110 protein-coding genes, 1 tRNA gene and 1 pseudogene (1 of these 112 cut by a window edge) are annotated in these 115,343 nt (G+C 45.1%); 62 read left to right on the top strand and 50 right to left on the bottom strand.

Going from position 1 to position 115,343, the window contains the following annotated elements:
- On the bottom strand, positions 1-10 hold the start of the coding sequence (gene rimK / locus R7E51_RS02260) for a 30S ribosomal protein S6--L-glutamate ligase (protein ID WP_005374224.1). 896 nt of this gene lie to the left of the window's left edge; the window shows 10 of its 906 coding nt (coding positions 1-10); its start codon is at positions 8-10; its stop codon lies off the left edge, out of view.
- A 329-nt stretch (positions 11-339) separates the two neighbouring features.
- Complete coding sequence (locus tag R7E51_RS02255) at positions 340-954, bottom strand: TetR/AcrR family transcriptional regulator (protein ID WP_025768062.1); 615 nt, start codon at positions 952-954, stop codon at positions 340-342.
- A gap of 155 nt (positions 955-1,109) precedes the next feature.
- On the opposite strand from R7E51_RS02255, the gene R7E51_RS02250 reads away from it, so the two are divergent.
- Positions 1,110-2,123 carry an MBL fold metallo-hydrolase gene (locus R7E51_RS02250; protein ID WP_206957494.1) on the top strand — a complete coding sequence of 338 codons (1,014 nt, stop codon included), beginning with the start codon at positions 1,110-1,112 and terminating at the stop codon, positions 2,121-2,123.
- A 95-nt stretch (positions 2,124-2,218) separates the two neighbouring features.
- Positions 2,219-2,563 carry a DUF5329 family protein gene (locus R7E51_RS02245; protein WP_017635527.1) on the top strand — a complete coding sequence of 115 codons (345 nt, stop codon included), beginning with the start codon at positions 2,219-2,221 and terminating at the stop codon, positions 2,561-2,563.
- Here R7E51_RS02245 and R7E51_RS02240 read toward each other — a convergent pair.
- The gene (locus R7E51_RS02240; protein ID WP_206957419.1) at positions 2,531-3,430 is read right to left on the bottom strand and encodes a LysR family transcriptional regulator; all 900 of its coding nucleotides are present in this window, start codon (positions 3,428-3,430) and stop codon (positions 2,531-2,533) included. The genes R7E51_RS02245 and R7E51_RS02240 overlap by 33 nt on opposite strands.
- A 1,331-nt stretch (positions 3,431-4,761) precedes the next feature.
- Positions 4,762-5,100 (bottom strand): YggL family protein, encoded by a 339-nt coding sequence (locus R7E51_RS02235; RefSeq protein WP_206957421.1) that lies wholly within the window; start codon positions 5,098-5,100, stop codon positions 4,762-4,764.
- A 266-nt stretch (positions 5,101-5,366) separates the two neighbouring features.
- Here R7E51_RS02235 and R7E51_RS02230 point away from each other — a divergent pair, with 266 nt between their 5' ends.
- Positions 5,367-7,403 (top strand): PhoX family protein, encoded by a 2,037-nt coding sequence (locus R7E51_RS02230; protein ID WP_206957422.1) that lies wholly within the window; start codon positions 5,367-5,369, stop codon positions 7,401-7,403.
- A 99-nt stretch (positions 7,404-7,502) separates the two neighbouring features.
- Here R7E51_RS02230 and R7E51_RS02225 read toward each other — a convergent pair whose 3' ends face one another.
- Together R7E51_RS02225 and R7E51_RS02220 are read right to left on the bottom strand one after the other, a co-directional pair.
- Positions 7,503-8,894 (bottom strand): glycoside hydrolase family 1 protein, encoded by a 1,392-nt coding sequence (locus R7E51_RS02225; protein WP_186585534.1) that lies wholly within the window; start codon positions 8,892-8,894, stop codon positions 7,503-7,505.
- A 148-nt stretch (positions 8,895-9,042) separates the two neighbouring features.
- Positions 9,043-11,103, bottom strand: a complete 2,061-nt coding sequence (locus tag R7E51_RS02220; protein WP_186585532.1) for a sensor histidine kinase — start codon at positions 11,101-11,103, stop codon at positions 9,043-9,045.
- 171 nt (positions 11,104-11,274) lie between these two features.
- Between R7E51_RS02220 and R7E51_RS02215 the strand changes: the two genes are divergently transcribed.
- Entirely contained in the window at positions 11,275-12,624 is a 1,350-nt protein-coding gene (locus R7E51_RS02215; RefSeq protein ID WP_186585530.1) for a sigma-54-dependent transcriptional regulator, read from the top strand.
- Positions 12,625-12,667: 43 nt separating this feature from the next.
- On the opposite strand, the gene R7E51_RS02210 is transcribed toward R7E51_RS02215, so the two are convergent.
- Positions 12,668-13,876, bottom strand: a complete 1,209-nt coding sequence (locus tag R7E51_RS02210) for a GGDEF domain-containing protein (RefSeq protein WP_005374203.1) — start codon at positions 13,874-13,876, stop codon at positions 12,668-12,670.
- A gap of 103 nt (positions 13,877-13,979) precedes the next feature.
- Positions 13,980-15,290, bottom strand: coding sequence for a branched-chain amino acid transport system II carrier protein (gene brnQ / locus R7E51_RS02205; protein ID WP_186585529.1), 1,311 nt, complete (start codon positions 15,288-15,290; stop codon positions 13,980-13,982).
- Positions 15,291-16,126: 836 nt separating this feature from the next.
- Between brnQ and R7E51_RS02200 the strand changes: the two genes are divergently transcribed.
- The 5 genes from R7E51_RS02200 (at position 16,127) to R7E51_RS02180 (ending at position 21,953) form a co-directional block, all read left to right on the top strand.
- Positions 16,127-17,137 (top strand): TAXI family TRAP transporter solute-binding subunit, encoded by a 1,011-nt coding sequence (locus tag R7E51_RS02200; protein WP_206957424.1) that lies wholly within the window; start codon positions 16,127-16,129, stop codon positions 17,135-17,137.
- Positions 17,138-17,225: 88 nt separating this feature from the next.
- Complete coding sequence (locus R7E51_RS02195; protein ID WP_206957425.1) at positions 17,226-19,349, top strand: TRAP transporter permease; 2,124 nt, start codon at positions 17,226-17,228, stop codon at positions 19,347-19,349.
- Between the two features lie 8 nt (positions 19,350-19,357).
- Entirely contained in the window at positions 19,358-20,590 is a 1,233-nt protein-coding gene (gene lhgO, locus R7E51_RS02190) for an L-2-hydroxyglutarate oxidase (protein WP_206957427.1), read from the top strand.
- Between the two features lie 195 nt (positions 20,591-20,785).
- Positions 20,786-21,481: a glycoside hydrolase family 19 protein gene (locus tag R7E51_RS02185; RefSeq protein ID WP_005374179.1), complete on the top strand. Its 696-nt coding sequence runs from the start codon at positions 20,786-20,788 to the stop codon at positions 21,479-21,481.
- On the top strand, positions 21,426-21,953 hold the full coding sequence (locus R7E51_RS02180; protein WP_258490556.1) for a hypothetical protein: 528 nt from the start codon (positions 21,426-21,428) through the stop codon (positions 21,951-21,953). The genes R7E51_RS02185 and R7E51_RS02180 overlap by 56 nt, the downstream gene beginning before the upstream one ends.
- A gap of 42 nt (positions 21,954-21,995) precedes the next feature.
- Here R7E51_RS02180 and R7E51_RS02175 read toward each other — a convergent pair whose 3' ends face one another.
- The 3 genes from R7E51_RS02175 to R7E51_RS02165 all read right to left on the bottom strand — a co-directional run bounded on the left by R7E51_RS02175 (position 21,996) and on the right by R7E51_RS02165 (position 24,960).
- Entirely contained in the window at positions 21,996-22,388 is a 393-nt protein-coding gene (locus R7E51_RS02175) for a cystatin (protein ID WP_206957432.1), read from the bottom strand.
- A 174-nt stretch (positions 22,389-22,562) separates the two neighbouring features.
- Complete coding sequence (cydB, locus tag R7E51_RS02170) at positions 22,563-23,561, bottom strand: cytochrome d ubiquinol oxidase subunit II (RefSeq protein ID WP_054574502.1); 999 nt, start codon at positions 23,559-23,561, stop codon at positions 22,563-22,565.
- 10 nt (positions 23,562-23,571) lie between these two features.
- Complete coding sequence (locus R7E51_RS02165) at positions 23,572-24,960, bottom strand: cytochrome ubiquinol oxidase subunit I (protein WP_017635517.1); 1,389 nt, start codon at positions 24,958-24,960, stop codon at positions 23,572-23,574.
- Positions 24,961-25,120: 160 nt separating this feature from the next.
- Here R7E51_RS02165 and R7E51_RS02160 point away from each other — a divergent pair, with 160 nt between their 5' ends.
- Positions 25,121-26,365, top strand: a complete 1,245-nt coding sequence (locus R7E51_RS02160) for an NADH:ubiquinone reductase (Na(+)-transporting) subunit B (RefSeq protein WP_167415761.1) — start codon at positions 25,121-25,123, stop codon at positions 26,363-26,365.
- Positions 26,366-26,663: 298 nt separating this feature from the next.
- Positions 26,664-28,064, top strand: coding sequence for a tryptophanase (locus tag R7E51_RS02155; protein ID WP_203345267.1), 1,401 nt, complete (start codon positions 26,664-26,666; stop codon positions 28,062-28,064).
- A gap of 78 nt (positions 28,065-28,142) precedes the next feature.
- Here R7E51_RS02155 and R7E51_RS02150 read toward each other — a convergent pair whose 3' ends face one another.
- Both R7E51_RS02150 and R7E51_RS02145 read right to left on the bottom strand, forming a co-directional pair.
- Positions 28,143-28,754: a DUF2913 family protein gene (locus R7E51_RS02150; RefSeq protein WP_017819727.1), complete on the bottom strand. Its 612-nt coding sequence runs from the start codon at positions 28,752-28,754 to the stop codon at positions 28,143-28,145.
- 32 nt (positions 28,755-28,786) lie between these two features.
- Positions 28,787-28,870, bottom strand: a tRNA-Leu gene (locus R7E51_RS02145).
- Between the two features lie 559 nt (positions 28,871-29,429).
- On the opposite strand from R7E51_RS02145, the gene R7E51_RS02140 reads away from it, so the two are divergent.
- Positions 29,430-30,638, top strand: a complete 1,209-nt coding sequence (locus tag R7E51_RS02140) for a NupC/NupG family nucleoside CNT transporter (protein ID WP_017635515.1) — start codon at positions 29,430-29,432, stop codon at positions 30,636-30,638.
- 54 nt (positions 30,639-30,692) lie between these two features.
- On the opposite strand, the gene R7E51_RS02135 is transcribed toward R7E51_RS02140, so the two are convergent.
- Together R7E51_RS02135 and R7E51_RS02130 are read right to left on the bottom strand one after the other, a co-directional pair.
- A complete protein-coding gene (locus R7E51_RS02135; protein WP_017635514.1) occupies positions 30,693-31,781 on the bottom strand; it encodes a DUF3541 domain-containing protein in 1,089 nt (362 codons plus the stop codon).
- A 69-nt stretch (positions 31,782-31,850) separates the two neighbouring features.
- Positions 31,851-32,456 carry an alpha-ketoglutarate-dependent dioxygenase AlkB family protein gene (locus tag R7E51_RS02130; RefSeq protein ID WP_005374161.1) on the bottom strand — a complete coding sequence of 202 codons (606 nt, stop codon included), beginning with the start codon at positions 32,454-32,456 and terminating at the stop codon, positions 31,851-31,853.
- 132 nt (positions 32,457-32,588) lie between these two features.
- Here R7E51_RS02130 and R7E51_RS02125 point away from each other — a divergent pair, with 132 nt between their 5' ends.
- Positions 32,589-33,944, top strand: coding sequence for a diguanylate cyclase (locus tag R7E51_RS02125; RefSeq protein WP_021035911.1), 1,356 nt, complete (start codon positions 32,589-32,591; stop codon positions 33,942-33,944).
- A 387-nt stretch (positions 33,945-34,331) separates the two neighbouring features.
- On the opposite strand, the gene R7E51_RS02120 is transcribed toward R7E51_RS02125, so the two are convergent.
- Positions 34,332-35,888, bottom strand: a complete 1,557-nt coding sequence (locus R7E51_RS02120; RefSeq protein ID WP_017819729.1) for a DUF3612 domain-containing protein — start codon at positions 35,886-35,888, stop codon at positions 34,332-34,334.
- 174 nt (positions 35,889-36,062) lie between these two features.
- On the opposite strand from R7E51_RS02120, the gene R7E51_RS02115 reads away from it, so the two are divergent.
- Positions 36,063-36,641, top strand: coding sequence for a malate synthase (locus R7E51_RS02115; protein ID WP_005374156.1), 579 nt, complete (start codon positions 36,063-36,065; stop codon positions 36,639-36,641).
- A gap of 90 nt (positions 36,642-36,731) precedes the next feature.
- Here R7E51_RS02115 and gefA read toward each other — a convergent pair whose 3' ends face one another.
- Complete coding sequence (gene gefA / locus R7E51_RS02110; protein WP_005374150.1) at positions 36,732-37,745, bottom strand: diguanylate cyclase GefA; 1,014 nt, start codon at positions 37,743-37,745, stop codon at positions 36,732-36,734.
- A 349-nt stretch (positions 37,746-38,094) separates the two neighbouring features.
- Between gefA and R7E51_RS02105 the strand changes: the two genes are divergently transcribed.
- Genes R7E51_RS02105 through R7E51_RS02095 form a run of 3 tightly spaced genes read left to right on the top strand, consistent with a single transcriptional unit; the run spans position 38,095 to position 41,698 of the window.
- Positions 38,095-39,447, top strand: a complete 1,353-nt coding sequence (locus tag R7E51_RS02105; RefSeq protein ID WP_206957434.1) for a DASH family cryptochrome — start codon at positions 38,095-38,097, stop codon at positions 39,445-39,447.
- Positions 39,447-40,991 (top strand): cryptochrome/photolyase family protein, encoded by a 1,545-nt coding sequence (locus tag R7E51_RS02100; protein WP_042523390.1) that lies wholly within the window; start codon positions 39,447-39,449, stop codon positions 40,989-40,991. Before R7E51_RS02105 ends, R7E51_RS02100 begins: the two co-directional genes overlap by 1 nt.
- Positions 40,991-41,698, top strand: a complete 708-nt coding sequence (locus R7E51_RS02095) for an SDR family oxidoreductase (RefSeq protein ID WP_017819732.1) — start codon at positions 40,991-40,993, stop codon at positions 41,696-41,698. The genes R7E51_RS02100 and R7E51_RS02095 overlap by 1 nt, the downstream gene beginning before the upstream one ends.
- Positions 41,699-41,759: 61 nt before the next feature.
- Here the strand turns inward: R7E51_RS02095 and R7E51_RS02090 are convergent, their stop codons facing one another.
- Entirely contained in the window at positions 41,760-41,906 is a 147-nt protein-coding gene (locus R7E51_RS02090; RefSeq protein WP_005374142.1) for a DUF2256 domain-containing protein, read from the bottom strand.
- A gap of 33 nt (positions 41,907-41,939) precedes the next feature.
- Positions 41,940-43,082, bottom strand: coding sequence for a peptide-methionine (R)-S-oxide reductase MsrB (msrB, locus tag R7E51_RS02085; RefSeq protein ID WP_005374134.1), 1,143 nt, complete (start codon positions 43,080-43,082; stop codon positions 41,940-41,942).
- 202 nt (positions 43,083-43,284) lie between these two features.
- Between msrB and R7E51_RS02080 the strand changes: the two genes are divergently transcribed.
- Both R7E51_RS02080 and R7E51_RS02075 read left to right on the top strand, forming a co-directional pair.
- Positions 43,285-43,683: an OsmC family protein gene (locus tag R7E51_RS02080; protein ID WP_005374132.1), complete on the top strand. Its 399-nt coding sequence runs from the start codon at positions 43,285-43,287 to the stop codon at positions 43,681-43,683.
- A 129-nt stretch (positions 43,684-43,812) separates the two neighbouring features.
- A complete protein-coding gene (locus tag R7E51_RS02075; protein WP_017819734.1) occupies positions 43,813-44,367 on the top strand; it encodes a sugar O-acetyltransferase in 555 nt (184 codons plus the stop codon).
- A gap of 87 nt (positions 44,368-44,454) precedes the next feature.
- Here R7E51_RS02075 and R7E51_RS02070 read toward each other — a convergent pair whose 3' ends face one another.
- The 7 genes from R7E51_RS02070 to R7E51_RS02040 form a co-directional block, all read right to left on the bottom strand.
- Positions 44,455-44,835 carry a hypothetical protein gene (locus R7E51_RS02070; RefSeq protein ID WP_017819735.1) on the bottom strand — a complete coding sequence of 127 codons (381 nt, stop codon included), beginning with the start codon at positions 44,833-44,835 and terminating at the stop codon, positions 44,455-44,457.
- Entirely contained in the window at positions 44,823-45,785 is a 963-nt protein-coding gene (locus R7E51_RS02065) for a glycine zipper family protein (RefSeq protein WP_017819736.1), read from the bottom strand. Before R7E51_RS02065 ends, R7E51_RS02070 begins: the two co-directional genes overlap by 13 nt.
- Positions 45,786-46,075: 290 nt before the next feature.
- The gene (locus tag R7E51_RS02060; protein WP_017819737.1) at positions 46,076-46,462 is read right to left on the bottom strand and encodes a hypothetical protein; all 387 of its coding nucleotides are present in this window, start codon (positions 46,460-46,462) and stop codon (positions 46,076-46,078) included.
- 267 nt (positions 46,463-46,729) lie between these two features.
- Complete coding sequence (locus R7E51_RS02055; protein ID WP_021035913.1) at positions 46,730-46,912, bottom strand: hypothetical protein; 183 nt, start codon at positions 46,910-46,912, stop codon at positions 46,730-46,732.
- A gap of 163 nt (positions 46,913-47,075) precedes the next feature.
- Complete coding sequence (locus R7E51_RS02050; protein WP_138939780.1) at positions 47,076-47,762, bottom strand: helix-turn-helix transcriptional regulator; 687 nt, start codon at positions 47,760-47,762, stop codon at positions 47,076-47,078.
- Between the two features lie 47 nt (positions 47,763-47,809).
- Complete coding sequence (locus R7E51_RS02045) at positions 47,810-48,124, bottom strand: hypothetical protein (RefSeq protein ID WP_005497913.1); 315 nt, start codon at positions 48,122-48,124, stop codon at positions 47,810-47,812.
- 115 nt (positions 48,125-48,239) lie between these two features.
- Positions 48,240-49,163, bottom strand: a complete 924-nt coding sequence (locus tag R7E51_RS02040) for a LysR family transcriptional regulator (RefSeq protein WP_005384329.1) — start codon at positions 49,161-49,163, stop codon at positions 48,240-48,242.
- A gap of 138 nt (positions 49,164-49,301) precedes the next feature.
- On the opposite strand from R7E51_RS02040, the gene yjjG reads away from it, so the two are divergent.
- Positions 49,302-49,976: a pyrimidine 5'-nucleotidase gene (gene yjjG / locus R7E51_RS02035; protein WP_005374109.1), complete on the top strand. Its 675-nt coding sequence runs from the start codon at positions 49,302-49,304 to the stop codon at positions 49,974-49,976.
- A gap of 51 nt (positions 49,977-50,027) precedes the next feature.
- On the top strand, positions 50,028-50,567 hold the full coding sequence (locus tag R7E51_RS02030) for an NUDIX domain-containing protein (RefSeq protein ID WP_086047560.1): 540 nt from the start codon (positions 50,028-50,030) through the stop codon (positions 50,565-50,567).
- A 79-nt stretch (positions 50,568-50,646) separates the two neighbouring features.
- Here the strand turns inward: R7E51_RS02030 and R7E51_RS02025 are convergent, their stop codons facing one another.
- The 4 genes and pseudogenes from R7E51_RS02025 to R7E51_RS02010 form a co-directional block, all read right to left on the bottom strand.
- Entirely contained in the window at positions 50,647-51,081 is a 435-nt protein-coding gene (locus R7E51_RS02025) for a hypothetical protein (RefSeq protein WP_024701557.1), read from the bottom strand.
- A gap of 20 nt (positions 51,082-51,101) precedes the next feature.
- A pseudogene (locus tag R7E51_RS02020) lies at positions 51,102-51,652 on the bottom strand (YtfJ family protein).
- Between the two features lie 79 nt (positions 51,653-51,731).
- The gene (locus R7E51_RS02015; protein ID WP_206957436.1) at positions 51,732-52,451 is read right to left on the bottom strand and encodes a carbonic anhydrase; all 720 of its coding nucleotides are present in this window, start codon (positions 52,449-52,451) and stop codon (positions 51,732-51,734) included.
- A 78-nt stretch (positions 52,452-52,529) separates the two neighbouring features.
- Positions 52,530-53,873: an OmpP1/FadL family transporter gene (locus tag R7E51_RS02010; protein WP_206957438.1), complete on the bottom strand. Its 1,344-nt coding sequence runs from the start codon at positions 53,871-53,873 to the stop codon at positions 52,530-52,532.
- A gap of 770 nt (positions 53,874-54,643) precedes the next feature.
- Between R7E51_RS02010 and R7E51_RS02005 the strand changes: the two genes are divergently transcribed.
- From R7E51_RS02005 to R7E51_RS01995, 3 genes are read left to right on the top strand one after another with little or no spacing between them, the layout of a single operon-like run.
- On the top strand, positions 54,644-55,819 hold the full coding sequence (locus R7E51_RS02005; protein ID WP_206957440.1) for an efflux RND transporter periplasmic adaptor subunit: 1,176 nt from the start codon (positions 54,644-54,646) through the stop codon (positions 55,817-55,819).
- 1 nt (position 55,820) lies between these two features.
- On the top strand, positions 55,821-57,785 hold the full coding sequence (locus R7E51_RS02000; protein ID WP_029855402.1) for a MacB family efflux pump subunit: 1,965 nt from the start codon (positions 55,821-55,823) through the stop codon (positions 57,783-57,785).
- A gap of 14 nt (positions 57,786-57,799) precedes the next feature.
- Entirely contained in the window at positions 57,800-59,176 is a 1,377-nt protein-coding gene (locus R7E51_RS01995) for an efflux transporter outer membrane subunit (RefSeq protein ID WP_206957495.1), read from the top strand.
- A 96-nt stretch (positions 59,177-59,272) separates the two neighbouring features.
- Here R7E51_RS01995 and R7E51_RS01990 read toward each other — a convergent pair whose 3' ends face one another.
- The gene (locus R7E51_RS01990) at positions 59,273-59,815 is read right to left on the bottom strand and encodes a carboxymuconolactone decarboxylase family protein (RefSeq protein ID WP_005374097.1); all 543 of its coding nucleotides are present in this window, start codon (positions 59,813-59,815) and stop codon (positions 59,273-59,275) included.
- Between the two features lie 111 nt (positions 59,816-59,926).
- On the opposite strand from R7E51_RS01990, the gene R7E51_RS01985 reads away from it, so the two are divergent.
- Positions 59,927-60,526: a TetR/AcrR family transcriptional regulator gene (locus R7E51_RS01985; RefSeq protein WP_017819747.1), complete on the top strand. Its 600-nt coding sequence runs from the start codon at positions 59,927-59,929 to the stop codon at positions 60,524-60,526.
- Between the two features lie 155 nt (positions 60,527-60,681).
- Here the strand turns inward: R7E51_RS01985 and R7E51_RS01980 are convergent, their stop codons facing one another.
- Complete coding sequence (locus tag R7E51_RS01980) at positions 60,682-61,938, bottom strand: type 2 secretion system lipase (RefSeq protein WP_017819748.1); 1,257 nt, start codon at positions 61,936-61,938, stop codon at positions 60,682-60,684.
- Between the two features lie 466 nt (positions 61,939-62,404).
- Between R7E51_RS01980 and R7E51_RS01975 the strand changes: the two genes are divergently transcribed.
- Both R7E51_RS01975 and R7E51_RS01970 read left to right on the top strand, forming a co-directional pair.
- Positions 62,405-64,435, top strand: coding sequence for a S8 family serine peptidase (locus R7E51_RS01975; protein WP_017819749.1), 2,031 nt, complete (start codon positions 62,405-62,407; stop codon positions 64,433-64,435).
- A gap of 9 nt (positions 64,436-64,444) precedes the next feature.
- A complete protein-coding gene (locus R7E51_RS01970) occupies positions 64,445-64,807 on the top strand; it encodes a hypothetical protein (RefSeq protein WP_017819750.1) in 363 nt (120 codons plus the stop codon).
- A gap of 85 nt (positions 64,808-64,892) precedes the next feature.
- Here R7E51_RS01970 and phnX read toward each other — a convergent pair whose 3' ends face one another.
- From phnX to phnW, 3 genes are all read right to left on the bottom strand, one after another.
- Positions 64,893-65,708: a phosphonoacetaldehyde hydrolase gene (phnX, locus tag R7E51_RS01965; RefSeq protein WP_206957441.1), complete on the bottom strand. Its 816-nt coding sequence runs from the start codon at positions 65,706-65,708 to the stop codon at positions 64,893-64,895.
- Between the two features lie 75 nt (positions 65,709-65,783).
- Positions 65,784-67,163, bottom strand: a complete 1,380-nt coding sequence (locus tag R7E51_RS01960; protein WP_206957442.1) for an aspartate aminotransferase family protein — start codon at positions 67,161-67,163, stop codon at positions 65,784-65,786.
- A 26-nt stretch (positions 67,164-67,189) separates the two neighbouring features.
- The gene (gene phnW, locus R7E51_RS01955) at positions 67,190-68,293 is read right to left on the bottom strand and encodes a 2-aminoethylphosphonate--pyruvate transaminase (protein ID WP_045457715.1); all 1,104 of its coding nucleotides are present in this window, start codon (positions 68,291-68,293) and stop codon (positions 67,190-67,192) included.
- A 266-nt stretch (positions 68,294-68,559) separates the two neighbouring features.
- Between phnW and R7E51_RS01950 the strand changes: the two genes are divergently transcribed.
- The 5 genes from R7E51_RS01950 (at position 68,560) to R7E51_RS01930 (ending at position 74,356) form a co-directional block, all read left to right on the top strand.
- Complete coding sequence (locus R7E51_RS01950) at positions 68,560-69,570, top strand: putative 2-aminoethylphosphonate ABC transporter substrate-binding protein (protein WP_038890633.1); 1,011 nt, start codon at positions 68,560-68,562, stop codon at positions 69,568-69,570.
- Between the two features lie 260 nt (positions 69,571-69,830).
- A complete protein-coding gene (locus tag R7E51_RS01945) occupies positions 69,831-70,937 on the top strand; it encodes a putative 2-aminoethylphosphonate ABC transporter ATP-binding protein (protein WP_017819754.1) in 1,107 nt (368 codons plus the stop codon).
- Positions 70,938-70,945: 8 nt separating this feature from the next.
- On the top strand, positions 70,946-72,670 hold the full coding sequence (locus R7E51_RS01940) for a putative 2-aminoethylphosphonate ABC transporter permease subunit (RefSeq protein WP_005445406.1): 1,725 nt from the start codon (positions 70,946-70,948) through the stop codon (positions 72,668-72,670).
- A gap of 9 nt (positions 72,671-72,679) precedes the next feature.
- Positions 72,680-73,384 carry a phosphonate utilization transcriptional regulator PhnR gene (gene phnR, locus R7E51_RS01935; protein WP_041054140.1) on the top strand — a complete coding sequence of 235 codons (705 nt, stop codon included), beginning with the start codon at positions 72,680-72,682 and terminating at the stop codon, positions 73,382-73,384.
- 66 nt (positions 73,385-73,450) lie between these two features.
- The gene (locus R7E51_RS01930) at positions 73,451-74,356 is read left to right on the top strand and encodes an EamA family transporter (protein ID WP_206957443.1); all 906 of its coding nucleotides are present in this window, start codon (positions 73,451-73,453) and stop codon (positions 74,354-74,356) included.
- A gap of 68 nt (positions 74,357-74,424) precedes the next feature.
- On the opposite strand, the gene R7E51_RS01925 is transcribed toward R7E51_RS01930, so the two are convergent.
- Positions 74,425-74,976, bottom strand: coding sequence for an outer membrane beta-barrel protein (locus R7E51_RS01925; RefSeq protein WP_005374044.1), 552 nt, complete (start codon positions 74,974-74,976; stop codon positions 74,425-74,427).
- 12 nt (positions 74,977-74,988) lie between these two features.
- Complete coding sequence (locus tag R7E51_RS01920) at positions 74,989-75,915, bottom strand: VirK/YbjX family protein (RefSeq protein ID WP_005384371.1); 927 nt, start codon at positions 75,913-75,915, stop codon at positions 74,989-74,991.
- A 412-nt stretch (positions 75,916-76,327) separates the two neighbouring features.
- Here R7E51_RS01920 and R7E51_RS01915 point away from each other — a divergent pair, with 412 nt between their 5' ends.
- From R7E51_RS01915 to R7E51_RS01895, 5 genes are all read left to right on the top strand, one after another.
- Positions 76,328-76,687: a DUF3316 domain-containing protein gene (locus R7E51_RS01915; protein ID WP_017819758.1), complete on the top strand. Its 360-nt coding sequence runs from the start codon at positions 76,328-76,330 to the stop codon at positions 76,685-76,687.
- Positions 76,688-76,907: 220 nt separating this feature from the next.
- Entirely contained in the window at positions 76,908-78,308 is a 1,401-nt protein-coding gene (locus R7E51_RS01910) for an FAD-dependent oxidoreductase (protein WP_206957444.1), read from the top strand.
- 113 nt (positions 78,309-78,421) lie between these two features.
- Positions 78,422-79,546, top strand: a complete 1,125-nt coding sequence (locus R7E51_RS01905) for a M14 family metallopeptidase (RefSeq protein ID WP_017819760.1) — start codon at positions 78,422-78,424, stop codon at positions 79,544-79,546.
- Between the two features lie 455 nt (positions 79,547-80,001).
- Positions 80,002-80,982: an OmpA family protein gene (locus R7E51_RS01900; protein WP_005374035.1), complete on the top strand. Its 981-nt coding sequence runs from the start codon at positions 80,002-80,004 to the stop codon at positions 80,980-80,982.
- A 200-nt stretch (positions 80,983-81,182) separates the two neighbouring features.
- Positions 81,183-82,052, top strand: a complete 870-nt coding sequence (locus R7E51_RS01895; RefSeq protein WP_017819761.1) for a LysR substrate-binding domain-containing protein — start codon at positions 81,183-81,185, stop codon at positions 82,050-82,052.
- Between the two features lie 68 nt (positions 82,053-82,120).
- Here R7E51_RS01895 and R7E51_RS01890 read toward each other — a convergent pair whose 3' ends face one another.
- Entirely contained in the window at positions 82,121-82,996 is an 876-nt protein-coding gene (locus tag R7E51_RS01890; RefSeq protein WP_017819762.1) for a LysR family transcriptional regulator, read from the bottom strand.
- A gap of 248 nt (positions 82,997-83,244) precedes the next feature.
- Here R7E51_RS01890 and R7E51_RS01885 point away from each other — a divergent pair, with 248 nt between their 5' ends.
- Positions 83,245-83,481 (top strand): hypothetical protein, encoded by a 237-nt coding sequence (locus tag R7E51_RS01885; RefSeq protein ID WP_017819763.1) that lies wholly within the window; start codon positions 83,245-83,247, stop codon positions 83,479-83,481.
- Positions 83,482-83,602: 121 nt separating this feature from the next.
- Here the strand turns inward: R7E51_RS01885 and R7E51_RS01880 are convergent, their stop codons facing one another.
- Positions 83,603-84,973, bottom strand: coding sequence for an L-serine ammonia-lyase (locus tag R7E51_RS01880; protein ID WP_017819764.1), 1,371 nt, complete (start codon positions 84,971-84,973; stop codon positions 83,603-83,605).
- Positions 84,974-85,104: 131 nt separating this feature from the next.
- Here R7E51_RS01880 and R7E51_RS01875 point away from each other — a divergent pair, with 131 nt between their 5' ends.
- Positions 85,105-85,947, top strand: a complete 843-nt coding sequence (locus R7E51_RS01875) for a YdcF family protein (protein ID WP_017819765.1) — start codon at positions 85,105-85,107, stop codon at positions 85,945-85,947.
- Here R7E51_RS01875 and R7E51_RS01870 read toward each other — a convergent pair.
- Entirely contained in the window at positions 85,937-86,593 is a 657-nt protein-coding gene (locus R7E51_RS01870) for a hypothetical protein (RefSeq protein ID WP_005374025.1), read from the bottom strand. The genes R7E51_RS01875 and R7E51_RS01870 overlap by 11 nt on opposite strands.
- A 249-nt stretch (positions 86,594-86,842) precedes the next feature.
- On the bottom strand, positions 86,843-87,109 hold the full coding sequence (locus tag R7E51_RS01865) for a putative hemolysin (protein WP_017819766.1): 267 nt from the start codon (positions 87,107-87,109) through the stop codon (positions 86,843-86,845).
- Positions 87,110-87,386: 277 nt separating this feature from the next.
- On the opposite strand from R7E51_RS01865, the gene R7E51_RS01860 reads away from it, so the two are divergent.
- Complete coding sequence (locus tag R7E51_RS01860) at positions 87,387-87,905, top strand: NUDIX hydrolase (RefSeq protein WP_017819767.1); 519 nt, start codon at positions 87,387-87,389, stop codon at positions 87,903-87,905.
- A gap of 434 nt (positions 87,906-88,339) precedes the next feature.
- On the opposite strand, the gene R7E51_RS01855 is transcribed toward R7E51_RS01860, so the two are convergent.
- From R7E51_RS01855 to flgA, 4 genes are all read right to left on the bottom strand, one after another.
- Positions 88,340-89,086: a lytic transglycosylase domain-containing protein gene (locus R7E51_RS01855; protein WP_021707687.1), complete on the bottom strand. Its 747-nt coding sequence runs from the start codon at positions 89,084-89,086 to the stop codon at positions 88,340-88,342.
- Positions 89,067-89,504, bottom strand: coding sequence for a flagellar export chaperone FlgN (gene flgN, locus R7E51_RS01850; protein WP_206957445.1), 438 nt, complete (start codon positions 89,502-89,504; stop codon positions 89,067-89,069). The genes R7E51_RS01855 and flgN overlap by 20 nt, the downstream gene beginning before the upstream one ends.
- Before the next feature lie 20 nt (positions 89,505-89,524).
- Complete coding sequence (flgM, locus tag R7E51_RS01845) at positions 89,525-89,806, bottom strand: flagellar biosynthesis anti-sigma factor FlgM (protein WP_005374016.1); 282 nt, start codon at positions 89,804-89,806, stop codon at positions 89,525-89,527.
- Between the two features lie 136 nt (positions 89,807-89,942).
- Positions 89,943-90,740: a flagellar basal body P-ring formation chaperone FlgA gene (gene flgA / locus R7E51_RS01840; RefSeq protein WP_031777223.1), complete on the bottom strand. Its 798-nt coding sequence runs from the start codon at positions 90,738-90,740 to the stop codon at positions 89,943-89,945.
- Positions 90,741-90,817: 77 nt separating this feature from the next.
- Here flgA and flgB point away from each other — a divergent pair, with 77 nt between their 5' ends.
- The 12 genes from flgB to R7E51_RS01780 are packed head-to-tail and all read left to right on the top strand — an operon-like array spanning position 90,818 to position 100,808.
- On the top strand, positions 90,818-91,180 hold the full coding sequence (gene flgB, locus R7E51_RS01835) for a flagellar basal body rod protein FlgB (RefSeq protein WP_005374013.1): 363 nt from the start codon (positions 90,818-90,820) through the stop codon (positions 91,178-91,180).
- Between the two features lie 2 nt (positions 91,181-91,182).
- The gene (gene flgC / locus R7E51_RS01830; RefSeq protein ID WP_005374012.1) at positions 91,183-91,617 is read left to right on the top strand and encodes a flagellar basal body rod protein FlgC; all 435 of its coding nucleotides are present in this window, start codon (positions 91,183-91,185) and stop codon (positions 91,615-91,617) included.
- A complete protein-coding gene (gene flgD / locus R7E51_RS01825; protein ID WP_017819768.1) occupies positions 91,617-92,300 on the top strand; it encodes a flagellar hook assembly protein FlgD in 684 nt (227 codons plus the stop codon). Before flgC ends, flgD begins: the two co-directional genes overlap by 1 nt.
- Positions 92,301-92,327: 27 nt before the next feature.
- Positions 92,328-93,524: a flagellar hook protein FlgE gene (gene flgE / locus R7E51_RS01820; protein ID WP_005374010.1), complete on the top strand. Its 1,197-nt coding sequence runs from the start codon at positions 92,328-92,330 to the stop codon at positions 93,522-93,524.
- A gap of 12 nt (positions 93,525-93,536) precedes the next feature.
- Entirely contained in the window at positions 93,537-94,268 is a 732-nt protein-coding gene (gene flgF / locus R7E51_RS01815) for a flagellar basal-body rod protein FlgF (RefSeq protein WP_017819769.1), read from the top strand.
- Positions 94,269-94,292: 24 nt separating this feature from the next.
- On the top strand, positions 94,293-95,078 hold the full coding sequence (gene flgG / locus R7E51_RS01810; RefSeq protein WP_005374008.1) for a flagellar basal-body rod protein FlgG: 786 nt from the start codon (positions 94,293-94,295) through the stop codon (positions 95,076-95,078).
- A gap of 32 nt (positions 95,079-95,110) precedes the next feature.
- Positions 95,111-95,782, top strand: coding sequence for a flagellar basal body L-ring protein FlgH (gene flgH / locus R7E51_RS01805; RefSeq protein WP_017635111.1), 672 nt, complete (start codon positions 95,111-95,113; stop codon positions 95,780-95,782).
- Positions 95,767-96,903 carry a flagellar basal body P-ring protein FlgI gene (locus tag R7E51_RS01800; RefSeq protein ID WP_086026720.1) on the top strand — a complete coding sequence of 379 codons (1,137 nt, stop codon included), beginning with the start codon at positions 95,767-95,769 and terminating at the stop codon, positions 96,901-96,903. Before flgH ends, R7E51_RS01800 begins: the two co-directional genes overlap by 16 nt.
- Before the next feature lie 10 nt (positions 96,904-96,913).
- The gene (locus tag R7E51_RS01795) at positions 96,914-97,462 is read left to right on the top strand and encodes a rod-binding protein (RefSeq protein WP_005374002.1); all 549 of its coding nucleotides are present in this window, start codon (positions 96,914-96,916) and stop codon (positions 97,460-97,462) included.
- Positions 97,463-98,836, top strand: coding sequence for a flagellar hook-associated protein FlgK (gene flgK, locus R7E51_RS01790; RefSeq protein WP_005374000.1), 1,374 nt, complete (start codon positions 97,463-97,465; stop codon positions 98,834-98,836).
- Positions 98,837-98,849: 13 nt separating this feature from the next.
- Complete coding sequence (gene flgL, locus R7E51_RS01785; RefSeq protein ID WP_005373998.1) at positions 98,850-99,749, top strand: flagellar hook-associated protein FlgL; 900 nt, start codon at positions 98,850-98,852, stop codon at positions 99,747-99,749.
- Positions 99,750-99,767: 18 nt separating this feature from the next.
- Positions 99,768-100,808, top strand: coding sequence for a flagellin (locus R7E51_RS01780; protein WP_005373996.1), 1,041 nt, complete (start codon positions 99,768-99,770; stop codon positions 100,806-100,808).
- An 88-nt stretch (positions 100,809-100,896) separates the two neighbouring features.
- On the opposite strand, the gene R7E51_RS01775 is transcribed toward R7E51_RS01780, so the two are convergent.
- Complete coding sequence (locus R7E51_RS01775) at positions 100,897-103,560, bottom strand: DUF2339 domain-containing protein (RefSeq protein WP_439334136.1); 2,664 nt, start codon at positions 103,558-103,560, stop codon at positions 100,897-100,899.
- A gap of 440 nt (positions 103,561-104,000) precedes the next feature.
- Between R7E51_RS01775 and R7E51_RS01770 the strand changes: the two genes are divergently transcribed.
- The 4 genes from R7E51_RS01770 to R7E51_RS01755 all read left to right on the top strand — a co-directional run bounded on the left by R7E51_RS01770 (position 104,001) and on the right by R7E51_RS01755 (position 108,167).
- Complete coding sequence (locus tag R7E51_RS01770) at positions 104,001-105,800, top strand: cation:proton antiporter (protein WP_005373994.1); 1,800 nt, start codon at positions 104,001-104,003, stop codon at positions 105,798-105,800.
- Positions 105,801-106,038: 238 nt separating this feature from the next.
- Positions 106,039-107,058, top strand: coding sequence for a type 2 isopentenyl-diphosphate Delta-isomerase (fni, locus tag R7E51_RS01765; RefSeq protein WP_005388695.1), 1,020 nt, complete (start codon positions 106,039-106,041; stop codon positions 107,056-107,058).
- 194 nt (positions 107,059-107,252) lie between these two features.
- Positions 107,253-107,516, top strand: a complete 264-nt coding sequence (locus R7E51_RS01760; protein ID WP_005373992.1) for a DUF3012 domain-containing protein — start codon at positions 107,253-107,255, stop codon at positions 107,514-107,516.
- 252 nt (positions 107,517-107,768) lie between these two features.
- On the top strand, positions 107,769-108,167 hold the full coding sequence (locus R7E51_RS01755) for a GFA family protein (protein ID WP_005388696.1): 399 nt from the start codon (positions 107,769-107,771) through the stop codon (positions 108,165-108,167).
- A gap of 93 nt (positions 108,168-108,260) precedes the next feature.
- Here R7E51_RS01755 and R7E51_RS01750 read toward each other — a convergent pair whose 3' ends face one another.
- On the bottom strand, positions 108,261-108,611 hold the full coding sequence (locus tag R7E51_RS01750) for a rhodanese-like domain-containing protein (protein ID WP_017819774.1): 351 nt from the start codon (positions 108,609-108,611) through the stop codon (positions 108,261-108,263).
- 267 nt (positions 108,612-108,878) lie between these two features.
- Here R7E51_RS01750 and R7E51_RS01745 point away from each other — a divergent pair, with 267 nt between their 5' ends.
- The 3 genes from R7E51_RS01745 (at position 108,879) to R7E51_RS01735 (ending at position 111,116) form a co-directional block, all read left to right on the top strand.
- Positions 108,879-109,169 (top strand): co-chaperone GroES, encoded by a 291-nt coding sequence (locus R7E51_RS01745; protein WP_005373989.1) that lies wholly within the window; start codon positions 108,879-108,881, stop codon positions 109,167-109,169.
- Positions 109,170-109,202: 33 nt separating this feature from the next.
- Positions 109,203-110,801 (top strand): chaperonin GroEL, encoded by a 1,599-nt coding sequence (gene groL, locus R7E51_RS01740; RefSeq protein ID WP_017819775.1) that lies wholly within the window; start codon positions 109,203-109,205, stop codon positions 110,799-110,801.
- Positions 110,802-110,906: 105 nt separating this feature from the next.
- A complete protein-coding gene (locus R7E51_RS01735) occupies positions 110,907-111,116 on the top strand; it encodes a hypothetical protein (RefSeq protein ID WP_005373984.1) in 210 nt (69 codons plus the stop codon).
- Between the two features lie 131 nt (positions 111,117-111,247).
- Here R7E51_RS01735 and R7E51_RS01730 read toward each other — a convergent pair whose 3' ends face one another.
- Entirely contained in the window at positions 111,248-111,859 is a 612-nt protein-coding gene (locus R7E51_RS01730; RefSeq protein WP_017819776.1) for a LysE family translocator, read from the bottom strand.
- Between the two features lie 109 nt (positions 111,860-111,968).
- Here R7E51_RS01730 and R7E51_RS01725 point away from each other — a divergent pair, with 109 nt between their 5' ends.
- Together R7E51_RS01725 and R7E51_RS01720 are read left to right on the top strand one after the other, a co-directional pair.
- Positions 111,969-112,859 carry a LysR family transcriptional regulator gene (locus tag R7E51_RS01725; protein ID WP_017819777.1) on the top strand — a complete coding sequence of 297 codons (891 nt, stop codon included), beginning with the start codon at positions 111,969-111,971 and terminating at the stop codon, positions 112,857-112,859.
- A gap of 59 nt (positions 112,860-112,918) precedes the next feature.
- On the top strand, positions 112,919-113,290 hold the full coding sequence (locus R7E51_RS01720) for a VOC family protein (protein WP_017819778.1): 372 nt from the start codon (positions 112,919-112,921) through the stop codon (positions 113,288-113,290).
- Positions 113,291-113,388: 98 nt separating this feature from the next.
- On the opposite strand, the gene R7E51_RS01715 is transcribed toward R7E51_RS01720, so the two are convergent.
- A complete protein-coding gene (locus R7E51_RS01715; protein ID WP_017819779.1) occupies positions 113,389-113,610 on the bottom strand; it encodes a hypothetical protein in 222 nt (73 codons plus the stop codon).
- Positions 113,611-113,732: 122 nt separating this feature from the next.
- Between R7E51_RS01715 and R7E51_RS01710 the strand changes: the two genes are divergently transcribed.
- Positions 113,733-114,260, top strand: coding sequence for a TetR/AcrR family transcriptional regulator (locus tag R7E51_RS01710; RefSeq protein WP_005373975.1), 528 nt, complete (start codon positions 113,733-113,735; stop codon positions 114,258-114,260).
- Between the two features lie 44 nt (positions 114,261-114,304).
- Here the strand turns inward: R7E51_RS01710 and R7E51_RS01705 are convergent, their stop codons facing one another.
- Positions 114,305-115,255: a helix-turn-helix domain-containing protein gene (locus R7E51_RS01705; protein WP_017819780.1), complete on the bottom strand. Its 951-nt coding sequence runs from the start codon at positions 115,253-115,255 to the stop codon at positions 114,305-114,307.
- Positions 115,256-115,343 lie beyond the last annotated feature (88 nt).

Here is a 115,343-nt window from a genome sequence, read left to right as displayed (position 1 = left end):
CAATACGCATGGCAATTCCTTAGTAAGTCAGTACCAAATTAAAATATAAGTATAGAGCATAGAATGCAGTAGGCAGGTGATCATGTTATGACATAACCTACTTACTTCAACGATTTAGAATTGTGGTTGAACAACCACGTCGTCAGAGGTGCGCACCTTAGGGCGTTTTTTTGTGAGATGAAAACGAAAAAGCATCGTCGACACGACAAAAATATTTTATCGAACGCTCACGCCTTGCGGTATGAGACTGTCAAGGGTGAGATAAATAAAATTGAGCAAAAATTTCATCGCTTTGTCACGAATTATCGCTTAAAAAAGCGGCCAATTTGACCGCTGTTTTTAGCTGTTTTGATAGTGACTTAAAAAAAGTTCCGCCGTTTGGGTAGCTAACAGCCTAGATTCTTCATTCGACAAAGAGGGGCGAATTCCCATTAACTGCGGCCAGAATGCACTGCCTTTAAGTAAGTTGTGCAATTGAGTGCTTGCTATATGTACATCATCAATTTGCAAAGCGCCACTGTTCGATTTCTCCGTAAGCCAGCGGTACAGGGCGGTTTCCTGTTTCGACATTTGTTCTGCTTGTTCTTTGAGATCTTCCGGCTTAAATAAGAAGTGCCCAAATGCCACTTTTGCCAGCTCAATATAGTTTGGTTCCGTTACCACAATGATCTCGCTGTAGAGTAATTCAATCAATTGATCTTTGAGTGGCAGAGTGGCCAAGCGTTTAATATCGCTTTCCATCATTGACGAACGCCAAAGCTCAGTCAGCAACTCCGTCACGATCGCTTCCTTAGAAGGGAAGTGATTATAGACCGTGCGCTTAGAGACTTGTGCGATTGCAGAGAGCTTATCCATGCTGGTGTTTTGCACCCCAAACTCTTGGAACGCTTGCCTTGCCGCGCACAAGATGGCTTCTCTTTTGGTTTCGCTACGACTTTTTCTTTTTACATTCATAAGCTTGCTAAGTTAAGAAGATCATTTCTTGATCTATTTTACACTAAGTAGTTTACTTTTGATAATTAGAATGTAAACTGCACCGTGTAGTTTACTTTTGTTCGGGTTAACTTTTTATGAAAAAAACTTTGCTAGCCACAGTAGGAGCGTTCGCGATGGGTACATCAATGATTTCTTGTTCTAATGTTGATACTGAAAAAGCGCCAACATACCCGGACAAATTTGCAAATACAGAGTTGGAATACAAAAGCGGTTTGGGCGACATGTTCGAAATCATGAAAGCGTATTTTACGACTGAGCGCCTTAACCCAACACCAACGATTGAAATTCCAGTGCATGCGATCACAGCGCGGCAACTGTTAGAAGAGCAAGATGACGTCATCTATCGTCTGGGTCACTCAAGCGTATTAATGAAGCTCGATGGAAAACTGGTGATGACCGACCCTGTATTCAGTGATCGCGCGTCTCCTGTACAATGGGCAGGGCCAAAACGCTTTCACCAAACCCCCATCACGATAGAAGATTTGCCAACTATCGATGTGGTGGTGATCAGTCATGACCATTACGATCACCTAGATAAAGCTTCTATTAAAGTGCTAGGCGACAAGGTGGGCACTTTCTTGGTGCCGTTAAAAGTTGGCCAATTACTGGTGAATTGGGGTGTACCCAAAGAGAAAGTGATCGAACTAGACTGGTGGGAGTCACACTCTGTTGACGGCATTGAATATACACTAACTCCGACTCAGCATTTCTCTGGTCGAGGTTTGACAGACCGCGATGCGACGTTGTGGGGGAGTTGGGTTATCAATGCACAACAACACAAAGTGTTCTTCAGTGGTGACTCTGGTTACTTCAATGGCTTTAAAGAGATTGGCGAAAAGTACGGTCCGTTTGACTTCACCATGATTGAAACAGGTGCATACAATGAACTTTGGTCAGACATTCACATGTTCCCTGAGCAAAGTGTTCAAGCACACATTGATGTGCAGGGTAAAGTGATGATGCCGATTCACAACAGCACGTTTGATCTGTCGATGCACGATTGGAATGAACCGATGCAACGCGCGTTAGACATTAGTGAAGAGCGCGGTGTAACGTTAGTGAGCCCTGAGATTGGTCAACGCTTGGCGATTGCGGAGCCTCAGCCTGCTAAGGCATGGTGGCAATAATTGCTGAGCTAAACAGCCAAACACCAGAATAGTTAAGTCACTTATCAGTAGTTACTATTAGTAGTTACGTGGTCAGGGATAAGGATAAAGGTGCGATGAAAGCAAAGTGGACGTTGTTACTTACATTAAGCATTCTGCCTACCTTTGCACTAGCAGGGGTAGAGCAAGATATCTCGACGTTGATAAAACGAGTTGAGCAATCCTCTTGCACCTTTATCCGCAACGGCAAGGCGTACACTAATCAAGAAGCGGCAGAACACATGCGCAATAAATGGGATTACGCCAAAGATGACGTTGATTCCGTGGATGTGTTTATAAAAGAAGTTGCGTCGAAAAGTTGGTTATCTGGCAAACCATATTGGGTGGATTGCCAAGAGGAACGCATTACCAGCGAAGAGTGGCTAACATCATTGATGCGCACCACCGACCACATCCAATAACACTTCTTTGATGGTCTGATAGCGCAGAGGTAGAGCACGACTGCGCTTACGAACCAGAAATAGCTCTTCACATACAGTGTTTTTCAGTTGAGCAATGTGTAACGTGTCTTTTAGCGGAAAATTGTCGACCGCACTTTGAGGCAGCACGGTGAAGCCAAGTCCTTTGCTGACAGGTAGCAAAATTTGGCTCAATTGATTTACGTAGCCGGATAATGGTAAATCGCTCATCTTAATTTCTTGGAGCTGTGGTTCTTCACACTGGTCAAAAAACAGCGTCATGTAATGCTCGGCATCAGGGTGGCTAATGACACCACAGTCATGCAAGAGTTGTGGCGTTATCTGCTTATTTTGATAATGCTTTGGCAGAACCAAGCACAACCTCTCTTTACCAATTCGCTCACTGTGAAACAGACCTTTGTTGGGAACATCAGTCACGATACCAATATCGATGTGCCCTTGCGTTATGGCGTTGAGAATAGATTGATTTGGCGCGGCTTCTAAATGTAACGATAAGCTCGGGTGCTGTTTTTGCTTCTCCAAAATGGGCCCATACAACATTAACGCCATTGCACCAGAACAAGCCAGTTTACAGTGGCCTGAAAACGCATCATCAAAACTGAGCTCTTCGAGCAGCTTCTTCTCTCTATCTTCTAACTCGAGCGCATATGCGTAGACAATCCTGCCTTGCTCGGTTAATTCGAAGCTTTTGTTTTCGCGCTTGATCAAGGCATGCTGACAACTTTGCTCTAATTTTTTGATGTGTTGGCTGACGCCAGGCTGAGTCATAAAAAGTTTTTCTGCCGTTTGCGTAAAATGACCGACTTCAATCAATGTCTTAAATGTATGTAACCAAACAGGATTAAGCATAGTGTGTGATTTTCTGAGAGCTTCGTTGGGAGACGTAAAGAAAATGATAGCACGGTGTTTTATGAAAACAGAGAAGACTTAAACGATAAAGATGAATCTTTATCAATACATTACAGACAAAATAAAACCCCGCCTGGTTTCCCAGACGGGGCTTATTCTTTTTCGCAGCAATCCAGCTACTAATAGGTGCTCCCTGCATCTATCCTTGATTGTGGCTAAGTCCTTTAACCGAGTTCCTTGTTCATCGCCTTCCTAGCGGTGTCCATTCTTGCCTATCATCCTGACGGGCGAACTCTATCCTAGAGCTTAACTGCATCCTTGCTGACAACTCATCCTAAGCTATCAAATCTTCATCCTGAAGATACCCAATCCTTTAGGCTTTTTTCCTGTTCCCGCCAACATCCTGTCGACAAGTTGAGTATTGATGTTTTGCTGATTTGACTCAATTAACTTTTCTAAATTATTTTTACTTATTATTTTAAGTGAATTTAAATATTACTTTTAAATCATATGCTTAATGTTTTTTCTGGCATTGCTCTTAGAGGTGATTAATCTATTTGCTTACAACTCTTGTAAGAGATCTCGCACAGGTTTGGTGGTGAATGTATTAATGTGCGCTTTTTGTTCCGAGTTCTGTGGATTGAACTGGATCACAATGCGTTAAAAGGGAGGCGATAAAGATGAAAGTGAATTGATCTTGAGTAGAGATTTGTTTGAAAAGAAATAAAAAATCTTGCGGTTTTTATAAACAGTGTGGTAAATCTGAAATGCCCACCTTGTTAATCCTTATTAAGATTCAATGACAGTATAAGTAGGGAACTTGATTGCCATTTTTCTGTCATATCTGGTGAGTAAGTTAACCGTGTCAGATAGATAATATGCCGTTTGCCAGTAAAAATAGGCTGCAAGAAATCGGTAATTATTATTATGTTGTGAAATTGGTCACGGTTAAATGATTGATTCCCTTATAGATTGAAGGGGATACGACCTTAGACAATAAGCTCCATGAGGAGCGTTACTTATATAAGATGAGGGACTTTACTATGAAAAAGACTAGAAGAGCTCAGCTACATCGTGTGCGTATTCAATACTGGAAAGACACGAAAGACGCCCCAGCTAAAAAATCATAGTTAATTATACCTAAAGGCACGAGCTGGCTGTGGAACGCAGTTTCCCGTTGATTGCCAGCTCAAAAACGCCACAATCACTCCGCGCAACTTCCCAAGCACCCTATTTTTAATATCGCATTCTTCCAAAAATAAAAAAGCCAGTCTTAAGACCAGCTTTCTCTACCATTTACTGAGCTCTGCGTATTACAGGTTGCCCTTTAGTTACAGGTAGTTGGCGTCAACTAGTTCGCCCGCTTGCGCGCTTTTCACTTCTGGGCTTGCTTCTAACCATTTGATAACTTGCGCTTTCTGTTCTTCAGTCGCACTGCCGTAACGGTCAGTAGAACATAGGAAGCCTTCAAACAGTTCTAGACCACCGCCACCGAAGCAAAGACCAAGCTCGTCAATGTAGTCGATAAAGTCATCAACGAATGCATCGTAACGGTCGAAGTCGTTAATGTCTGTTTCACAGCTGATCTCGAAACCTAGGATTGCGAACTCACCTAAGAACAGCTTTTTACGGATACGACGGCTCTTGTTATCGATCTTGTCTAATTTCATGATTATCTCTCGTAGATGATTTGATTTCGTACACCTTATACCTTCTATCACACTTTAGCCCAAGTAAAATCAGAATGAAGCGATACAGTTGGTGATTATGTAACCAGAATTTAATTGCTTCGTTAGCTGTGTTGGTTGGTTTGCAGTATTGTTGAAACACAAGTTTCATATGTTTTAAGCACTTTTGTCATTTTTCTTATCCAAACTTCTTGCCGTTCAACTAATCACTTATTTATTAATTAAACTATAAGATCGGGAAAGTAAAAATGAGCAAGGAAACCTTTGACGCGACGCGTTATAACCAAAGTGAAAACAAACCATTTGAAGAAGTATTAGAAGCGAGCCTATCTCGACGCAGCATTCTGAAAGGTGGTTTAGGTATCAGTGCGATGACAGCGTTTGGTGCTTTCGGATTGGCTGGTTGTAACTCGTCTGACTCAGGGAATACAGTAAGCAGTGGTTCGGGCGCATCTAAAGCCGTTCTTAACTTTGAATCTATCCCTGGCTCACTCACTGACGCAGTTTCAATTCCACAAGGTTACACCGCACAAGTACTAGTACCTTGGGGAACACCACTTAATGCACAAGGCAGCGCATGGCAAAATGATGGTACCAACACCAGTACCGATCAGTTAAATGCGCTAGGCATGCACCATGACGGCATGCATTTTTTCCCATTGAACGATAGCACTACAGATGGCTTGCTATGTATTAACCACGAGTACATCGACACATCAGCACTGCATCCAAACGGTCCGACGGTTGAAAATGGCGTACGTACCATTGTAGATGAAGTGCGCAAAGAGATTAACGCGCACGGTGTATCAGTGGTTCGCATTCAACTGAAAGACAACATGTGGAAGTTGGTTGATACCGACCCACTAAACCGTCGTTATACTGGTGCGACAGTCATGGATTTGTCTGGCCCGGTGGCCCACACATCTTTAACTGTCACTCGTTTCTCACCAGATGGCAGCCAAGCGCGTGGTACGTTAAACAACTGTGGCAACGGCTACACGCCGTGGGGCACGTACTTAACGTGTGAAGAGAACTGGCCAGGTTACTTTGTTAATGCCGGGACTCGTACAGAAGAGCAAGATCGCATTGGTGTTGATGACCAAAGCACACGCTACTTGTGGGAGACATTAGCAGGTAATGCAGAAGAGCGTCTTGATGAGTTCTCTCGCTTTAATGTGGCTCCAACAGGAGCAAGTGCGATGGATGATTACCGTAATGAAGCCAATGGTCACGGTTACATTGTCGAGATTGACCCTTACACGCAAAACTCACGTGCGAAGAAACGTACTGCGCTAGGTCGTTTCCGTCACGAGGGCTGTACTTTCGGTAAGCTTGAAGAAGGCAAACCAGTGGTATTTTATTCTGGTCACGATTCTCGCTTTGAATACCTATACAAATTTGAATCTGCGGCAGCGTGGGATCCAGCAGATGCTAACCCTGATAACCGCTTGGCGATGGGTGACAAGTACATGGACGAAGGCACACTGTATGTGGCGCGCTTCAATGAAGACAGCACAGGTTCTTGGTTACCATTAACGCTTGATAGCGTAACAACCGCTGGTGGTACGTTAGCGGATCACTTTAACTCACTGGCTGAAATTATCATCAATACTGCTGGCGCGGCGGATTTAGTTGGGGCAACACCAATGGATCGACCTGAGTGGTGTACGGTTGATCCATTCACGGGTTCAGTATATTTAACATTGACGAACAATACGCGCCGTACAGATGAAACCAACCCTGCGAATCCACGTTTGAATAATAAGTTTGGTCATGTTATCCGTTGGGATGAAGGTGCTGCAGCAACTGACTTTACTTGGGATATCTTTGTGTTTGGTTCGCCAGCAAATGGTGATGCAGATACCAACCGTTCTGGCTTGAATGAGTTAAACCAGTTTGCGAGTCCAGACGGATTAGCGTTTGATGGCCGTGGTATTTTGTGGATTCAGACTGATAACGGCGCAGATGAAGTTACATCTTACACCAATGATCAAATGTTGGCTGTTGTGCCATCTAAGCTAACAGATGAGAATGGTGATCAAGCTGTGATTGGTGCGGATAATCAAGCTGAATTGAAACGCTTCTTTGTCGGACCAAATGGTTGTGAAGTAACAGGCTTTACCATCAGCCCTGATTACAAATCATTGTTTGTGAATATTCAGCACCCAGGTAACTGGCCATACAGTGAAGATGCAGCCGAAGAAACGCCTGCTGGTGTTTCTGTGCGCCCACGAGCGGCGACAGTGGTTATTCGACGTGAAGACGGTGGAGAGATTGCAGTTTAATCTCTAAATGAATAAACACCTTAAAATTCAAGCCCTGCAATTGCAGGGCTTGATGGTTTAGGCGAATGCCTAGTTGCACTTTATACCTAGACAACAGGTTTAGCTTTTCAATGAACCGCCTGAAGTACGAATCACGTCTTGATACCAGAAAAAGCTTTTCTTGCGTTTACGTTCTAGCGTTCCTTGCCCATCATCATGACGATCGACATAGATAAAGCCGTAACGTTTGCTCATTTCAGCAGTTGAGTTCGCGACCAAATCGATTGGTCCCCAACTGGTGAAGCCCATCAGCTCAACGCCATCCAAAATTGCTTCATGTGCTTGTACAAGATGGTCGTTCAAGTAAGCGATGCGGTAATCATCTTGAATCTCACCGTTTTCGTCGATTTCATCACGCGCGCCTAAGCCATTTTCTACGACGAACAGTGGCTTTTGGTAGCGATCGTGTAGGAAATTAAGCAGAACGCGAAGACCTTTTGGATCGATCAGCCAGCCCCATTGGCTCTTTTCAAGGTATGGGTTTGGTACGCTATCGACGATGTTACCTACTTCTTTCTGTTTCGGATCCGCACTTGCACAGCCACTTGCGTAGTAGCTGAATGAGATGAAATCGACACTCGCAGACGCAATTTCTTCTAAGTCGCCTGCTTCCATCTGAATTTCGATGCCGTTTTCACGGAAGTAACGCTTCATGTAGCCTGGGTACTGACCACGTGTTTGTACATCACCGAAGAACAACCACTTGTTGTTTTCATGCATGGCAGCAAGCACGTCATCAGGGTTACAGGTGTATGGGTAGTTGATTGCGCCAAGCAGCATGTTACCAATCTTGCCGTTGGGTACGATTTGCTGACACAGTTTTACCGCTTTTGCGTTGGCGACTAGTTGGTGGTGAATCGCTTGGTAAATCTCTTGTTCACTGGCGTCTTCTTGCAAACCAACACCAGTAAATGGTGCGTGTAGAGACATGTTGATTTCGTTGAACGTTAACCACAGCTTCACTTTGTCTTTGTAGCGTTCCAGCACGGTGCGGGCATAACGTTCGAAGAATTCGATGACGCGACGATCGCCCCAACCGCCATAGTTTTCAACCAGTGCGTAAGGCATTTCGTAGTGAGATAAAGTCACGAAAGGTTGGATGTTGTGCTCGGCAAGTTCGTCAAAAATTTTATCGTAGAACGCCAAACCTTCTTCGTTAGGTTCTAGTTCGTCCCCGTTAGGGAAGATGCGGCTCCATGCCAAAGAGAGACGCAGACAGTTAAAGCCCATCTCTTTGAACAGCGCGATGTCTTCTGGGTAGCGATTGTAGAAGTCGATCGCCACGTCTTTGATACCCGGTGTACGTTCTTCACGGGTTTGATGCGGACTCAAAATACCGTTTGGCAGCATGTCTGATGTCGATAACCCTTTACCCCCAAGGTTGTACGCCCCTTCTACTTGGTTTGCAGCAATGGCACCACCCCAAAGAAAATGTTCAGGAAACTTAATCATGTTTCTCACTCTTTATATTTAGGAAATGTTTGTGGATTTATTGCTTGAGAATAGTGTAGGAGACACCTCGATACTTGTATCGAGATCGTATTTTTCTCAAACAGCGGGGATGCTTAGTTCTAATGATGATTTTGTAATCAATATCAACCTAGGCTGATTTGAACAATAGAGTGAAAGTCAGCCCATTTTGTTCATTCTTATGCACGGTAATTTGTCCGTTCATATCACGCATATTGTTGGCCGTAATCGCTAAACCCAGCCCCAATCCTTCACCAATTTTCTTTGAGGTTTGGAAGGGCTCGAACATGGATTCAAGCATCTCATTCGACACGCCGCAGCCATTGTCACTGACGATCAGTTCGACCTGATTAACAGTTGGATTGACGATCAAGTTGAGCTGCGGGTTGGTGGTGTTGTTCATTGCGTCTAGCGCATTCGAGACAAGATTACCGAGCACCTGAAGCAGTCGTTGTTCTTCACCCATGATGTTAGGTAAGTCATGAGGAACCCGAACACGCACATCCACCTTATCTAATTGGGATTGATAGACGCGCAAGGTCTCTTCGAGTGCGGAGGTAAGAGAAATTGCTTGTAGGCTTTCTGGTTTGTTATAGGCGAACGTCTTTAACTGGCTGGTCATGCTTGCCATGCGATCAATCAGCTTCTGCACCAATACGTTGTTGGCTTTCATCATCTCGGTTTCGCCACGTTCTGCTAACAGTTCATTTGTTGTGAGCAGGGTACGCAAGCCTGTCAGTGGCTGATTGAGCTCATGAGTAATCGCGCTCGACATGCGACCTAAGGCGGCCATTTTGCTCGATTCAATCAACTGGCTTTGCGCCTCTTTTAGTGCTTGAGTTCGCTCTTCTACTCGCTGCGCCAGTTCTTGGTTGACCTGTTGCAGTGATTGCTCGGCTTTTTTCCGCTTGCTGATGTCGATGATCGTCGCAAGGAAATACTGCTCGCCATGCCAAGGGAAACTGGTCAGTGAGAACAAGACAGGGAAGACGCTACCGTCACTGCGTCTGGCAATGGTTTCGACCGTACTGATCTCTGCGAGCTCTTTATGTTTAGGTAAGTCCTTGAGCAACTTAAGTGTGGTGGAATTAGGATTGCCTGCATCGAATAACTCCCAAGCAAAAGCGTGTCGATTGACGCTTTCTGGTAAACAGAACAAACGTTTCGCCATTGGGTTGAGATCGAACAGTTGACCTTGTTCATCAATCAATAGCAAACCAACGTGGGTCTTATTGATCATCTGTTTCAAGCGGCGTTGGGACTCTTCCAACAGAGCTTGAATTCGTTGTTGATTGATGTGCTTTTGTCGTCGTTGTAAGCCAATGATGACGAGCAATACAACCAATAAGAGCAGCGCTGCTACGCTCCAACCAATCACATTGATGGTTTGTTGAATCGGCTTAGAAGGGGTGAGGTAGCTGACGTACCAATTCAAATCATCTAATTTAACGGTGTGTGCAAAATAACGCTGTTGGTTGAGCGTCCACACACTGATATTGGTGTTGTCGTATAAGCGTTGCGTTTCTAACTGAACGGTGTTGCTTGGTTCGTTAAACCAGTCTGCGTTATAGAGCGAGCTGCTCGATAGGAAAAAGCGTTGCTGACGGTTCTGCAACGTAATGATGTCTTGGCTAGTAATGGTCTGTTCGGTCAATAGGCTAAGGTTGATTTGCACCACCACAATGCCAGCGATATCCAGACCATCGTAGATAGGGGCTGCAAGATAATACAATGGGCTCGAACCTTTGGTTTTGTTCACCAAGGAAACACCGCCGCCTTGGTTGTGAATTTGTTCCACAATGGCTTTTCGGTCAGACAGGCTAAAGCGCTCTTCGATCAAACTCGAGACCAATACTTCGCCAGAGTTAGACAGGATTAGCCAACCTTCCGTATTGGCGGCTTTATCTAGTTGAGTCAGTTGGGTTTGCAACGGTTCGTAATAAGTCAGATTCCCTTTCACAAAAGCGATGGTTTCTGGGTTATTGGTGACGAGGTAAGGTAAGTGGTAGAAACGTTTGAGTGCACGGCGAACTTCACCGATATAGTCGAGCAGTTTTTGTTGAGCTTCGGTTTGAGTTTGTACGCTCAACCATTGACGAGCAACCTCTCTGCTGGCGCTATAACAAGACAACATCAGCACTGCTGCAATTACGACCACAAGCCACGTTTTGCCATTCCTTTTGCGCTGCATACTGACTCCGTTCAGCTAGTGCGTTCTCACCGAGAGTCATTAAAGAGTGCGCCTAACTGGTTGGATGTTAAAGACTTGTAAGCAAGAAGTGAGATCTAGCTCCTTTTCTCCTCAGTGGTTTTTGCTACCGTTAGCAAAGAGCGATTTCTATTCCACCTACGGTAGTAACTCATGGCTTTTGACGACACCCCTAAAATTGCACTTATCGAAGACGATGACATTGTTCGTCAGGCTACCAGTCAGTGGCTGCAACTGGCGGGGTTCGACGTGACCGCATTCAGTTTAGGAGAAGAGGGGAAAGCGGCCATTCTTAGCCAAGAATTTGATGCGATTGTCAGTGATGTTCGCCTGCCGGACACCGACGGCTTGTCGATACTAGAAAGCCTGATTGCTAATCACATCCCAACGCCAGTTATCTTGATCACCGGACATGGTGACGTCGATATGGCAGTAGGGGCGTTACAAAACGGTGCGTTCGATTTTATTGAGAAACCTTTCCAACCTGAGCGTTTATCCCAACGAGTAACCGAAGCGGTCGAGAGCTATCGCGCACAAACGTCTACTCAAGATCGCCAAGAGTATCTATCTAGCGTTAGCGGCTTAGAAGAAATGCTGATTGGCCGAAGCCGAGTGATGCAACAGCTTAGAGAACAAGTAGCCAAGTTAGCACGCATTGATACTAACGTGATCATTTACGGCGAAACAGGTTGTGGTAAAGAGCTGGTGGCGACCAGTTTGCATAATGAAAGCCAACGCAGATCCTATCATTTTGTGCCAATCAACTGTGGCGCTATTCCTGAGAACCTGTTTGAAAGTGAGCTGTTTGGGCATGAAGCAGGGGCATTTACCGGAGCGGGTAAAAAGCGCATTGGTAAGTTGGAATACGCGGATAAAGGCACTTTATTCTTTGATGAAATCGAGAGTATGCCGCTGTCTATGCAGGTGAAAGTGTTGCGTTCATTGCAGGAACATACGGTTGAGCGCGTTGGGGGTAATCAGCAGATCTCGGTTGATTTGAGAGTGATCGCCGCCGCGAAAGAAGATCTCAATGATCATGACGAGTTTCGTCAGGATTTGTACTATCGTCTTAATGTGGCGCAGATCTATTTGCCACCGCTACGTGAGCGAGAAGAAGACGCGTTGATCTTGTTTGAACACTTTGCTCTGAAAAGTAACCCTGAGAGTCGTCCACTGAGTGAAGCTGATAGAAAAGCCATTCTTGCTTACGCTTGGCCCGGTAACGTGCGTGAGCTAAGGAATGTCGCGATGCGTTTTGCATTGGATGAAACCGTCTCCGTGATGGAAATTCTCTCCAGTCGACCATCCTCAACAACTGAAGAGACGCATGCGGGCGTGCCGTTGGCGATTCAGCTACATAACTTTGAACGTAAGGTGCTACATGATTCTTTAGTCAGGCATCATGGACGCATCAATGAGGTGATGCAGGAGTTGGATTTACCACGTCGAACCCTTAACCAAAAGATGCAGAAGTTTGGTTTGAATCGCTCCGACTATACTTAGTACGATTTCTAGCTAATGTAAAATCATTGGCATAACAAACATGTTATGCGCTTTTGGCAGGAGCTGGGACAAACTTATAATTTAGGTCTTTACCTTCTCCAAACAAGGTAACGAGGTTCCTTCCAGTATGTTTAGAGCTATATAGCGCTTCGTCTGCTTCAGCAAGCGCCTCTTGAAGTGATTGCCCCTCAGATAACTGACTGATACCAAAGCTCATGGTCACTTCAGTTTTAAATGATTGCAAAGCGGTTTCAGTTTCGACCGCAAGGCGAATTTGCTCTGCGACAATTTTGGCTTGTTGTGCTTTTTCGAGCAAAACAATCATGAACTCGTCACCACCAAATCGCACAATGCAGGCTGACTCAGGAAGATGCTTTTTAAAAATAGTGGAGATCGTTGCCATGACGGAGTCGCCAACCGTGTGACCATAGTGATCATTAATCGCTTTGAACTTGTCGACATCAGTCATAATAATGCTGATTGCTTGGCTTTTTTTATGTGCTTTACTAACCAAGTTTGGAACGATTTCTTCCATGGCTCGACGATTATATAGCCCTGTGAGTGCATCTAAATGAGAGAGATCATTTATGGATTGCACCAAGCGTCCGTTAATTAACCACAGCATACTAAAGCTCAAAGCAACGATCAGGCAGATGCTAAATAAGAAAGTCAGCTGATGGATAAGGCCTGCGACCATAAAACTTGGTAACTCACCTGAAAAAGTACTCCAAAGCGCCCTAAATCCCATAAAAAAACTAAATCCAAAGAAAGAGTAAGCCATTGCTTTAACAGGGAGCTTTAAGTCCTTTTGGGTACCTTTAAGCATGGCGACACCACTAAAGAAGGTGACGATACAAATATACATGCTCAGATAAATAATGCGGCTTTTGATAGAAGGGTCATGGAAGGTGAAATAGTAAAATGAACCACTGAAAACAGGTGTTAACAAGGTAAGACAGTGAGCCAATTTTAAAGGATATTGACGAAAAATGCTTACGCTATATAGCGTAAGCAAGAAGCCGACTAATATGAGAGTGTTGGCTATGACGATGGTCAGCCAGTCTGGCGCAGAGCCTCTAAAGCCAAGTAAAAAAGGGCCTAAACCAATAAACAGTAGTGATATCGAGAAGGTTTTTAAGCCTTTGACTCTACCCTGAGTGTATTGATAACAAAGCAGACTAATAGAGTAAATGCAAGAGAACAGAATAACGATAAAGTTCAGTGTTCTGATGTCTAGATACTGATTATCCATAGGCGACCCATATCAATCTTTCATTCAGGCAACTCCTTTGCCTGATATCAATAAGCGAGCTACATAGTAACGCACTTATTGAGCGATGTCTTATGTTAAACGGCTATTCATTCACCAGCTCGAATTGTTCGGTTTGGTTGGTTTTCGTCGTAAACAGCAGACCAACAATCATCATAAATACGCTAGGCACAATCCAGCTAGCAAAGTCATTGTACAGAGGCATGTAATTACCCATCCACTCATCAGTGGAACTTGGCATGTAACCTAGGATGTGCAGCGCATCAACACAACCAAACATTAGAGCAGTGAACGCGGTTGCGACGACCATGATTTGCGACATCTTGTCGCGCACTGGTGCCATGATCATCAATGCAATCGCTACTGGGTGAAGCGCCACAACCGCTGGTAATGTGATAGCCAATAGTTGCTCTAGACCTACGTTGGCGATCAAACCAGCCAATACCATGGTCGTGATAACGCAGCCTTTGTAGTTCACTTTGCTGAAAGTGTTGTCGTAAAACTCACTGCCTGCTGTGGTTACGCCGATAGCAGTAGTCAAACACGCCAATACCATCACGGCACCTAGTAATAGTGAGCCAAATGCGCCGAAGTGGCTGAAGGTGAATGCCGTTAAAATGTCGCCACCATTGCTGAACTCAGAACCCAAGTATGAGCTTGTCGAACCAATGTAAGCCAATGAGATGTAAACAAATGCCATGGCAACCGCGTACATCAAAGCTGCAATTAGCGTGTATTTTGCGGTCGCTTTCGGGCAATCTACACCCATGCTGCGAATCGCACGGAAGATGATCCAACCAAAACCGATAGAACCTAGCGCATCCATGGTCATGTAGCCTTGGGTCAAGCCTTCAGCAAATGCACCAGATAGGTATGGTCCCGTTGCGGCAGTTAGCTCACCTGCAGGAGAAACCAAAGCCGTCACAGACATGATGATCAAGATTGCCATCAAGGCAGGCGTTAAGATCTTGCCTAGGTTGTCGACCAATTTACCCGGATATAGGGCAAATAGAATGGTGATAGCACAGAAGGCAATAGTGAAAGGCACCAAAGCTGCATCACCAAACATTGGCGCAAAGCTAAATTGGTAAGCCACGGTAATTGCACGTGGGATCACGAACGCAGGGCCAATCACAATAAATACCATCACCCAAAAACTGGTCGCCAAAGGTTTAGGTAGGGCGGCGGTTAATTTGTCTGAACCGTTTACGATAGCCACCATCACCAGTGCCATCGCAGGCAGACCTACACCCGTCAAGAGGAAGCCAGACATCCCGCTCAGAAAGTTTTCACCTGCTTGGTAACCCAAAAATGGAGGGAAGATCAGGTTACCCGCGCCTAAGTACATGGCGAAAGTCATGAAGCCCAAAGCGGCGATATTACGTGCGCTTAACATTGTTATTCCTCTTATGTTTCGCTTGGAAGAAACTGAAAGGAATGGAAGGAGTATGTGGTGTTCCCGTCAGCTTCTTCTCAAGCTGACAGAAAGTTTAGATATAGCCTGTCAGCTCTGAATCAGTTTCAGAGAGAGCAGGAGGATCGCAGCAGCAACGCCAGATGGGCGTTTTAAAGCGAATTGTAATTGCGCAGTTGCTGACATGGGTGATCCTTAAAGACGAAAAAATACCAAGGAATATGTTTGCCTTGGTGTGTTGTTACACTAACGAACATAGGGCCATTGGCACAACCCCGAAGTAGAAAATAAGTTGATACGGTCAATGTTTGTTTCTGAACTGGTGGATCGAGCTGCTTTTTAAATTCAAAATTAGAATAAATGACTTTTCATTTCTGTAACATGGCTTGCTTTGCTGTATTTTTGTGCTATTTGAAGTCGTTTAGGCTATAAACCTTAGCTGATAAAGTGAGCAGTTTAGAATGATACGCTTTTTCTTCTTATTGTTAAGATGCTCATTAGCTGCAGTTCAATCCAAAATTGCATCGGCAAAATATTGCTTATTAGTGAATCGTGCATTTATTTTGTCTTGATCACATTTTATTAACCTTTTGCGATCTAGGCGTACAACCTTCTCATCTTAGATAGGCAAGATCTTGCTCATTGCTTTGCTATCAAATCAGCAGAATCTTGCTCATTTTTGATGTCTTTCAGCTCTTAGTTCAATAAATACAAAGGTTTAAAAGTTGGCATTTCAATTGCTCTAGGGAATGTGTTGTTAATAAAGGTTTAACATGATGTAAATCCCCAATCGTGAAACGACTACACGGAGAGTAATAATGAAAATGAATAAGCTGGTAAAAGCTTTGGCTGTCGCTGTGACTTCTTTTGGTATTGCTGCTAACGCTGCGGCAGAAGATCGTAGCTACATTCTTGCAACGGCATCGACAGGTGGTACTTACTACCCTGTGGGCGTAGCGTTGGCGACGTTAAGCAAAGTGAAATTGGCACCAAAGCACCACTTCTCCCTTTCTGCAATCAGCTCTGCGGGCTCTGGTGAAAACGTCAAACTACTGAACGAAAACGAAGCACAGTTCGCGATTCTGCAAGGTCTTTACGGTGCATGGGCTTGGTCTGGTGAAGGTCCTTATGAGAAGAGCGGTCGCCAAGAGCAGTTGCGTTCGGTCTCTATGCTGTGGCAAAACGTTGAGCACTTTATTGTTCGCTCTGACCTAGCAAAAACGGGCACAGTGACTGACCTGAACAACCTAGATGACAAGAAGTTCTCTATCGGTAAGAAGAACTCAGGTACTGAGAACTCTGGTCGCCAAATCATGAAAGGTCTGAAAGTAGATCCTGATAAATTCAACCTTGCTTACATGGGCTACGGCGGTAGTGCGAGCGCACTTCAAAACGGCACCATTGACGGTATGAACACGCCTGCGGGTGTACCTGTTGGTGCGGTTACTCAAGCTTTTGCTGCGTTGGGTAAAGACATTTCGATCCTTTCGTTTACTGACGAGCAAATCAAAGAGGCGAACGGCAACTACAACCTATGGACGAAGTACGAGATCCCTGCGAACACGTATCCAGGTCTAGATAAGCCGATCACCACCATTGCACAGCCTAACTTCTTGGCAGTTCGTGAAGATATCTCGGAAGAGGACGTTTACCAGCTAACCAAAGCGATCTACGAGAACCTGCCTTTCCTACAAGGTATTCATAAAGCAACCAAAGCAATGGCAATTGAGAAAGCAATTGCAGGCTTGCCAGTGCCTCTTCACCCAGGTGCGGTGCGTTACTACAAAGAAATGGGCATCGAAATCCCATCAGACCTAATGGCGAAATAACGCCAACTTCGCCCCGAGTTTCGGCTCGGGGCATTTTATCCCTACCGATTTCTAAGATGGAAAAAGCCGCCAGAGCTTGGAGTATGAGATGAGCGACTCAATAGAAAAGGAATTGCAGAAATTTGAGCTGCCCACGCGCACTGATTTTCCGTGGGTAACCACCACAATCACAGTGTTTGGCGTGGTGTTGTCTGCTTTGCACATTTGGTTTAATACCTTATCGACGTTACCAGAGTTATGGATTTCCGCGACCCACTTTGCTGGCTTTGCGGTGATTTGTGCGCTTTGTTATCCGGCTCATATCTCTCTTAAGCAGAGTAAGATTGCACTCGGCATCGATGTGTTAATTGCCATGGGCGCAGTCGCGTGTTTGCTCTACATTCCCTATGCCGAAGATGCGCTGTATGAACGTGGCGTCAAGTTCGTGACCAGCGATTGGGTCTTCGCCATCATGGCAATCCTGATTGTGATTGAGCTTATCCGACGCACCATGGGTTGGTTTATTCCAGTGCTGATTGTGGTGTGTTTAAGCTACGTTGTGCTTTGGGGTAAGTGGGCGACAGGTATTTTCCACTTCCCGGGTTTGAGCATGGAAACCTTGCTCTACCGTAGCTTCTATTCTTCTGAGGGCATGTTTGGCTCTATCTCGCGCATCAGTTGGACTTTCGTATTCATGTTCATTCTGTTTGGTGCGTTTCTTGTGCGCTCTGGTGTCGGTGATTACATCATCAATGTGGCACGTGCTGCGGCTGGCAAAATCATTGGTGGTCCCGGTTTTATCGCAGTGATTGGCTCGGGATTGATGGGCTCAGTATCTGGATCTAGTGTGGCAAATACGGTTTCAACTGGTGTTATCAGTATTCCTTTAATGCAAAAAGCAGGTTTCCCTTCGCGCTTCGCGGCGGGCGTTGAAGCTGCGGCGTCGACAGGTGGTCAGTTGATGCCACCTGTGATGGGAGCGGGTGCTTTCATAATGGCGTCTTACACGCAAATTCCTTATGTTGATATTATTGCCGTTTCTTTCATTCCTGCTCTTATCTATTTCTTGTCTGTGGCGTTCTTTGTGCGTATTGAAGCCAAACGCAGCGGCGTTCAAAAAATCACGACAAGTGATGAATCTCTATTAAAAGTGCTGATCAGCGGTTGGCACAACCTTATCCCACTGGCGGTATTGGTCACTTTGTTGGTTCAAGGTTTTACACCGACTTACGCTGCAGGTTTGTCAATCATTTCTGTGGTGGTGGCTTCTTGGTTCTCGAAAGATCATAAGATGGGACCAAAAGCGATCATCGAAGCGCTATCGCAAGGTGCAAAGAACATGGCGACAACCGCCGTATTGCTGGTGGGTATCGGTTTGGTGATCAACGTGATCAGTACAACTGGCATCGGCAACACCTTCTCACTGATGATCGACGGTTGGGCGAATGGCGACTTGTTCATCATGATCGTTCTGATTGCGCTCGCTTCTCTTGTTTTAGGTATGGGTTTACCTGTGACAGCGGCGTATATTGTATTGGGTACTCTGTCTGCCCCTGCGCTTTACAAGTTAATTGCCGAAAACCAATTGCTTGAATTGATGGTGTCGGGTCAATTGCCTGAACAAGCAAAAGCTATCTTCATGTTGGCGGCGCCAGAAAAGTTGGAACTGCTTAATGCACCAATGGCGTTGGAAACCGCGAAAGAAATGGTGGCGCTAGTACCTGCGGACTTTATGGAAACCCTACTAGAGCAAAGTTTGGGTATGGAAGCGGTAGGCTTGGCATTGCTGGCTGCTCACCTCATCATCTTCTGGTTATCGCAAGACAGTAACGTAACGCCTCCAGTGTGTTTGACCGCATTTGCAGCGGCAACCATCGCGAAAACACCTCCAATGCGTACCGGCCTGATGGCGTGGAAAATCGCTAAAGGTTTGTATCTTGTACCGCTACTTATTGCCTATACAGGCTTGGTCAGTTGGGATGTGACGTCGGTAATTACCGTAGGCTTCTTTGCCATCATCGGTACCTATGCATTGATTGGTGCGATTGAAGGCTACTTGGAAGGTCCTCTAAACATTCTGACGCGTCTCTTGTTGGTAGTGGTGGGTACATTGCTGGTTTGGCACGATATCCCAATGTTGGTTCGTGTGGCAAGCTGCGCGGTATTTGTCGCGGTGTTCATTTACAGTGGTCGCAAGTTCAAATTGCAACAATCTCAACTATCGGTTTTATAAGAGGTCGTATGAAATCAGTCTATGACTACATCATTGTTGGTGGCGGTATCGTTGGTGTGTCGACAGCATGGCAACTACAGCAACGTCATCCAGACAAATCCATTTTATTGGTTGAGAAAGAGTCCGGTTTTGCCCAGCACCAAACCGGACACAATAGCGGCGTGATTCATGCCGGGGTGTACTACGCACCGGGCAGCTTAAAAGCGGATTTTTGTAAGCGTGGGGTAGAGCGAACCATTTCGTTCTGCGCCGAGCACGATATTCCGGTGGAGAACTGTGGCAAGTTACTGGTTGCGACCAATGAGCAAGAAGTCGAACGCATGAATGCCCTCTATGAGCGCTGCCATGTCAACGGCATCGACGTAAAGCTACTCGATGAAGTTCAACTTAAACTGGCTGAACCAAACATCACGGGATTGGGCGCGATTTATGTCAAAACCACCAGTATTGTGGACTATCGTTTGGTCACTGAGCAGATGGCGGAAGAGTTCAAAAAGCTCGGCGGTCAAATCAGCTTGAGAACCAAAGTGGTGGCTGCCGAAGAGAAGGACGAAGAAGTTCAACTGACCTGTATTTCAGACGGTCAAACCATGCAGCTCAATGCTAAGTTCTTGGTTACTTGCAGCGGCTTGATGGCGGATCGCATGACGAAGATGATGTCTATTCCGACCGATTTCCAAATCATCCCTTATCGTGGTGAATACTACCGCTTAGATAGCAAACACGACCAAGTGGTGAATCATCTTATTTATCCAATTCCCGACCCTGATTTGCCATTCTTGGGCGTCCACCTGACTCGCATGATTGATGGCAGTGTGACCGTAGGTCCAAATGCGGTGCAAGGCTGGAAGCGAGAAGGGTACGACAAGGTTAACTTCAGCTTGCAAGATACCATGCAAATGCTGAGCTTCTCCGGTTTCTGGAAGGTGACACAAAAGCATCTAAAAACCGGATTGGATGAGTTTAAGAACTCGTGGTGGAAGCCGGGCTATCTCAAGCTGGTCAATAAATACTGCCCAAGCATCAAGGTAGACGATCTCAAACCATATCCTGCGGGTATTCGTGCGCAAGCGGTGTTATCCGACGGAACCTTGGTTCATGACTTCTTGTTTGCCGAAAGCGCCAGAAGCCTGCACGTTTGCAACGCCCCCTCTCCAGCAGCGACATCTGCAATGCCTATTGGAGAGTACATTTGCGATAAAGTAAATGAGAAGATAGAGGAGAAAACCGAGACGGTTTAACAGTAAAAAGCCATGTTAAAATATATGAGCGAAAAGAATGCTTTTCTAGAATATTGACTGGTATGTTATTTGCCGCACAATAATGTAATTAGTATGTAAGAAATGGTTTTAAAATGTCGTAATACAATGTCAACTTCAAATTTTATAGGTGATTTTTTGTTCTTTCAGTTTTAATCTTCATCAGATGGAGGGACTATGATTACAAAACAGCACCTTAGAAAAGTATGGAAGAATGAAACTAAAGTTTCAGAAGACTATTTAGTGATTATAAGCAAAGAACTTTCTATGAAGATCTCTGAATGTAAGTTAGACAGTGAACTGAGACTGTCACACTTTGTCGCTCAATTAGCAAAAGAGGTTGGTCCTGGAATGAGAATGGAGGAAAACCTGAATTATTCAGTTCAAGGATTGAAAAGCACTTTCAGAGTCTATCGGAATAGGCCGGCGTTAGCTGAAAAGCACGGGAGAAAAAATGCCATCAATCAAAAAGCAAACCAAGAAGCGATAGCAAATAATGCCTATGCCATGAAAATAGGCAATGGTGATGCAAGTACCGGAGATGGATGGAAATATCGCGGTAGAGGAATGATACAGTTAACAGGGAAAGGAAACTATTTAGCGACAGAAAGCATACACGCAAATATTTGGAACGAAAATACGAGTTTCTCTTCTTCGCCTCAGTTAGTTGCTCAACCTAAATATGCCATCAGGACTGCTATGATTTTTTGGCTGAAGAATAAGCTATATTTAAAAGCCGATAAGGGAGCATCTAGAACGGTGACTGATAGTATTACTAGGGTTATTAATAAAAATACAGATTCATATGGACAACGACATGAGATATTTACCGAACTGTATAAAAAAGGCATTTTCAAAGAAATTTTTAAGTAGGGCTTTTGGAGCTTGTTTGATAGTACATTACCCTGCATTTTCCTTTCAGTTAACTAGTGTCGACGATGGTTATTTGCTGACTGATAATAAGTTTGAATCGGATTATATGGTATATACTCCGGGCGCGAAGGAAGCGGAAATTACTGATGCATATGACTTCACTTGTGTTGGTAGCAAAATCGAAGTGGTTAAAGTTAGAAGTGAAATTAACAATGCCGTGACTCATGGAGAGCAGCTCCAATATTACTTTTTTCTTGTTACTGAGAATAAAGCTTACTGGCCACTTAGAATTGTTGAATCTTTCCAGACCGTGGACAAAGATTCCCAGGAATTAGTGTCAGAACATTTACCTTTCACAAAAAATGATGACCTTGGGTTAGCTTGTGATTTAGTTAGGCCTCAGGTTGAAAGCTATTACTTTTCCCAAGCTTTTGAAGCGATACCTAAACATACCAACAATAAAGGCGACTGAATCAGTCGACTTTATTGTGTCGTAAAGTTGTAGTGTCTATTGCTATTTAGGGCAGAGTTCCCCTTTCTTGGCGTGTCTTTCTATCATGTAATCGCCTCGGGCACTGTGCAATACAATTGCATTCCAGACCTGACCATCTTGCAACTCGAACTCAAACGCATAATGGGTGCCGCCGACCATTTTCGTTCTCACCTCATGAATTGCTTTCAATTTATCATCGGCATTCATTTGATAAAGCACCATGTTGAGTGAGCGTCTGGCGTCAGGAGTTGCTTCAGCAAGTTGCCAATGGCCCTGCTCGTCTGTTGCGGAGCAAATAGACCGCATTTTACTTTTCATGACGGATGACATCTGCTTGTCTACGGCCAATGCATTTGGTGAAAACAGTGGAACCGTCAAAAGAATCAAAGTTACCAGAAACCGCTTTAAGGTCATAAAAACACTCCGTTGTTTTACTCTTGCTTGAGTATAGACCTCAATGGCTTCAGATGTGGTGCAGTAGACTCTGGGCCTACAATATCGCAGTTCGTATCAACGAACTGATGATAAACAAGGCGACCACGCTTGCCAGCCAAATGCCAATGAACCACAAAATGGGTTTTAGTTTCATCAGTGATATCCTTCTCCACGTTTCATCTTGCCGCGGAAAACCCAGTACGAATAAGCCGTGTAGGCTATGATCAGAGGAAGTAATACCACCGCACCGGCAAGTAAAAATGCCAAACTTTTGTCTGGCGCGGCGACGTCTTGATAAGTGAGTGCGAATGGGACCAAGTAAGGGAATGTACTGACACCGAAACCCATCGCGGACACAAGAAACAGGCCGATCGCAAGAACGTAGGCTCGGACGGCTTTGTGGTCGAGTAAGGCTTTGAATAACTGCCAAATAAGTGCCGCAGTAATAATTGGTAAAATGAAAAACAGTAGCGAGTTTGGTAATGAGAACCAACGTTCAAAGACGATATTTTGGCTCAATGGCAGCCACAAACTGGCGATGAATATACAGGCTACCATCGCTAGTCCCCATCGTCGCGCGACCACGTAATAGCGCCCCATCAGCTCTTCTGGAAGCTTGATTAATAACCAGCATGAACCGAGCAGAATATAAGCACAAACAAGCGCCAGGCCACAAAATACGCTAAATGGTGAAAGCCAATCAAACCATCCACCTGCGTATGCTCGTTCACTAACCTCTATACCTTGGAGCAGGGTTCCGAGCATAATGCCTTGCATCAATGCCGCGGTGAGTGAACCAATGAAAAAAGCGCTATCCCATAAAAACTTTCCGCGTTGTGTTCGGAAGCGATACTCAAAAGAAACCCCGCGCAGAATTAACCCGAGCAGCATTAAAATTAGGGGAGCATAGAGTGCTGGCATAATGACCGCGTAGGCGAGGGGGAACACGGCAAAAAGCCCACCACCGCCAAGAACTAGCCAAGTTTCATTCCCATCCCAAACAGGAGCGATGCTGTTCATCATCATGTCGCGCTCTTCATCGTCATTAGCGCTGAGGAATAGGATACCAATACCGAGATCAAAGCCATCTAACACGACATAAATCAGAACGGCGAGCCCAATCAAAGCGTACCAAATTAATGCGTAATCCATGAGTTAGCTCCTAGGTTAGATGGTTAGAATGTGTGATGGCATCGGTTTTCGTGCCATCAGGAAGTCGGCTATCTAGGCCTTCTTCATATCGAGTTGGAGACTTACGCATCAAACGTAGGAGATAGAAGAAGCCAGCTCCAAAAACCACAAAGTAAACCACGATGAACGCCGTCAGGGAGACGCTCACCGCGGCGGCATCAATAGGCGATGCCGAATTGGCTGTGGTTAAAAGACCGTATACGGTGTAAGGCTGTCGACCGACTTCGGTAGTTATCCAGCCTGCTAAAACTGCAATGAACCCCGCTGGGGCAAACAGGACACAAATACGTTGAAGTGCCCTTGAATCAAAAAGTTTGCGACGTTTTCTTAGCCAAAGGCTCCACAAACCAATAACAAGCATGCCAAAACCAAGCGCGACCATTACTCGGAAAGACCAGAAAACGATAGAGACAGGAGGGTGTTCCTCCTCTGGAAAAGCATCTAATCCCTTCACTTCACCGTTGAGGTCATGAGTTAAGATCAAACTACCGAGTTTGGGGATTTCCAGTGCGTATTCCATGCGTTTTTCTTCATCGTTAGGGATACCGAAGAGGATCAATGGCGCGCCTTGGTGAGACTCATAGTGCCCTTCCATCGCGGCGACTTTGGCGGGTTGATGTTCAAGGGTGTTTAAACCATGCATGTCTCCAGCAACGATTTGAATTGGTGTCACGATGGCAGCCATCCACATTGCCATCGAGAACATAATTCTGGCAAGAGGGTTATGGTTTGCTTTTAGTAAGTGATAAGCGGCAACGCCGGCTACAACAAAGGCAGTAGTAAGGTAAGCGGCGAGCAACATATGAACGAGCCGGTAAGGGAAGGAAGGGTTGAAGACAATCGCCCACCAGTCTTCTGGGATAAACTGTCCGGCTTCGTTGATACTGTAGCCCGCTGGTGTTTGCATCCAACTATTAACCGAAAGTATCCAAAACGCAGACAAAAACGTCCCGAATGCAACAATACAAGTCGCGGCGAAGTGAAGCTTCTTACCCACCTTATCCATACCGAAAAGCATCACGCCTAAAAACCCCGCTTCGAGGAAAAACGCAGTAAAAACTTCATAACCCATTAGCGGGCCCAGGATTGGGCCTGTTTTGTCGGCAAACACGCTCCAGTTAGTACCGAATTGATAGCTCAACACGATGCCACTCACCACACCCATACCAAAACTGATGGCAAAGATTTTGAGCCAGTACTTATAGATTTGCATGTACTGTTTGTTGCCCGTTTTTAAGTACAAGCCCTCTAATACAGCGAGATAACTTGCCAAACCAATCGTAAAAGCTGGAAAAATAATGTGGAAAGAGACAGTAAAGGCAAATTGGAATCTAGCTAGGTCAATGGCGAGTGTGTCCATGAGCGGTCCCTTTTTCGTTGGATAAAACTGTTCGCCGGATTTAAAGAGGAGACAGAAGAGTGGCGAACAAGGTGAAATACGAAGAAGGAAGACGAAGAGATTAAAAAACGATCGCTTTTTACACATGTGCGTACCATCTTTTAGATAAAGGAGGAGTGTTATGAGCCTTAAACATTACTTTGAGAAAGCGACACCTAAGTTTGGTCCAGGTGGGAAGTATCACAAGTTCTACCCACTTTTCGAAGCTGTCGAAACCATTTTTTACACGCCTGGTAAGGTAAACCAGGGCATGACTCACGTTCGAGATAGCATCGATTTAAAACGTATTATGATCATGGTGTGGTTGGCGGTCTTCCCTGCCATGTTCTGGGGTATGTACAACATAGGCCAGCAAGCGAGTGATGCCTTGTTGTATGGAATGGAACAAGCCTCAGCTCAGCAAGCGCTTGTTTCTTCATGGCAACTGAGTTGGGTATGGGGCTCGTTAGATGCGGTTTCACAAGCGGGGTGGGAAAGTAAAATGTGGCTTGGTGCTACTTACTTTCTCCCGGTTTATGCGACGGTGTTTATCGTTGGTGGTTTCTGGGAAGTTCTGTTTGCTATTGTGCGAAAGCATGAGGTGAATGAAGGTTTTTTTGTCAGCTCTATACTCTTTGCGCTGATCCTTCCTCCGACAATTCCACTATGGCAAGCGGCTTTAGGTATCACTTTCGGTATTGTTGTGGCGAAGGAGATTTTCGGTGGTACTGGACGAAACTTCCTAAATCCAGCTTTAGCAGGGCGAGCGTTCTTATACTTTGCCTATCCTGCCAACATGTCCGGTGGTGCTGTGTGGGTCGCGGCTGATGGTTACTCTGGCGCTACTCCACTTAGTCAATGGTATGAAGGCGGGCAAAGTGCTTTGATAAATAATATGACAGGACAAACAATTTCATGGGGAGATGCTTTTGTTGGTAATTTACCAGGCTCGATGGGTGAAGTCTCCACGTTGTTGATCGCACTAACAGGCTTGGTTCTCATCTTTATGAAGATTGCATCGTGGAGAATTGTTGCGGGCGTGTTGGTCGGTTTAATCGGAGCTTCACTACTATTGAATGCGATCGGTTCAGACTCTAACCCCATGTTCTCCATGCCGTTCTACTGGCACTTCGTGATTGGTGGGGTTGCGTTTGGTACCTTCTTTATGGCGACAGACCCTGTCTCGGCAGCTTTTACCAATAACGGGAAATGGGTATACGGACTATTAATCGGTGTGATGACGATTTTTATCCGAGTGCTGAACCCGGCTTATCCAGAAGGCATCATGTTAGCGATTCTATTTGCTAACTTATTCGCGCCACTTTTCGATTACTTAGTCAAAGAAAGTAATATCAAACGCAGAATGAAAAGGGCGAGACCTTCTTAAAATGAGGGTGACCTCACTGAAAATTGATTGAAAACTACACTATATTGAAAAGGTCAGAGACATGGGGTTTCTGACCTTTTATTTTTATCAGGAGGACGAAGACGATGAGAATAAAGGATATTCTCGATAGCCGTTTGGTGCTGTCGTTCTGGTATAACCTAGACTACTGCTTGTCTCTTCTTAGTAAAATCTCTTCTCGTTGATTTCCTCAATGCAATCGCATTGAAAAGCATTCTATCTATTTGTTTTTTAGTCTTACGTGAAACTGCGTAGGGCAATGCGTATAAGGAAATTAACAATGAAACGTATTCCAGAACCTTTCCGTATCAAAATGGTTGAGCCAATCAAAATGACGACTTTGTCAGACCGTGAAGTCGCGTTAAAAGAAGCGGGCTATAATCCATTTCTTCTTCGTAGTGATGATGTTTATATCGATTTGCTGACTGACTCTGGCACTGGTGCCATGAGTGATAATCAGTGGGCTGGCATCATGATGGGGGATGAATCCTATGCGGGGAGTCGAAATTACTACAACCTGTGTGATGCAGTGGAGCACTTCTTCGGTTATAAGCTCACCGTGCCAGCACACCAAGGGCGTGGTGCCGAGCAAATTTTGTTCCCCGCTTTGATTGAGCGTATGCGTCAGGTGCGTGGTGGCGAAACGCCAGTCTTTATCTCGAACTACCATTTTGATACCACAGCGGGTCACATTGAACTCAATGGCGGTAAAGCGATTAACGTGGTAACGGAAGAAGCATTCGACACCACTACGCCTTATGATTGGAAGGGCAATTTTGATATCGATAAGCTGGTGGCAACAATTGAAGCGCACGGCTCGCATAACATTTGTGCAATTATCACCACGATTACTTGTAATAGCTCCGGTGGTCAGCCTGTGTCGATGGAAAACATGCGCAGTGTGTACGAGATTGCAACCAAGTACGATATTCCAGTGGTGATTGACTCGGCTCGTTACTGTGAGAACGCCTACTTTATCAAGCAGCGTGAAGCGGGTTACGAGAATAAATCGATTCTGGAAATCATCCGTGAGATGTACCAGTACGGTGATATGCTCACCATGTCAGCTAAGAAAGACCCGATGGTAAACATTGGTGGCATGTGTTGTATTCGTGATCATAAGGAGTTGTTCCAGGCGGTGCAGACGCGCTGCGTACCCATGGAAGGATTTGTAACATACGGTGGCATGGCTGGGCGTGATATGGAAGCGCTCGCTCGCGGTTTGTATGAAGCCGCGGATGAGGATTTTCTTCACTATAGAATTAGCCAAGTTCAATACTTAGGTGAGCGCTTACGTGAAGGCGGTATTCCGATTCAATACCCAACGGGTGGTCATGCGGTGTTTGTGGATGCCGCTAAGATTTTGCCACATATTCCAGCGGATCAGTTTCCTGCGCAGGTATTGTGTAATGCTTTGTACTTGGAAGCGGGTATTCGAGCAGTAGAGATAGGATCGTTGCTGCTTGGTCGAGATCCGGAAACGGGTAAACAAAAAGCGTCAGAGCTTGAGTTGATGCGTTTGACCATTCCACGTCGTGTCTACACAAACGATCATATGGATTACATTGCGGATGCGATTATCGAACTGAAAAATTGTGCACATGAGTTAAAAGGGCTCACTTTCGAGTACGAGCCACCAGTGCTTCGCCACTTTACTGCTCGATTTAAAGAGATCGATTAACTCAAGTTTAAATCTAGATAAGCAAAAGGCCGCGAGTTTCACGGCCTTTTTCGATTCGTTTATTTCTTAGCGTTACAGTTACGCTAACTCTAATGTGATGCGAACGAACTGGTCGTCTTGATACTGCACTTCATAATTGAAGGTACCACTGGCGTAAATGCTGCCAAGGAAAAGTGAGCGTTGACTCATTGGTCCGCGGAACAGCATCGAAATAGGAGCGATTAGGGCGTTATTATCATCGAAGTGCTGATTTAAGTTCTCAGAAAGCACACACAGCAAACAGCCGTGTTGGTCGTGAGATAAGTCGACGTCTTCCGGTCGAGATAATAACACGGTAGTCCCCAGTTTCTTCTCAATCTCGTTGATCAGCAGCAAGTAGCTATCTAGATCGGGTTGAGGGTTGCTGGGTTTGTCTGCACCGACGCAGCGCTCGAGTAATACTTCCAGATTTCCGTTCTCACCTTTTGCCTGCTGAGTCAAAGACTTTAACGGCTTTTTAATCAGCTTATAGCGATTACTCTTCAGTTTTGGTTTCAGCCATTTCTGAAGTAAGTCATTACGTTCTTTAAGGGAGAGGCCATGCGAGGACGCGTGAATTTTAAAGTGCAGGTGTAATAAAGCGTGAACCGCAAGCTCACTCAGAAGTTGATTAGCATCTGTAGACTGTCTTGCCTGCTTAGAACTTTGCATTACACTCGAACAAAATTAGGGAAGAAGGATAATGGTGCCGAGAGAGGGACTCGAACCCTCACACCAAAGGCACTAGCACCTCATGCTAGCGTGTCTACCAATTTCACCATCTCGGCATCATGATGCTCTGAATACTCAGAGGCCTCGAAAGAAGCAACGCGAATTATAACCAAAATCCACCTGTTGGCGAGAGCAAAATGACGAATTTTGGCTCTTTCGAGTTTGATTGCATATTTATTGGTCACTTTTATGTTTTTTACCATCAACGCCTATCCTTATTTCCTTACTTTTATTAATGGTATGACGATGAAAGAGTGCTTTTGCCTAAATTTTGAACGCTTGAACGTTTGCGTAAATAAATGTGATGAATATCTCTTTTTGTTGGCTATACTTGCGTCCCGTTTAAGCGGGAATTAGGGTTTAGTTGTTCAGGACCCTTACCCATACAAGCCGTCACATGGAGCAGGCCAAGCAACATGCTCGCCAGCAGTGAATGACCCCACGGACCGGACCAGCTACGTTCAATTGCTTGTATAAGGTAAAAATAAGATGTCGAACTATTCGTTCTGTCTACATTCTGGATCTAAAAGTGAGTTATCACTCACTGCGTTGTCCCTTTCTTCTGCCAATTCCTTTGGCTCTTTTTTCTTTTTCAACGTTTAGTAGGTCCAGCTCATGAGTGTTCTATTTAGTCTATTTGGTATTGTTGCACTGCTAGGTTGTGCTTTCCTACTTTCTGAGGGTCGTTCTTCCATCAATTGGAAAACTGTATCTCGCGCCTTGATGCTACAAATGGGGTTTGCTGCTTTGGTGCTCTATTTCCCGTTGGGTCAAGCGGCGCTGGCGAGTTTAAGTAATGGTGTCGCGGGGCTACTCAGCTTTGCTGATGAGGGGATTAAATTCCTCTTTGGTGACCTCGCTTCTTCTGGCTTTATCTTCGCTATTCGTGTCCTCCCTATCATCATCTTCTTCAGTGCTCTTATCTCCGCCCTTTACTATTTGGGCATTATGCAAAAAGTGATTCAATTTATTGGCGGCGCTATTCAGAAGTTCTTGGGTACGAGTAAAGCAGAGTCTTTGGTTGCAACAGGGAACATTTTCTTATCTCAAGGCGAGTCACCACTTCTTATTCGTCCATTTCTTTCTAACATGACTCGCTCTGAACTGTTTGCTGTGATGGCTGGTGGTATGGCTTCAGTGGCGGGCAGTGTGCTTGGTGGTTATGCTGGTTTGGGTGTCGACCTCAAATACTTGATCGCGGCAAGCTTTATGGCAGCACCAGGTAGTTTGATGATGGCAAAAATCATCGTTCCTGAGCGTCAAACGCCAAGCGATTACAACAATATTGAGCTAGATAAATCAGAAGAAAGTAACGTTATTGATGCGCTAGCAAGCGGTGCCATGGGCGGTATGAAAGTTGCCGTTGCTGTTGGTACCATGCTTATCGCTTTCGTGAGTGTTATCGCGATGGTGAACACGGGGCTAGAAAACTTGGGCGAGATACTTGGTTTCTCTGGCGTAACGCTACAAGCGATTTTTGGTTATTTGTTTGCACCTCTAGCGTGGTTGATTGGTGTGCCAAGCCACGAAATTCTAGCTGCGGGTTCATACATTGGTCAGAAAGTGGTGATGAATGAGTTTGTTGCGTTTATCGATTTTGTGCAGCACAAAGCGACACTGTCTGAGCATACTCAAATTATTATCACTTTTGCGTTGTGTGGTTTTGCGAACATTGGCTCAATTGCGATTCAGTTGGGTTCTATCGGCGTGATGGCACCTGAGCGCCGCAAAGATGTTGCAAGTCTAGGCCTAAAAGCGGTTGCTGCTGGTACACTCGCTAACCTGATGAGTGCGTGCTTAGCGGGCATTTTTATCTCTCTCTAATTTAGATTGAAGATACACACTAAAAACCCGCCTAAATGGCGGGTTTTGTTATTTCTAAGGCTTGGGCATTAAGCCGTAAGGTATCGATTTAAAAGCCTCTGGGTGCTCTTGATAAGTTGGCGCTTTATGTACCCCTTTCCAATCGAGCAGCATGATGGCTAGCACGTTACGGTGTTCGCCGTACTTGAGATCAAAGTTACCGTCGACCGACGGAATCATCCCTTTTTCTGCGTTGATTGCGTGACGAATGGCTTGGCGGGTTTTCTTTACGACCGGATCATGGTCCAAGCCTGCTAACAAAAACGAAATGCCGACTTCCGCAATCACGTCTTCTTTGGCGCGCAGTAGGATAGTGTCGATGTTGTTGCGAAAGTAATCATAAATCCATTGGTGTTTCTTCTCGCTTACTCGCTCCTGATAATACTTTGAATCGGCAAAGATGATGTGCGTCATACCATAGAGTTTGTTCCAATACTGCTGAGCTGAAAGCATCTTATCTTTATCGTCGGGGTAGGTGTTCCGGAAGGTTTGAGTGAATTCCTCGACCACATCTTGCTCTCCTAGCTGACGAAGCCAGTAGACTTGGTTTGCAAGCTGAGCTGCCCATGCCTCTATCATCTCTTTGTCCGTAACGTAACGCGAGAAATCGTAGCGCCTAATAATTTTTCTCAGCGTTTTGTCTTGTTTATGTTGTAGGCCATATTCGTTTGCTCTTGCCATTGCGCCAAGCAAATCCACACCAAGATAAAGGTACTCAGGATGGTGTTTAGTCACGGTATAGCGTCGCTGACCTCGTTCGGTTTCTTTCTCTTGATACGTGGTCAGCCTTTGAGATGAATAGAGAATGATGTCTTCTGGTTCAACGACTTCATTAGCAAATTGGTTTAACCGGCTGGCTACTTGTGCCATGTCGGTCCAAATGGCAGCGTGATATTTCTCATCTAATGTTTGGCGGTACATGCGTAAGCCAAAATGGCCCTCTTTAAACGCCGGGAAAGTGAACAGTTCCTGTTCGTAGGTACTACGAATCAACTGCGCTGATTGAGTATTATCGAGAAGCGGTACCTCTTCCTGTGATGCCTGAGCTGCAAAGGTAAGTGAGCAAGAGAGTAAGACCGCTAAGCTAAGAGGTTTAATACGCATAAATCCATTCCCTATGAAGTCCTGAACCTAAACCTACCATCAATATTAATTGAGAATGTAAAAGCTGAGTCAATAGTTAAAAATTTGCCTAAAAGTCAGGTTGATACGTTCATCTTTGGTTTTCGCGGTTTTTGGTACGCAGTGCTTCCAGTGATGCTGTAGCTCGCCAGCCATAATCAGTAAGGAGCCGTGAGAAAGCTCATATTCAATCTCAGTTTTACAATGTAAATTTCTAAGCAAAAATCGACGTGTTTCACCTAAGTTCAAAGATGCGATAACAGGGTTTCTACCTAACTCTGGTTCATTATCTTGGTGCCAGCCCATTGAGTCTTGACCGTGTCGATATAAGTTAGCGAGAACAGAATTAAAAGTGACATCAGCAACTGATTCACAACGCACTTTGAGCTGAGTTAACTCAGGAGTCCAAGGGTGAGGCTGCATGGTTAAGCCTGAGTAAGTATATGCTGCATCACCGTGCCACGCTTGTAAGCGAGGTTGAAGTACTGACTTGCCGAACATAGTAATGTGTTCTTGGTGCCATGGCAGTGTCTTTCGAAGTTGGTCAAAGTAATTATCCGCCTCAAGATGGCTAAGAAAATGAGGATCATAATAAAGTTTTCCTCTTTCTACTTCTTGCCATAGATCGCCGCCAAATAAATCGCCTTGTTGATGCATCATCTCACACCTAAAACATAAAAGTTGTCAATCACTGTTACCTTTCTGATTATGATTGGTTATTCTTGTGATAATAAGAATTTTAACAATAAATAAAAAATCTCGTAGTTGTATACGAGTTGTGGGGAGAAAATGCGTTATTTACCCAGAAAGCGATGCTATTTTGCATTGTTCTTCCTCACCTTTTTCGCTTTGTGTATTGGGGTTATTGAGCTGTTAAATCGAAACCAGCAAGAGCTTCACAAAGAGCGAGTTCAAGTTGAGGCCAAAGAACAACTTTCCATTCTCCGTTCCAATTTGGAAGCGGTACTTATGGCGGATATCTACAAAGCCAGTACTTTAGCGACACTCATTACGTTACTTCCTAAAAATCAAGAAGAAGAATTGAGTATCGCCGCTCACCGAATCCTAAATAAAAGTAAACATATTACAATCATCGGTATCGCGAAAAATGATGTAATTAGTCATGTATTTCCACGCCAAGGTAATGAGCGCCTAATCGGCCTTGATTACCGCGCAGTGCCACAGCAGTGGGTACAGGTGCAAAAAGCCAAGGATGTACAAGAAATTTTCATCGCAGGGCCCGTTACATTGATCCAAGGTGGCCGAGGTTTGATCGTGCGTGTGCCTGTTTTTCTTGATCCTCCAATGAATCAGGACTACTGGGGAGTGATCAGTGCGGTGATTGATTTCGATGCTCTGATGAGAGAAACCGGCGTAATTGATTTCTCGTATCGTTACCCTTTAATGATCCGTGGTTACGATAGCGGTGGCTCATTTGGTGATGCTTTCTTTGGCGCGCAAAGTGTAAATAGCATGGTATATGCAAAAGAGATGGTTCATTTTCCTTATGGTGGGTGGAGTATGGTGGTTTTCTCTGGAGGCAAAGCTGATCGCCAAATCTCTTGGCATCAGTTGCATTTAGCTAGAGTAATCGGCTATCCCATTATATTCGCACTTAGCCTCGCGCTGTTCGCCATTTATCGACTGTATACCATTGCAGATGACAGAGCTTTACACGATGAACTCACGAATTTACCAAACCGTCGCTATTTTATGAAGTTTTACAAGCAGCAGTTCGAAATAGCGAAACGTTATAAAAAGCGTTATAGCTTCGCCTTAATTAATATTGACCTAGATAGGTTTAAACACATTAACGATACCTATGGTCACGACGCAGGTGACAAAGTTTTAATCGCTACGGCTGAAAGGGTAAAAAGCTCTCTGCGTAAATCAGACATCGTGGCCAGAATGGGCGGTGATGAGTTTTTAGTTGTAGTCCATCACCCTGGAACGGAAGAAAATGTTCAGTCCCTTCTACAAAAACTTCGATTAGCGCTATGCTCGACGCCCGTCATTTACGATGAAACGCTTATCTATTTGAAAGCCAGTATTGGGTACGCGATATTTGACCCGAAAATGTCATCTCCTGAGCAAATGATGAAAATAGCCGATGAGAGAATGTATCAACAAAAGCATGGCGGATGAGCCTGAACCCAGTTTCAATAAGGGGTTAGAGGAATGGTAAAGTTGGGAGCCCGAAATCTCATCATCATTGAGGTGCAAGAATATGTGACTTCATATGTTCACAGACACTTTGCTGAGAGAGTCGTTATTAGCAGTGCATTCAGTGGCATATTTGCATGATGTTGCATTTTGCAAATGCAGTTTGCGAAATTAATGGTTAATAAAGCAACGATATGCATCTGGATCTACTAAAAAACGGCTTTTTTAAAGTTGGCACGCATCGTGCTTTACTTAGAGTGACCCTTATTAAGCCGAGGGTCACCTAGCCAACTGACGTTGTTAGTGAATACAAATTGTTCACAAGTATATACCGCCAATCACGTATATTGTGATTGGCGTTTTTTCTTTCTAAAGACCGATGATATTCACGTCGTTGCGCGTCTCATCAGCTTCTCCGCACTTGCTGTAACAACTAGGTTGTCTTGGACAAACCGCCCCTCTGGAGCAGATCAACCTTGCTTGGGTTTGAATCCCGCGCTCTATCCAGTTGATGTTTAATATCTTAGCGATAGTCGTTAAGTCTTTTTTGATGTGGGGAGGAATAACACTACTTCCGCCGGAAGCGACACAAAGGGACTTAAGTTCTTCCGCTATGGAAACGGCATCGCCACCTTGTGCAGAAATGGCAGGGTTAAGATCAATACCGGCACATAGCACGCGATTATTCCCCGCAGGATCAAATACGTTAACCGATTCGCAGCAGTAGATACGTGGCTCGTCGCCAACATTTAAAATCGAAATTTGCGCTGAACTGGTATCCAAAGGCTGGGAAAGGCGTCGGAATACGGCCCAGTGCTGGCAAGGGTCGTTCACTTTGCGCATGTTGCCCCAAGGCAATGGAATACCATTTCCGCGATACACGGCTTTTAACTTGCCAGGGCCATAGGCATCAAAATAGTGCCAATGAGGGTAAGGCGAGACCACCGTCATGCGACGCATTGCAACGGAAGGAGAAACCCCCGCCTTTTTGTGAACATCAATCTCGTAACCAGAACGGTCAAGCAACTGACGAAAGGGTACTTTGGGGCAGAGTAGGGCACCGGCAAAGAAGCTGGACTCAAAATCACGCCAAGCTTGCAGGATATCTTGCGAATTGAGTTCAGAGTTCGACACAGGGCTGTCCATTTGCTCCCAATTGTTTTGATGCCCGATAGATAAAACGTTATTCATTGCATCGCTGCTATGGAGCACTCGATGGCCGATATATACCGCCAAGTCATACTTCAATCGGGTTGGATAGTCACGCATTCGTTTATTGAGATAAATAGTCCCAGGTGGCTCCATGAAAGACGTAATCAACTGTTTGGCGCTGACGCCCAGTTCATCAATCACATCTTGTGGCGCTCGGTCTACCCAGCGAATATCCAACCCCATACTCTTTGCAATGTCGATCAGATCTTCCACTGACAGATTAAGTCGCTTTAAGCCCACTTCTTCCGCTGCCCGTTCTAAGTCTGGGAAATGGTTTTGGTGGTTCTCTTGGTGTGCGCGGATCAGTAAGTGGGCGAATTGACGCCCTGTGATACCTGTTTGGGAGAGCATTTCTGGTATCGCGATTTGAAGAATATCATTGGAGAACAGGAAGCTCGGCTCCAGCGCCATGCCACTAATCCCACCACGATTCCCTTTGTTGGGTGTGATGGCTTCTAATTCGGGTTCATCATCTAAAAACCACGCAGGATCTTTTTGAAAAACTTCCGCGATCACTTCGAGCATATCGATACTCGGTACGCGTTTTCCGCGCTCAATCATCGAAAGGTAAGAAACCGAAGGAGCGTACTCTGGATTAATTCTTACACAACGGGCAGATAAATCCTCCATCGTTAAATGGTTGTTTTTTCTTAGATTACGAATTTTCGTACCAAGAAAATGAGACTGACGAATAAGGCTTTTTGACACAGACATTTTGTAAAATTCACATTGTAAAATTTTTGTTGTGAAATTGTAGTCAATATTTCGCTAGTCTACATAATGAGCAGGCAAGGAAATTAACCATCCACTTCACAGAATTGCCTGAAACTTAAATAAAGGATTTAAGTTTTTACTCTAGGACGAGTTTTTAAGTGCGAGGATATGACGATGAATATGCTGAACTTCGATAAAAAAGAGATGCAACAACAACAACGCCCATTTATCGCTGAAGCCGTATTTGCCGTCGAAGCGGTAAGTGCCGAGCAGCAGAGTGAGAAACAAGTAAAAGCGAAGCAACTGCTTGACCGCATGTTCCCATTGGAGAACGGGTCGCACCAAGACGTATCAAGTTACGTAATTGATTATCGCCATGTATTGGCTTACTTCAAAGACGGTACGCATAGCGGCCTGAAAAGTCCGAAACATTTTGTGGCGTACACTGGTGAAAAGGAAGATCCAAAGTCGATTTTGTTTAAAGATGATTCGGGCAATCATGTAGAAGTGCTGTTTGGCTGTCACAAAGGCACTGGTTGCGTGGAATTAGTGGACATTGACGATATTCAATTGGAAACTCGCACGACGTTTCATCCTGAACTAACTGGCAATGCACCAACCGCGATGCGCCATTGGATAAGCCTAATCAAAGGCGACAAAAAAGGTAAGCCGATGGCATGCAGTGAAGATAAAGAATATACCGCAAAAAATGGTGACGACTACATTCTAAGTTACTGTTACAGCGTCGATTAAGATACTCATGATTGGATACAAAAACCCCGCACTTTACAGCGCGGGGTTTTCTTTTTCATCATAAAAGTCGTTTTCGCTTAGCCAGTTTATTTAAATTGGCATCACGCGGTTACGACCGAGTTGTTTTGCTTCATAAAGCTGTTTATCGGCTTTATTGATTAAGGCTTCAGGCGTATCACCAGGCTCAAACTCTGCCACCCCAAAAGAAGCGGTAATGCTGTGAACTTGTGTGCCTGAGCGCTTATCTCTGATACGCAGTTTTTCTATCATGCGGCGTAGTGTGTCTGCATATTGGCGAGCAATTCGCAGAGATTTGTTAGGTACAATTAACGCGAATTCTTCACCACCAAAACGGTACGCACATATCCCATCTCGACAACTTTGTTGTAGCCGGCGGGCAATGGCTTTTAATACTGTATCGCCAAAAAGGTGCCCGTAATTGTCGTTAAATGATTTGAAATGATCGATATCAAGCATGATCAAGGTCATTGCCTGATTTGATGCAATAAGTGAAGAGAGATCTTTGTCAAATGCTCGGCGGTTGTATAGGTTTGACAAACCATCGAACAACGCATCTTGCTGTACTTCAGCCAGTTGGTTTTTGAGGCGAGAAATTTCTTCACTCGCGTTAGTCAATTGGCTATTCAAAAACTTTGTTGAGTGACGAATTTCGTGTGACTCTGCGACAAGTTGACGAATCACTACCATCACTTCTTCAATGCTTAGGCTATTGTCCTCAACTTTTTCCAGTTTATTAAAGCTTTTGTCTACCATCTCAGAAAAGGAGGAAGTATCTGAAATTGTATCGCTCATTGAACTGGATACTTCATGTAGCAGAACTTCTACATTGGTTCTAAGATCTTCAAGGCTGGTTTCTGCTTTGCTGGCCACATAGTTGTTGTAAAGCTGTTTATTGGTTGCTGGCGGGCAAATACCGTAGTTTTCTAACACCGTGTCTAACTCAAAGTTGAGTTCTGGAATGGTCTTGTCAACGTAGGTATACCAAAGCGCGTAGTTGGCTGGCGTGGCAGCAACATGGTTTTTGATCATCAGTGGGACCGCTTTTTTTAAATTAGCGGTTGATTTCTTAAACTCGTCGGTCATTTCTGCGATGGTACTAGCAAAATGGGATTGGGCTTAGATTAACGGATATTAACTAATGTCGCTTTAATTTTTATCACTTTTGCATGGTTTATATAGAAAATGAGTGATTAAGATCGTGATCAATACCGTTGGATTCAAATTTTATAAAATATCAGTATGAAACATGTACAGGAATTTGGTGGTATTGCGTGTTTTGAGATATCCAGCAAATGAATTCCGTGTGAACGTTAGTAACCTAATGATCGTCAAACTCTCGTTTTCGTATAAAAGCAAGTAAATCAAAAGGCTTAACGTCAGGGTCTCCGTGAAAAGAACTCGTAGACGAAGAATTAACATCTGAGGGTGCGAATTGAAAAAGAAAATAGGACTTTATTGGTTCACGAACGACTTGCGATTGCACGACAACCCACTGTTGAAAAGCGCCAGTGTAGAAATGGACGAGTTAATTTGCTTGTATTGCTACCCTTCAATGACGCCTTACTTGCATCACTTTGCGCAGGAAGCCTCTTTCGGGCGCGCGAAATTGCAGTTTCTCGACTCATCGCTTAGTGAACTCAATCAATCTTTGAATCACCTTGGTCAGCGATTATGGGCGGTTGAACTAACGCCCGATCAAGCAATCAAGTATGCTGTTAATCGCTTCGGCGTCACACATATATATGCTGACGCTTTTCCCGGTTCGGATGAGCAACAAGCGTTAGGTCGCGTAGCTGAAGGCGCTTCTCATGTAAAAATAAAACAGCAAGCAATCCGGACCCTGTTAAGGGAAGAACAACTGCCATTTGACTTGAGCAAACTGCCTACGACTTTCACGCAGTTTAGAAAGCAAGTTGAAAGTTTAGACATCTCTCGGCCCCACGAGAGTATCCGTTCGTTACCTCCAATTCCTTTAGGTGTGAATCTGCCTTCCGTTACTGCATATTACTTTGACACAAAAGCTACGTTTCATGGTGGAGAAAGCCGCGGGCTTGAACATTGTCGCCAGTATTTTGCTTCCACACTAGCCAGTGAATACAAACAAACACGCAACGGTTTAGATGGCATGGATTACTCCACCAAGTTCTCTCCTTGGTTAGCTAATGGGTGCGTTTCTCCGAAAACCATTTATGCCATGTTGAAACGTTATGAAGCGGAGAATGGTGCAAATGATTCAACCTACTGGATTTACTTCGAACTGCTTTGGCGTGAATACTTTTATTGGTATGCCCGTCGACACAAGCGACAGCTCTTCCGATTCGGTGGCATCCAAAATCGAGCACCACTCACCAGCTTTTACGCGCACCGTTTTCAACAATGGAAGAAAGGTGAAACGCCATTTCCTATCGTCAATGCGTGTATGCACCAACTTAATGAAACGGGTTATATGTCGAATCGTGGCAGACAGTTAGTTGCCAGTTGTTTGGTGCATGAGCTTGGCCTCGATTGGCGTTATGGCGCGGCGTACTTTGAGTCACAACTGGTCGATTACGATGTGGCATCAAACTGGGGAAATTGGCAATACTTAGCAGGCGTTGGTGCTGATCCGCGTGGTTCACGACAATTCAACCTCGAAAAGCAAACCGAAATGTACGACCCGCACATGGAGTTCATCGATAGGTGGCAAGGTCGTTGTCCTGGCGCGCATTTGGATAGTGTAGACATGGTCGATTGGCCGATTGTGATGGGCAGCAGTGACAAAGCTTCGTCATCGGAGAAACCGTAATGCAATTTGAAACCGTACGATTGATCTTGGGCGATCAACTTAACAGTGAGCACTCTTGGTTTCAGCAACCGGATGAGCAAGTGCTTTACCTGATTGCGGAGCTCAAGCAAGAGAATACTTACGTCACGCATCATATTCAGAAAGTGTGTGCGTTCTTTTCCGCAATGGAACAGTTTGCGAAAGAGCGTCAGAGTGAAGGTCACCAAGTTCTGCACCTCACGTTGGATGACACACAATCCTTCGACGATCTTGAGCAAGTCTTGCAACACTACGCGAGTGAAGTTGGTGCAAGTAAGTTTGAATATCAACGCCCGGATGAATACCGTCTTCTGGAGCAGTTAGCCAAACTAAAGCTTGATGGGGTCGTGACGCGTTGTGTCGACTCGGAACATTTTTTGTTGCCGTTTGAGGAAATAGAATCGCAGTTTCCTCAAGGTAAACACATCATGATGGAGCACTTTTACCGCCGTATGCGCAAGCGCTTCGACATCTTGATGCAAGACGGAAAGCCCGTCGGCGGAAAATGGAATTACGATGCCAATAATCGTAACAAGCTCAAAGCCAAAGACATTGAACAACTGCCACAACCTTTGATGTTCAGTACTGACATCCACGGCATTATTGAGCGGCTGGCACGACATGACATCAAAACCATCGGAAATCTCGAAGGGGACTTGTTGTGGCCGATTAATCGCGCGCAAAGCCTCTCTTTACTCGCGCATTTCTGCCAAGTCTGTCTGCCGTTATTCGGACGTTTTCAAGATGCCATGACAGGCCAGCACGACGCTAAGTGGAGCTTGTATCACAGCCGAATTTCATTCTCGCTTAACAGCAAATTACTGCACCCGAGAGAAGTCATTGATGCTTCACTCAAGGCATTTCATTCCAACGCGGACATCGACATTTCTCAAGTTGAAGGGTTTATTCGCCAAATCTTAGGATGGCGAGAGTACATTCGAGGGGTCTATTGGGCGAACATGCCTCATTACCCGAAAAACAACGAATTGGTCGCAGAAAGAAAGCTGCCAGATTTCTTCTGGAATGGTGAAACTAAAATGGCTTGTATGCGCAATGCGATTGAGCAGTCCCTCGATTATGCCTACGCACACCACATCCAACGATTGATGGTCACTGGTAACTTTTGCTTGCTAACCGAGATCGACCCAGATCAAGTGGATGAGTGGTATCTCGGTATCTATGTTGATGCGATTGAATGGGTCGAAATGCCGAACACACGTGGCATGGCATTGTTTGCGGATGGCGGCATTGTTGGCACCAAACCTTACGCGGCGAGTGGTTCTTACATCAACAAAATGAGCGACTACTGTAAGGGTTGCTATTACGACAATAAGGCGAGGAGTGGGGAAGGATCGTGTCCGTTTAACAGCCTTTATTGGCGCTTTATGAACAAACACGACAAGCGCCTCGCAGCCAATCCACGAATCGGGATGATTTTCCGCTCTTGGGACAACATGGAAGAACAACAACGCCAAGCGATTCTTGATACCGCAGAGCACTACATAGAAAACGTGGAGAACTTGTGATGGAAATACTCATCGTCGGTGGCAATGGTGGAATTGGTTTGGCGATGGTGAGAGAAGCCGCAGCTCGGTTTCCTCAAGCTCGCGTGCATGCCACTTATCGTAAGCAGCAACCAGATTGGCAACACCCAAATGTCGTTTGGCATCAAGTGGATGTATCGCAAGACGAGCAGGTAAAAGCGTTCAGTGAGCAGATTGAACACGTCGATTGGTTGGTGAACTGTGTTGGTATGTTGCACACCCAAGAGAAAGGTCCTGAGAAGAATCTTAGCTCGCTCGACGCAGACTTCTTTCAGCAAACCATCACGGTTAATACTTTGCCAAGTTTGCTGTTGGCGAAATACTTCACGCCCAAGCTAAAGCGCAGTACTGCACCCAAGTTTGCGACCATTTCGGCCAAAGTTGGCAGCATTAGCGATAATCAGTTAGGTGGTTGGTACAGCTATCGAGCATCGAAAGCCGCATTAAACATGTTCCTAAAAACCATGTCGATCGAATGGCAAAGAGTGGTCAAACATGGCACGGTGCTTTCACTTCACCCTGGCACCACAGATACCGCTTTGTCGGCACCTTTTCAAACCAATGTCCCAGAGGGAAAGTTGTTCACGCCAGAGCGAGTTGCTAAGGATTTATTAGGCTTGATAGAAAAAGCAACCCCGCAAGATAGCGGGGCGTTTTGGGCTTATGATGGGACGTTATTACCTTGGTAAGAGAACGCGTACAAACGTTAATACAAATGAAATAACATACTCCAGAGAGGGTCGGAGTGACCTACGTTTTCGTTGATTTATTTCTTCGGCAACGCTCAGAACAATAAACGATTTCCTCCCAATTTCGCGCCCACTTCTTTCTCCAAGAAAATGGGCGCTGACAGACCGGACAGACTTTCATGGGAAGGTTGGATTTAAAACCTTTCATCGCGCTGAATGTTCACTCCTAATTTGGTTAAAACTACTTATCAAATAGGTACAGGTAATCGCCGTAGCCTAAACTCGCCATCTTGTTCACAGGTACAAATTTCATCGCAGCAGAGTTCATACAATAGCGTAATCCCGTCGGCTTCGGACCATCTTTAAACACATGACCTAGGTGTGAATCACCAAACTTACTGCGGATCTCCGTTCTAGGGTAGAGCAGTTTATAATCGGTTTTCTCCACGATGTAACCCGGGTTAATTGGTCGAGTAAAGCTTGGCCAACCTGTGCCAGATTTGTATTTATCAGTAGAAGAAAATAGCGGTTCACCGGTCACAATATCCACATAAATTCCCGCTTCTTTGTTGTCCCAGTATTCATTATCAAACGGACGCTCCGTGCCTTCTTCTTGCGTCACGTAATACTGTAGCTCTGTTAAGTTTGATTTGATTTCAGACTGAGCAGGTTTACTGTACGCTTTCACTTTCGAAAGCAGCTTTTTTTCTTCAATCAACTGTCGAAGTGTTTTAGGACTTTCTTTTCGATCTTCACCAAATACTTCGTCGAGATATTTATCGCGACCTGATGCGTAGCGGTAGTATTTGTACTTCAAGCTACTCTTCTTGTAGTAATCCTGATGGTACGACTCCGCAGGGTAAAACTTTTCAAACTCGATCAGCTCTGTTTTCAACGGTTTTGGATAGATCATCGCCTTGTCGATTTCCATCATAAACTGCTTAGCAATCTGCTTTTGCTCCGCATTATGGTAGAAGATCGCTGGACGGTATTGAGGACCACGGTCAACAAATGAACCTTTATCGTCGGTAGGGTCGATATGACGGAAGAAGTAGTCCAGCACTTGCTCGTAGTTCACGACAGCAGGATCGTACTTCACCTCAATCACTTCAATATGACCAGATTTACCAGAAGAGACTTGGCGGTAAGTCGGGTTTTCAATATGACCACCTGAATAACCTGATACAACATCGATTACGCCGGGCAGTTGCTCTAAATCCGATTCTGTACACCAGAAACAACCGCCAGCTAGCGTTGCGATTCTTGTATTCTCTGAAGCCTTCAGCTTATCCATCGTATCGGCGGTACCTGTTTTACTCAATAGTAGAAACAAGACTGGAAGTGCGAAGGAGAAACCGGCCAATAACTTAGACATATTCTTCATAGCTACCTCATCGTTATTTTTGTAGAAAGTGTTACTTAAATAAAAAGTGTTACGTATAGAGAAAGGTAACCGAGCGAAAAAATTACAGTAATGTTGAAAATTCCGTTGCCCTTTTATGCGATAGAGCTAAAGTATCGACAAGAAACATACCGCTAGTAAGGGCAACGATGCCTTGAATAAGCGATGCTAAATGAGGTAAATCATGCAAGCTGAAGTTAAATGGATAGAAGATTTTAAATTCCTTGGGCAATCTCAGTCGGGCCACTCCGTAGTGATGGATGGCAATGGTGGTGCAACCGCACCAAGCCCAATGGAAATGGTACTAATGGCTGCTGGTGGCTGTAGCTCTGTCGATGTTGTTGATGGTTTGAAAACAGCAGGCCAAAAGGTTTCGTCAGTTAATGCCAAGCTAACCACAGAGCGTCGTGAAACCGCACCGCGTATCTTTACGCAAGTGAATATCCACTTTGAAGTGTCAGGTGACGAGCTTGACCCAGAAGTCGTAGCAAAAGTGGCGGCTGACTCGCTAGAAAAATACTGCTCGGTTTGCTTAATGCTAGGCGAAGGTGTTGAGATGACCCACAGTTGGGAAATTGTGTAAGTTGACAGACTCCACAAAATATAAAAACAGGAAAGAGAAAAGTCCGGGCTTTTCTCTTTTTTTATTTCGCAGTTCACGTACCTTGTGAAGAATCTGAAAGCAGTAATTGCAGGTTGTAGGAGTCTTCCAGTGACAGAACTAGAAAAAATGATGTCTGGCCAGGTCTTTGATGGCATGGACAAAGAAATTGACGCCATTAGAAGCCATGCTCTTCAAGCACTTAGAGCACTTAATAATAACACCGACGAAAGTCAGCGCGACGAATTGCAAAAGCAGCTATTTGGCAAGGTAGGCCGTTGTATTGTCCAGTCCCCTTTTCATTGTGAATTTGGTAAGACCATCGAAATAGGTGAAGAAACCTTTATCAACATGAACGTGGTCATGCTCGATGGTGCCAAAATTACCATCGGGAACCACGTGCTCATTGGACCGAGCGTGCAATTTTATACCGCTTCTCATTCTGTTGATTACCGAAGTCGTCGGCGTTGGGAAACGTTTTGTAAACCTATCACGATTGAAGATGATGTGTGGATTGGCGGAAATTCGGTCATTAACCAAGGTGTGACGATTGGTGCTCGCTCGGTTATTGCGGCGAACTCGGTAGTCAACCATGATGTGCCGCCAGATTGTCTATACGGAGGCACGCCAGCTAAGTTGATTCGTCGTCTCAACGAAGAAGAGTAGAGGTTAGTATGCAATAACTCTGGCGATTAGAGAGTTCAGACTGAGCTCTCTTCGTCGAGTACATCGTTATATTTTAATGTTAATTCCTCACTCAATTGCTAAAAGAACGGCACCAATTGATAAAGTCAGGGCAACGACAACAGAGTTAACAATGATAATACCCAGTAATAGAATCGACAAATAACGATACCATTTTGGTACTTCTCTAGAAATATTAGGTAATTTTCGCTTTTCACCTGAGCTAGGTTGAACGATTAAACGAACAAACATCAATGTTCGGAAAAATGCGTAAGGCCACCCTGTGAATAAAGAAAGCTCAAATTCATTAAAATATGGTTTTTTAAAATAGTTCCCAACAATCTCCTTCGGCATCAGAAAGTGCATGACACCGATAGAAATGGTTTGTAAGAAAATAATAATCACACCAGTCATTAAAGTGTAAAAAAGAAATGTGATTACTTGCTGCATATAGACTCTATTCCAGTACTAGCGACTAAGTTTGGCTTGCTTTCAATTGAATTATAAAAGCTTTTTGCCACTTTACCGGATGCATAACCTACAGCCGTTGAACCGGCAGCGAGTACAATGGCAGTCCCCCAGCCAATAGGGTTTGATACTAAAAATAGACCGACTAACGCGCTGGTACCCATTCCTACAGCTGTGCTAGTTATTGACTCAACAAAAATTTCATTCTTCTCATGTTGGTCTTGTGTATTCGCAATCTGAATGCAGGAAGCCGTCAGACCAACACCGACTAAAACATGTCCGCCCACTTTAGATGCTTGAGCTATTTTATTCAGTTTTTCGGCTTGTTTAACTATATGAGCATTCGCAGGTAACCCTCCACTTCGAGCTATGCGAATAGACTGGTGAGTCGTTTTGTTGCCAAATAGCAGCTTTTCCATAGGGCCAACATTTTTCTTTAGTAGGTCTAAATGTTTTTTACGTCGACCATCATATTGTCCTTTACTTATTACTCCGTTTTTATAGTTTGCGTAAAGGTCGTTGATGTTCTCAATGAGCTTAATATTTCCTTTACTCATCAAGTTCCCTGTAGCACCCATCAAGGTACCTCCTGGAATAGTAATCATATTGGCGTTGTTTTCCAGCCATGCCAACGCCCAAAACATGTCAGCATGTTGCGGTGGAACTTGATTTGAGATTGATTTTGGAGGTTGATTGTAGCTGAGAAGATTGGGAGGCAAAACTTTATGGGGAGGAGAGCTGGGCATTTGAGGTTTAGACGCTGGGTAGGTCCCTAGCTTCGCGATACTTTTAGGAGGTAACGCATTGTTACTTTGAGTTTTAAGTTGAGAGCTTGATTTGGGTAGAGCTGATAACCAAATGATATCGCCTGCTCTAATGCGGTTAGGATCTGAAATATGCTTGTTTAATGTCATTATATGAGTCAGTACCATCTGATAGTCCTTGCTACCATATGGAGCACCATACATGTTTAATATAATAGGTGATAAGTTATCATGACTTTTATTTTATACTTAAAAGATCCCGACACAGAGCACCTCTAGCTAATAATTTATTTGTATAGATATTAACAAGAAACTATATTTAAAAATTTTATTTTTTTGCATTCTAGACTTTCATTTTAAAAAGCCATAAATTAGCTGATGTATTTATTATTTGTGTGAAATTCTTAATGTTATTTACATTTAAAGTGTGACATTAGACTTAATTGGATAGGTAAAGGTCATACATGATCTGCTAATGATAAAAAACCTGCGATAAAAAATACAAGCGCTAACATTGTAGAGTTTATGATAATTACCCATATTAAAATGAAGGATAATAGACGGTACCACCTAGGCACCTCTTGGGATACATCGGGTAACTTTCGTTTTTTACCTGAGTTAGGTTGAACGATTAAACGAACAAACATCAATGTTCGGAAAAATGCGTAAGGCCAACCTGTAAATAGAGCTAGTTCGAAAGTGTTAAAATAAGGTTCTTTAAAGTAGCTATTGACAATGTCTTTTGGCATTAAAAGGTGCATGATACCTATAAAGAATGTTTGAAAAAAAATAACTAATACACCAGAGAACATTAAGTATCCAATAATGTTCCAGATCAATTGCATATTGCACCTATCCTTATAATAAACCGATGCTTTTTCAAAGGTTTTATCCTAATTTTTATCATGAAGAAATAAAGAGACTAACAGATAACCTATATCTTAGCTATGAATGTAAGGGCGTTTTGAAGGAGTGTCGAGAACGAAAATAAGAACTATTTTATTGATTTTTATGTAAATATAGTTGGTCGTGTATAAAATGGATAACGTGTAATGGCGAGATGTAAGCCTTGCACAACTAACAAAGGTTGGTTAAACAAGGCTAATAGTCGGTTATGGATGAATAACGATTTGTTGCTCCTCAGTCATCACAAGTGTCGCTTTGCTTTGTTCGATAAGTTGGGCAGCATAAGAAGGGGTAACTGCCTGCATATCACCTTTAGATCGAAGAGTTAAAGACTCCCACGCTTGATCTCGATATTTCCCTGCTTGGGTGTATTGAATCAGTACTTTCATAGCTTCACGCTCCGGTGTGGTTGACGTGCTACTTAAGTTAACGATCTTAGGTTGGTTGCCCATCTGTTAAAATGAAACATTAGTTTAACTAAATGTGCCTTTCCAAATATCTCGCATTGAGCAGAGCAATTTAGAATCCTTGTGATGGAAGGATGAAGAACACTCAATCTTTCGATTCATACTGCGCAATATAATGTTTGAGAGATTTGGTTTCCGCACTCTCAAACTCTTCATCGTGCATACGCAGTGCTTGGATACGGTCGAGGCGGAACTGGCGGTAGTCATCGCGCAATTCGCACCAGGCGACCAGCGTCCAGACTTTGCCCCAAAAGAACTGGCCTAACGGTTGGATTTTTCTCTCGGTCACCTGTCCGCTTTCATCTTGGTAATCCAAACTGACCTTAAACTGATGATCAATCGCGTGGCGCAGAAGCTGCCCTCGTTTGGCAGTCTCGGATTGGGTGTGATAATCGGGCACAATCAGCGGACAATCTTCCACTTGTTGTTTGAGCTTATCGGGCAATACCGAAAGTATTTTGGTGGACGCAGAGTGAGACGCTTCGGCGAGTTCAACATCCGACCAGGCTCGAACCATCCGCATACCCAGTTCAAGCGCCATCATCTCTTTTTCTGAGAACATCAAAGGCGGCAGATGAGAGCCAGCTTGCAACAGGTAGCCGACACCTGCTTCACCTTGAATAGGAACACCAGAACTGAGCAACGACTGAATATCGCGATAAATCGTACGTTCGCTAACTTCCATTCTTTCTGCGAGCTCTTTCGCTGTCACGGCGTAACGCTTTGCGCGCAGAAGCGTCAGTAGCTCAAACAGTCGTTCTGATTTGCTCATGATGTTCCTTATCTAGACCTACTGGTTGTTAGTGGTAGTGTGGCTGATTACTTCTCTAGCTCACTGCACATTTTTAAGTTGTGATGTTTAAGCTCGAAGCTTTCGCAGTCAATCATTGATAACAGAGGCTGAAATTCAACGGCTTGCTTAATCTGTTTTCCCGCCTGTTTTGCATCGTCCATTGAACGCCAGTAAATGATGTCTGTCCACACATCGTCCGTCGCTTCGTGACTGAGCGATCGGTACAAAAAGCCCGGCAGATTCTTCACAAACGTTTGTGACTGTTTGGCAGCGGCGATCACGTCTTGCTCTGTTGTGCCTGCGGTTAGACGAAATTGCACAGTTTCGATAACGGTTTCCATATTGTGATTCCTTATTGGTTTTGGCGGATTGCCTGTTGAGTTCCAAATAAGGTTACGCGGATGGAATGTCAGAACATGTCAGTAGTGAAATTTCACTCACTTATCATCAATATGGTTATTTTTCTGGGCTGTTGTAACGATCCCAGTAAGGTAAATCTGTGCCGAGTTTTTCGCTGATAAAATCGATAAAGGCTCTTACTTTCAACGGCATGTGTTTGCGCTCAGGGAACACCGCATAAATGGCGTGTTCTGGTAGAGAATACTCTTCCATCACCGGTTTTAGATTTCCTGCGGCAAAGTCTCTTCCTGCAATAAATGTTGGCAGTTGCGCAATGCCCGAACCTCTTAACAGCAACTGGCGAATGGCTTCGCTGTTATTGACGATAAAGTTTCCTTTTGGAAGCACCTTGTATTCGCTGCCGTTGTTGATGAACATCCATTCGACGCCGCCACGGAAATAGGAATAGCGCAGGCAGTTGTGACTGACTAAATCACTTGGTTTTTGTGGTGTGCCGAACTCCGCTAAGTAATCTGGCGAGGCACAAAGCACACTTTTACAAGGGGCGAGACGTTTTGCGATTAGATTGGAAGAGGTGAGTTCACCAATACGGATCCCCAAATCAAAACCGTCTTTAACCAAATCGACCATTTTGTCTTCGAGGTTTAAATCCACTTCAATTTTCGGGTAACGAGCGAGAAACTCGCTGATCAAAGGCGCGATATGCAGCACACCGAAAGACATCGGCACGGTAATTTTGAGCCGACCTTGTGGCGAGCCTTGCAGTTCCGATACCGCGTCTACGCCTTGCTGGGCTAGGTTGAGCGCTTGAGAGGCGTACTCAAAATAGCGTTCTCCCGCTTCGGTCAGGCTCAGCTTACGCGTGGTTCGGTTAAGAAGACGAATGCCCAAATCGTCTTCTAGTTGGTTGATGCGTTTGCTGATCGCCGATTTCGTCAGATTCAGCTGTTTGGCCGCAAGGGAGAAGCTGCCGCATTCGACAACAGCAACAAAAACGGGCAGGGAGGCAATCGCGTTCACATCAATCTCCTATTATCGTGAAGCATTTATTGTTGAGCACAAGGATACAATTAATTTCCAATTATAGAGATTATCTTCAAGAAGAAAACAATCTAGACTATGCACCAGTATTACGACCTTGATTTTGGGAAGAAGAAAATGAAGTACGATTGGATCCTGTTTGACGCTGACGAAACCTTATTCCACTTTGATGCTTTCAAAGGTTTGCAGCTTATGTTTTCTCGCAAAGGCGTAGATTTTACTGAACAAGATTTTGCTCATTACCAAACCGTAAACAAACCGCTTTGGGTGGATTACCAAGACGGCAAAGTAACGGCAGATGAGCTAAAACATAAGCGTTTTACCGAGTGGGCTGAGAAGTTGAATACTACAACAGCAGATCTCAACAGCGCATTTTTAGAAGCGATGGCCGATATTTGCAGTTTGTTGCCAGGTGCAAAAGAGCTGATGGAAGCGCTGCAAGGCAAAGCTAAAATGGGCATCATCACCAACGGTTTTACAGAGTTGCAAGCAATTCGCCTTGAGCGCACAGGGATGACTGAGTACTTCGATAAAGTGGTGATCTCTGAACAAGTGGGCGTAGCAAAACCGGACTTAGGTATTTTTGAATACGCGATGCAGCAAATGGGCAACCCATGCAAAACGCGCGTACTGATGGTGGGTGACAACCTGCATTCCGATATTCTGGGTGGTAATAATTTTGGTATTGAAACTTGCTGGTTAAATACCACAGGCGCAAGCGTCGATGAGCGTATCGCACCAAATTACACCGTTGAGTCTTTGAGTGAACTAAAGAACATTTTGGTGGCGTAACCGAATCGGGTATTATTCCGCAGTAACCCTCAGAAAAATCAAGGAATAATCATGTCAGATATCAAACAGCTAGACAGCAAAGTCGTTTACCAGAATAAGTGGATGACGGTGCGTGAGGACAAAATTTTACGTCCGAGCGGCGCAGAGGGCATCTATGGTGTGGTCGACAAACCTGATTGTGCTGCGATTCTGGCTATCGATAACGGGATGATTCACTTGGTTCAGCAGTACCGTTACACCGTAGGTCAACGTTGTTGGGAGATCCCACAAGGGGCGTGGGAATCAAACCCAGATGCGGATCATCTTGAGCTTGCCAAAGGTGAGCTACGTGAAGAAACGGGCATGCAGGCGAGCACTATGGTGTATGTCGGCGCGCAGTTTATCGCATACGGCTTTTTGAATCAGACATGTCACGTCTACTTCGCCACTGATTTAACGGACGTGGGCAATCAACTCGACAGTGAAGAAGAGGATTTGATCACTCGCGCTTTTTCTGTTGAGGAGTTCGAACAGATGATGATCGACGGCACGATCAAAGATTGTGTCACCATTGCTGCTTATGGTTTGGCGAAGCTGAAGAAATTCATTTAGTTATTCATGACGATTTTTTAATGAAAACAGCGGCCTAGTGCCGCTGTTTTTAGTTTGGGTGAGTTCGTTGAGCCATCGCTTACTCGTCGATTTTCTTACCTAAGATTTCCACTTGCGCTTTTTTGGTCACCCCCGCGACTTGCAGCGCAGTGCTGCCAACCGATTCATAGTTCAACTCGATTTTGTCTAATTTCGCGTTATCTTTTGTTGGTAGGCTTAAGCTTCTTGATGACATGCCTTTAGTCAGAACCCCTAAACTGTCGAACGTCTTTTCCTGACCATCTTTCATGATTACTTTAACGCTTTTCAGATCGACCGTACCTTGCGTACATTTGATTTTTATGTGGCTGAAACGAGCGTTAGCAAATGGTGACAGTGGATTGACTGTGTCGGTTTCCGATTTAAAACTGACGGTTTTATCTGCAATCTTCTCCCAATCGTTGTCTCCAGCAACCGATTGGAAAGAGGCCACAGCCGCTAAAAGACAGAGTGCGATGGTGTTGAACAGTTTCATAGCTTTTCCTTACCTTAGGTTTAGATATTCTGTTTAATCAGTTCGATGACGTGTGTGACTTCGTCTTGAGTTAAAGCCCCTTCTTTCACGAATAAAATTTCGCCTTGCTTATTTTGTACGATAATCGCAGAACTTTCTTGCTGCAGATCCCAAGTTGTTGCTAATACGCCATTTTTGTCTAACACCATGGAAGACCAAGAGAATGTCTTTTTGCTGTCCTCTGCCGACGATTTTACAAATGTACCGGTTCCCCAGATGGCGTCTTCTTGGTTGATCACGGTTGTGGTTTGATACTGATCTTCAGGAAAGTGAGCGGCAGTGATTGCTGACATCAGCGGCGCGTTCATCTCTTTAGCTTTACTACGACCTGCAATGGCTTGTATCACACGGACTTTGCCTAACATCTGCTGAGTTGCCCAAGGTTGATAAGCCACATCGTCTCCTTGCAGCGTCATTTCGCCATAGGTATCAATGCTGACGGAAGGGGGGTTTGACCGACAGAAAGGTTATGAGAGAAGGCGAATGTCGGGGCGAGTGCGAGTAAGAGTGACAGAACAGATGGAGTTTTCATCGGGGGTTCCTGTAACGAAGTGAGGTTAGAGCGAATCAAAATAAGGGGCAAATACGATGCCCCTTATCGGATATGGCGATTAGTTAGAAAGTACAACGCGCGCATTTAGCGGTTGCAGCGGACGATTGTTTTGTCCCATGACTTCCATCAGTTTCGCGGCTTGATCTTTGGATAAGGTTTGAGTGTCTTTAAGCACAAACCAGCGCACACCTTCTGAACATGGCGGTGTGGTTAAAGAGCCGTTAAATCGATAGTAGTTTGCAGTTTTTGGCAGTAAGTCGTTAATCTCAAAAGTATCTTTAAAGAAGGTGGTTTGATTCTCTTGTGGGATTGCGTTGATCAGTTTAGACAGCGCTGCGTTTTGATCGCCAGCATCAAAGATCACCGAAATTACCGCCAACTCGCCGTCTGCGTTGGCGTGTACAAAGTGCGCTTCAAGTGGATACTGGCGGCCTTTGATTTGGTTTTCTGAAGGTGTGTGGAAATGGAACTGTTGCAGCTCGAACGTCTCGCCATCAATGGTGAAGCTATTACGTCCGTTCACTTGCGCTTGCAGCGTATGACCATTGTTGGTTAAACCAATGACCTGACCAGTGTACGAAAGGTTCAGTGCTTCCAGTTTTGCATCGGCTGGGTTGTCGATGTTGATTGGGCTTTGGTTTTTCGTGGTTGCGCAGTCTTTGGCGATTTTTCCCCAGTGCTCTGGCCCGTGTTTGTCATTGCCATAGCCCCATTCTGAAGCCTGAGCCGCGCCTAGAGTGAGAAGTGAGAGTGAAAAAGCAAGTAGTGTTTTGTTCATAATAATGTCTCTGTTCGGTCGCTTTGATAAGCGTTGTTACAAGGCAATGACCTAGAGGTTTGATCACTGCCTGACAAATTAGAAACGGTGGCTGAGTTGGGCACCAATTAGGAACGCATTTGAATGGGTCACGCCCGTTACCATCGGTGCAGGAACACCTTCATACGCGTACTCTTCTACGTTGACATCTTCACCAATCAAGTACGTCATGCCGATGTCAACCGTGGTATCTGATGACCATTGGTAAGAGGCACCCGCAGATAACCAGTGACGGTTCGAATCTGGGATAGAAAGCGAAGTCAGCTCATCGACAGGTGTTTTGTCGAACATGTAACCCGTGCGTAGTGTCCAACGTTCATTGGCGTACCAAGTCGCACCGATGGAGTAGTGCGCGGAGTCTTGCCACTGAAAATCTTTTAGCAACTGATCATCAGCTTTCAAGCTGTCAAATGCTGACCAACCAATCCACTGCACAGAATAGTGCAGGGCAAATTTAGGTAAGACGCGGTGATAACCGGAAAACTCCGCAATATCCGGTAGCGGCATAGCAAGTGAGTCGTACGATTCGCCAGCAAAGTGGATGTCACCCTTGGCATCGATGTTAGGGCTGTGCTTGTAGCTTAAACCTAAGCGATGACGTTCGTTAAACTCGTACATCATGCCAATATTCGCACCAAGCCCAATGCCGCCGGCTTCCACATCAAGTGCGTTGCCTTTTACGGATCCACAGCGTTGTTCTAGTTCGTTTCCAAGTATGTTCCCACCAACGCAAAAACCCACGTCCATATCGCGGTACAGCTCACCAGAGCCGTAAATCACATCAATACCACCACCGATACTAAAACGGTCGTTCACCTTGTATGCCAAGCTTGCGCCAAGGTTGACACTCGCTACGCTGGTGACACCGCCAAAAACAGGTGCGCCATAGTTTGGTTTAAACTCCATGTCGGTTCCGAAGTTGGAGTATGCCGATAAGCCTAGATACCAGTCGTCGTTGATAGGGTGAATAAAGTAAAAATTGGGTACAACGGCTGGTTGACCAACGCCATCGACGTCATCAATGTCGGTCACGGTTTGAGAGAAGGACGGGGTAATTTCAACTTGAGGGGACGGAGGAAAACCGCCCATACCAACATTGACATCCGCATTAATGTTAGCTCGATGATATTGCGCATTTTTAACGGTAACGTCAGGTTTGACGTAAGTGACACCGAACGATAAGGCATTTTGTTTAAACAGCGTCATCGCTGCGGCGTTTCGGCTGACTACAGACGCATTATCACCAATGACGGCATCACCAGCAAAAGCACGACCAAGACCCGTCGCCGAATGTTCGTTAATTTGAAAACCACCGGCATACGCCGTCGAGGAGGCTAACCCGATTAATAAATAAATCGGTGAAAGAGTTAATTGTCGCTGCATGTTTTTCTCATGAATTAATTAGAAGTTGTATTGCAACTAAAATTAGTAAAATAAACAAATCTGACCAGTGTATTTAGGAGTAAAACTAACAGTGTGTTGACAATAAGTAAATTTAACTTAATAAATATTTATCGTTGAATTTATTAATGCTTCATGGCGTGAATATAGTAGTTATTTTAAGTGTAAATTAAACCCTGAACCTCTATTTTTATTTTTGCAGTATTACTTCTCTATTTTTATTGTGCTGACTGTTCCCTAACAAATAGAGGGAAATCCAGCGATAAAGTGTCTGTGATGGAAACTCTGAGTCATTTGTATTTCCATTGCATCCCAACGTTGGTAGTTCGAATCAGCAAGAGAACTATCGTTTTAAACCCACATGACACACCCCTCTCGGTCTTACCTGTGTTATGTGGGTATTTTTTATTTAACTTGTCACTTAACTCCTCTTTAAATTCAATCATCAAAATGGCCATCATGAAATTTAAATTAATGGAATGTTGAATAATTTTGGATTTTACTGGTTTGTTAGTATTTAAAAGTTTTGTTTATAATACTTATAACTTGAATTTATATATTAAAAATGGTCTTTGTTATATGTATTGAATAATAAAGTTTTGAAGTGACTATAATATCTCTGATTTTTCACGTTAGTGAAGTTATTCATTCAGTTTCTTGACGTTAATTTACCTATCTTTACGTCTCGTACCCTGTACGGCTAAGACAAATAGCAGTATAAAATCAAAACGATTATTTACTTCACTCCTGCTATGAAACTCAATAAAAAATGGCTCGTTTTGTGTGGCCTACTTGCTATTGGTGCTGGTGGTTATCATTATCTGCAACGTCCAGAACCCATTTCTCCTTACGCGACAGAAGTCGTTCGCAAAGGCAATATCGAAAAGGCGGTATTAGCTAACGGCATGTTGCAAGCGTCCAAATTGGTGAATGTAGGTGCGCAAGTATCTGGGCAAATTCAACGCCTCGCTGTGAACTTAGGGGATGAGATAAAACAGGGGGACTTGATTGCACAGATTGACAGCCTGACTCAGCAAAATAGCCTCAAAGAAGCCCAAGCGTCTCTTAATAGTCTCAACGCTCAGTACCAGGCTAAGCAAGCGCAGATTAAACAAGCAAACTATGAATACGTGCGCCAAAAAGGCATGTTGGCAGCGAAAGCGAGCTCACGAGCTGATTACGAGAATGCCGAAGCGACGCTCGCCATCTACAAAGCCGAGTTAGCGCAACTGGATGCTGAAATCGAGAAAGCCAAAATCAACGTCGACAATGCGCAGTTAGATCTCGGTTACACCACCATCAACGCACCGATGGATGGCACGGTGGTCTACACCGCGGTGGAAGAAGGACAAACCGTAAACGCCAATCAAACCACGCCAACTATTATCGAGTTAGCTAAGTTAGATACGATGACGGTGAAAGCCGAAATTTCGGAAGCCGATGTGATTTTTGTTCACCCAGGCCAAACGGCGCTGTTCACCATTTTAGGCAAACCGAATCAGCAGTTTAAAGGCACACTGCGCGCCATTGAGCCGGGGCCAACCATCATGGATGGCGATGACAGCGATTTGAGCATTTCAGATAGCGACGCCATTTACTACAACGCTGTATTTGATGTGAAGAACCCGCAAGGTATTTTGCGCATCGGCATGACTGCGCAAGTTTCGATTGTCCTTGAGCAATCGGAAAATACCTTGATTGTCCCTTCACAAGTGCTGCAAAAATCTGGCGGCAAAGGCAACTATACCGTGCCAGTGCTTGAACAGGGCCAAGTGGTGGAAAAGCCCGTGACAGTGGGTATCAACAACAAAGTGAACGCAGAAATTCTTTCAGGTTTGAAGGAAGGCGACCAAGTTGTTCTTGGCAATGCTATGGATAGAGAATCATCAAGCCGAGGTGATCGTCGTCGACCTCCAATGAGGTTCTAAGATGAGTGACGTGCTTTTAAAAGTTGAGGATTTAACTCGACGATTTGTCTCTGGCGACGAGTCGCTTACCGTGTTGAACCACATTAATTTAGAGATAAAACGCGGTGAAATGGTCGCGATCGTGGGGGCATCAGGCTCAGGTAAATCGACGCTGATGAATGTGCTCGGCTGCTTGGATAAACCGTCCAGCGGTCGATACTTCATTAATGGGCAAGATGTCTCGACGTTGGAATCTGATCAACTGGCGGAGCTGCGCCGCGAGTATTTTGGCTTTATATTCCAGCGTTACCATCTGCTGGGGGATTTAACCGCGGTGGCAAACGTGGAAGTACCTGCGGTTTACGCGGGAGTTCCTCATCGTCAAAGAACGGAGCGAGCGCAGTCGTTATTGGCTCGCTTAGGGCTGGAAGATCGTTTGACTCACAAGCCCAGCCAACTAAGTGGCGGCCAGCAACAGCGCGTGAGTGTTGCTCGTGCACTGATGAACGGTGGTGAGGTGATTCTCGCTGATGAGCCCACTGGCGCATTAGACAGTCACAGTGGGCAAGAGATGATGGCACTGCTTAAAGAGTTGCATCAACTTGGGCATACGATCATCTTAGTGACTCATGATATGAATGTGGCGAACTTTGCGGATCGCATCATTGAAATCAAAGATGGTGAAATCATTGCAGATACGCCAAATGCACAAGTTGTAATCAATGAGCAAGCAGCAAAGACACCGAGCGCGTCTTTTCATCGCCCAGCGCAAGCCGCCAGTAAGTGGTGGAAGTGGGACAGTTTTATTGACGCGCTCAAAATGGCGCTGCTGGCGATGTCTAGCCACAGAATGCGCACGTTTTTGACCATGCTCGGCATCATTATTGGTATAGCCTCGGTGGTTTCCGTGGTGGCACTAGGTAATGGTTCACAACAGCAAATTTTGTCGAATATTTCATCCATGGGAACAAACACCATTGATGTCAGGCCGGGCAAAGGGTTTGGTGACCGCCGCTCCGGACGAGTGAAAACGCTAACCGCCGACGATGCTAAATCGTTGGAGAGTCTACCTTTTGTCGACAGTGTCACGCCGTCTTTATCCAACAGCTTAACCGTGCGTTATGCCAATCAGGATGCAACCGCGTCTGTGGAAGGGGTTGGGGAAGATTATTTCCGTGTGCGCGGTTATGAGATCGCCAAAGGTCAGTTTTGGGATGAAGAGAGCGTGAATTCGCTCGCCCAAGAAGCAGTGATTGATGACAACACCAGAAAGGAAATGTTTGCGGATAGAAATCCGATTGGTGAAGTGATTTTTCTTGGTTCATTGCCAGTGCGTATTGTGGGTGTCACGCAGAAAAAAGAAGACGCGTTTGGCAACAGCGACGCGCTGAAAATTTGGGTGCCATACACCACCATGTCGGGACGAATGATGGGACAACGCTACCTCAACGGCATTACTGTACGGATTGATGAGAACGCCCCAAGCGCAGCGGTAGAACAGAGCATCATCAACTTGTTAAAAATGCGCCACGGTACAGAAGATTTCTTCACGATTAACACTGACACCATTCGTCAGAGCATCGAGAAAACCACCGCAACCATGACGTTACTGATCTCAGCGATTGCGGTGATCTCCCTAATTGTCGGCGGAATTGGCGTAATGAACATCATGTTGGTGTCGGTGACAGAGCGCACGAAAGAGATCGGTGTACGAATGGCTGTGGGTGCGCGGCAAGCGGATATTTTGCGTCAGTTTTTGATTGAAGCGGTACTGGTGTGTTTGTGTGGTGGCATTGCTGGTATTGGCTTGGCATTTTTGATTGGTTTTGCATTCAGTACATCTGGCAGCAGCTTCCAAATGATTTACTCAATGAACTCGATCATCTGGGCGTTTATTTGCTCAACGTTGATTGGCATCGCCTTCGGCTTTTTACCCGCTCGCAATGCCGCCAAACTCGATCCGATAGAAGCGCTAGCGAGAGACTAAAAATGAGTAACACAATGAAATTCAAAACTCGATTGGTCGCGGCTGCCTTAAGTGCAGTGTGGTTGTCAGGTTGTGGGTCGCTTATGCGTAGTGACTATCAAGCACCTGCGGTGCAAGTGCCTGCAAATTGGCAACAGATGCATGTTGCGGGTGATGTCAGTATGGATCCTTGGTGGTTGGCGTTTAACGACCCAACGCTTAATCAATACATTACTCAGGTGTTGGCTCAAAACAACGATTTGACGCTGGCAACGCTAACGCTAAAGAAAGCGCGTTTACAGGTGGGTTTAGCGCAAGATGACCTTTTCCCTACGTTGAGTTCTTCCACATCAGGACAAGTTCAAAAATCTCTTGATAGCGGGGAATCGGCAGATAGCTACAGCACTAACTTGTCCGTCAATTACGAGTTGGATTTGTGGGGAAAAATCTCGGCAGACGTTGACCAAGCCAAGTGGACGGCGATGGCAAGTCAACAAGATCGCGAGGCGACCGCACAAAGTTTGGTGGCAACGACGGCATCGTTATATTGGCAAATCGGCTATCTGAAACAGCGTTTAAACCTCAGTCAGCGTAATGTGGAAGACGCAGCTCAAACGCTACAATTGATTGAAAAACAGTACCAACTTGGCGCTGTGGATCAGTTAGATGTGCTTGAAGCCAAACGTACGTTGGCAAGCTTACAAGCGCAGCAAAGTGAATTTGAACAGAGTTTACTTGAGGCAAACAACGCCTTTGCGATTTTGTTCAATCAACCGCCGAAGAGCATCAGTGCGACCATCCAAATGCTGCCTGAAGGCGATATGCCATCGTTGAGTGTTGGTGCTCCGTCTGATTTATTGATCCGCAGACCCGACATTAAAGCAGCGATTTACGAAGTCAAAGCCGCGCTAGCAAATAAAGACGCAGCAGATTTGGACTATTTGCCTAAGCTGACGCTCACTGGGGCTTTGGGTGGATCGTCACAAGCGCTCAAAGACCTGCTTTCCAACCCGATCGGCAGTTTAGGTGCGGATATGACGCTACCGTTTTTGCAGTGGAATGAGATGAAAAACAGCCAAGCCATTGCCGATTTAGACTATCAATCGGCCATTGTGAGCTATCGCCAAGTGTTGTACGCCGCCTTCCAAGATGTCGAAAATGCCTTGTCAGCACGAGAAAAATTGAAGTATCAAGCGGCGCGTTTACAAGAACAATATGATGCCGCAAGTGCCGCTGAGTCCATTTATGCTGCGCGGTATCAGTATGGCTCGACATCGATCATGGACTATTTGAATGCCCAAGAAGACACCAGAAACGCACAAGCTTCTTTGTTGGAGAACCGCTACAACCAGTTTCTCACTCAGGTTACGCTTTACCAGTCTTTAGGAGGAACCGACGTTGCGCCGTTGTAATTAGGGGTCAGCACACACTAGCGAAGCGCCATGCAACAAAGCTTTTTTTGAAGGTATTACTGGTCCCATGAATGGGACCAGTAATAAAAGCTTAAGTTACTTGGCGAACTTCTTGAAAGGTGCATCAACCGGGGTGTCAGCTAGGTGATTGGTGTAGTTACTCATCACTTTTTGCGCTAGACCAAGAACAATTTCAAGCAGTTGCTGCTGTCCGTAACCCGCCGCAAAGAATTTCTCTATCTGAGACTCTTCAACTACACCACGTTGGCGCACCATTTGAAGCGTTGTCTCTCGTAGTGTTTCAAGTTTTTCGTCTGCCAATGGTGTTTGGTTGACGAGAGCATCGACAATCTCCTGATCCACTTTCATTGACGCCGCGATCGCACTATGAGCAGGAACGCAGTAGTGACAACCATGTTCAACGTTGATGGTTTGCCATACGACGGTCAATTCTTCTGCGTTAAATGATGTTTGTTGAAAGAGCTCATGCACAACTTGATAACCCTCAAGCAAGGTTGGCGCTTCAGCCATAACAGCATGAAGGTTTGGTAGCATGCCAAACGCTTTGACTGAATTTTCAATCAGGTGCTTTGATCCTTCGGGTGCGTTTTCTGCGGTATACAGTTTAAATTCTGCCATGTTTAAATCTCCTGTAATTGGATATGAGCGGATTAGGCAAGAACAGGATAGTTGATTTTGAGCGGTCGCTCAATATAAAATTGAGCATATGTTCAAAATTGATAATTGCTCATGGCGAATACAAAGAAATTCCAACGTGATGAAGTGGTGAAAGCCGCCTCGGATCTATTCTGGAAGAAAGGTTTTCATGCAACATCTACACGTGATTTACAAGATAGCGTGAATCTGCGTCCTGGAAGTATTTATGCGACGTTTGGGTCAAAAGAGGGGCTATATTGTGAAGCGCTAAAAATGTACGTTGCGAACTTGCAAGCCCTGTTTGAGTTGCATTTAGCTCAGAACACAACGGTTCTAGATGCAATAGAAGCTTTCGCGATTGATGTGGTTATCAATCAGCGAGACTCCAATCCCAGTGAAGTGTGCATGTTAGTCAAATCAGCAAGTGAATTTGCTGAGGATTTTAATGCGCTGCGCAATCAAACAATCAGCTTAGCAAACCAATTTGAATCTTTTCTTGCAAAGCTGTTTGAGCGAGCAATCGAGAATGGCGAAATTGAAGCCCAGGATACATTGCTTCTTGCTCAGTTGTTCCAGGTTCAGTTTACGGGTATACGAGCCTACTCATACCGCAGTGATGATGTAACCTTAAAGACGTTGATCTCTATTATGGTGGACAGCTTCCGCGGTAACGTACCAAAAACAGAAAGCTGAATGAGGCTGCTCAAAGTCAACGTCTCTAAATCAACGGCTTGAAGTAAGTGAGCTCAAATAAAACCGTTATCGGGGTTCGATATCGATAAAAAATGACCACGAAGCATCGTGGTCATTTTTATGCAGATTAATTTGCAATGAACAACAACGGCTTATTAAAAGCGAAACTCTTCTAAGTTATTGCTGCTTTCTAACATTTTTTCAGCCACATAACGATGCGTTGCTGTGGTTGGGTGAGTCACATCCCAGAACACGAACTTATCTGCGCCAGATGCTGCACATTCAGAACGTAATGAGTGAGTGTACATGTAGTCAACAGAGGATGAACGGTTGATGTCTAAGCAAGGGTCGCTTGCATTTACGAAACCGTGTTCTTCTGGTGCCGAGGTTAACTTCTCAAACAGTGCGTGTGTATCAAACAATGCGATGTTGTAGCCTTGGGCTTTGTAGTACATCGCTTGTGCTTTGATGAACTCGTTCATCTTCAATACTTTCGCACGAATCGTTTCAATTTCTTCCTGTGTTGAGTATTTGAACTGTGGTGCTTTGGTTGCATCAGGCAGTGTCATCAACATGAAGTTCTTCGCGCCAGCGTCTGTTAAACGAATCAGAGCTTCAGCGTAATCCGCTTTTACTTCCGGCACGCTACGGTTGTAGTTCATGAAATCATTTAAACCAAACTCTAACGTAAACAATGTGTTAGCAGGGTTGTAGTTCTTCGCCAGCTTTGTGTAGGTTAAGTAAGAAGAAACTTGTTCGCCGACACCAGTTAGCGCGATGTATTGGTTTTCACCTGCTGCGCCACCAACTGCCCAGTTGTATAGCGGTAAGTTTTTGGCTTTAGCAACGTATTCCGTCCAAACAAAACCGTTTGAGAAGTGACCCAAGAACCAGCTATTCGGGTTAGGGAAGCGCCATTGGGACGCGTTAAAGATGTTGCCTGTATCAGACAAGCTATCGCCCAAAGCCACTACCTTGTTGATTTGATCTGGTTGCATTGCAGCATCATTGCTCCAGATCGTGTGGTTATAAGAATAACGATTGTCAGCAGCAAAAAATGTAATGTCTGCGTTCTCGTTCGCTAGATCTAGTGTTTCTTCACAACGCTGGCGAATTACGTTTTGTGAGGTATTGGTGTAGAACATGTTTTTAAATGAGACAGAGCTCCACCAATAACCATCGATAGTGAAGTCACTACCATCTTGGTTTTTTGCCCATTTCCAATCGGTAGCCGCATCGTCCTTAGAGTGGCTCGTACGATACCAGCATCGAACGTACGTATAAGTTTGATTTTCTTGCGCGCTAACCACTTCAGCCGCAGAAACCATTGCCGGTGATAAAGTTGGCTCCTCTGCAATGGCGGAGGCAAGCGGAAGTAATGCAGTTAATAGTGTGATTGTTTTTTTCATCATTCACTCTTCTTGTAATGGTTATTGTTCCGAATGCGTGAATACGCTCGGCTATAACAGTATTTAGATGAGAATTTTTCTCACTAAACCTTCTAATTCTGAGTAAATGCTCAAGACAGTCAACAACTAAATATTCAATATTTCAGTTTTGGCACCACGGTCAAAAAATCCATTCAGCATAGCAATCGATTAAATGGGTGATATTTAGAATAATTACTCACTAACATTAATTTAACATTCACTTTTTGTTAATTAAGTAATTGCTTTATAAGGTTTTGTTGATGATTTTTGATGTTAACTTAAAGTGTTTATTGAATGATCTTTTGTACAAATTTGTATATTCATGAAACAAATTGTTTGGCATTTTTGCTCTGTAAACTATAGCTGAAGCTCTCATGTAAACATCATGATGATGACTTTTCATGAGAATATAGTGAATAAAAATTAGCTCAAATAAGGAATAGGGCAAATGCACTACACAACAAGTAAAAAACAAGGCTTATTTTCGTTGTCTGCCGTAGCAATAGCACTGACCACTTCGATGTCAGCGTTTGCGGCTCCACCAATGGGATTTGATGAATCTAAGTTACCGACGAAGTACATCGTCAAATTCAAAGAAGATGCAGTCAGCCGTTCTTCAATGGGGGGTAACTCATTCTGGGGGCCACGAATCGCGCAGGAGTCTGCTCTAGAACAGGTGAAGGCACGTAAGGTGGAAAAACTGGGCAATCGCGCCATTTACAGCGTTGAATTGGATGGCGATGACTTAGAGCCGCTTCGCAACCGTAGTGATGTGGAATACGTGGAAGTCGATCCACCTCGCTATTTGCTCAGCGAAACGACCCCATGGGGATATGAAGCGGTTAATGCTCAACTGTTAGCTGACTTCAATGCGGGTAATCGCACTGTATGTATTATCGATTCAGGGTACGACATTTCGCACAACGACCTAAGCGGTAACCGCGTTGCTGGTACTAACGATAGTGGTACGGGATCATGGAGTGATCCGGGTAACAACAATGCCCACGGTACTCACGTCGCGGGTACGATTGCTGCGATTGCCAACACCGAAGGTGTAAAGGGTGTGATGCCAAACCAGAATGTTAATTTGCACATCGTGAAAGTATTTAACGAATCGGGTTGGGGTTACTCATCTGGGCTTGTTAAAGCAATCCAGACCTGTGCCGATAATGGTGCTAACGTTGTGAACATGAGCCTTGGTGGTAGTCAATCAAGCCGAACTGAGCAAAATGCACTGCAAAATATTTACGATCAAGGCGTTCTATTGATCGCCGCTGCGGGTAATGATGGCAATACAGCGCACAGCTATCCAGCTTCTTATGACTCAGTGATGTCTGTTGCGGCTGTTGATAATCAAAATGATCATGCGGCGTTCTCACAATCTACTAATCAAGTTGAGATCTCAGGCCCGGGTGTGGCGATCTTATCAACGGTTACGGTAGGTGAAGGTAAACTTTCTGATATTACCTTGAATGGTGTAAGCCAGTTTGATCGTGGGATTGTTCCTCACAATCGTTTGATCAATAACGGTTCTTCGTATGTTCCGGATCCAATCGCGGGTTCAGTAACGGCAACGCTAGATAGCTGTGATGTCTCTGGCGGTAACTTTAACTGTGGTGATATGTCGGGCAAAATTTGTTTGACTGAGCGTATCGGCAACCAGTCTTCAGGAAACTACCCTGAAGTAGATGCGGTTCAGGCTTGTTACAATGCGGGTGCGCGAGCTGCAATCGTATACAGCAACTCTGAACTACCTGGTTTACAAAACCCTTTCTTGGTAGACACAAACAACGCTTATCGTATGGTTTCGGTAACGGTTGATCGTGCATTTGGTCAAGAGCTATTGGGGTATGTTGGTCAGGAAATTACTGTTGCAACAACCTCTGGTGAAGATTACGAGTACTACAATGGTACATCAATGGCGACACCGCACGTAACGGGCGTAGCTGGCTTGGTGTGGAGTTACCACCCAACCTGTACAGCAGCGCAAGTACGTAATGCCCTAGTGAAAACTGCAACAGATATTGATGTTGCTGGTCGAGACAACCGTACTGGCCACGGCCTAGTTAATGCTGAAGCGGCGAAGCTGTTCTTGGACGCTGGCTGTAATGGACCTGATGGTGGTAGCTCTTCGGACTCTAGCTTCTCAAATACCAGCCCTGTTGCGATTCCAGATAATAAATCTTCTGGCGCAATCAGTGCAGTAGAAGTCGATCGCTCTGGTGATTCAGGCACAGTAAGTATTGACGTTGATATTAGCCACACTTACATCGGTGATCTACGAGTGACTTTAACGTCACCGACTGGTGGAGAAGTTGTACTTCACAATAATACTGGCGGCAGCGCTAACGATATAAAAAACACGTTCCAAGCGGATTTTTCTGGTTTTGAATCGCAAGGTACATGGGAACTAAAAGCGGTGGACAGTGCCAGAAGAGACACAGGCACCATCAACAGTTGGACTCTGACCTTTCAATAAGGAGTGACTATGAAGAAGTTGACCTTACTTTCTTTGTCTGTGGTAGGCGCTACCGCACTATTGGCAATCGGACTGAGCTCAAGCAGCTTGGCAAACAATCAAGGATTTCCTCTCGTGGATGAACGCCAAGATCAAGCCGAGCAGCAACCTGCACGTTACTTTGTTAAGTATCATGAAGGAAAAGAGAGCGAAGTGAGAGCGCTTCTTCGTCAGCACAACATTGAAGTGGTCGATGCTCTGGTGAAACAACATGTGTTGATTGTGGTGGGTGAACAGGCGGAAGTCGATAAGCTCGCGGATCACGATGCGGTCGAATACACTGAGCAAGAGCCGACAAGAAAGCTGCTATCTAACGGAAATACGCTTCAATAAGCCAAACCTCCTTAAGATAGTGCCAAAAAGAAAAACGCCCCTCACGTGAGGGGCGTTTGTTTCATTTGTTAGTGGAAGATGAAGATTACGGACGCTCACCTGCCGCTAGGCGACGTTCGATATCTGTAACCACTTCAGGGAAGTCAGCAATGGTGTCGATGAGGTAATGCGGCGAGCTCTTGAGCAATTTTGCGCGCGCTTTTTCACGAGCGGCATTAAGTGTTGCTTCGTCCGCGGCTTGGTATTCTTCAAACGTCAGACCCGCTTCGTTACCAGAAAGCAGCAAACCAACGGTCCACATACCGGCGTTGTGACCTTCATCGATACCCGGTGCAGCGTCATCCACTTTGATACACGTATTAACGTCCGTTACATTCAGCTCAATCACGTTCTTCAGTGCCATAAATGGTGCAGGGCGACCACCTTGAGGCAGGTCATCCGTTGCTACCACGTAATCCGGTTTGTAGCCGTAATCCGCTGCAACAGGAATCAGTACGTCCATCACTTCGCGAGGGTAACCAGAACAAGAACCGATCTTGATGCCTTTGTCTTTCAGGCCGTTCACAACTTCAATCGCATTGAGGATTGGCTCTGCGTGGTCAGCCACTTTTGCTTTTTGCAGAGGCATAAATGCTGCGTAGATAGCGTCGATGTCTTCACTGGTCATTGAGCGACCAAACTTCTCATTCCAACGCTTATCAACTGCAGGGATGCGACCCACAGCTTGGATGTGATCCCACTTACCAAGCCCCATTGGTTCACGCGCTTCTTCAAGATCGATATCAAAATCAAAGCCTTGTTTGAACGCTTCCACAAAGATGCTGGTTGGCGCAAAAGAGCCGAAATCGACGATAGTGCCAGCCCAGTCAAAGATCACTGCTTGAATTGGTGAGTTGCTCATGTTCAATCCTTTTTCTTGCTTGCCAGAGCGCTGCCTACACATTGGAACTGCGCTCAGGATAAATTGGTTTTGAGGTTAGAAGTAGTTAAAGTCTTTGCATACTTTGGCGATCGCTTCTTCAAAGATCGCCAACGCTTCTGTCAGTTGTTCGCGAGTGATGATCAGCGGTGGGCTGAGTTGAATCACATTGCCTTGCGATACCTTGAAGCTCACGCCATTGTTGAGGCATTGGTACAACACAGCCTCCGCTTCGTCATACGCGCGTGCTTTGCTTTCGTGGTCAGTGACCAGTTCAATGCCCCATAACATGCCGATGCCACGCACATCACCAATCACTGGGTATTTGGCTTTCATCTCTAGCAGCTTTTCACGCATGAACTGGCTGTCGGCTTTGGCTTTATCTAGCAAGCCGTCTTGCTCAATAGCTTCCATGGTTGCCAGTGCCGCAGCACAACCGATAGGGCTTTTCTCATGAGTGTAATGACCCATGGAGATTTGCTCGGCAGTGTTGTATTTGTCTTTGGTTACCATGGCTGCGATAGGCACTAACCCTCCGCCCAAACCTTTACCGATGCAGAGCATATCTGGCTCGATGTCATAGGCTTGGTAGGTAAACCATTCACCACTGCGACCCATGCCGTTAGGGATGTCGTCGATGATCAGCATGACATTGTGTTTGTCACAGATTTCACGGATGCGTTTCCAGTAGGCTTTGCTTGGCACTTGAACGTCGGTATTACGAACCGCTTCTGCAATAAATGCGCCCACGCCGCCTTCTTTCTCAATCACGTATTCAAGGTAGTCGGCATAATGCACATCGCTACCGTCGGCAACTGGAAAAGCGCCTCGGTAAGACACTGCTGGTGGAATGCGCTCAACACCTGCCATTAATGGTCCCATGCCTTGACGGAAACACGCTTCGCCGCCCACTGAGATGGCATCCAATGATGCGCCGTGGAAAGAATCCCACAGAGACACCACCTTGTAGTTGCCCGTGATGTGGCGGGCTAGTTTAAGCGCCATGCCAACCGCAGATGTGCCACCCGGAGCAAACAACACGCGATTCAACTCGCCGCCACAGATTTGGGTGAGTTTTTCGGCACATTCAACTGCGGTTTCATTGGTAAAACGACGTGGTGAAAACGGCAGTTTGGCAATTTGCTCTTGCACACGTTTAATCACATGCGGATGACCATAGCCCAGCTGGTGGACGTTATTGCCATGGAAGTCCATGTACTTTTTGCCCGTGGCATCTTGGATGTAGATGCCTTCTGCTGCTTCCAAGGTATCTAAGCAAGGCGTCGACATGGCTTGATGAAGAAAGACCTCTGAATCACGCTTTAACAAGGCTTGCGTGCGTTCGTCATCCATCGATGCATTCCAAGCTTGGCGCGCTGGTGTTGTGTTGACATCGCCTTCGCTGCGGAAATGGGTCGGTTTGATATTCTGAGTCATAACGCTCTCTCAATCAGAAGGCTGCTTTACGCAACTTGCCAGTACATTGCTTTTTCAATTGCACCGATTAAGCGCTCGATATCTGCTGGGTAAACTTCGCCAATGTTGCCGATACGGAAGCAATCTGCGTTCGATACCTTACCCGGATAAATCACGAAGCCTTGCTCTTTCAAACGCGTGTAGAACGCTTTGAACTGGTAATCACTGTGCGTCGGAGAGTAGAAAGAAGTGATGATTGGCGAGTGAAGGTCATCACTCAGTAGTGGCTCAAACCCCAAGGAGCGCATACCTGCAACCAGTGTTTTCTGGTTAGTTTGGTAACGGTGATGACGAGCCTCAATGCCGCCTTCTTGCTCCAGCTCTAACAGTGCTTGGTAGAAAGCGCGAACCGTGTGCGTTGGAGACGTGAAACGCCATTTACCGTGGTTCACTTCCATGCAGTGCCACTGGTCGTAAAGATCAAGGCTCAAAGAACGTGCCTGACCTTGGCACTTTTCGAGCTCAGTTTGTTTTGCAATCACAAAGCCAAAGCCCGGCACGCCTTGAATACATTTGTTTGCAGAGCTGATCATAAAATCGATGCCTAGCTCTGCGATATCGATAGGAATGCCACCAAAGCTCGACATGGCATCGAGAATCACCACTTTACCGTGTGCTTTTGCCGCAGAAGCAAATGCCTCAATTGGGTTAAGCATGCCAGTGGTTGTTTCACAGTGAACAATTGCCACGTGTGTGATAGCAGGATCCGATGCCAATGCAGTTTCCACCTCGTTCAAGTGTGGCTGTGATGTTTCGCCTGGGGAAACTACATGGCATGGAATATTTAGGTAATCAGCGATCTGAGCGATACGCGCACCGTAAGCACCGTTGTCGACAACCAACAATTTTCCATCTTTGCCAATAGCACTGCCAATCGTTGCTTCTACTGATGCGGTGCCGCTACCTTGCATTAGTACGCTGGTGTAACCGTCTTGCTCCGTCGCCAGTTTTACAAGCTTAGTGCGGATCACTTCTACAATGTCTTTGTTGTATTCATCATCCCAAGTACACCAGTCTTTTAGCATGGCTTCACGTACTGTTTCAGAAGTAGATAGAGGACCTGGAGTCAGTAGTAGGTATTCGTTTTTCATCTCGATTTCCATCAGAATAGGCTAATTGGTCTACACCAAATTTCAAGTTCACTCTAGCGAGGAAGAAAAGGGCAGTAAATAGGCGAATCTCCAATTTCATAAAACTTTAATATCCAGAAAATGGCGGATTAATTGAACGATTATTCATCGATAATTTTCGTAAAACTGCCATTTAATGGTCATGAATTCGTCACAAAGGCTCAGTAGGGTGTATATCGTCAACTGGTACAGACCAAATGAAAACTTAGCCAAATTAACTGGAGAAAATGATGAAAAACCGTTTGATGAAAGGATCGCTGGCTGCACTTGTCTCTCTGCTAGCTACGAATGCAATGGCAGCACAGGAAGTCACGGTTTACACCGCTTTCGAAACTGACATTCTTGCTAAATACAAGTCTGCGTTTGAGAAAGATAACCCAGATATCAAGATTAAGTGGGTTCGCGATTCCACCGGTATCATGACGGCGAAATTGCTGGCAGAAAAGAACAACCCTCAAGCGGAAGTGGTTTGGGGTCTTGCTGGCTCGTCAATGGCACTGCTTAAAGATGAGGGTCTTCTTAAGCCTTACACACCAAAAGGTTTGGAAGAGCTGCACGCGAACCTAAACGACCCTCAATCAAACCAAGCTTGGTTCGGTAACGATGCGTTCTTTAACGCAGTTTGTTTCAACGAAGCGGTAGCGAAACAACTTAACCTACCGAAACCAACGTCTTGGGAAGACCTAACGAAGCCGGTTTACAAAGGTCACATTGCAATGCCGAACCCAGCGTCTTCAGGCACTGGCTACATGCAGGTTTCTGCTTGGCTACAAAACATGGGTGAAGATCAGGCATGGAACTACATGCGTGACCTAGATAAGAACATTGCACACTACACGCACTCTGGCTCTAAGCCATGTGTTCAAGCGGGTATGGGTGAAGTGGCTATCGGTATTTCGATGGCAAGCCGCGGCGCGAAGCTGAAAACACAAGGTGCACCACTAGCGGTTATCACACCAAAAGGCATCGGCTGGGAATCAGAAGCCGTTGGTCTAGTAAAAGAGTCGGATGCAGCGAAACGTGTTGTCGACTGGTCAATCTCTAAAGCGGCAAACGAGCTTTACGTGGAAATGTACCCAGTGGTTGCACATAAAGAAGTGAAAGCTAAGGTTTCTAACTTCCCGAACGTTCAAGAGAACATGGCGAAGATGGACTTCGCGCAAATGGGTAGTAAGCGTGCAGAGATTCTAGCGGCATGGTCTGAGAAGTTTGACGCGAAATCAGAGCCAAAATCTTAATTGAATTTGCTCTAATTTGAATGCTGAAGTCCACCTCGGTTGAGGTGGATTTTTTGTTTTCTCTGTTATTTCAGAGTTTGCTGCAAGTAGATTCCTAGTCTCACCTAGGTTCGCTGGAATGACGGACTTAAGAAAGTCGGGAATCTCTAATTACCACTCTCATCTCCCTTCATCTATTTGTCATCTTCTGGCTATAAATTTGTCATTGGAACGTAACACTCCAAAACTAAAGTTGGTATATACCATTTGGAGCGTGTGTTATGTCAACTAACCAACATTACCTAAATATCGAAAATGTAGTGAAGCAATTCGGACAGTTCACTGCATTAAAGAAAATCTCGCTAGCGATTGAAAAGGGCGAGTTCGTTTGTTTTCTTGGTCCTTCTGGCTGCGGTAAAACCACTCTGCTACGTGCCATTGCAGGTTTAGACTTGCCAACGTCTGGTGCGATTTTTCAAAACGGTCAAGAGACCACATTCCTACCACCAGAGAAGCGCGATTTCGGCATCGTATTCCAATCTTATGCTTTGTTTCCGAACCTAACTGTGCAAGAGAATATTGCAGTGGGTTTGAAGAACCAAGGTATGTCGACCAAAGAAGCGCTAGAGAAAGTAGATTACTGGTTAGAAACCATTGGTCTTCCAACCTCTGGCGAGAAATTCCCTAACCAACTTTCTGGTGGTCAACAGCAGCGTGTAGCACTCGCTCGCGCATTAGCGTTGTCTCCGGGTCTACTGCTACTTGATGAGCCGCTGTCAGCGCTGGATGCAAAAGTACGTGTTCACTTACGTGACGAGATTTGTAAGCTGCAACGTCAGCTTGGCATCACCACCATCATGGTTACGCACGATCAGGACGAAGCGCTGTCGATGGCGGATCGTATCGTGGTAATGAACCATGGCGTGATTGAGCAAGTCGGCACACCTCAAGAGATCTACCAACAACCAGCCACGCGCTTTGTCGCTGAGTTTGTCGGCAGCATGAACTTTATTGAAACCTCAGTCGCAACGGATTCCCAAATACGCATTGCAGAAACCTTAATGCCAGCGCCAAGCTTGACCAATCGTAAGATCGAACGTGGTGACCGCTTCGACCTTGCGGTGCGTCCTGAAAGCATCAAGTTTGTTGAAAACTACAACAACTCTTTACCAGTGCGAGTTACCGCAACCGAGTTTCTGGGGGCGTTTTTCCGCATTGATTGTGTATTGCAAAACGACAGCTCAACGAAAACCATCGTAGTGGATGTGCCCGTGGAAACGGTTCAAAAACTCAATATCAAAGCGGGCGATGTACGTTACATCCAGTTTGCTGAAGAAGGGCTGCATGGTTACGCCGTGCCCTCGGTTGATAAAGCGCTAGCGGCGTAGGTGTAAACATGGATGCGAAGACAATGACGATGAATAGCCTGACCACACAAGACAAAGCAAAATCCTTACTCGGACGTGTTAGCCGCGACAACCTTGTGTTGTTCGGTTTGCTCGCTGGTTTGTCGACCATGATGGTGCTGTTCATCTTAATGCCGCTTTGGGCAATGTTGACCAAGAGTGTGCAAAATGCCAATGGCGAATTTGTTGGATTGGCAAACTTTGCGACGTACTTTTCTTCTTCAAGCTTGTGGGTGTCGGTGGGTAATACCTTCACTTTGGGCGTGATTGTGACCTCGGTAGTGGGTGTACTTGCGTTTGGTTATGCCTACGCGCTGACTCGCTCATGCATGCCGTTTAAAGGTTTGTTTCAAATCTTAGGTACTGCGCCAATCCTTGCGCCTTCGTTGTTACCAGCGATCAGTTTGATTTTCCTTTTCGGTAATCAAGGCATTGCCAAAGAGATGCTGTTAGGAAACTCGATTTACGGCGTGATTGGTATCTCGATGGGTTTGATTTTCTGGACCTTCCCTCATGCATTGATGATTTTGACTACTTCGCTGCGCACTTCAGATGCTCGCTTGTATGAAGCAGCCCGCGCACTGAAGACCTCACCAATAAAAACCTTCTTTATGGTGACGTTACCTGCGGCGAAATACGGTTTGATCAGTACGCTTATCGTCGTCTTTACACTGGTTATCACGGACTTTGGTGTGCCGAAAGTGATTGGGGGCAGCTACAACGTTTTGGCGACTGACATCTTCAAACAAGTTGTGGGACAGCAAAACTTTGCCATGGGTGCGGTGACCAGCATTATGCTTCTATTCCCTGCGGTAATGGCATTTGGTGCAGACCGCTGGGTACAGAAAAAGCAAAAGAGCTTATTTGACACTCGCTCGGTACCTTATCAGCCAGAACCTAACAAAGCGCGCGACAGCATTTGTTTGGTTTACTGCAGCATCATTTCTATCGCAGTGTTGGCGGTTTTGGGTATGGCGGTGTATGGCTCGTTAGTTACGTTCTGGCCTTGGAACAAAGCGCTGACGCTAAATAACTACAACTTTGCCGAAATGAGCACTTACGGTTGGAGCCCATTCTTCAACTCACTAACACTGGCAGGTTGGACGGCAGTGATCGGTACAGCCATTATCTTTGTCGGTGCTTACTGCATTGAGAAAGGGCGTGCGTTTGGTCCAATTCGTCAGGTGATGCAAATGCTCAGCGTGGTGCCAATGGCGGTACCGGGTATGGTGCTTGGCTTGGGTTACATCTTTTACTTCAACGATGCGAACAATCCTCTAAACGTACTTTATGGCACCATGGCATTCTTGGTGATTAACACGGTAGTGCATTACTACACAGTGGGTCACATGACCGCCCTGACAGCGCTAAAGCAGTTGCCATCGGAGATTGAAGCCACGGCGGCATCGGTGAAGCTTCCTCAATACAAGTTGTTCTTTAAAGTGACATTACCTGTGTGCTTACCTGCGATTTTGGACATTGCGACTTACTTGTTTGTTAATGCATTAACCACTACTTCTGCGGTAGTATTCCTTTACTCAACCGATACGATTCCGGCTTCGGTCTCGATTCTGAATATGGATGATGCAGGTCAAACTGGCGCTGCAGCGGCAATGGCTGTCATGATCATGATTGCTGCCGCAATTGCGAAGATTGTTCAGATGACTTTGGGTAAATTGTTAGAAAATCGCACACAAGCTTGGCGCAAAAGATAAGGACACTTCGTGCAATACGTAAAAATTAAAGATTCGATTGTTGAACAGATTGAAGCGGGCATGCTATCGCCGCGTCAAAAACTGCCAGCAGAGCGTAAGTTGGCGGAGTCGTTCGATACTACACGCGTCACTCTGCGTGAAGCTTTATCACTGCTAGAAGCGGAAGGTCGAATTTATCGCGAAGATCGCCGAGGTTGGTTTATCTCACCTGAGCCATTGCGTTACGATCCAACCCAAACTCTGAACTTCCCGAACATGGCGAAAGCGCAAAATCGCGTGCCAAAAACGGACTTGGTCGCAGCAAAAGGGACGTTGGCAAACAAACAAGCGGCGCGCTTGCTGGACTTGCAGCCTTTCTCGGATGTGTATCGAGTCGACCGTGTGCGATACCTTGAAGATAGACCTGTGGTATTCGTAACAAACTACATTCGCCCAGAGCTGTTTCCGAACCTGCTGGATTACGATTTATCAAATTCGCTGACGGACATTTATCGCGATCATTATGGCGTGACGTATCAAAAGATTCGCTACCGCATTTCAACCAGTACTTTGTTGGGTGAAATGGCTCAGGCATTGCGTGCGACAGCCGGTACGCCAGCGATGGTAGTGGAGCGCATCAACTACAACCAGCATGGTGAGTTGATTGATTGCGATATCGAGTATTGGCGACACGATGCCATCAGCATTGAATCTCTGGCGGAACTCAATCGTTAAGTGGATTTTCTCATTATCTAAGGCTCCATCTCGGGGCCTTTATTTTATTCAGACAGGAACATTGAAATGGATTTGTTGGCGATTAGTCTCGTCGTTTTTTCTGCTGTTCTCCATGCGGGTTGGAATATCCTTGGTAAAAGCAACTCAGGCTCTGGACTCGCGTTTACTATGGCGGCCAGCTTTTCTGCATGTTTCATTCTTACCCCTTATTTGATTTGGTATTTGGTGACCATTGGCTGGACATCATTACCGAGTGAATTTTGGGGATTGCTGTTCATTAGCGGCATTTCACAAATGGTTTATCTGGTTGGTTTGATTGTCGCTTATAAGCACGCAGACGTGGGTGTGGTTTATCCCATTGCTCGGGCACTGCCAGTGATGATGGTCGGCGCAATCAGTGTTGCATTGGGACATGAATTATCTAGTCAGCAGTGGCTTGGGTTCTTGCTGATTACCCTTGGTTGTATGCTGGTGCCACTGACGAATTTTCGTCAAATGACATTGGGCTCCTATTTGAACGTCGGTGTGTTCTGGGCATTAATTGCCGCAATAGGCACAACGGGTTACTCGGTGGTCGATAAAGAAGCGCTGAGTTTACTCACAGGACAAGCATCAGAGATTTTGAATGATCAGTACAGTGCAATCTTCTATTTGGGCGTGCAGTTTTGGGCAATTGGTATTCCTGCTCTTGTGTGGTGCTTAGTTACGGGCAAGCCAGATGAGATTAAGACAGCGTGGCAGATCCGCAAAACAGCTAGCATGGCAGGGGTAATGATGGCATCCACCTACGGCTTGGTGTTGTTTGCGATGACCATGACCGACAACGTCAGTTTGGTCGTGGCACTAAGGCAAATTAGCATTGTGTTTGGATTGTTTATGGGGATTTGGTTTCTGTCTGAGAAATGGTATCTCACCCGAGGGCTTGGCGTTACTTCTATCGTGGCGGGGATCATTCTCGCGCTTGCGTATTGACCTATATTCACGAAAAAAGGCAGCGAATGAGCCTCTCGCTGCCTTTTGTATTAACTTGTAAGCCTTGTTTAAAAACGCAATTGCGCACCAAACATCACACCGCTAGAGTCAAAATCGCTGTTTTTTGAGTACACATATTCTGCATTCAAACCAAAGTGTTTGTAGCTCCAGCCGATACCGCCAGCCGCTTCACCTCCGACACTTGAGTGTTCGATGTTCTTGCTCTGACCGTTCACTTTATAAGTGTATTCGAGAGTGTAGAGAGTAACACCTGCCTTGCCGTACAGTTCGAAACCTGAACCCAGAGGATAGCTAGCATAGCCACTCAAGCGAGGTCCGGAGAAGCTCGTATCGGTGACTTCTGAAATCGGACTCACGAGTATCGAGCCGATACCGTCAAACGCGCCTTTATAACCTGCTTCGATACCAAAGTTATGTGTTGGCATGTAGCGGTAATATATTTCACCTAAGAACATGTCGCCTGATTCTTTGCTTGTCGGAGCATCGTAGTTCACATCGCCATAGCCAATGTTTGTACCTATGATGTGCTCACTGGTTTCTGCATTGGCTGACAAAGAAAAAGCCGACAACACTAAAGCAGTAATGAATGAATAACGCATGAACGCTTCTCCTTAGCTTTTAGCTTGCTCGCCTTTTAATATTTGTTCGAAAGTGATCTTGGTGTTGTCTAGCCATTCATAACGGCGACGATACATCGAACGCTTAGAGCGCGACATGCCTTCGATATCTCGACGGGGTGCATTTACATCAATTGAGTAAAAATGACGATTGTATTCGGTGCCGCCCAATTCTTGCCAGAGTGCATCGTAATCCGTTTTGATTCGCCCTTTGCTGTAGCGCTTAGCTGCGTAAGTATGGGACTGCGTTTTCACTGCTAGAATCGTGTTCACTTCCCAAATTTGTGCGAGCAAAGTGAGCAAGCTCACCATCAAGCTTTTTGGTCTCTGTCCGTAAAGCTTACGAGTTAGCTTTTTAATTTTCGCGTTGTTTTCTTCACTGCTTCGCGGTCCTTGTAAGCCGCCAATCATAATGCTGCGTCCAGATTCGATGTGACCGAGCGTAAAAGAGAGCGTGTAGAAGTTGCCATCTTCAGCGCTGTGCAGCACTAGGCTCATATCGCCTTCTTTTTGATAACGTGCTTCGTATACTAATCTCACCGAGTACAGGATTTCGTCAATTTCAAAAGAGGCTAATGTTAGGCCTTTCGAGTCTGTGTAGATTTCTTCGATTGTTTGTTTAGAAAACAGTTCTGAAATCGTTTTATAGTGATCAACCACCAAGTTAGAACGATCGAACGCTGAGTTGTTTTTGATGATATACGGACGAAACGGCTTCTCTAAAAATCGATGCGTACGTGTACAAAGCAACTCTAACAATGACGATTCAATATTGTCTGAAAGGTGCTTAAACGCACGTTTGTAATAAAGCGCACGTAAGATGAACTTAGCTCTGTAGGTCCAAATTGGCTTGTAGACATCAGCATAATCATCTGAGTAAATCGATTTGCTATGGTAAAAAATGGATTTGTTCGCGGTCATTTTCACTCCAGATTAACTTGTGCTCAATAGCGACAATTAAGAACCGACGGACGAGCAGCGAAGAACCCGAAAAGGAGGAATGCAAAGCACGACTGAAAAGAGGTGGTTTTTGCTGTGTCCGACGTTTGTGTAAGGTTTTGAACACTGTTCTTTTGCTGAAATTCTAAGAGAAAATTGACCTTAGGTATTGTATGGTTTGGTAAGGAAGTGTCAGGTTGAAACCCATTGTTCAAAAGAAAGAAAATGCGAATGTCGGCTGAATATGACGTTGAGTTGCTAAGTTAATGTGAAATAAGTTGAACGAAAATTGAACATTATTTGAAATTGTTTTGACGTGTTTTAGGTCTTTATACGTACCTTATAAGTATCGAGCCAATTTTGGCCCGATGTAAAGGTAAGTAAGGAGAGGTTTATGAAACGCTTAACAACTTTAGCAAGTACGATTGCTCTGATTGCTGCACCTTCTATGGCTCTTGCTGGTGGTTATCAGTGGACAAACGATACCGAAACTATCCATGGCGACGTAATGGATAGCAAACAAGCGGCTTATGAAATGGGCCGAGACATGATCCAAAGCTACCAAAATAAATCATCTGGACAACTCCGTGATGAGTTTACGAGCCTTACAACGTATGTTGATCGCCAATCGTTTTCTATCACTGACTCAAAAGTCATGGTAAATGAGTTCTTGCAAAGTGACGGGCAAGTTGTTTACCAGCCTATTCTCAATGTTCAATACGAGTACCGCATGCGTGATACCGGTAAATACTAACCAGTAAGACGGACTTGAATTGTTTACCACTAATATTTTTTGCTGTTTGTTTTTGGGGAGCCACGAGCTCCTCATTTTGTTTTTGTCGAAAGCGAAAATTTTCACACTCTCAGTGCAACATTTTCTATCGCTCAGCGTTAGATTTTCTTGCTCGTTGATTGTCATCATCGTTTGTAAAGTGTTTGCGGAAATGGATGTAACGCACTAACGAGGATACCCGATGACACATCATTCATATTGGTTCAAGCAGGCAATTGAAGCTGAGCAACCAGAAACGCCACAACCGTTACAGCAGAACATTAATACTGACGTTGCGATTGTTGGTGGCGGATACACCGGACTTTGGACCGCGATTATGATTAAGCAGCAATCTCCGGAAAAACAGGTGGTTGTTATCGAAAAGGGCTTATGTGGTAGTGGTGCATCGGGCGCAAACGGCGGTTGTATGCTGACTTGGTCTACCAAGTTTCCGACATTGAAACGGTTATTCGGTGAAGAACATGCTGCTTGGTTAGTAAAAGAGTCGGAACAAGCAGTGCTAGAGATTGACGACTTTTGTCAGCAGCACAACATCGATGCGCACTTATCGTTGAAAGGGGTTTATTACACTGCAACCAATCAGGCTCAAACTGGGGGAATGCAGCCAGTTGTGGACGAGTTAAAGCGATTAGAAGTGAACAGTTGGCGTCGTTGCTCGGTGGAGGAACTGCGTGCCAATGCGGGTTCACCTCGACATATAGAAGGCTATCACTCTCCGGTTGCTGCTAACGTGCAACCCGCCTTACTCGCGCGAGGGTTACGCCGTGTTGCTATTGATCTGGGTGTAGAAGTTTATGAGAACACGCCAATGACGCGTCTAGATTATGGAAAACCTGCCACCGTCTGTACACCTAAAGGAAATATTCAAGCGCAGCAGGTGGTGTTGGCATTAAATGCATGGATGGTAGAGCAGTTTAAACAGTTCAAAAACAGTATCGTGGTGGTCTCTTCCGACATGGTGATCACCAAGCCGCTTGGTGACGCACTACCTCTATCTGGTTGGCAGGCAGGTTCTAGTGTGTTGGATTCTCGTATTTTTGTGCACTATTACCGAGATACGCCAGATGGCCGTTTGATGTTGGGGAAAGGCGGCAATCAGTTTTCTTTCAATAACCAAGTTGACGTAATGTTTAACAAGCCAACACGCTACCAAGGTCTACTGCGTAAGTCGTTCGATAAGTTGTTTCCTCGTTTGAGAGGCGAGGAGTTTGCTTATTCATGGACGGGGGGCTCTGATCGTTCTGCTACTGGTTTCCCTTTTTTCGGCGAGCTAGATAAACAGAGCAATATCTTTTACGGATTTGGTTATTCAGGCAATGGTGTAGCGCAGACTCGCATGGGCGGAAAGATCCTATCTTCATTGATATTGGGAATCGATAACGAGTGGACGAACAGTGGTTTAGCCAAAGGACCGTTGGGGTGTTTCCCACCAGAACCGCTTCGCTGGACCGGGGCTATGATAGTGCGCAACGCGGTACGTCGAAAAGAGGAAGCAGAAGATAACGAGAAAACGCCGTTTATCTGGGATAAGCGGCTAGCAAAACTTGCAGGACCAGCAGGCAAAGCGGATAAGCTTGACTAAACTGAAGACTTTAGCCACAAACGAGACAGTTTGCAGTGAAAGTCATTGGGGCGCGATGAAGCCTTGTGTTAGCCTCTGTCTTTCAAGCTCAGATTTAAAAGGTGAGTCATAAAATGAAAGTATTCAGCAACTTCGATAGCGGCAGCATTCACGTAGTGAAAGCGGACGACAAAAACGACATCCAACTCAAAATTCCTAACGACAATATGTCGGAATTCTACCAGTGGTTCCACTTCCGTCTTGAGACAGAAGCTGAGCAATCGCACACCATCAAATTGCTTGATTTGGCTAAATCGGCTTATCCAGAAGGATGGCAAGGTTACGATGTGGTTGCGTCTTACGATCGTGAAGAATGGTTCCGAGTACCGGCAGAGTTCGATGGCGACACGCTGACTTTCACTGTAATCCCTGAGCGCAGTTCAATTTACTTCGCGTACTTTGCGCCATACACGTACGATCGCCATTTAGACTTGTTACACATGGCACAAAGCGCGCACCACTGCCAACTAGAGACGCTTGGTCATACGCTAGATGGCAATGACATGAGCTTGCTTACTTTCGGTGAGCCAGAAGAAGGCAAAAAGAAAATCTGGATGATTGCACGTCAGCACCCAGGTGAGACCATGGCGGAATGGTTCATGGAAGGTATGATCCAACGTCTGTTAGATGAAAACGACACGGTTGCGCGTGCATTGCTTGAAAAAGCGGTGCTTTACGTCGTACCAAATATGAACCCAGACGGTGGTATTCGCGGTCACTTGCGTACCAACGCAGTAGGTGTAAACCTAAATCGTGAATGGCAAACGCCATCAATGGAAAAGAGCCCAGAAGTCTACCTTGTGCGTCAGCGCATGCTGGAAACGGGTGTTGACATGTTTTTAGATATTCATGGCGATGAAGCGATTCCGTATAACTTCGTCGCTGGCTCAGAAGGTATTCCTTCTTACGATGAAAATCTTGCCGCTTTAGAGACATCATTTAAGCAAGCGTTACTGACTATTACGCCAGAGTTCCAAGATGAGATTGGTTACGATAAAGATGAGCCTGGTAAAGCGAATTTGACGGTCGGTTCAAATTGGGTTGCAGAGCAGTTCAAATGCTTGTCTTACACAATCGAAATGCCATTTAAAGATAACAACAATCACCCAGATCCACTTTACGGTTGGTCTCCTGAGCGTAGTGTCTTGTTTGGACAAGATGTATTAGCTGCAACGTTAACCGTAGCGGATAAAATTTAGCGCGACGAGTTAACGCTTTTTCATTATTTCGAAAACAGCTCATTTTAAATGAGCTGTTTTTTTGTGCTCTCCATATCCACGCTCCCCTGTAAAAATTTGTTGCCATTCACAAGCTTAAATGATGATTCTTAAATTTGAGAAAGTGGCTTTTTATGGTGATTTGCGTCACAGAAAGTTGGCTTCTTTGTGATATTCTCCGCAACGAATTGACTATGGCTAAACCAACGCAACGAACTTTATTTTTCGGTTGGGTATGCGGATGAAGCTCATGAATAGATGGTCTTGAGGTTACCTTTTTCCGTTTTACGTCATTGGCGTTTGAATATCATTTTTGATTCTTTCCTACGCTATTTAGCTATTTCTATTCGAAGAAAAGAGAAAGTTACGGCTTCATATTTTACGGCAGTATGCTGCCGCGGTGTGTTGCTTTGTGTACAAGAAAAAGGAAAAGAATAATGAAAAAAATCGCTATAGCAGTGGCTACTGTACTTGCTGGTGGTGTGATCTCAAACGTTGCACTTGCTGACACTTACATGGGCGGTAAAGTAGGTTACAACTCTCTAAACGATGCGTGTTACCTGAACGAACCTTGTGACGACGACAGTTTTGCAGCATCTATGCACTTAGGCTACAGCTTCAACAAGTACGTTGCAGCAGAGTATGGTGTTGATTACCTTGGTGACTTCACTGCAAACTTCAAAAAGCCTGGCCTAAACACCGTTGATGGTGATCTTTGGGCGTTGACGCTTGCTCCTAAATTTAACCTACCGCTAACGGATTCTTGGAATCTATTCGCGAAAGTTGGTGCTGCATACATGATGGCTGGTGACGAGAAAGATTTCGTACCAACTGGCTCTCTGGGTGCTGAATACCAAATCAACTACAACTGGAGCCTACGTGCTGAATACCAACGCTACCAAGATATGTCTGATGATGTAATTGAAGACATGGATTCAGATTTCTTCGGTATCGGTTTCAACTACAAGTTTGGTTCTGAGCCAGTCGTTCAAGAAAAAGCCGTTGAAGAGGTGGTAGAAGCACGTCCTGCAACACGCATTGTAGATCACGTTTACCCTGCTCAAACAACAGCGACAGTACAATTCGACTTAGAAAGTGCAGAAGTGAAAGACGCGTCGAACCTTTCTGGTACCGTTGATTTGATGAATACTTACCCACAAGCTCAAGTTGAGATCACGGGTTACAGCGATACGACAGGTTCTGCTGCTTACAACAAGCAACTCACAGAAAAACGTGCAAAAGCCGTTGCTGACGAGTTCCAAGCAAAAGGTATTGCGGCTGAGCGTATGACAGTGAAAGGCATGGGTGAAGCTAACCCAGTGGCAAGCAACGAGACACGTCAAGGTCGTCAAATGAACCGTCGTGTTGAAGTGGTTGTTCCTGCGTTTGAATACCAAACAACTGAAAAAGCAGAATAATTCCTGCTTAAGATAAAGTTCCAAAAGCCAGCGTGTATCACGCTGGCTTTTTTGATCCCGCTTAACAAACTAAGTAGTTGTGTAGAAACATAGTTATATCGGGACGCTTTGACATATGCTCAACATACGTAAACTCAGCACCTTCATCAATTTGTCATCACCAGTTCATAGCATGACAGCCAAGTGTTTGGGAGAATGATATGCAAAGTTTACCGCCGCTCAATTTGCTCCGAGCTTTTGAAGCCACGGCGCGACTACAGAGTTTTACAAAAGCCGCAGAGGAGCTAAATGTGACTCGTGCGGCCGTCAGCCAACAGGTGAAATCGCTAGAGTCACAGCTCAATGCGACGTTATTCGAGCGTAAGGGCACTCACCTTACGCTGACCTGCTCCGCACAAGAATACTGGCCTGTGGTTAATCATGTGCTTCAAACATTATCGACCACGACGCAGCATTTATTTACTCGTCCCAAGAATACGCAAGTTAACTTACATGTCGCTCACAGCTTTTGCTCTCAGTGGTTAATGCCAAGATTGGCTGATTTTCAGCGACAATTCCCAGACATTTTCTTTAAAGTCTCGACAACTGCTAATACAGTTCCAAACGCCAGTGCGATTGCGGATATCGAAATTATTAACGGAGATGGAGATTGGCAAGAGCAAGAAGCCATACGATTAACCCAAGAAAACTGGATTGTTGTCGCAAGCCCCGGCTTTATGCATTTAAACCCGATAAATGACCTCTCGCAGTTAGCTAAAACGCCTAAAATCTGTACTAGTGGTTATCATGAATCTTGGCAAGAGTGGCTTTCACACCAAGGTTACCAAGGGAAGGTGAGCAAAGTCGTCGCCGAGTTTGAACACTCATTGCTTGCTATTCATGCTGCGATTAATCAACTTGGCGTGTTGCTGGTAAGAGACTTTCTTGTTGAGGATGAGCTGCAACAGGGCGTATTAGTCCAGGCTGGAAATTGGCATATGCCAAGTTCTGGTGCACATTATATGATGGTTCGAGCATCCAAAAAATCATACGTAAACACCTTTGCTCAATGGTTAATACAGAGTCTTTAATGTTCGTTCAGCGAGTAAGTAGAGCGCATGTGTGGTTTGGCTATTATTAGCAGTAGCAAGTCATCAGTCTAGGACTGAGCGACATGCTTAATGACATCTAATAACCACTGATTTACCGGAGCTTGCTGTTGAGAGCGACGACAGCTCATCACGTAGCGAACATCAAGCTCTAGCCCAGCAGGAAGCGCGATACTCCGGCAACCCTTAGGAACATGTCCACTCATCGTTATGCCAAAATGATTCGTTTGCAGAAGCACTTTTTGAATCATCGCTGGATGCTCAATTTCCACTTTAGGTGTGGTTCTAAAACCCATATGTTTGAGCCTTTCCAACACTGGGTATCGGTAGTCGTTCCATCCCGGCGTTTTAAAAAGTATAAAAGGGTATTCTTCTAGTTCTTGGGAGTTTTGAGCGGGATGATCTTGTCGAACAAAAAATACCGCTTTTCCTCGCCCTAGTTCGGTCTGAACAATTGACTGTGGCAGATCTTCATCAAAGTAATGAATCGCAATGGCGTTTTCACCGTCAATTAATCGTTTTTTTGCTTCGCTACCCCAGCGCAAACATGAGAATTTTGCGTTTGGGGCGTACTTTAGTAACTCCAAGTAAAACTTGTCACCAAAGTACTCCCAAAACAATGTGTTAGCATAAATAGTGATTGAACCGTCAAAATGAGCTGGTGAAAAATGCTGTGGTTTGATGGAATCAATACTGTTGATTATTTGCTCAAAATGCGCAATATTCGCTTCCACAAAAGCTGTTGGTTCAAAGCCATTTTTGGTCTGAACGAATAGCGGATCATTGAGCTGAGTTTTCATCTTTGTCAGATTTTTGCTGATTGCTCCTGACGTTTTACCGAGTGATTCTGCGACTAACCGGACGTTACGTAACTCATACATCCGTTTTAATACCAAAATATTTTGAATATCCAGATTAACGCTCATACATTGTCTCGCTTGGCTTTTGTCGACAAATCATATCGCTGAATTTCTTAAGAAAAGACAACGCTCGGTCAATTTAAGTTGCTGCCTTATCCCTGATTTATTGAAGGTAACGATAAGTTATTCTTGGTTACACCAGTTTATTAGCATGGATTTCCATTTGGTAAATAATGGCTTTCCTCGTATGAGCGCGTTTCTGTTGTTACAGTTTTTCCACCGAAAGAAAGTTAGAACGATAATAGAGGTGATGTATGAAAAAACTAATCGCACTTGTTTTGATGATTTGCTCAACAAACGTAGCATTTGCTGGCGATGGGTCATACACGGGCACGATTGATATGACGATGGCAACGAAAAATCAGGTTGACGTAGAGCGTGCAGATTCTCAATTGACGCTGAAGGGTCGCAATGAAATGGCCTATGGCGGTGTAACAATCCATTCGGATGCTGCAACTCAAAAAATTGAACTTCGTGGTCGACGTGATTAATCGAATAGTTTCTTGTTAAGAAAATGCCGCGAAGAACGCGGCATTTCTATATGTAATATCATCAGATCACAATTACCAGATAAGCGTATGGTGAGAAGCTAAGCGCAATGACCACTTGCCATTATTCGCATGGCGGTGCCATATGAATGACAGCTAAGCCCCCCAAAGAGGTTTCACGGTATTTTTTATTCATATCTTTACCAGTCTGATACATGGTTTCGATAACTTTATCTAACGAAATTAAGCATTTACTTGTGCGCTTTAATGCCATACGCGATGCATTAATCGCTTTCATTGCTCCCATGGCATTTCTTTCAATACAAGGTACTTGAACCAAGCCGCCAATCGGGTCACAAGTCATACCCAATGAATGCTCCATCGCAATTTCCGCAGCAATACAAATCTGCTCGTTACTGCCCCCTCTTAGCGCTGTTAAGCCAGCGGCAGCCATGGATGAAGAAACCCCAACTTCTCCCTGACACCCCACTTCTGCACCAGAAATTGACGCGTTAGTTTTATATAAGATGCCGATAGCGCCGGCGACTGCGAGAAAGTCTTTTAGCTGTTTAACATCGAGCTCTTTGATGAAGCGATGGTAGTACATCAATACCGCCGGAATCACCCCTGCTGCGCCATTCGTTGGAGAAGTAACGACTTGCCCTCCTGCTGCATTTTCTTCACTAACCGCAAAGGCGAAGAGATTGATCCAATCCATGATCTCCATCGGATCGTTTTCAACTGCAGCGTTGGCTTCGAGCTTTTTCAAAAGGTTTGGTGCTCGACGAGTGACATTTAGACCACCTTCCAAAATCCCTTCCGTATCGAAGCCACGTTGCATGCAGAGCGACATCACTTTCCAAATTTGCTCTGCTCTTTGGTTAATTTCTTCGTCTGAGCGAAATGCGAGTTCGTTTTGGAGGATCATGCCTCCCAAGCTGAAACCGTTCGTCTCGGCTTTTTCCAGCATCTCATCTGCGGATGTAAACGGAAATGGTACTGCGACCTCATCTTGTTGCGTGCCGTTCTCTAGTTCGTCGGCGGTGGCGATGAATCCGCCCCCAATGGAGTAATAAATTTCAAACGCTACTTGATCTCCAGCAGCGTCTAATGCCGTAATCGTCATGCCATTTTCATGCAAGGGAAGGTTGTCGCTATGAAAGACGATGTCATGGTCGTAGCTAAACTCAATTTGGTGTGTACCGGCGAGCATGAGCGTATTATTGTCTATGGTATTTTGTAGCGCACTTTTGGCACTGCTCATTTTGATGGTATCAGGTTTATTTCCCATCAAACCAAGGACCGTGGCTCGGTCTGTATGGTGCCCTCGACCTGTCAGTGACAATGAGCCATAAAGGTCCACTTGCACCCGATGCACTTTCGCCATAGAGTCGCTAACTAGCTGAGTGAAATGGAATCCGGCAAGCATAGGACCATTAGTATGGGAGCTGGATGGCCCGACACCAATTTTAAATATATCGAAAATCGACAGCATAATTGACTTCCTTTAGCAGTGAACCTTTATAAAGGTCTCTAGAACAGTGTTGTTAACTAGATGTTAAAGCTTGTGGGTCGGGAGTGAAAGAAGATTTTTGTAACACTGCCAACTAAGCGCGAGATTTTAAAATGAAGTTAGACAACATCGTCATCGTTTTAGGTAAACGCCTCGTCAATAACAGGTTGACCTCTGAGGGCATAACAAGAGTCGAAGCTTTGTCTTGTAGGACTGCATCACTACCGACAGAGCGAACGGCGATTATTTTTTGTGGCGGAGTAACGCAAGGACAAAGTGTTTCTGAAGCAGAGGCGATGTACGCGTATTTTAGAACCCTAAACGCAGACTCTGTGAATCCGTTCCCTGAACGTCATATACTCTTAGAAACGGAGTCGTTGAACACGTTTCAAAACATGCGTTATGTTTCCCAAGTTTTGTGCAAAAGTGGGTTGTTCGAGTTATCGTCGGGGCATCCGGTTGAGGTTATCTTGCTGTCTAATGACTACCACCTCGAACGAATCATTGATATCCAGAATTTGATGGATGAGCAAGGCTTATTACGAGTACTTAAATCCGATTGCGAATCCATGGGGGTGACCCTCAATATTCCACTGGATATCAGCAAACATATTAGCGTGCCATACCCACATAAAGGGCTTATGGCGGAGACATTCTTGCTACTCGATGAACTCACAACCTACCGAGTTTATTTAGAAGGGATCAAGCATGGCGCATTTTTCCGAGATTTATCAATTGTCCGAAAAAAGCCACTGATGATCGCAAGAGATGCTATTCACAAATTGCTCTCTTTACCGCTCGATAAAGAGGCTTTGCAACATATTGAAGAAATGAAAAAGGCCGTCGAAATGACGGCCTTGGATGAATCTGTAGGTGCTGCGGAAAAGGCATTAAGTATCTTCCATCCGATACTGACGGCATTGAACCGTCGCTTTGACCCAGAGTCTATTCATTAAGCTCGCGTTTTGTGCGGACGGCGCTTAATGCGATCAAACAGTAGCAAAGCAGTTCTATACCTTCTTCTGAGATATTTTTAACATCACGGATGTAATTTTCGTCCATCACTTGTTGCCAAAAACTACCCATACCATACAAACGAGAGAAGACTAATAATAGCATTACAGCACCAACTAATAGCTTCATATGTGGCACCGTTAAAATGGTCGCCATTTCGTTCATGGTACCTTTACCACCTTGGTAAGCTTTGGCGCAAGCCAGTGCGGTGACAGCAAGTGCTGGGAAAACCCAAGAGCCATGATGAATCATGTCTGTCCAATAGTCCGTTTCGCGAATAATCAGTACTGCAAAAAATCCTGCAATCAAAATAGCCGCATGCTTTAGCTGAGGCTGTTGTTTCGATAAGCTGAAAAACGACCATGATGCAATAGCAAGCATCACAAGCTGGAGCGTTTCTGTAACGGAAAGCTCGCCAAGGCTTGATCCCAACACGACATAATCAAGACGAAGACTAAGGTTAACGAGAATACTTATAGCGACAATCATCAAGGCGTTTAAACTCGATTTATAAATAATGCGCTTTGATTTTTCAGTAACAACGTTGCTTGGGGCTGACTCGGCTTCTTTTACTATTTGTGTTTTCATCTTGCTCACCTGTCCCAGAAAATGTGGAAGAAATGTGAATTAGTGTGATCTGTGTTTGGAATTTTATTGTCCAAGTGGAAAGTTATGTCAGGGGAATGTCAAGAATAGAACACTGTTCGATATAGGGTCGATGTGCGGTAAAGTCAGAGATATGTAAAAACAACGTAAGAACACTTTGATAAATCAAATAAAAAAGGAGCCCAAAGGCTCCTAAGTGATAGAGGGAAGGTGACGTATCGACAAAAATAATTAGTAGTTGTCACCCTCATTTTCTTTGTGATTCTCGCGATAGTATTCCCATTGCTCGACGCGTTCATTGTCCGACAGCACACAGTAAGTGACACGTTCGCCGTTTTCCGACACGGTATCCAGCTCACCACCTTGCTGAACACAGTATACGGCTGCGGGATTTGCAACGGAGGTATACTCAGTTGATCGGGTCGCTCCCTTGTAAGTTGAACAACCAGCCAGTACCAATGTTGCAGCCATAGCCATCATTAAATTTGTCTTTTTCATTCTTTATCTCCGCATGGGGTGGGCGAGTATTGTATTGATTATAGGCAACTTTAAGAGATTATTGTCTTATCGATGTTAAAAGTAAGAGGGACGTATAAGAATTTAGATATTCTCATTTATTGCTGATTAGCACGTCACACTTCTGTTCTTGGCGTATTGTTGTGAAGGTCATATCAATCACTTCCTGACAAGCGCTCGAACGTACCTGGCCTACAACAATGATTTAAAGTGTGAAATTCGGTAATATGCGCACAAAACATTGACCGTGGTATTTTCGATGAGACATTTAAAATCGACCGTTCATCCAGACATAGAGCATTTGGATGACAAAATTGTTTTTCAGCGCAATGCAGCGCGAGCCATTGTACTTGATGGTGAAGATGTGCTGTTGCTCTATACAGAACGTTACCATGACTACACGCTACCAGGCGGTGGTATTGATGATGGTGAAGATGTCATTGCTGGATTAGTCCGTGAATTAGAGGAAGAAACGGGCGCCCAAAATATACATGGTATTAAGCCTTTCGGAATCTTTGAGGAGTTTCGTCCGTGGTACAAGGATGACGCTGACGTGATGCACATGGTGTCGTATTGTTATACATGTAAAATCGAACGTGAGCTAGGCGAAACGGCGTATGAAGATTACGAAGTTAAAAATGGAATGCGCCCGTTATGGATGAACATTCACGAAGCAATTGCACACAATGAAAAAACGATGGCAGAAAGCCCGAAAAAAGGCATGAGCATTGAGCGCGAAACGTTTTTGCTTCAGTTGATTTCTAAAGAATTACTATAAGCAGCTAGCTTGCATTATTACGACTTAGCTTCTGTTGGCTCTATTGTGGGCAAAGATTTTAGAGCAATAAAAAAGTCCGGACTCCCCCCCGGAACCCGGACTTATTCCAGACGCGCAAGCGAAGCGCCATCTTGATATGTTAGATTTGTTTCGAACTATGAAAACAATAGCTGTTTTACATTTAGTGTGTAAATAATTATTAGGTCTGACCATTGGTTTTCATGTTTTTTGCAAACGCAATGTGACGCATATCTACCCAATTGCCAAGCGCAATTGGGGCGCTTTTTAGTAAACCACTACTCTTTCTTATCTTTGAGATACCTTACCTCAACTTTTTTGCACACGTTTGCATAGAGATCACGAGTTTTCAAATTCGCCGAACAGGATCTTGTAATTTTACGTTTCTCTGACATTGGGCTCTGTCGTAGCTTTTATCACAAATTAACTAGCGGAGGCAGTCGGCTAAAGTCGACCAGCGGTTGTGAAATCATAGGAGTGTCTGGAGCAAACAAGAGTAAAGGTTGAAATGATGAGGATTGTAACTGACCGATATCTATCAACTTTTCCAATGCATAGAAGCGGCTGACGTATTGACGAGTCTCGTTAGGCAGCGTGAGTTGTTGGAAATCTCGACTTCCTGCTTGCTGAATAGCACGTGCAACGCGTCCTTCTCCGGCATTGTATGCAGCTAAGGTCAGAGCCATATTTTGATCGAATTTGTTGTATAAAAACGCCAGGTACTTGAGCGCGGCCGTTGTGCTGGCTTCTGTGTCAAAGCGATCGTCTTGTTTTGTATTTATCGTTAATCCGAATCGTTTCGCTGTGGTTGGTATCAATTGCCAAAGTCCGGCGGCGTTAGCATGAGAAACGGCTTTGGGATTGTAAGAAGACTCTAACATTGGCACTAAGGCTAGGCTATTTGGTAATGAGTGGTTTTGAAGCTGTTTGAAAATGTGGTTAATTACCGGTTTGGATGAATCGAGACGCTTGGCAATTTGTGGCTTATATGGGGCTAATACTTGATACTGCGTTTGAATATCGACAGCATTTGGTTTTGCCTGGCATGTGAATGGAAGGTAGGACAGAAAGGCAATAAAAATAAAAAGGCCTACAGTACTCAGCCGAGATGGCGACTGAATCTGTAGGCAAGACGAACATCGTTTAGAACGATTTATCTTCATAAGTGTGTTGCACAGGTTGTTTGAGTTGACTGACCAACTCATGGAACGCCGCAGAGCTGTGGCCATTGCTCTGATTGTATTGTTGGCACTGACTTACCAACGTTTCCAATAGCGCCCATTGTTTTCTAGCTTGCATACCTATTTGGGCAGGCAAAGCGTTGAAAATTCGTTTTACGCTGGCGTCATTACACGCTAACCCCAGCGCTCGCATACACTGGCTTCTGTCATTGGCGGAGCGGCTGAGTTTATTGAGTATCGGCATTTGTTTCTGAACATTGTCGTTCAGTGCCTCTCCATCAAACTTTAAGTACAATACCCTTTGCTGCTGAAGCAAAGGAAGCAGTTGTTGATAAAGCTTAATATCCTCAGATATAGAGCGAACAAATTGTTGAATTCGCTGCGATACTGCGCTTGCCATGATGTCTTCCTAGCGTTTTATTACTCGTGACCTGTATGGAACTGCATGATTGCCTTGGATAGCACTTTTGTATCTAGGCTAAGTTCACCACGCGCTAATGCGTTGCGTACTTGTTCTACTTTTTCCATATCAACATCAGGTAGTGATGCCATTTCAGCTTGAGCGCGATCTATCGCTACGGTATTCGCTTGAAATGCAGGCTCGTGTACTTTGCTCTGTTCGACGACGTCGACAGGCTGTTTGCTTGCTTGCTGTAATTTTGTTTGTGGGACATGACCGCCCGCGACTTTGTCGATTTTCATGCTGTGGTCCTCATCATCATGTTCTAAATTAAGTAGGCGGTTAGAATGTGATAAACATTAAATATTTTTTTTGTACTCGAAGTTCAGTGTTACTGACGAGAGCCAAAATTAAAAAATGTTACCCCGAGTCAAAAAATCAAAATTGAGTATGAACCTGGTTTAATCCAGTTACGACTGCTCTTATGACCTTGCCCGAACTTGGGTTTTCCACGTCAATTTGTTGCCCTTTCGCTCCATCTTCTAAGGCGACTCCTTTTGTGCTGGCACTAAATCCATTTTTGCTCGCAATGACTATGACTTCATTGCCTTTCTCGATTAGAGGTGGGGCCGACAAATTGGATGGATTAACCACTTGTCCAGCCCTCAAACGACGAGAGGTTTCTAAGCCTACTGCTTGCTCGGGGCGAGTATAAAAATCGTCTTGGCGAGAGATGGTTCGGGTTTCAAGCTTTATGTGTTTAGCCGTTACGACTTCATTTCGGCCAACCGTGGTTGTCGCGACCAAAACAGGCAGAGTCAGCGAAGACTTTATCGTAACGTTAATTCGCCATGGTGATGCGATATTGTCGCAGCTGACTGAGCGCTTGAGGTTACCGACTGGCAACGTGTTGTTGTCACGACCTGTGATAACTAAAGGCGATTGACATTCTGGCAAGTGATTGGCAGAACCGGGCACCCACATGTCGAAGTCCAGTTTGTACTCCCCCCACTGATTGGAGAGCGCTACGCGATCCACCTCTTGTTCGAAATCCGTTGCTACAACGGATTTTATCTCTTCAACGCTGAGGGTTTTGTCATTGGTGTTGGCGAATGCTTGTTCTGATGTCAAAGCGAGTAACGTCAGCATTATTGTTGAGGAAGTGGACACTTTCCTCTTGTTTTTAATGCTTTCCGAGAACCGGAAGTTTGGCTTCCATCCTTGTTTGTAAGTCATTGATATATATAGCTATTTTTTATGGCACGTATCTTGTTTGTATGTTGGCGTATTCGAGCCAACTGTAAGGAAGATGCATGGCGATCACATTTGAAAATGCTTTAGGAGTACATCCAGAGGCACTTAATTTTCGCGTTCAGCGTACCAAAGTCCTCGCCAGTAACCTAGCAAATGTTGACACCCCTGGGTATTTGGCGAAAGACCTAAGTTTCACCACCGTAATGAACCAAGTAACGGCAGGTGGTGTGAACAAACCGGTGCCAAAGTTCCAGGTTCAGGCCCAATACTCGGTGCCTTACCAGAATAGCAAAAATGGCAACACCGTAGAGCTTGGTGTTGAACAAGCAAAATTCACGCAAAACAACATGGACTTTCAAACTAGCCTGACGTTTCTCAACATGAAATTTAATGGCTTAGCGAAAGCGATTGAGGGACGTTAATTATGTCATTCACTGATATTTACTCGATCACTGGTTCCGCGATGACAGCACAAACTGTGCGTCTTAATACGGTAGCCAGTAACTTAGCAAACGCAGATGCAGTATCTGCAAATCCAGAAGATGCTTATAAAGCGCTTAAGCCAGTATTTGCGACTGTGTACCAAAAAACGCAAATGACAACAGAAAATGGAGCTTATCCCAATGCAGAAGTTCGCATTGTTGACGTTGTTAAAAATGCTGGAGATGCAGAGAAGCGTTTTGAGCCGAACAACCCACTGGCTAATGATGAAGGTTATGTGTTTTACCCAGATATTGATGTAGTTGCTGAAATGGCAGACATGATGTCCGCAACACGCAGCTTCGAAACGAATGTTGAAGTATTAGCCAATGTAAAAAGTATGCAGCAAGGTCTGCTTAGATTAGGGCAGGGTAGCTAATGAGTATTGCACAATACACCCCTTTATCGTCTGACGCTCCAGTAAATACAAAAACAAAAGACAGCAACGGTATCTCACCAAACCCTAAAGACATGAACAGCGCTTCTTCATTGGAGAATGAGTTTATTTCTTTGATGGTGGCTCAAATTCAAAACCAAGACCCACTTAATCCCCTTGATGGTACGGAATACGTTGGTCAATTGGCTCAGTTCTCGCAGGTACAAAGTACCGAGAATATGTCTAAGACAATGCAACAGAGCATGGTGTTACTGGACAACATGCAAGTGCTATCAACAGCGGGCCTTGTTGGGCAAACGGTTTACGTCAATGCGGATGAATTTCAGCTTGGTGAAGACGTACAAAACGGAAAAATCGAACTCGCTCATAGCTCAAACCAAGTCACGTTAGTTGTTAAAGATGAATTTGGTCAATCAACTAAAGTGCCACTAGGTGCTCACGGCAAAGGTGACGTCGACTTTTCAATTAATCCTGAAGAACTTGGTCTTAAACCAGGCAAATACTCAGTGGCCGTAGAAGTGCAAGAAGGGCAAGCAAGTCCAAATGTGCTGATGGCAGGCACTGTTGAGCAAGTGCGCATTCCTAATACCGGTGGCGCAGCATTAGTCAATGTCCATGGCGTTGGCAACGTTCCTTTCTATCAAATCACTCAGTTTGGTGCTTAACCAAATACGGAAATCAGAGGTCTATTTATGAGTTTTAACATCGCACTAAGTGGTCTGGACGCGACCAACACAGAGCTAAACACAATCAGTCACAACATTGCCAACGCATCAACGTATGGTTTTAAAGGTGGCCGCACAGAATTCTCCGCTGTATATAACGGCATGCAACCTGGTGGTGTGGAAGTCGCGTCAATTTCACAGAACTTCGACAAAGACGGCAGTATCACAGGAACTGGCCGTGCGATGGACCTAGCTATTAATGGCGGTGGCTTTTTTGTTACTAAAGATAATATGGGTCAAATGTTGTACACACGTTCAGGTGTGTTCTCAACGGATAAGAACAACTTTGTTACGGCTAACAGCGGTGCAAAGCTTCAAGGTTACAGTGTCGATAGCAACAACAACCTAATGACAGGTTCTGTGGGTAATATTCAGGTATCGACTTCCTCACTGAATGCTAAAGCAACAGACAGCTTAGATTTTGTTGCGAACTTCGACGCAAGCGCGTCTGTTATTGATAAAGCCGTAACGCCATTCAATCCAAAAGATCCAAGCTCATTTAACTCGTCTTACACAACAAAAGTCTACGACTCACTGGGTAACTCGCACACGGTAACTCAGTACTTTACTAAGACTGCTTCTAACTCGTGGGAAGTGAACGTTCAAGTAGATGGCGGTACGACGCCAGTAGCAACTGTGCCTGTAACGTTTGGTAAAGACGGCTCGCTTTCAGCACCAACTGCGCCGTTTAATGTTTCATTCCCTGCTGCAGGCGCGAACGCGATGAGTGTAGACATTAACCTGAAAGGCAGCACGCAATTTGGTGCAGCTTTTGGCGTAAGTACTAATAGTCCTAACGGTTACACATCAGGTGAACTTGCAGGTGTACGCGTTGAAGGTAACGGCATGGTTTACGCGACTTACACTAACGGCCAATCACAGCTACAAGGTCAGGTTGTTCTTGCTGATTTTGCAAACACACAAGGCTTAGCGAAAGTGAGTGGAACATCATGGACTCAAAGCTTTAGCTCAGGTGCTCCAATTATGGGTGTTCCGGGTTCAGGTACGATGGGTGACCTAACTCCGGGTGCATTAGAAGGTTCTAACGTTGACTTAACCAGCGAGCTTGTTGCTCTAATGACTGCACAACGCAACTACCAAGCAAACGCAAAGACAATTTCTACCAGCGACAAGCTTACTCAAGCTTTGTTTAACGCGGTGTAATGGGAGTTTTGCATGGATAGTTTGTTATTTACGGCAACGTCGGGTGCCAGCCGAGTTCTTAAAGCGCAGCACGTTCGTTCAAACAACTTATCAAATGCTGATACTGCGGGTTTTCGAGCGGATATGGAGCGTGTGCGTAGTGTAGAGATGCAAGGCCCAGGTTTTGATGGTCGCACTATGGTTGTGACCAACTCTGCCTCAACACGTTTCGACGCTGGCGATATTGTGAAAACAGGACGTCCGTTGGACGTTGCGGTTATGGGGGAGGGATATCTCTCTGTAGAAACCCTAGCGGGTAACGAAGCTTACACCCGTGCAGGCAATATTCAGGTCGATACTTTTGGCGCTCTAACAATCAATGGGTTCCCTGTCCTCGGTGACAATGGTCCTTTGGTTGTGCCGGATTATCAAAAGATTGAAATCAGCGAGCGTGGTCAAGTCTCAGTGATCCCACCAGGTGGCGGCGCAGAAATTGTGGCAGGCACTTTGAAGTTGGTTAAACCGGAAATTAATCAACTGCAAAAAGAGAGTGATAGCTTGCTGCACAGCGTAGATGGCGTGCCATTCGCGGCAGATGAAACCGTGCAACTCTCTCCTGAGCACATTGAGGGCAGTAACGTATCTGCTATTGATGAATTGGTTAGTGTGATGTCGCTGACGCGCAACTTTGAAATGCAAGTTCGCATGATGAAAACGGCGGAAACTCTAGCAAAAGCTGGTAACAAATTAATGGCGGCGAGCTAAGTCTCGCCCCGCAAGGAGTAAAAAATGCATTCAGCATTATGGGTAAGTAAGACAGGCATGGCAGCGCAAGACACGAAGATGACTGCCATTTCTAACAACCTAGCAAACGTAAACACGGTTGGCTTTAAGCGTGACCGAGTCGTATTTGAAGATCTTTTCTACAGCATTCAGCGTCAACCAGGCGCACAAGTAGACCAAGTTAACGAACTACCAAGTGGTATTCAGCTAGGTAGCGGTGTTCGCGTTGTTGGCACACAAAAAGTGTTCACGCAAGGTAATACCCAAAACACAACGCAAGAGTTGGATCTTGCTGTAATGGGTCAGGGTTTCTTCCAAATAGAAAACTCGGACGGACAGATCATGTATACACGTAATGGTCAGTTCCATCGAAACTCAGAAGGCTTAATGGTGAACAGTCAGGGCCTGCCTTTAGAGCCTCAAATCCAGATCCCAGACAATGCGGTCTCTTTCTCTGTGGGTGTTGATGGCACAGTGACTACAACAACAGCAGACGATCCAACACCTCAGCAGCTTGGTCAAATTACACTTGCAAAATTCATCAATCCAGCCGGCTTAGAGGCCATGGGTGGCAACTTATTCCGTGAAACGGAAGCCAGCGGTCCAGCTGATGAGCTGATTGCAGGAGCTGATGGCGCCGGCATTATCAAGCAAGGTGCACTGGAAGGGTCAAACGTACAAGTAGTAGAAGAGATGGTCGACATGATCACCACTCAACGTGCGTATGAGATGAATGCGAAAGTGGTCTCTGCTGCAGATGACATGCTGAAGTTTGTTTCGCAATCAATGTAAGTATGAAATTGGTGATGATGAAGGAAAAAGCAATGAAATGGCTTTCTAAGAGTTGGGCAGTAGCCGCCGTGTTGCTGGTGGGATGTGCTGGCCGTCAGGAATTTATTCCGCCTGAGCCGAATGCTGAGGAATATGCACCACCAACGCTCGATTACACGCTGCCGGAAACCCAATCTGGTAGCCTTTATCGTCACCAATACACGATGACTCTGTTCCAGGATCGTCGTGCTTACCGAGTTGGCGATGTATTAACGGTTCAATTATCAGAAGAAACCTCATCGAGTAAAAATGCGGGTACTAAGTTCGGTAAAAGTTCAGCAATTAACTTTGTGGCGCCGACCATAGGCACGAAAACTATCGATGAGTTAGGGGTTAGCGTGGATGGCAAACGTAACTTCGATGGCAGTGCATCAAGTTCACAAGGCAACAAGCTTCAAGGTGCCATTACGGTAACGGTACACGAAGTATTACCTAATGGCGTATTGCGTATCAGCGGTGAAAAATGGCTTCGTCTGAATCAAGGCGACGAGTTTATTCGTCTAACCGGTATCGTCCGTGTGGATGATATTAACCGCAGTAACCAAGTTTCTTCTCAACGAATTGCTGATGCAAGAATTACCTACGCAGGTCGCGGAGCGCTAGCTGACAGCAACGCAGCCGGGTGGCTAACTCAGTTTTTCAACAGCCCATGGGTACCTTTCTAATGAAGACAATGCAATCTTTCTTTATGTCTCTCCTATTGGTGTTGACCTTGGGACTACCAGGCACTTCACGTGCTGAAGCGGAAATTCCGATCATGGACTTGGTCGATGTTCGCGGCATTCGAGAAAACCAACTGGTTGGTTATGGTTTGGTAGTTGGCTTAGCCGGCCAAGGTGACCGAAACCAAGTGAAATTTACCTCTCAATCTATTACCAACATGCTACGTCAGTTTGGGGTTCAAATTGATGACAGTATGAACCCTAAGCTACGAAATGTGGCTTCTGTGAGTGTGACAGCGTCCGTTGACCCAATGGCAGGCCCAGGACAAACGTTGGATGTGGTTGTGTCTTCAATCGGTGATGCAAAGAGCCTTCGCGGTGGTACGTTATTGCTAACGCCTTTACGTGGTATTGATGGCGAAGTGTACGCGATTGCGCAAGGTAACGTGGTTGTGGGCGGCTTATCTGCAGAGGGGCGAAGTGGCTCCAAAGTAGAAGTAAACACACCAACGGCGGGTCGCGTTCCGAATGGTGCGACTTTAGAGAGAGAAATCAAAACCGATTTCAACCAACGTGATGAAATCACCCTAAACCTGCGCAAGCCTAGCTTCACTACAGCAAAAAATATTGCGCGTGAAATTAACAACACTTTTGGACCTAACGTTGCAGTTGCGATCAATAAAGCGCGCATTGATATGCGTGCACCAAAAGATACACAGCAGCGTGTCGTCATGATGTCGATGCTTGAAGAAATGAGCGTCGTTGAAGGCCGTAAACCTGCTCGTATTGTCTTTAACTCTCGCACTGGCACCGTAGTGATCGGTAAGAGTGTCAAAGTGAGTGAAGCAGCAGTAAGTCACGGTAACTTGACCGTGCGAATTTCTGAATCACAACAAGTTAGTCAGCCTAATGCGTTTGCAAATGGCGATACGAAAGTCGTTAACCAAACGGACCTTGATGTGAATGAAGATCTCGCTCAGATGGTGATTTGGCCTCCAGGCACGGAACTTAACACCATAGTTAATGCGGTAAATAGTTTAGGTGCCACGCCTACAGACTTGATGTCTATCCTGCAAGCTTTGAGTGAAGCGGGTGCATTGAACGCTGAATTGGTCGTGATATAAGGAGTTAAGGATGAAGCTAGACAGTACCAATGAACAAACTCAGTTAAATTCGATGCTTTATCACGACAATAGTGCATTGGCTAACATCAAGCATAGTCGTGATCAAGAAGGCGCACTTGAAGTCGTCGCAGGTCAATTTGAGGCAATGTTCCTACAAATGGTGTTACGCCAAATGCGCAGCAGTAGTGATGCTCTTGCTGATAAAGACAGCCCGTTCGCCAGTCAGCAACAAGGGGTATTCCGTGATATGTATGACGGTCAGCTGGCGATGGAACTAGCAAAGAAACAGAGCTCAGGCATTGCCAATATGCTCATCCAGCAGCTGAGCCCGTCTATGCGTGAGGTTGCTTTCGATGCTGCGCGCAACATCTCATCCGCTAACGATGGTAAAGCTTCGAATTCTGAATCTATCTCACAAGTAGATTCTAAAGAGGTGGAGAAGAATTCAAGCCTATTTAATACCGCTTCTCAAGCCGTCGCCTCTGTTAAACAGGTATTCGGTGAGGCCGGTATGACTACCGCGTTTTCTCAGCCGTTGATCAGAAAAATGGAGCTGTAAATGAACCTAGTTAATATTGCCCTTTCAGGTTTAGGCGCGAACCGTGTGGCCCTAGACGTAACCGCGCAAAACGTGGCAAACGTGAATACCGTGGGTTACAGTCGTCAACAAGCGTTGATGGCGTCTGTCGATGATGGTAAAGCCAATCGCTTAAGTCCAGGTTTAGGGGTAGAAGTCACTAGCATTCGCCGCGTTACTGATCAATTTCTGATTAAGCAAACGTGGTCGACTAACAGTATGGCGGCATACGCATCTGGATACACCAGTAACATGAGTCAGCTGGAGAATACGCTTGGTGCCGATGGTTTCAGTATATCGGCTGGCTTGGACTCGCTAAACGCTGCGCTTAACGATGCGACCGTTAAGCCGGAATCCATACCTTACCGCCAGCAGATCATTAACGAATCTGAAGCTTTGGCCCGCCGCTTTAATACGCTTACCGAGTCTTTATACAATCAACATAAAGACATGAGCGACCAACGTAATGCAGCGCTTAACCACGCGAATAGCCTTATGGAAAATATCGCGAAGGTGAACAAGCAACTGGTAGAGATGCAAGGTACAGGTGGTAATCCATCACAGTTAATGGATGAACGAGATAGGTTAATCGGTGAGTTATCTCAAACCATTGAAATCAAAACAACACAGCAGCATGACGGCAGTGTTCAGGTCACACTAACCTCTGGTCAACCGCTTGTGATGGGTACGGACCATGGCAAACTGGAAGCCATTCCTGACCCGAGTGATCCTTACTTAGCGGACTTACACGTCACGTTCTCGAATCAAAGCTTTGCGATTGGTGACTCGCTTGGTGGCAAATTAGGTGCGATTAATGACTATCAAACCGAAGTGTTGAAACCAAACCAACTGGCTCTGAATGACATGGCGAAAGCTCTCGCGGATGAATACAACGCCGTGCTTGCAACTGGCAAAGACTTAAATGGCAACCCAGGTAAACCTTTGTTCAGCTATGACCCAGCAAACCCTGCAGCCAGTTTGGATATTACCAAGCTAACTCCAGATGAGCTTGCGTTCTCAAGTGATGGAACACCTGGTAACGCAGATGCGTTGCAATCATTGATCGAGTTAAGCAACAAGCCAGTGGCGGTATCAGGTTACGGCTCAGTAAGCTTGAACGATGCCTTTAGTTCAATGGTGGGTCAAACCGCAATTAAAGCACGCCAAGCTAATGCTGATTATCAAGCGAAGTTAGCCATGAACAAGCAAGCGCACGCAGCTCGCGATAATGTTAGTTCCGTAAACAGCGATGAAGAAGCGGCTAACCTAATGATGTTTGCTAATGCGCACAATGCCAACATGAAAGTGATCAGCACAGCAAATCAACTGCTCGATTCTATTCTGCAGTTATTCTAAGAGGAAAGTTTAGATGCGAATTAGTGACAATCAATTTAGTCAAATGATGTTGCACAGCTTGCAGAGCAATAGCGCGGGATTAGGCGAAGCTCTGCAACAGATGTCTACTGGCAAGCGCTTAACCAAGCTGTCTGACGATCCAATGGCTTCGATCAAGTTGCTTAACTTAGACCGAGAAACCAGTGCGATTGCTCAGTACAAAAACAACATTGAAAACGTAAAAACGACGCTATCGAGTCAAGAAACCCATTTAGATTCGATCAAAGAAAGCTTAAAAAGCATGCGAGACATCGCGCTTTGGGGTGCGAACGGCTCTCTTACTGACGAAAGCCGTGGCGGTATGATTACAGAGCTTAAGAGTTACCGTGATTCTATTGAGTCGTCTTTTAACGCGCAGGATGAAGAAGGGCACTACCTTTTCTCTGGTACTAAAACGGATACTGCGGCTGTAAGTAAAGCGAGCGGCAGCTACGTAATTGAAGGTAATAGTGACAAGCGCGTAGTAACAATTGCTAAAGGTGTCACGATGGATTCCAATATGACTGCAAAAGAAATATTGGACCTTGGGGGAGGCCATAACGTGCTTAACCAAATTGATGCGCTGATCAAAGAGTTTGAGAGCCCTACCGCCAACTTCAGAGCTGAAGTTGAGGCGAGTATCAGCGCTATCGACGATACTTTTTCAAACGTACTAGGGACCATGACTGAGATTGGTGGTCGACACAACAACTTAGATCTTGTTGGTGGCGCGCACAGTGAAAACAAGCTGTTCGTTGACAAGGTATCTGGAGACCTCTCTGCTCTGGACTATGGTGAAGCGTCGGTACGATTGAGTAATTACATGGCCGCTTTGCAAGCAACGCAAGCAAGCTATGTGAAGATCGATGGTTTGTCGCTGTTTGACCGTTTATAAGGTTAGGAAGTTCTTTTTATGGTAATGAGTACAGTAGAGGTTAGACCCCATAGCATACGCTTAGGTGGACAAGAACAAGCCTCTATCATGCCGACCCGTTCTGCAGACTCAAGTACGGCAATTAAACCGCGTCCGGCGCAAATTCAGGCTGACACTGCGTCAGCCTACTCTGTATCTGGTATTCAGCTTACGCAGGGTCAGCAGCAAGCCACGGCGGTTCAGATCGCGTCCAAATCGCTGCAGGTGATTGGCAAAGAGCTCACGCAAATTAAACGTGGTTTGACGCAAGCTATTAATCAAGGCGTACAAAATGTTCCTGGTTTGCAGGATACATTGGTTCGTTCTAAAGCCACCATCCAAAAAGTCGTTGAGCAAGCACGTTTCGATGGCCAGAAAGTCCTAAATAACGAACTGCACTTAAAACTGGATAAAGCGGACATTCGTCGCTTTTCTATTCCAGGTTTGAATGTTCATCGCTTAAGCGACAAGGCCGAGCAAATCCGTTTGGATTTTCCTCAAGGTCAAGCGGTGATGATTCAGTTTGATGGACAATCAGACGGTGAGCGAACGGTCAAAATGCTGGATCGCAGCTTGATTGCGTTAGGAATGCGAGCCTCATTAGCCGATGATGGCAGCATTTTATTTGAAGCCAGAGACAACGCTTATCAACAAATGCAGCAAAAGGTGATGGTAACGGGGGAAGGGCACCGATTCCCTGCGGGACAGCCTAACGTTTTGAACTTAAAGTCTGAGCCAGATGGTATTGCGGAGCTCGGGTTTGATCTAGGCTCACGCGACGGCATCAAGCAGACGATTGCCAAAGTAAATCAGCATCTGAAACAAGTTCAAACGAGTTTGCAAGAAGCGAAAGCTTTTCATGGTGAACTGAATACTCAAATGCGTTCTATCCAAACCAAAACCGCACAGCTTTCAGTCAATGAGGTGAATGCAAAACTGGATGGATTCATGCAAAAGTCTGGCGAGTTTACTTCGACTTTTCAGGCATTGAATGCGCAAGCAAACGTGCGTCGTCATACCGTGGTCGCTTTACTGAAGTAACGAACACTCCAATGATTCCCGGCTTTACACTGTTATCGTCCCCCAATAACGAAAACAGCGCACTGTCGGGAATCTCTCTTCGACTCGTCTAGGGCTCGAGTGCTTTTGCCACCGAACGATTCAATTTCTGGAATAGCCATCCAAGTGCTATCAAAGACGCACCTAAGCCTAAGAAGCTTATCGCTCGCCAGAACCCATCCAGAGAGCTCACATCCCATAAGAATACTTTCAGTGCGACACAGGCAAGGACCACTAGACCGACACGCTGCATCATCAGCCCCTGTTGGGTCACGCCGCGCCAAGTCAGCAATCCACCTACGAGCAAGCCAGCCACTGAATAACTGAACAACTCAGCCATGCTGGTTGGCTGATACAGCATCATCGATGTGGTTTGCCAGAATTGACGGATAGACATCCCCAACCAAATGGCTGCAAGTAAAAAGCCTAGACTAGCAATCGCAAATCGATGAACTTGCAACGTATTCCAGCGTTTAAAGGCTGCGATAAGCAGGATGCAAGCTGGTAACAGCCAGCCGATACTCAGCATGTTAAAGATGGGAAGTGCTTGTGCCGAGACGTTATCAGTCACCAACGGCGATTCTGCCGTATTAAGCAAAATAATCAATATAGCGAACGCGCACCAAAGCAAGTAACTATAGATTTCGTAGATACGGCTTAAGCGTTGCGCAAATTGGCTGCGGTAGCTGTATACCAAACCCATAACTAATGCTTGATTGGCAAAGACTGCCGCACTTGTGAAGTCGATGTGCCCCAAGTAACCATATTGCCCCGTTAACCAGTAGTTAGTTTGGGTGAACAATGCCATTAAGAATACATGTAAAAACGCCCCTTCAAACCAGTTGGTCAGTTCTCGGTCCACTTGTTTTAGTGTTGAACGAGCATAAGACAAGATGAAGAGAGAAGGCAGATAACTCACCAGAACCCAAGCCCAATGCCCAGCTTCTACCGGTTGCCATTCGGGGATGAAAGGTAGCAGCGTGAGTCGGATAACCAGTATTCCCATTGCCACTTTAATCGCCCAACTCGCAGGTCGAAATAACCCGAATTGAGCCTGTAAGGCCATTATCGCAACTTGTATTGAGATTGCTGTTGTTAACCAAGTATCACTCAACCAAACAAAAGCGATACCTACGATTAAAGCATGCATAACGGCAGAGCATTCTAATGCCAACGAACGTGCACGCTGACCAAGCACAGCATAGTAAGTGGCCATCAATGCGCAGAATGCAGTCCAATACCACAGGTAGCCTTGCATAAATTCGTCAATATAAAACAACGTAATTAAGCTCATCGCGGGAGCCAGTACCAGCAGAAGCAGCCCACTGAGTTGCGAACGGTCACTAAGTGATTGGCAATATGTTCGATAGCAGATCAGCGCAATACTCACCGCCAATGCGAATAGGATGCTAGCTTCTCGCTCTAACATATACAGCGCATCAAAAGCGATGGTAAGAACAATCAGCGCGGTTGCCGAGACGAGAATGGATGGCAAAAATACACGTAATGACCAGCCTGTACGAAGTGCTGGTAGCCAGATGATCGCAACAAGCAGCGTATAACAGTACGCCATTTGTAGAGCGTTCAGCTCCGGCATTCTGGTGACGGCAGAAAAGGTCAATAAAGCAGTTGCGAGAGCGGTAGCGGTCGGCGAGTTTGTCCACTTGCTTTGATAGTGACGAAAGCGAGGATTGAGCATCCAACCCATTCTCGGAACCGCGAAAATGAGATACAAAGTGATGGAGAGATAAATCGCGAGCCACGAGAACAACCGTTCTGTTGGTACACTCTCAATCAACAGCAACATCCAAATGACATGTGGAATCGCGATACTTGGCGTAATCCATGCCCTACGCACTTTTTGCATCAATAAGGTCGCCGCGAACGAAATCGCGCAGATGTATCCGGCTAACAAAAAGTAGTTGGGTTCACTACCTCCAATCCACAGTGGTGCTGTGTAGCCACCAATTAAGCCAAGCACGGCCATTAACGGCCCTTGTCGCAATGATAATGCTAAACTGAAAAATGCCGCTGAAGCCAAAATGATCAACGAGATACTTGGCGTTAGCATTTGATAAACCACAAAGGCAAAAATGACGGTGCAGTAAATGCCCGTTAATCCCGTACCGGTAACGGCAGCAGGAACATACGTAAAGCCTTGGGCTCGTGCTGCCCGTTGCGGATTCTGTTGTTCTTTACGGTGAAACCACTCGCCAACAAGCACCATTAGTAATGAGATCACAAAGGCAAAGGACACTCGCATAAATGGCGAAAACTGGATTTGGCTACCAATCACCTGTACGAGATAACCTCCACCGATCAGCATGGCCAATGCGCCTACCCAAACCAACCAATTTTCTTGAATGTTGCTAAGCAGGCTCTGAACTTTACTCTGAAGGAATGACTCATTTTCTTGACTAAAAACATCCAGTTGCACTTCTCTTGTCTGGGCGTATTCTTGATTCGCAGCGCTCTGGTTTAAGTCTAGGTTGGCAGCTGGATCATGTTCCCCAGAGGATGAGACATTTTTCTGTTGTGATTCTATGTGAGGTGACGTCGCTACAGATGGTGTGTCTTTTTCGATGCTGGATTGTTGGTGCACTTGTTGGTTTGAGCCCCCATGGACACTGGCTCGTAGTGATGTAACTTCCTCACGAAGTTTGGTTAGTTCTTTTTCTAAAAGTGCAGCTCGGTTGGCGGCTTTCACTCCGATGAGGATGGCGAGACACGCCATGAACAGTGCTAGTATTACGTACAATCCATTTCTCCTTGCGTACGTCGCGTGACCCACGATTCTTAACTTTGAGCACTTACGCTAAAGCTTAGTTCATGCTCTATGCCTTAGCCTCATATAGTGCTAGGTTCCGCGCTTTCTTCAGAAATCATTCTACATAATGAAACTCAATGCGTAATGATGAATTCGACAAAGTCGCACACTTGTGTGCCACTTTAAGACCTGATGAACAAAAATGAGTCGTTAAGTCATTGGGGGTCAACTATATTCATAGTTCTGATGCGATCGCCAAAGGACTTCAAACATGTGCGTTTCGTAGCGATGTCATCGAAGGTCAGTCGTTTGATTTGCACGTTCGGTTGTTTCTATTTGACCGTAAGGCTGAATGTATTCGGGTATAGCGCATTCACGCGAAAAAAGACAAAAACAGGTAATTATTGATGCAAGTGGGTAATGAAGCGCTGGTGCTGTCAGCGGTTGGGGTTATTGGTTTAGGTTGCCAATGGTTAGCTTGGCGATTGCGTTTGCCAGCGATTTTATTTTTGTTGTTGGCAGGGCTGATCGTCGGGCCATTTATGCAGTGGTTAAATCCTGATGAGATATTAGGTAATTTGCTCTTTCCGTTGGTCTCTTTGGCGGTGGCAGTGATTTTATTTGAAGGCAGTTTGACCTTAAATTTTAAAGAAATTCGTGGCGTGAGTGGTTCGGTATGGAGCATTGTTTCCATCGGGGCGATCATTTCGTGGGCGGCGACCAGTATCGCAACACACTATTTCCTCGGCTTTACTTGGGAGCTTGCCATGTTATTCGGCAGCTTAACCGTAGTAACAGGGCCGACGGTCATCGTGCCACTTCTACGAACCGTAAGACCTAACAGTACGCTTGCTAACATTTTGCGATGGGAAGGGATTTTGATTGACCCGCTCGGTGCGCTTTTTGTTGTGATGGTTTACGAGTTTATCGTATCTCACAGCGCGATAAATAGCGTCGAAGTGTTTGGGACGATCATTGCTGTCGGTGTCATGCTAGGTGCGGCCTCAGGCTATGCAGTTGCGACGATCATGCGTCGCTCTTGGCTACCGGAATATTTGCAGCCATTTGCGGTTTTGATGGTGGTTCTAGGTGTATTTTCGGTCTCTAACCACATTGAGTCTGAAGCTGGGTTACTAACCGTCACCGTAATGGGTATGTGGCTCGCAAACGCTAAAGACATCAATATTCAGCAAATTCTGCACTTTAAAGAGCATTTAACCATTTTACTGATCACCGGATTGTTCATCTTCCTTGCGGCTCGAATCAGTCTGGATGATTTTGCTGCGCTAGGTAGCGGTGCGTTATTGTTGTTTGTATTTATGCAGTTAGTGTCGCGTCCGTTATCGATTTTTCTTTCAACCTTCCGCAGCAACTTGCGTCTTAAAGATAAGCTGTTTTTGTCTTGGGTTGCACCGCGCGGTATTGTTGCTGCTTCGATTTCGTCTCTTTTCGCGATCAAATTGACCGAATACGGCATTGATGAAGCGATTTTACTGGTCCCTATGACCTTCATGGTGATTATAGGAACGGTCGTGTTACAAAGTGCGACGGCACGTCCTGTAGCGCTGACGTTGGGCGTTGCAGAGCCAGCACCACGCGGCTTCTTGTTGATTGGTGCTAACCGAGTAGCAAGAGAAATAGGGCAGGCGCTGGCGCGTTATGACCGCCGCGTATTAATGACTGACTCAAACTGGGAGTACATCAGTCAGGTTCGTATGTTGGGGTTGGATTACTATTACGGCAACCCTATTTCTAGTCACGCGGACGACAACTTGAACTTGATAGGAGTTGGACAAGTGGTTGCATTAACGCCCGATCAGCATTTCAACATTATGGCTTGCATGCAATTCGTCGACGAGTTTGGGGAAGATAAAGTTCACTGCTTACAAAAAGTGAAAACCAACGGCAATGGCAGCGAGAAGCACTCCGTGGCTCAGGAGTACCATGGTAAATTGCTGATGGGCGGCAATGTAAGCTATACCCAGCTAGCCAGTATGTTAAGTCGTGGTGCAGAGGTTAAACACACGAAATTGAGCGATAACTTCACGTATCAAGATTATTTAGCGCATCACAAAGGTAGTTCAGTTGTACCGCTGTTCCATGTAGAAGAAAAAGGAAAAATTCAATTCTGTGATGATCCCGAACAGTTTGAACCAACGACGACAAGCACTGTTGTGTCGCTAATTCTGTCGGACAGCGTAAAGTAAACTACAGAGCAATGTGATCCATTTTCATCATGGGTATCGTACGCTGATTATCTCAATTTGAAGAGAAACTTGCCGGCTTGTTTAAAACGGAAAGCGAGTTTCTTTTCTTATAATGTCAGGGGCAGTCGAGATTCATTACTCGTTTCGGAAAAGTAATCCGGCAAATTCACAAAATTCGCATTGACGTTACTGATAAGGATCGCAATACTGCGCGACTGTTTTACTTTAGGGTGACATTATGGCTCCGCAAACTAACCGAAAAGATTTACACCTAGATGCTGTTTTACATCATGATATGAGCATGAAGCATAAAACGGCGGGTTTTGAGTCTGTCGAGTTTGAACACTGTGCGCTGCCAGAATGTGACTTTCACGCGATCGATTTATCGACAGAGTTTCTTGGTCATCAATTAGCGCTACCGTTTTTGATTAGCTCGATGACTGGCGGAGCAAAAGACGCAGAAACGATCAATTGTCGTTTAGCTGAAGCAGCAAGTGAATTAGGTATTGCCATGGGTGTGGGCTCGCAACGGATTAGCTTAGAAGAAAGTCAGCATTCGGGCTTGGGTAAAACCATTCGTGAGTTGGCGAAAGAAGTACCGTTGTATTCCAATCTTGGAGCCGCTCAATTGCTCGATAAAGGTAAACTCGATAATGCGCAACGTGCGGTTGAGGCGATTCAAGCCGATGCCTTGTTTGTGCACGTTAATCCAATGCAGGAAGCGTTTCAGAAAAATGGCGACCACAATTGGGTTGGTGTTTTCCAGGCAATTGAGATGCTTAAATCTCGCGTGAAGGTTCCTATCATTATCAAAGAAGTCGGTTTTGGTATTAGCGGACACGTTGCGCAGCGATTAATTGATGCTGGTGTGGATGCAATTGACGTTGCGGGCGCGGGTGGCACAAGCTGGAGTGCGGTTGAAGGGTATTGCCAAGATAATCCGAAAATGCAGCGTGCAGCCGAGCTTTTCCGCGATTGGGGTGTCCCTACAGCAACATGTTTGGCTCAAATCCGCGCACTGCATCCTACATTACCCTTGATCGCCTCGGGAGGTGTTCATAACGGACTTGAAGCGGCGAAAGCCATTCATTTGGGTGCTAATCTCATTGGGCAAGCTGGTGCGGTATTAAAAGCTGCGACGATCAGCACGCAGTCTGTCGTCGATCACTTTGAACAAATGGCATTAGAGCTGCGTTTAGCGTGCTTTGGTACTGGCTCTTTTAAGGTTGGTGAGCTAACAAAAGCGCGCTGCCTATAGCTTTTAGAATGGCGCGCTTTACACAGAGTCGCTCAATAATTTTTCGGTGTCTTAACACGTAGACTGATAATTTCGTTATAGTTGATACAAAAGTCACTTCAGCTAGTGACGCCTTTATTCAGACACTTGAATGGGCATGTGTTGAAGAGATTGAGTTTAATTTTACTATTGTTTGCAACTGGAACCTTAAATTTATGAAAAAACTAGTCATGCTGATGTTGGCGGCTTCTGCTTTGACCGCTTGTAGTGATGAAGTGGGCACTGAAGGCTGGTGTAACGACATGCGCGATAAGCCAAAAACAGAATGGACAGCAGACAACGCGGTAGACTTTGCAAAGCATTGTGTTCTGCAAGATGGTGTCGGCAGCGAGCAATGGTGTGAAAACCTGAAAGATAAGCCGAAAGGTGACTGGACTGCAAACGAAGCGACCAGCTTTACTAAACACTGCATTTTTTAAGCACAGCGGAAAGCGCCTTTTCTGAGGCGACATTCTGTGAGGTAAACACCAAGCGTTATTGCTTGGTGTTTTTGTATCTAAAATAGCTCGATTTTTCACGTGTCGAGCGCACTTCCCTCTGAATGGAATGTTTTACATTTTCGTTTCATTTTTGAAAACCTGTATTGCCTGTCTTTAATTTTTCGTATTGCAGTGGCATGGTGTCGAGATAGCCATCTAATTCAATTAGATTCATAACAAAAAGGAATTCAAATGGAAGTACTAAAAGGCTCATGTCTGTGCGGCAAGGTAAAGTTGGAAGTGGCAGATGAATTTAAGTACATGGGAAATTGCCATTGCTCTGAATGCCGCAAGTTCACAGGTTCTGACTATTCATCTGCCGGTGGTATTGCGTTGGATAAACTGCTTATTATCCAAGGGAAAGAAGATATTCAAACTTATCAGAAAAGCGAAAATACCATGCTATGCTTTTGTCGCCACTGCGGATCAAGTCTGTATTCGAAAAAGAACAATGGGATCGTCAATATTCGCCTTGGTATCTTGGATGACACACCTTCTCACAAGCCTGATTTCCATATTTTTGTCGCGTCGAAAGCGCCGTGGCTCGAGATATCGGATAACCTGACTCAATTTGATGCTGGGCCAAAATAGAGTTGTTGTAGATAAGTATTTAGAAACAGAGCGCGTTACAATACGCTTGCGACACGCTCTGTGCTTTTACTTTGTATATTAGAACGGAGACGACTATTTGGCGTTTTGTAGTTCTTCTAAGCCACCTGCATTGTGCAGATTCGTAAAGCCTTGCGATTGTAAGTATTGATACGCTTTGCCAGAGCGGTTACCACTGCGACAGTACAACACGATAGCTTGATCTTTATCGACGTCTTGAAAATGTTTATCAAGTTCAGATAAAGGGAAGTTGACGGCATTATCCAAATGCCCTTCAGAAAACTCTTGCGGCGTACGCACATCGACAATCATCGCGCCCTCGTCAATCAATTGCCACCCTTGTTCAGCGCGTTCAGAAGCCGACACGTTGGGTGAGAGGAAGCCAACGCACAACGTTGCAAGAAATAGAGATACGGCCTTTTTCATTGTTTGATTATCCTTTTTAAGAGTACGTAACCACTCTAGATTTGATTGAGCATATTTTCCATCATAAAGAGATGCTAAGTGGTTGTGAATACGATAATTCGATAGAAAATTTTATTTAATTTAATAAAAAATTTTTATCAAATTCACCTCTTGAACTCTCATTTTTCGACCTTATTATTTTCATCGAAAGCGAGCTGTCGACTCGCAAATCCATCTTGATGTTTATTTTGTCTTTTATTTTTGGTTCCAAGTAGGAGGCACTTAAAAATGAAAATTCGTCCTTTAAATGACAAGCTAATTGTTGAAAGACAAGAGGTGGAAAATAAATCTGAAGGGGGAATCGTTTTAACTTCTCAGTCGGTGAAAAAATCAAACCGCGGGAAAGTCATTGCTGTTGGTTTAGGTAAACGTCTTGAAAATGGCGAACGCGCTGCGATGGAAGTCAAAGTGGGCGACCAAATCATTTTCAATGACGGTTACGGCGTGAAAACCGAGAAAATTGACGGCGCAGAATACTTAATTCTGTCCGAATCTGATGTGTTAGCAATCGTTGAGTAATTATTTTTGTAGTAGTTTTTTGAGGAGATAACCATGGCTGCAAAAGACGTATTATTTGCTAATGACGCACGTCAAAAAATGCTGAAAGGTGTGAACTTACTGGCGGACGCAGTAAAAGTGACACTAGGCCCGAAAGGCCGCAACGTTGTGCTTGATAAATCTTACGGCGCGCCAACCATCACCAAAGATGGCGTGTCTGTAGCGAAAGAAATCGAACTGAAAGATAAGTTCGAAAACATGGGCGCACAAATGGTGAAACAAGTGGCGTCCAAAGCGAATGATGAAGCGGGGGACGGTACAACGACCGCTACCGTACTGGCGCAATCTTTCATCAATGAAGGTCTTAAAGCGGTAGCCTCTGGCATGAACCCAATGGACCTAAAACGTGGTATCGACAAAGCCACTGAAACGGCGGTTGAGAAACTACGTGAAATGTCTAAGCCATGCAGCGACAAAGAATCCATTACCCAAGTGGGTAGCATTTCTGCAAACAGCGATCGCGCGATCGGTGAAATCATTGCAGAAGCGATGGAGAAAGTGGGTCGCAATGGCGTGATTACGGTTGAAGAAGGCCAAGGTCTAAACAACGAATTGTCTGTGGTTGAAGGTATGCAATTTGACCGCGGTTACTTGTCGCCATACTTCATCACTAACCAAGAAAATGGCAGCGTAGAGCTAGACAACCCTTACATCCTATTGGTGGACAAAAAAGTCAGCAGCATCCGCGAGCTATTGCCTGTACTAGAAGAAGTGGCGAAATCTTCTCGCTCGCTATTGATCATTGCTGAAGACATCGAAGGTGAAGCGCTAGCGACATTGGTTGTGAACAACATGCGCGGCATCGTGCGTGCGACCGCGGTGAAAGCGCCTGGCTTTGGTGACAACCGTAAAGCGATGATGGAAGACATTGCGGTACTAACTGCTGGTACGGTCATCTCTGAAGAAATCGGCCTAGAGCTCGAAAAAGCAACGTTAGAGCAACTAGGTAGTGCGAAGAAAGTGACCATCACCAAAGACACAACAACCATTGTGGGTGGCGCAGCAGAAGCAAGCGCGATTACTGATCGTGTGGCTTCGATTGAAAAACAAATCGAAACAACCACCTCTCAATACGATAAAGACAAGCTTCAACAACGTGTTGCGAAGCTTTCTGGCGGCGTAGCGGTGATCAAGATCGGCGCTGCAACCGAAGTTGAGATGAAAGAGAAGAAAGACCGCGTGGACGATGCGCTACACGCTACTCGCGCAGCGGTTGAAGAAGGTATTGTTGCTGGTGGTGGTGTAGCTCTAACTAAGATCGCGAAAGAATTGGCGGATCTAAAAGGCGACAATGATGACCAAAACGTGGGTATCCGAGTTGCCCTACGTGCAATGGAAGAGCCTCTTCGTCAAATCGCAACTAACGCAGGTGACGAAGCTTCTGTTGTGGCGAACGCTGTCAAAGCGGGTGATGCCGATTACGGTTACAACGCTGCAACAGGTGAATACGGCAACATGATCGAAATGGGTATCTTGGACCCTGCGAAAGTAACACGCTCAGCGCTTCAATTCGCTGCGTCTGTTGCTGGCTTGATGATCACCACTGAAGCGATGATCACCAACCACGTTGAAGACAAAGAACTTGATATCTAACGTCATCAATCGTTAGTGATTAAGTAAGCGTTAAAATAACAATAACATTGCAAAACCTAAGCGGGCTCGCTTGAGCCCGCTAATCAGTCATTTGAGGTAAGTGTTATGACCCGTTTACCTGCGTTTTCTTTCTCAATATCTGAGCCGGGCGGTAATGAAGCTTCGTCAACGTGGCCGACTGCTATTCACTTCCCCCTCGTTCCAGCTGGGCCAGAGTTTTCGATCGAAAATGCTCTGCCTAAACGTCCGACAGTGACGATATTCACTATCGATCTGTCTCAGTTATTTAAAGGGGACGCTCGGGTCATCCATTAACTGTATCGAAACAGCCAGCGCACGTTGGCTGTTTTTTTCTAATTTAAAGTATTGATAATGTAGATTTTTATTTGATTACTGCCACTTGTTCAATGATCAATTTGAACTGGGGTAATCGGACCGCAAGCGCACTACACCTTTAAGCCCAGCATTGCGCCGAAAATGATCAATCCCGCCCCACATGCTTGATTGAGTCGATGCTTAATCTTCAACAAGAAAGCTTGTAGCTGGGATGACGTGAATAAAACAGCAACGATAGAAAACCAAATACCATGCAGCGCAATCATATAAATCCCGTAAAAAAAGGCGATGTGTTGCTGATTAGAGTCGGGAGAAATCACTTGGCTAAAAATACTCAGAAAAAACAGCATCGTCTTGGGATTGAGTAAATTACACAGAAATCCCTGCATGAAAAATCGCCACATTGAATACTCGCTCTGTTGAATGGTTTCTGAGTTTGACGCAGGCTGCGAGGAGAATATTCCTTTAATCCCAAGGTAGACAAGATAAGCGGCCCCAAGATAGCGCACGAGATTAAACAACCATTCATTTTGTGAAGTTAAGTAACTGATCCCCAGCATGGAGTATGCGATGTGGATGCTGATCGCCATGCTGATACCAATCGCACTGTACACGCCTGCTTTTCGTCCTTGATTTAAGCTATTTCTTAATACCAAAACAAAGTCTGCGCCAGGGCTAATAACAATAAGCACACCTAATAACGCAAGAGTTACAAATTCCATATCGATTTCCTGTTTGAATGATGAAGTCTGGGATGTAGCGGAATTGTAGGCGTCTTTATTACTGACTATAATCGAAAAATATTCCCATATTGGTGAGAAAAACTCACAGATGCGTCACCTGAAATCTTTTTATGTCTTCCACGTTGCGGCGAGTTCTTCAAGCTACACTGAAGCGGCTGACAAACTGAACATTACCCACGGAGCCGTGAGTAAGCAGATCAAGCAACTTGAGCAATATCTGTCTCAACCTTTGTTCTTCAAAGAGGGCAGGAAAGTCGTGTTGACGGCAGAAGGCGAATTACTCAAGACATACACAGAAACGGCATTCCAAACGCTAGAAAAAGGCGTGAATACGCTTATGCAAGAGAAGCATCAGCATCTTGAAGTGTCTTGTGAACCGACATTAACCATGCGCTGGTTGATGCCAAGGTTGGCCGCGTTTAATGATGAACACCGTGCTGATGTTCGTTTGTCGACGGCTGGTGGCCCGGTAACATTAGGATCAACTGGGCTTTCGATGGCGATTCGTCGAGACGATTTTGCGCAGCATCACGATTACGACAAAACCATTCTTGTGGAAGAGTGGGTGGGGCCGGTATTTTCTCCTGAGTATTGGCAATCCATTAAAGACAATTTGAAAGCAGCTCGATTGTTGAATAGCCAAACCAGACCGAATGCTTGGGCGGATTGGCAGCAATCAACACGTTGTGAAACTTTCAACGGCAACACTCAGCAATCATTCACGCATTTTTATTTTTGCATACAAGCAGCGGTGGATGGCTTAGGCGTCGCAATGGGATCGTATCCTTTTGTCATGGACGATATTAAGCGTGGTAATTTGGTCGCACCATTTGGGTTTTCTCCATCAAGTTGCAATTACGTTTTATTGAGTCAAGATAAAAAGCGTACAGAACTCGAACATAAATTTATCACGTGGTTACAAACGCAAATGGCAGAGTGTGTGCCACTGTCATCACAGCAGATTACGCAAGGCGAATAGAAGGCATAGAGCGAGATTACGTCAGTCAGTTTTATGGAAAAAGGCTTAGGAAATTGGAAATGGAAAACCTCAATATTGTTGAAATCAAATCATTTGTTCCGGCGAAAGATTACGCGCTATCAAAACGTTTTTATGAGGCGATTGGCTTTGAAATGGCATCGGACTTCGGTGATGTAGCATACTTCTCTCAAGGTAGCTGCGCGTTTCTTTTACAGAATTTTTATGAGCCAGAACACGGCAATAACTTCATGATGCACTTGCTCGTAGAAGACGCAGAAAGCTGGCATCAGCACTTATCCAAAGTGGGTCATGAAGAATTTGGTTCGCGTTTGACTGAGCTGGTCGAGCAACCTTGGGGCATGCGCGAATGTTGTTTGTTTGACCCTAGTGGCGTTTTATGGCGAATTGGCCAGAACACGAATACTGACTAACGCCAGTCTTATTTTCACCACATCTACGCGCAGGTATTGAGATCTCGATATCTGCGCGTTTTCTTTTTTACTTAGCCTTGCCAACGTTTGTAGCGCACTCACGCCTTTTTCGAGGTGGTGTGCGATGGGCTAACGCCAAAAAGCTCCTCAAGCAGCATGGCTTTGAGTTCTGCTCTGACTTCTGCGCCACCGATTAACGCCAAAAGTGCGAGTCCTCCTGGAATAAGGATGACCATTAATATCGGTCTTAAAATATACGAAAAGCAGAAGATGGTCGGGAAGAAAATCAATCCTTGGCCTAGTTTGTTTAATACGTACATGAGCGATTCCTTTTGTTTTTATATAAAATGAGCATGCTCAATTTTATAAATGAGCGCGCTCAATTTGTCAATCTCAACCACGCAAGGTATGATCCTTTCAGGCTCATTAAGCAGACACATCAATGACGAAGCGACAACAAACCAGAGATAAAATTCTAAAAGCCGCATGGGCATCTTTTGCTCAAAATGGCTATGACATGACGACCACAAGGCAGATAGCGAGAGAAGCAGGAGTAGCCGATGGCACAGTGTTTAGCCATTTCCCGACTAAACTGTCGATTTTGCGCGAAGGGATGCTGGCGCAACTGCAACAGATCAGCCAAGAAACGCTAGTCAGTGTGGAAGGTAAAACCGATATCGACATTGGTTTGGCGCTGACGGAGAAATACTATCGCTACTATTTTGCGAACGTTGAGCTGAGCCGAGCTTTGTTGAAAGAAGTGATTTGGGATTTGGATTATTATCAGTCGTTTAACCAAGCTTTGTTTCAATCTGTAAACGGAAGCTCCGTCCTTGAGGGAAAAATACCGCTGATTTTTGACTGCTATTTTATGACGTTAATCTCGCACTTGAGCCGTGCAGAACCGGATGTTGAAGCGGCACTTGAAGAGCTTCATGCTAAGTTTCAGCAAATCATTGCGACTGCATAACATGGCCCCAACGCAGGATCTGAAAGAATATACTGCCTGTCATCTTATTTGCTGGACTCCCATTTTCTCGTTTCAGTTGGCGTCTCACCAAATAGCCGCTTGTAGCTTTGACTGAACTGCCCGAGATGGAAAAAACCAAAGTCAAAAGCAATTTCTGCAATTGTTCGATTATCTTCAGGGCTTTGTAGCACTCTACGTACTTGATTCAGGCGCATTCGATGTATGAACTGCTTTGGGGAAGTATTACAGCAATGTTCAAAGGTGTACTGTAGTGTGCGACGACTGACGTGTACTGCGTCACACAGTTCACTGACGGTTATTGGTGTACGGTAGTCTAGATCCTGTAGCTGTTGTTTTATACGCTGCATCACGTGTTGACGATGAGAGATTGATATCGGATGGCTCGTGTGCAGTGAACTGAGTGAGAACAACTCCAGCACAATGTCTTTTAAGATTGCTTGATGTGTGGTTTCAGACCATCTTGGCTCGGCGGAACCAAGTAACGTGCCTAAGTAGTATTTAAGTTGTTGAATGTGTTTTTCCGTCAAACCCGTTAAGTGAAATATGTTGTTCTGGATACTCCCAAGCTCAAGTTGATTTTCTATGATGTGAACGAAGTTTTTGTCGAGCACTATTCCATAGATAGAAAACTGCTCCGGTGTCATTAACTCAAAATCAGCGCCACCTTGCCTAAGCAAAAGCTGGCTTGAATTAAACTGACTGTGATTTAGGTGTAGCGGCTTATTTTCCGCACTCAAACCCAACCAAATACCTCCCTCTTCAACCCTGCATTGCTGTCTTAGCGAGCGGTTACTGTCTTCACGAAACACATGGAAATTGGGAAATCGTCGTTCTCGAATTTGACCTAAAAATCGACCATCGCTGAGTTGGTCATATTCCTGTTGCCAGTTTATCAGACTCGCAGCTTGTTGGTTTGCATCCTTAGTGTGATGGATGCACAGCATTGGTGCAGTTTGGGGCATTTGGTTACTCATCCTTGTGATGCTCATTCCTTTTTTGTGAGTCATGTTGGAGCAGTATTTACATAACTCATTGTTTATTATTGGTTTATAAATGTTGCCA

The organism is Vibrio sp. Vb1166 (assembly GCF_033338695.1).
GTDB classification, from domain to species: Bacteria; Pseudomonadota; Gammaproteobacteria; order Enterobacterales; family Vibrionaceae; genus Vibrio; species Vibrio alginolyticus.
This window is presented reverse-complemented; position numbering and strand designations above follow the sequence as displayed.

Bases quoted from the DNA above. Each gene is read 5' to 3' on its own strand.
- R7E51_RS02235 (WP_206957421.1), bottom strand. From the start codon at position 5,100: ATGAAATTAGACAAGATCGATAACAAGAGCCGTCGTATCCGTAAAAAG.
- R7E51_RS02230 (WP_206957422.1), top strand. From the start codon at position 5,367: ATGAGCAAGGAAACCTTTGACGCGACGCGTTATAACCAAAGTGAAAAC.
- flgN (WP_206957445.1), bottom strand. From the start codon at position 89,504: ATGGCAAGCGCAGTATCGCAGCGAATTCAACAATTTGTTCGCTCTATA.
- R7E51_RS02060 (WP_017819737.1), bottom strand. From the start codon at position 46,462: ATGCAATTGATCTGGAACATTATTGGATACTTAATGTTCTCTGGTGTA.
- R7E51_RS01730 (WP_017819776.1), bottom strand. From the start codon at position 111,859: ATGGAATTTGTAACTCTTGCGTTATTAGGTGTGCTTATTGTTATTAGC.
- R7E51_RS02135 (WP_017635514.1), bottom strand. From the start codon at position 31,781: ATGCGTATTAAACCTCTTAGCTTAGCGGTCTTACTCTCTTGCTCACTT.
- R7E51_RS02180 (WP_258490556.1), top strand. From the start codon at position 21,426: ATGAGATATTTACCGAACTGTATAAAAAAGGCATTTTCAAAGAAATTT.
- R7E51_RS02195 (WP_206957425.1), top strand. From the start codon at position 17,226: ATGAGCGACTCAATAGAAAAGGAATTGCAGAAATTTGAGCTGCCCACG.
- flgK (WP_005374000.1), top strand. From the start codon at position 97,463: ATGAACCTAGTTAATATTGCCCTTTCAGGTTTAGGCGCGAACCGTGTG.
- R7E51_RS01755 (WP_005388696.1), top strand. From the start codon at position 107,769: ATGGAAGTACTAAAAGGCTCATGTCTGTGCGGCAAGGTAAAGTTGGAA.
- R7E51_RS01780 (WP_005373996.1), top strand. From the start codon at position 99,768: ATGGTAATGAGTACAGTAGAGGTTAGACCCCATAGCATACGCTTAGGT.
- R7E51_RS02130 (WP_005374161.1), bottom strand. From the start codon at position 32,456: ATGCATCAACAAGGCGATTTATTTGGCGGCGATCTATGGCAAGAAGTA.
- R7E51_RS01985 (WP_017819747.1), top strand. From the start codon at position 59,927: ATGGCGAATACAAAGAAATTCCAACGTGATGAAGTGGTGAAAGCCGCC.
- R7E51_RS01760 (WP_005373992.1), top strand. From the start codon at position 107,253: ATGAAAAAACTAGTCATGCTGATGTTGGCGGCTTCTGCTTTGACCGCT.
- R7E51_RS02005 (WP_206957440.1), top strand. From the start codon at position 54,644: ATGAAACTCAATAAAAAATGGCTCGTTTTGTGTGGCCTACTTGCTATT.
- yjjG (WP_005374109.1), top strand. From the start codon at position 49,302: ATGAAGTACGATTGGATCCTGTTTGACGCTGACGAAACCTTATTCCAC.
- R7E51_RS02015 (WP_206957436.1), bottom strand. From the start codon at position 52,451: ATGAACAAAACACTACTTGCTTTTTCACTCTCACTTCTCACTCTAGGC.
- phnW (WP_045457715.1), bottom strand. From the start codon at position 68,293: ATGAAAAACGAATACCTACTACTGACTCCAGGTCCTCTATCTACTTCT.
- R7E51_RS02155 (WP_203345267.1), top strand. From the start codon at position 26,664: ATGAAACGTATTCCAGAACCTTTCCGTATCAAAATGGTTGAGCCAATC.
- R7E51_RS02150 (WP_017819727.1), bottom strand. From the start codon at position 28,754: ATGCAAAGTTCTAAGCAGGCAAGACAGTCTACAGATGCTAATCAACTT.
- R7E51_RS02055 (WP_021035913.1), bottom strand. From the start codon at position 46,912: ATGAAAGTACTGATTCAATACACCCAAGCAGGGAAATATCGAGATCAA.
- phnX (WP_206957441.1), bottom strand. From the start codon at position 65,708: ATGAGCAACTCACCAATTCAAGCAGTGATCTTTGACTGGGCTGGCACT.
- flgE (WP_005374010.1), top strand. From the start codon at position 92,328: ATGAGTTTTAACATCGCACTAAGTGGTCTGGACGCGACCAACACAGAG.
- R7E51_RS01940 (WP_005445406.1), top strand. From the start codon at position 70,946: ATGGATGCGAAGACAATGACGATGAATAGCCTGACCACACAAGACAAA.
- R7E51_RS01865 (WP_017819766.1), bottom strand. From the start codon at position 87,109: ATGAAAAAGACAAATTTAATGATGGCTATGGCTGCAACATTGGTACTG.
- R7E51_RS02175 (WP_206957432.1), bottom strand. From the start codon at position 22,388: ATGACCTTAAAGCGGTTTCTGGTAACTTTGATTCTTTTGACGGTTCCA.
- R7E51_RS02240 (WP_206957419.1), bottom strand. From the start codon at position 3,430: ATGCTTAATCCTGTTTGGTTACATACATTTAAGACATTGATTGAAGTC.
- R7E51_RS01925 (WP_005374044.1), bottom strand. From the start codon at position 74,976: ATGCGTTATTCATTCATTACTGCTTTAGTGTTGTCGGCTTTTTCTTTG.
- R7E51_RS01900 (WP_005374035.1), top strand. From the start codon at position 80,002: ATGAAAAAAATCGCTATAGCAGTGGCTACTGTACTTGCTGGTGGTGTG.
- flgL (WP_005373998.1), top strand. From the start codon at position 98,850: ATGCGAATTAGTGACAATCAATTTAGTCAAATGATGTTGCACAGCTTG.
- R7E51_RS01875 (WP_017819765.1), top strand. From the start codon at position 85,105: ATGAAGTTAGACAACATCGTCATCGTTTTAGGTAAACGCCTCGTCAAT.
- R7E51_RS02120 (WP_017819729.1), bottom strand. From the start codon at position 35,888: ATGTCTGTGTCAAAAAGCCTTATTCGTCAGTCTCATTTTCTTGGTACG.
- R7E51_RS01880 (WP_017819764.1), bottom strand. From the start codon at position 84,973: ATGCTGTCGATTTTCGATATATTTAAAATTGGTGTCGGGCCATCCAGC.
- R7E51_RS01720 (WP_017819778.1), top strand. From the start codon at position 112,919: ATGGAAAACCTCAATATTGTTGAAATCAAATCATTTGTTCCGGCGAAA.
- cydB (WP_054574502.1), bottom strand. From the start codon at position 23,561: ATGGATTACGCATTAATTTGGTACGCTTTGATTGGGCTCGCCGTTCTG.
- R7E51_RS02090 (WP_005374142.1), bottom strand. From the start codon at position 41,906: ATGAAAGGTTTTAAATCCAACCTTCCCATGAAAGTCTGTCCGGTCTGT.
- flgM (WP_005374016.1), bottom strand. From the start codon at position 89,806: ATGAAAATCGACAAAGTCGCGGGCGGTCATGTCCCACAAACAAAATTA.
- R7E51_RS02080 (WP_005374132.1), top strand. From the start codon at position 43,285: ATGCAAGCTGAAGTTAAATGGATAGAAGATTTTAAATTCCTTGGGCAA.
- R7E51_RS01745 (WP_005373989.1), top strand. From the start codon at position 108,879: ATGAAAATTCGTCCTTTAAATGACAAGCTAATTGTTGAAAGACAAGAG.
- R7E51_RS01970 (WP_017819750.1), top strand. From the start codon at position 64,445: ATGAAGAAGTTGACCTTACTTTCTTTGTCTGTGGTAGGCGCTACCGCA.
- R7E51_RS02065 (WP_017819736.1), bottom strand. From the start codon at position 45,785: ATGGTACTGACTCATATAATGACATTAAACAAGCATATTTCAGATCCT.
- R7E51_RS01995 (WP_206957495.1), top strand. From the start codon at position 57,800: ATGAAATTCAAAACTCGATTGGTCGCGGCTGCCTTAAGTGCAGTGTGG.
- R7E51_RS02250 (WP_206957494.1), top strand. From the start codon at position 1,110: ATGGGTACATCAATGATTTCTTGTTCTAATGTTGATACTGAAAAAGCG.
- flgH (WP_017635111.1), top strand. From the start codon at position 95,111: ATGAAATGGCTTTCTAAGAGTTGGGCAGTAGCCGCCGTGTTGCTGGTG.
- R7E51_RS01795 (WP_005374002.1), top strand. From the start codon at position 96,914: ATGAAGCTAGACAGTACCAATGAACAAACTCAGTTAAATTCGATGCTT.
- lhgO (WP_206957427.1), top strand. From the start codon at position 19,358: ATGAAATCAGTCTATGACTACATCATTGTTGGTGGCGGTATCGTTGGT.
- R7E51_RS01705 (WP_017819780.1), bottom strand. From the start codon at position 115,255: ATGAGTAACCAAATGCCCCAAACTGCACCAATGCTGTGCATCCATCAC.
- R7E51_RS01905 (WP_017819760.1), top strand. From the start codon at position 78,422: ATGAAAGTATTCAGCAACTTCGATAGCGGCAGCATTCACGTAGTGAAA.
- R7E51_RS01895 (WP_017819761.1), top strand. From the start codon at position 81,183: ATGCAAAGTTTACCGCCGCTCAATTTGCTCCGAGCTTTTGAAGCCACG.
- R7E51_RS02245 (WP_017635527.1), top strand. From the start codon at position 2,219: ATGAAAGCAAAGTGGACGTTGTTACTTACATTAAGCATTCTGCCTACC.
- flgC (WP_005374012.1), top strand. From the start codon at position 91,183: ATGTCATTCACTGATATTTACTCGATCACTGGTTCCGCGATGACAGCA.
- R7E51_RS02100 (WP_042523390.1), top strand. From the start codon at position 39,447: ATGCAATTTGAAACCGTACGATTGATCTTGGGCGATCAACTTAACAGT.
- R7E51_RS01930 (WP_206957443.1), top strand. From the start codon at position 73,451: ATGGATTTGTTGGCGATTAGTCTCGTCGTTTTTTCTGCTGTTCTCCAT.
- R7E51_RS02140 (WP_017635515.1), top strand. From the start codon at position 29,430: ATGAGTGTTCTATTTAGTCTATTTGGTATTGTTGCACTGCTAGGTTGT.
- R7E51_RS02185 (WP_005374179.1), top strand. From the start codon at position 20,786: ATGATTACAAAACAGCACCTTAGAAAAGTATGGAAGAATGAAACTAAA.
- R7E51_RS01710 (WP_005373975.1), top strand. From the start codon at position 113,733: ATGACGAAGCGACAACAAACCAGAGATAAAATTCTAAAAGCCGCATGG.
- R7E51_RS01920 (WP_005384371.1), bottom strand. From the start codon at position 75,915: ATGACCGCGAACAAATCCATTTTTTACCATAGCAAATCGATTTACTCA.
- R7E51_RS02030 (WP_086047560.1), top strand. From the start codon at position 50,028: ATGTCAGATATCAAACAGCTAGACAGCAAAGTCGTTTACCAGAATAAG.
- R7E51_RS02220 (WP_186585532.1), bottom strand. From the start codon at position 11,103: ATGCAGCGCAAAAGGAATGGCAAAACGTGGCTTGTGGTCGTAATTGCA.
- flgF (WP_017819769.1), top strand. From the start codon at position 93,537: ATGGATAGTTTGTTATTTACGGCAACGTCGGGTGCCAGCCGAGTTCTT.
- R7E51_RS01860 (WP_017819767.1), top strand. From the start codon at position 87,387: ATGAGACATTTAAAATCGACCGTTCATCCAGACATAGAGCATTTGGAT.
- R7E51_RS02025 (WP_024701557.1), bottom strand. From the start codon at position 51,081: ATGAAACTGTTCAACACCATCGCACTCTGTCTTTTAGCGGCTGTGGCC.
- R7E51_RS02050 (WP_138939780.1), bottom strand. From the start codon at position 47,762: ATGAGCAAATCAGAACGACTGTTTGAGCTACTGACGCTTCTGCGCGCA.
- R7E51_RS02070 (WP_017819735.1), bottom strand. From the start codon at position 44,835: ATGCAGCAAGTAATCACATTTCTTTTTTACACTTTAATGACTGGTGTG.
- R7E51_RS01910 (WP_206957444.1), top strand. From the start codon at position 76,908: ATGACACATCATTCATATTGGTTCAAGCAGGCAATTGAAGCTGAGCAA.
- R7E51_RS01975 (WP_017819749.1), top strand. From the start codon at position 62,405: ATGCACTACACAACAAGTAAAAAACAAGGCTTATTTTCGTTGTCTGCC.
- R7E51_RS01770 (WP_005373994.1), top strand. From the start codon at position 104,001: ATGCAAGTGGGTAATGAAGCGCTGGTGCTGTCAGCGGTTGGGGTTATT.
- R7E51_RS01750 (WP_017819774.1), bottom strand. From the start codon at position 108,611: ATGAAAAAGGCCGTATCTCTATTTCTTGCAACGTTGTGCGTTGGCTTC.
- R7E51_RS01735 (WP_005373984.1), top strand. From the start codon at position 110,907: ATGACCCGTTTACCTGCGTTTTCTTTCTCAATATCTGAGCCGGGCGGT.
- groL (WP_017819775.1), top strand. From the start codon at position 109,203: ATGGCTGCAAAAGACGTATTATTTGCTAATGACGCACGTCAAAAAATG.
- R7E51_RS02115 (WP_005374156.1), top strand. From the start codon at position 36,063: ATGAATATGCTGAACTTCGATAAAAAAGAGATGCAACAACAACAACGC.
- R7E51_RS02200 (WP_206957424.1), top strand. From the start codon at position 16,127: ATGAAAATGAATAAGCTGGTAAAAGCTTTGGCTGTCGCTGTGACTTCT.
- R7E51_RS01950 (WP_038890633.1), top strand. From the start codon at position 68,560: ATGATGAAAAACCGTTTGATGAAAGGATCGCTGGCTGCACTTGTCTCT.
- R7E51_RS01870 (WP_005374025.1), bottom strand. From the start codon at position 86,593: ATGAAAACACAAATAGTAAAAGAAGCCGAGTCAGCCCCAAGCAACGTT.
- flgG (WP_005374008.1), top strand. From the start codon at position 94,293: ATGCATTCAGCATTATGGGTAAGTAAGACAGGCATGGCAGCGCAAGAC.
- R7E51_RS01715 (WP_017819779.1), bottom strand. From the start codon at position 113,610: ATGTACGTATTAAACAAACTAGGCCAAGGATTGATTTTCTTCCCGACC.
- R7E51_RS01980 (WP_017819748.1), bottom strand. From the start codon at position 61,938: ATGATGAAAAAAACAATCACACTATTAACTGCATTACTTCCGCTTGCC.
- gefA (WP_005374150.1), bottom strand. From the start codon at position 37,745: ATGACCGACGAGTTTAAGAAATCAACCGCTAATTTAAAAAAAGCGGTC.
- fni (WP_005388695.1), top strand. From the start codon at position 106,039: ATGGCTCCGCAAACTAACCGAAAAGATTTACACCTAGATGCTGTTTTA.
- R7E51_RS01800 (WP_086026720.1), top strand. From the start codon at position 95,767: ATGGGTACCTTTCTAATGAAGACAATGCAATCTTTCTTTATGTCTCTC.
- R7E51_RS02215 (WP_186585530.1), top strand. From the start codon at position 11,275: ATGGCTTTTGACGACACCCCTAAAATTGCACTTATCGAAGACGATGAC.
- R7E51_RS01960 (WP_206957442.1), bottom strand. From the start codon at position 67,163: ATGACTCAGAATATCAAACCGACCCATTTCCGCAGCGAAGGCGATGTC.
- R7E51_RS02165 (WP_017635517.1), bottom strand. From the start codon at position 24,960: ATGGACACACTCGCCATTGACCTAGCTAGATTCCAATTTGCCTTTACT.
- R7E51_RS02010 (WP_206957438.1), bottom strand. From the start codon at position 53,873: ATGCAGCGACAATTAACTCTTTCACCGATTTATTTATTAATCGGGTTA.
- R7E51_RS02000 (WP_029855402.1), top strand. From the start codon at position 55,821: ATGAGTGACGTGCTTTTAAAAGTTGAGGATTTAACTCGACGATTTGTC.
- msrB (WP_005374134.1), bottom strand. From the start codon at position 43,082: ATGAAGAATATGTCTAAGTTATTGGCCGGTTTCTCCTTCGCACTTCCA.
- R7E51_RS01775 (WP_439334136.1), bottom strand. From the start codon at position 103,560: ATGGCGTGTCTCGCCATCCTCATCGGAGTGAAAGCCGCCAACCGAGCT.
- R7E51_RS02160 (WP_167415761.1), top strand. From the start codon at position 25,121: ATGAGCCTTAAACATTACTTTGAGAAAGCGACACCTAAGTTTGGTCCA.
- R7E51_RS02255 (WP_025768062.1), bottom strand. From the start codon at position 954: ATGAATGTAAAAAGAAAAAGTCGTAGCGAAACCAAAAGAGAAGCCATC.
- R7E51_RS02045 (WP_005497913.1), bottom strand. From the start codon at position 48,124: ATGGAAACCGTTATCGAAACTGTGCAATTTCGTCTAACCGCAGGCACA.
- R7E51_RS01725 (WP_017819777.1), top strand. From the start codon at position 111,969: ATGCGTCACCTGAAATCTTTTTATGTCTTCCACGTTGCGGCGAGTTCT.
- R7E51_RS02225 (WP_186585534.1), bottom strand. From the start codon at position 8,894: ATGATTAAGTTTCCTGAACATTTTCTTTGGGGTGGTGCCATTGCTGCA.
- R7E51_RS01990 (WP_005374097.1), bottom strand. From the start codon at position 59,815: ATGGCAGAATTTAAACTGTATACCGCAGAAAACGCACCCGAAGGATCA.
- R7E51_RS01945 (WP_017819754.1), top strand. From the start codon at position 69,831: ATGTCAACTAACCAACATTACCTAAATATCGAAAATGTAGTGAAGCAA.
- flgB (WP_005374013.1), top strand. From the start codon at position 90,818: ATGGCGATCACATTTGAAAATGCTTTAGGAGTACATCCAGAGGCACTT.
- flgD (WP_017819768.1), top strand. From the start codon at position 91,617: ATGAGTATTGCACAATACACCCCTTTATCGTCTGACGCTCCAGTAAAT.
- R7E51_RS01915 (WP_017819758.1), top strand. From the start codon at position 76,328: ATGAAACGCTTAACAACTTTAGCAAGTACGATTGCTCTGATTGCTGCA.
- R7E51_RS01855 (WP_021707687.1), bottom strand. From the start codon at position 89,086: ATGAAGATAAATCGTTCTAAACGATGTTCGTCTTGCCTACAGATTCAG.
- R7E51_RS01890 (WP_017819762.1), bottom strand. From the start codon at position 82,996: ATGAGCGTTAATCTGGATATTCAAAATATTTTGGTATTAAAACGGATG.
- brnQ (WP_186585529.1), bottom strand. From the start codon at position 15,290: ATGTTAAGCGCACGTAATATCGCCGCTTTGGGCTTCATGACTTTCGCC.
- R7E51_RS01885 (WP_017819763.1), top strand. From the start codon at position 83,245: ATGAAAAAACTAATCGCACTTGTTTTGATGATTTGCTCAACAAACGTA.
- R7E51_RS02210 (WP_005374203.1), bottom strand. From the start codon at position 13,876: ATGGATAATCAGTATCTAGACATCAGAACACTGAACTTTATCGTTATT.
- R7E51_RS02095 (WP_017819732.1), top strand. From the start codon at position 40,991: ATGGAAATACTCATCGTCGGTGGCAATGGTGGAATTGGTTTGGCGATG.
- flgA (WP_031777223.1), bottom strand. From the start codon at position 90,740: ATGACTTACAAACAAGGATGGAAGCCAAACTTCCGGTTCTCGGAAAGC.
- R7E51_RS02125 (WP_021035911.1), top strand. From the start codon at position 32,589: ATGCGTTATTTACCCAGAAAGCGATGCTATTTTGCATTGTTCTTCCTC.